Annotated in this window: 103 protein-coding genes and 1 pseudogene (2 of these 104 only partly in view); 58 read left to right on the top strand and 46 right to left on the bottom strand. The window is 64.3% G+C overall.

Translation table 11 applies throughout. From position 1 onward, the window contains the following. The 3 genes from urtC to urtA all read right to left on the bottom strand — a co-directional run. Positions 1-677, bottom strand: partial view of an urea ABC transporter permease subunit UrtC gene (gene urtC / locus EDE08_RS28280; RefSeq protein WP_131871959.1) — the 5' portion only. 493 nt of this gene lie to the left of the window's left edge; 677 of the gene's 1,170 nt are visible here — the first part of the coding sequence; the start codon lies at positions 675-677; the stop codon falls past the left edge of the window. Then, positions 674-2,281 (bottom strand): urea ABC transporter permease subunit UrtB, encoded by a 1,608-nt coding sequence (gene urtB, locus EDE08_RS28275; RefSeq protein ID WP_131871960.1) that lies wholly within the window; start codon positions 2,279-2,281, stop codon positions 674-676. The genes urtC and urtB overlap by 4 nt, the downstream gene beginning before the upstream one ends. A gap of 83 nt (positions 2,282-2,364) precedes the next feature. Beyond that, entirely contained in the window at positions 2,365-3,693 is a 1,329-nt protein-coding gene (urtA, locus tag EDE08_RS28270) for an urea ABC transporter substrate-binding protein (RefSeq protein WP_028177273.1), read from the bottom strand. Positions 3,694-4,173: 480 nt separating this feature from the next. Between urtA and EDE08_RS28265 the strand changes: the two genes are divergently transcribed. The 3 genes from EDE08_RS28265 to EDE08_RS28255 all read left to right on the top strand — a co-directional run bounded on the left by EDE08_RS28265 (position 4,174) and on the right by EDE08_RS28255 (position 6,544). Beyond that, positions 4,174-5,757: a DEAD/DEAH box helicase gene (locus EDE08_RS28265; RefSeq protein ID WP_131871961.1), complete on the top strand. Its 1,584-nt coding sequence runs from the start codon at positions 4,174-4,176 to the stop codon at positions 5,755-5,757. Between the two features lie 23 nt (positions 5,758-5,780). Next, the gene (infA, locus tag EDE08_RS28260; protein ID WP_024340539.1) at positions 5,781-6,068 is read left to right on the top strand and encodes a translation initiation factor IF-1; all 288 of its coding nucleotides are present in this window, start codon (positions 5,781-5,783) and stop codon (positions 6,066-6,068) included. A gap of 263 nt (positions 6,069-6,331) precedes the next feature. Further along, positions 6,332-6,544, top strand: coding sequence for a cold-shock protein (locus EDE08_RS28255; RefSeq protein ID WP_014439634.1), 213 nt, complete (start codon positions 6,332-6,334; stop codon positions 6,542-6,544). Between the two features lie 128 nt (positions 6,545-6,672). On the opposite strand, the gene EDE08_RS28250 is transcribed toward EDE08_RS28255, so the two are convergent. Continuing rightward, a complete protein-coding gene (locus EDE08_RS28250; RefSeq protein WP_131871962.1) occupies positions 6,673-7,155 on the bottom strand; it encodes a pilus assembly protein N-terminal domain-containing protein in 483 nt (160 codons plus the stop codon). 112 nt (positions 7,156-7,267) lie between these two features. Further along, positions 7,268-8,095 (bottom strand): sterol desaturase family protein, encoded by an 828-nt coding sequence (locus tag EDE08_RS28245; protein ID WP_131871963.1) that lies wholly within the window; start codon positions 8,093-8,095, stop codon positions 7,268-7,270. A 266-nt stretch (positions 8,096-8,361) separates the two neighbouring features. Between EDE08_RS28245 and EDE08_RS28240 the strand changes: the two genes are divergently transcribed. The 10 genes from EDE08_RS28240 (at position 8,362) to EDE08_RS28200 (ending at position 17,277) form a co-directional block, all read left to right on the top strand. Beyond that, the gene (locus EDE08_RS28240; RefSeq protein ID WP_028177277.1) at positions 8,362-8,526 is read left to right on the top strand and encodes a Flp family type IVb pilin; all 165 of its coding nucleotides are present in this window, start codon (positions 8,362-8,364) and stop codon (positions 8,524-8,526) included. 76 nt (positions 8,527-8,602) lie between these two features. Next, the gene (locus tag EDE08_RS38635) at positions 8,603-8,743 is read left to right on the top strand and encodes a hypothetical protein (RefSeq protein WP_165936222.1); all 141 of its coding nucleotides are present in this window, start codon (positions 8,603-8,605) and stop codon (positions 8,741-8,743) included. Between the two features lie 120 nt (positions 8,744-8,863). Then, complete coding sequence (locus tag EDE08_RS28235) at positions 8,864-9,388, top strand: A24 family peptidase (RefSeq protein WP_131871964.1); 525 nt, start codon at positions 8,864-8,866, stop codon at positions 9,386-9,388. A gap of 127 nt (positions 9,389-9,515) precedes the next feature. Continuing rightward, positions 9,516-10,313, top strand: a complete 798-nt coding sequence (gene cpaB, locus EDE08_RS28230; RefSeq protein ID WP_165936234.1) for a Flp pilus assembly protein CpaB — start codon at positions 9,516-9,518, stop codon at positions 10,311-10,313. 11 nt (positions 10,314-10,324) lie between these two features. Next, positions 10,325-11,788 carry a type II and III secretion system protein family protein gene (locus tag EDE08_RS28225; RefSeq protein ID WP_165936242.1) on the top strand — a complete coding sequence of 488 codons (1,464 nt, stop codon included), beginning with the start codon at positions 10,325-10,327 and terminating at the stop codon, positions 11,786-11,788. 20 nt (positions 11,789-11,808) lie between these two features. Further along, positions 11,809-12,543 (top strand): CpaD family pilus assembly protein, encoded by a 735-nt coding sequence (locus EDE08_RS28220; protein WP_131871967.1) that lies wholly within the window; start codon positions 11,809-11,811, stop codon positions 12,541-12,543. Further along, a complete protein-coding gene (locus EDE08_RS28215) occupies positions 12,540-13,808 on the top strand; it encodes a CpaE/TadZ family protein (protein WP_131871968.1) in 1,269 nt (422 codons plus the stop codon). Before EDE08_RS28220 ends, EDE08_RS28215 begins: the two co-directional genes overlap by 4 nt. Before the next feature lie 21 nt (positions 13,809-13,829). Next, positions 13,830-15,299 (top strand): TadA family conjugal transfer-associated ATPase, encoded by a 1,470-nt coding sequence (locus EDE08_RS28210; protein WP_131871969.1) that lies wholly within the window; start codon positions 13,830-13,832, stop codon positions 15,297-15,299. A 16-nt stretch (positions 15,300-15,315) separates the two neighbouring features. Continuing rightward, a complete protein-coding gene (locus EDE08_RS28205; protein ID WP_131871970.1) occupies positions 15,316-16,293 on the top strand; it encodes a type II secretion system F family protein in 978 nt (325 codons plus the stop codon). Positions 16,294-16,302: 9 nt separating this feature from the next. Further along, the gene (locus EDE08_RS28200; RefSeq protein ID WP_028177285.1) at positions 16,303-17,277 is read left to right on the top strand and encodes a type II secretion system F family protein; all 975 of its coding nucleotides are present in this window, start codon (positions 16,303-16,305) and stop codon (positions 17,275-17,277) included. A 56-nt stretch (positions 17,278-17,333) separates the two neighbouring features. Here EDE08_RS28200 and EDE08_RS28195 read toward each other — a convergent pair whose 3' ends face one another. Continuing rightward, a complete protein-coding gene (locus EDE08_RS28195) occupies positions 17,334-18,161 on the bottom strand; it encodes a tetratricopeptide repeat protein (RefSeq protein ID WP_131871971.1) in 828 nt (275 codons plus the stop codon). A 199-nt stretch (positions 18,162-18,360) separates the two neighbouring features. Then, positions 18,361-18,564 carry a hypothetical protein gene (locus EDE08_RS39515; RefSeq protein ID WP_131872084.1) on the bottom strand — a complete coding sequence of 68 codons (204 nt, stop codon included), beginning with the start codon at positions 18,562-18,564 and terminating at the stop codon, positions 18,361-18,363. 198 nt (positions 18,565-18,762) lie between these two features. Here EDE08_RS39515 and EDE08_RS28185 point away from each other — a divergent pair, with 198 nt between their 5' ends. The 3 genes from EDE08_RS28185 (at position 18,763) to EDE08_RS28175 (ending at position 21,589) form a co-directional block, all read left to right on the top strand. Then, the gene (locus tag EDE08_RS28185; protein ID WP_131871972.1) at positions 18,763-20,136 is read left to right on the top strand and encodes a leucyl aminopeptidase family protein; all 1,374 of its coding nucleotides are present in this window, start codon (positions 18,763-18,765) and stop codon (positions 20,134-20,136) included. Further along, positions 20,129-20,983 (top strand): C40 family peptidase, encoded by an 855-nt coding sequence (locus tag EDE08_RS28180; protein ID WP_131871973.1) that lies wholly within the window; start codon positions 20,129-20,131, stop codon positions 20,981-20,983. Before EDE08_RS28185 ends, EDE08_RS28180 begins: the two co-directional genes overlap by 8 nt. A gap of 279 nt (positions 20,984-21,262) precedes the next feature. Next, positions 21,263-21,589 carry a BA14K family protein gene (locus EDE08_RS28175; protein WP_131871974.1) on the top strand — a complete coding sequence of 109 codons (327 nt, stop codon included), beginning with the start codon at positions 21,263-21,265 and terminating at the stop codon, positions 21,587-21,589. A gap of 126 nt (positions 21,590-21,715) precedes the next feature. Here the strand turns inward: EDE08_RS28175 and EDE08_RS28170 are convergent, their stop codons facing one another. The 6 genes from EDE08_RS28170 to EDE08_RS28145 form a co-directional block, all read right to left on the bottom strand. Next, positions 21,716-23,353, bottom strand: coding sequence for an ABC transporter ATP-binding protein (locus tag EDE08_RS28170; RefSeq protein WP_131871975.1), 1,638 nt, complete (start codon positions 23,351-23,353; stop codon positions 21,716-21,718). Between the two features lie 4 nt (positions 23,354-23,357). Further along, positions 23,358-24,536, bottom strand: coding sequence for an ABC transporter permease (locus EDE08_RS28165; RefSeq protein WP_131871976.1), 1,179 nt, complete (start codon positions 24,534-24,536; stop codon positions 23,358-23,360). Then, complete coding sequence (locus EDE08_RS28160) at positions 24,536-25,645, bottom strand: microcin C ABC transporter permease YejB (RefSeq protein WP_131871977.1); 1,110 nt, start codon at positions 25,643-25,645, stop codon at positions 24,536-24,538. Before EDE08_RS28160 ends, EDE08_RS28165 begins: the two co-directional genes overlap by 1 nt. Before the next feature lie 2 nt (positions 25,646-25,647). Further along, the gene (locus EDE08_RS28155; RefSeq protein WP_131871978.1) at positions 25,648-27,531 is read right to left on the bottom strand and encodes an extracellular solute-binding protein; all 1,884 of its coding nucleotides are present in this window, start codon (positions 27,529-27,531) and stop codon (positions 25,648-25,650) included. 14 nt (positions 27,532-27,545) lie between these two features. Continuing rightward, complete coding sequence (locus EDE08_RS28150; protein WP_131871979.1) at positions 27,546-29,447, bottom strand: extracellular solute-binding protein; 1,902 nt, start codon at positions 29,445-29,447, stop codon at positions 27,546-27,548. A gap of 212 nt (positions 29,448-29,659) precedes the next feature. Beyond that, the gene (locus tag EDE08_RS28145) at positions 29,660-30,214 is read right to left on the bottom strand and encodes a c-type cytochrome (RefSeq protein WP_061880996.1); all 555 of its coding nucleotides are present in this window, start codon (positions 30,212-30,214) and stop codon (positions 29,660-29,662) included. A 233-nt stretch (positions 30,215-30,447) separates the two neighbouring features. On the opposite strand from EDE08_RS28145, the gene EDE08_RS28140 reads away from it, so the two are divergent. Together EDE08_RS28140 and EDE08_RS28135 are read left to right on the top strand one after the other, a co-directional pair. Beyond that, positions 30,448-31,188 (top strand): 3-deoxy-manno-octulosonate cytidylyltransferase, encoded by a 741-nt coding sequence (locus tag EDE08_RS28140; protein ID WP_131871980.1) that lies wholly within the window; start codon positions 30,448-30,450, stop codon positions 31,186-31,188. Between the two features lie 21 nt (positions 31,189-31,209). Further along, entirely contained in the window at positions 31,210-32,067 is an 858-nt protein-coding gene (locus EDE08_RS28135) for a prephenate dehydratase (protein WP_061880998.1), read from the top strand. Between the two features lie 87 nt (positions 32,068-32,154). On the opposite strand, the gene EDE08_RS28130 is transcribed toward EDE08_RS28135, so the two are convergent. After that, positions 32,155-33,171 (bottom strand): LLM class flavin-dependent oxidoreductase, encoded by a 1,017-nt coding sequence (locus tag EDE08_RS28130; protein ID WP_131871981.1) that lies wholly within the window; start codon positions 33,169-33,171, stop codon positions 32,155-32,157. 375 nt (positions 33,172-33,546) lie between these two features. Between EDE08_RS28130 and metF the strand changes: the two genes are divergently transcribed. Then, a complete protein-coding gene (metF, locus tag EDE08_RS28125; protein WP_131871982.1) occupies positions 33,547-34,458 on the top strand; it encodes a methylenetetrahydrofolate reductase [NAD(P)H] in 912 nt (303 codons plus the stop codon). Between the two features lie 6 nt (positions 34,459-34,464). Then, positions 34,465-38,310 carry a methionine synthase gene (gene metH, locus EDE08_RS28120; protein ID WP_131871983.1) on the top strand — a complete coding sequence of 1,282 codons (3,846 nt, stop codon included), beginning with the start codon at positions 34,465-34,467 and terminating at the stop codon, positions 38,308-38,310. Between the two features lie 389 nt (positions 38,311-38,699). Here the strand turns inward: metH and EDE08_RS28115 are convergent, their stop codons facing one another. Continuing rightward, positions 38,700-39,329 carry a glutathione S-transferase family protein gene (locus EDE08_RS28115; protein WP_131871984.1) on the bottom strand — a complete coding sequence of 210 codons (630 nt, stop codon included), beginning with the start codon at positions 39,327-39,329 and terminating at the stop codon, positions 38,700-38,702. A 423-nt stretch (positions 39,330-39,752) separates the two neighbouring features. Here EDE08_RS28115 and EDE08_RS28110 point away from each other — a divergent pair, with 423 nt between their 5' ends. Next, positions 39,753-40,580, top strand: a complete 828-nt coding sequence (locus tag EDE08_RS28110; RefSeq protein WP_131871985.1) for a DUF4365 domain-containing protein — start codon at positions 39,753-39,755, stop codon at positions 40,578-40,580. A gap of 468 nt (positions 40,581-41,048) precedes the next feature. Here EDE08_RS28110 and EDE08_RS28100 read toward each other — a convergent pair whose 3' ends face one another. The 9 genes from EDE08_RS28100 to EDE08_RS28055 form a co-directional block, all read right to left on the bottom strand. Further along, positions 41,049-41,642 carry a GNAT family N-acetyltransferase gene (locus tag EDE08_RS28100; RefSeq protein ID WP_131871986.1) on the bottom strand — a complete coding sequence of 198 codons (594 nt, stop codon included), beginning with the start codon at positions 41,640-41,642 and terminating at the stop codon, positions 41,049-41,051. 230 nt (positions 41,643-41,872) lie between these two features. After that, positions 41,873-43,378, bottom strand: coding sequence for a glycerol kinase GlpK (gene glpK / locus EDE08_RS28095; RefSeq protein WP_131871987.1), 1,506 nt, complete (start codon positions 43,376-43,378; stop codon positions 41,873-41,875). A gap of 281 nt (positions 43,379-43,659) precedes the next feature. Continuing rightward, complete coding sequence (locus EDE08_RS28085; RefSeq protein WP_131871988.1) at positions 43,660-44,067, bottom strand: endonuclease domain-containing protein; 408 nt, start codon at positions 44,065-44,067, stop codon at positions 43,660-43,662. A gap of 131 nt (positions 44,068-44,198) precedes the next feature. Then, positions 44,199-44,972 carry an SDR family NAD(P)-dependent oxidoreductase gene (locus EDE08_RS28080; RefSeq protein ID WP_131871989.1) on the bottom strand — a complete coding sequence of 258 codons (774 nt, stop codon included), beginning with the start codon at positions 44,970-44,972 and terminating at the stop codon, positions 44,199-44,201. Between the two features lie 139 nt (positions 44,973-45,111). Beyond that, positions 45,112-46,254, bottom strand: a complete 1,143-nt coding sequence (pimD, locus tag EDE08_RS28075) for a pimeloyl-CoA dehydrogenase small subunit (protein ID WP_131871990.1) — start codon at positions 46,252-46,254, stop codon at positions 45,112-45,114. 134 nt (positions 46,255-46,388) lie between these two features. Beyond that, a complete protein-coding gene (gene pimC, locus EDE08_RS28070) occupies positions 46,389-47,579 on the bottom strand; it encodes a pimeloyl-CoA dehydrogenase large subunit (RefSeq protein WP_131871991.1) in 1,191 nt (396 codons plus the stop codon). A 149-nt stretch (positions 47,580-47,728) separates the two neighbouring features. Beyond that, the gene (locus EDE08_RS28065) at positions 47,729-48,916 is read right to left on the bottom strand and encodes an acetyl-CoA C-acyltransferase (protein ID WP_131871992.1); all 1,188 of its coding nucleotides are present in this window, start codon (positions 48,914-48,916) and stop codon (positions 47,729-47,731) included. Then, a complete protein-coding gene (gene pimA / locus EDE08_RS28060; RefSeq protein ID WP_131871993.1) occupies positions 48,913-50,595 on the bottom strand; it encodes a dicarboxylate--CoA ligase PimA in 1,683 nt (560 codons plus the stop codon). The genes EDE08_RS28065 and pimA overlap by 4 nt, the downstream gene beginning before the upstream one ends. 200 nt (positions 50,596-50,795) lie before the next feature. Next, entirely contained in the window at positions 50,796-52,892 is a 2,097-nt protein-coding gene (locus EDE08_RS28055) for a 3-hydroxyacyl-CoA dehydrogenase NAD-binding domain-containing protein (protein WP_028179416.1), read from the bottom strand. A gap of 129 nt (positions 52,893-53,021) precedes the next feature. On the opposite strand from EDE08_RS28055, the gene EDE08_RS28050 reads away from it, so the two are divergent. The 10 genes from EDE08_RS28050 (at position 53,022) to EDE08_RS28005 (ending at position 64,569) form a co-directional block, all read left to right on the top strand. Continuing rightward, the gene (locus EDE08_RS28050; protein ID WP_165936233.1) at positions 53,022-53,888 is read left to right on the top strand and encodes an IclR family transcriptional regulator; all 867 of its coding nucleotides are present in this window, start codon (positions 53,022-53,024) and stop codon (positions 53,886-53,888) included. A 66-nt stretch (positions 53,889-53,954) separates the two neighbouring features. Continuing rightward, the gene (locus EDE08_RS28045; protein ID WP_061881012.1) at positions 53,955-54,752 is read left to right on the top strand and encodes an ABC transporter ATP-binding protein; all 798 of its coding nucleotides are present in this window, start codon (positions 53,955-53,957) and stop codon (positions 54,750-54,752) included. Beyond that, positions 54,749-55,462 (top strand): ABC transporter ATP-binding protein, encoded by a 714-nt coding sequence (locus EDE08_RS28040; RefSeq protein ID WP_025033919.1) that lies wholly within the window; start codon positions 54,749-54,751, stop codon positions 55,460-55,462. Before EDE08_RS28045 ends, EDE08_RS28040 begins: the two co-directional genes overlap by 4 nt. A gap of 221 nt (positions 55,463-55,683) precedes the next feature. Next, positions 55,684-56,562, top strand: a complete 879-nt coding sequence (locus EDE08_RS28035; protein ID WP_131871995.1) for a branched-chain amino acid ABC transporter permease — start codon at positions 55,684-55,686, stop codon at positions 56,560-56,562. A 2-nt stretch (positions 56,563-56,564) separates the two neighbouring features. Further along, a complete protein-coding gene (locus tag EDE08_RS28030) occupies positions 56,565-57,584 on the top strand; it encodes a branched-chain amino acid ABC transporter permease (RefSeq protein WP_131871996.1) in 1,020 nt (339 codons plus the stop codon). Between the two features lie 38 nt (positions 57,585-57,622). Further along, positions 57,623-58,858, top strand: a complete 1,236-nt coding sequence (locus EDE08_RS28025; protein ID WP_131871997.1) for an ABC transporter substrate-binding protein — start codon at positions 57,623-57,625, stop codon at positions 58,856-58,858. 117 nt (positions 58,859-58,975) lie between these two features. Further along, positions 58,976-60,202, top strand: a complete 1,227-nt coding sequence (locus tag EDE08_RS28020) for an ABC transporter substrate-binding protein (protein WP_131871998.1) — start codon at positions 58,976-58,978, stop codon at positions 60,200-60,202. A gap of 256 nt (positions 60,203-60,458) precedes the next feature. Then, the gene (locus EDE08_RS28015; protein ID WP_131871999.1) at positions 60,459-61,688 is read left to right on the top strand and encodes an ABC transporter substrate-binding protein; all 1,230 of its coding nucleotides are present in this window, start codon (positions 60,459-60,461) and stop codon (positions 61,686-61,688) included. Between the two features lie 174 nt (positions 61,689-61,862). Beyond that, positions 61,863-63,092, top strand: coding sequence for an ABC transporter substrate-binding protein (locus tag EDE08_RS28010; protein WP_131872000.1), 1,230 nt, complete (start codon positions 61,863-61,865; stop codon positions 63,090-63,092). A gap of 193 nt (positions 63,093-63,285) precedes the next feature. Further along, positions 63,286-64,569: a glycerate kinase type-2 family protein gene (locus EDE08_RS28005; protein ID WP_131872001.1), complete on the top strand. Its 1,284-nt coding sequence runs from the start codon at positions 63,286-63,288 to the stop codon at positions 64,567-64,569. Positions 64,570-64,633: 64 nt separating this feature from the next. Here EDE08_RS28005 and EDE08_RS28000 read toward each other — a convergent pair whose 3' ends face one another. The 7 genes from EDE08_RS28000 to EDE08_RS27970 are packed head-to-tail and all read right to left on the bottom strand — an operon-like array spanning position 64,634 to position 72,037. Beyond that, complete coding sequence (locus EDE08_RS28000) at positions 64,634-65,158, bottom strand: NADH-quinone oxidoreductase subunit B family protein (protein WP_131872002.1); 525 nt, start codon at positions 65,156-65,158, stop codon at positions 64,634-64,636. A 3-nt stretch (positions 65,159-65,161) separates the two neighbouring features. Beyond that, positions 65,162-66,670 (bottom strand): hydrogenase large subunit, encoded by a 1,509-nt coding sequence (locus EDE08_RS27995; protein ID WP_131872003.1) that lies wholly within the window; start codon positions 66,668-66,670, stop codon positions 65,162-65,164. Between the two features lie 3 nt (positions 66,671-66,673). Further along, positions 66,674-68,113 carry a hydrogenase 4 subunit F gene (locus tag EDE08_RS27990; RefSeq protein ID WP_131872004.1) on the bottom strand — a complete coding sequence of 480 codons (1,440 nt, stop codon included), beginning with the start codon at positions 68,111-68,113 and terminating at the stop codon, positions 66,674-66,676. After that, positions 68,110-68,772, bottom strand: coding sequence for a hydrogenase-4 component E (locus EDE08_RS27985; RefSeq protein WP_028138582.1), 663 nt, complete (start codon positions 68,770-68,772; stop codon positions 68,110-68,112). The genes EDE08_RS27990 and EDE08_RS27985 overlap by 4 nt, the downstream gene beginning before the upstream one ends. A gap of 1 nt (position 68,773) precedes the next feature. Beyond that, positions 68,774-69,730, bottom strand: coding sequence for a respiratory chain complex I subunit 1 family protein (locus tag EDE08_RS27980; RefSeq protein WP_126259683.1), 957 nt, complete (start codon positions 69,728-69,730; stop codon positions 68,774-68,776). Continuing rightward, a complete protein-coding gene (hyfB, locus tag EDE08_RS27975; protein ID WP_131872005.1) occupies positions 69,727-71,727 on the bottom strand; it encodes a hydrogenase 4 subunit B in 2,001 nt (666 codons plus the stop codon). The genes EDE08_RS27980 and hyfB overlap by 4 nt, the downstream gene beginning before the upstream one ends. A gap of 40 nt (positions 71,728-71,767) precedes the next feature. Continuing rightward, the gene (locus EDE08_RS27970) at positions 71,768-72,037 is read right to left on the bottom strand and encodes a helix-turn-helix domain-containing protein (RefSeq protein WP_131872006.1); all 270 of its coding nucleotides are present in this window, start codon (positions 72,035-72,037) and stop codon (positions 71,768-71,770) included. A 134-nt stretch (positions 72,038-72,171) separates the two neighbouring features. Here EDE08_RS27970 and EDE08_RS27965 point away from each other — a divergent pair. Next, a pseudogene (locus EDE08_RS27965) lies at positions 72,172-72,348 on the top strand (MOFRL family protein); the annotation flags it as partial. Positions 72,349-72,563: 215 nt separating this feature from the next. On the opposite strand, the gene EDE08_RS27960 reads toward EDE08_RS27965, so the two are convergent. Next, positions 72,564-73,085, bottom strand: a complete 522-nt coding sequence (locus EDE08_RS27960; RefSeq protein ID WP_131872007.1) for a MarR family winged helix-turn-helix transcriptional regulator — start codon at positions 73,083-73,085, stop codon at positions 72,564-72,566. Between the two features lie 177 nt (positions 73,086-73,262). On the opposite strand from EDE08_RS27960, the gene EDE08_RS27955 reads away from it, so the two are divergent. Genes EDE08_RS27955 through EDE08_RS27945 form a run of 3 tightly spaced genes read left to right on the top strand, consistent with a single transcriptional unit; the run spans position 73,263 to position 76,808 of the window. Continuing rightward, on the top strand, positions 73,263-74,303 hold the full coding sequence (locus EDE08_RS27955; protein WP_165936232.1) for a branched-chain amino acid ABC transporter permease: 1,041 nt from the start codon (positions 73,263-73,265) through the stop codon (positions 74,301-74,303). Positions 74,304-74,310: 7 nt separating this feature from the next. Next, positions 74,311-76,080, top strand: coding sequence for a branched-chain amino acid ABC transporter ATP-binding protein/permease (locus EDE08_RS27950; protein ID WP_131872008.1), 1,770 nt, complete (start codon positions 74,311-74,313; stop codon positions 76,078-76,080). Further along, positions 76,077-76,808 carry an ABC transporter ATP-binding protein gene (locus EDE08_RS27945; RefSeq protein ID WP_131872009.1) on the top strand — a complete coding sequence of 244 codons (732 nt, stop codon included), beginning with the start codon at positions 76,077-76,079 and terminating at the stop codon, positions 76,806-76,808. The genes EDE08_RS27950 and EDE08_RS27945 overlap by 4 nt, the downstream gene beginning before the upstream one ends. A gap of 190 nt (positions 76,809-76,998) precedes the next feature. On the opposite strand, the gene EDE08_RS27940 is transcribed toward EDE08_RS27945, so the two are convergent. Continuing rightward, a complete protein-coding gene (locus EDE08_RS27940; RefSeq protein WP_131872010.1) occupies positions 76,999-77,625 on the bottom strand; it encodes a pyridoxamine 5'-phosphate oxidase family protein in 627 nt (208 codons plus the stop codon). A 124-nt stretch (positions 77,626-77,749) separates the two neighbouring features. Between EDE08_RS27940 and EDE08_RS27935 the strand changes: the two genes are divergently transcribed. Further along, the gene (locus EDE08_RS27935) at positions 77,750-78,634 is read left to right on the top strand and encodes a LysR family transcriptional regulator (RefSeq protein WP_131872086.1); all 885 of its coding nucleotides are present in this window, start codon (positions 77,750-77,752) and stop codon (positions 78,632-78,634) included. 139 nt (positions 78,635-78,773) lie between these two features. Here EDE08_RS27935 and EDE08_RS27930 read toward each other — a convergent pair whose 3' ends face one another. Beyond that, a complete protein-coding gene (locus EDE08_RS27930; RefSeq protein WP_131872011.1) occupies positions 78,774-79,193 on the bottom strand; it encodes a PaaI family thioesterase in 420 nt (139 codons plus the stop codon). A gap of 233 nt (positions 79,194-79,426) precedes the next feature. After that, on the bottom strand, positions 79,427-80,596 hold the full coding sequence (pobA, locus tag EDE08_RS27920; protein ID WP_131872012.1) for a 4-hydroxybenzoate 3-monooxygenase: 1,170 nt from the start codon (positions 80,594-80,596) through the stop codon (positions 79,427-79,429). Between the two features lie 263 nt (positions 80,597-80,859). On the opposite strand from pobA, the gene EDE08_RS27915 reads away from it, so the two are divergent. From EDE08_RS27915 to EDE08_RS27860, 12 genes are all read left to right on the top strand, one after another. Next, the gene (locus tag EDE08_RS27915) at positions 80,860-81,876 is read left to right on the top strand and encodes a TRAP transporter substrate-binding protein (RefSeq protein WP_131872087.1); all 1,017 of its coding nucleotides are present in this window, start codon (positions 80,860-80,862) and stop codon (positions 81,874-81,876) included. A gap of 221 nt (positions 81,877-82,097) precedes the next feature. Beyond that, a complete protein-coding gene (locus EDE08_RS27910) occupies positions 82,098-82,607 on the top strand; it encodes a TRAP transporter small permease (RefSeq protein WP_131872013.1) in 510 nt (169 codons plus the stop codon). A gap of 2 nt (positions 82,608-82,609) precedes the next feature. Then, entirely contained in the window at positions 82,610-83,929 is a 1,320-nt protein-coding gene (locus EDE08_RS27905) for a TRAP transporter large permease (protein ID WP_131872014.1), read from the top strand. A gap of 12 nt (positions 83,930-83,941) precedes the next feature. Beyond that, entirely contained in the window at positions 83,942-84,403 is a 462-nt protein-coding gene (locus EDE08_RS27900) for a DUF3237 domain-containing protein (protein WP_131872015.1), read from the top strand. Between the two features lie 81 nt (positions 84,404-84,484). After that, on the top strand, positions 84,485-85,336 hold the full coding sequence (locus EDE08_RS27895; protein WP_131872016.1) for a three-Cys-motif partner protein TcmP: 852 nt from the start codon (positions 84,485-84,487) through the stop codon (positions 85,334-85,336). Between the two features lie 6 nt (positions 85,337-85,342). Beyond that, a complete protein-coding gene (locus EDE08_RS27890; protein WP_131872017.1) occupies positions 85,343-86,086 on the top strand; it encodes a DUF5131 family protein in 744 nt (247 codons plus the stop codon). Between the two features lie 41 nt (positions 86,087-86,127). Next, a complete protein-coding gene (locus tag EDE08_RS27885; RefSeq protein ID WP_131872018.1) occupies positions 86,128-86,526 on the top strand; it encodes a type II toxin-antitoxin system HicB family antitoxin in 399 nt (132 codons plus the stop codon). A 138-nt stretch (positions 86,527-86,664) separates the two neighbouring features. Then, positions 86,665-87,474, top strand: coding sequence for a crotonase/enoyl-CoA hydratase family protein (locus EDE08_RS27880; protein ID WP_131872019.1), 810 nt, complete (start codon positions 86,665-86,667; stop codon positions 87,472-87,474). 10 nt (positions 87,475-87,484) lie between these two features. After that, complete coding sequence (locus EDE08_RS27875) at positions 87,485-89,368, top strand: feruloyl-CoA synthase (protein ID WP_131872020.1); 1,884 nt, start codon at positions 87,485-87,487, stop codon at positions 89,366-89,368. 230 nt (positions 89,369-89,598) lie between these two features. Continuing rightward, positions 89,599-90,360: an SDR family NAD(P)-dependent oxidoreductase gene (locus EDE08_RS27870; protein WP_028180698.1), complete on the top strand. Its 762-nt coding sequence runs from the start codon at positions 89,599-89,601 to the stop codon at positions 90,358-90,360. A gap of 207 nt (positions 90,361-90,567) precedes the next feature. Then, positions 90,568-90,987, top strand: a complete 420-nt coding sequence (locus EDE08_RS27865; RefSeq protein WP_131872021.1) for an acyl-CoA thioesterase — start codon at positions 90,568-90,570, stop codon at positions 90,985-90,987. A gap of 91 nt (positions 90,988-91,078) precedes the next feature. After that, on the top strand, positions 91,079-92,230 hold the full coding sequence (locus EDE08_RS27860; protein WP_131872022.1) for an ABC transporter substrate-binding protein: 1,152 nt from the start codon (positions 91,079-91,081) through the stop codon (positions 92,228-92,230). A gap of 201 nt (positions 92,231-92,431) precedes the next feature. On the opposite strand, the gene EDE08_RS27855 is transcribed toward EDE08_RS27860, so the two are convergent. Together EDE08_RS27855 and EDE08_RS27850 are read right to left on the bottom strand one after the other, a co-directional pair. Continuing rightward, on the bottom strand, positions 92,432-93,160 hold the full coding sequence (locus tag EDE08_RS27855) for a glutathione S-transferase family protein (protein ID WP_035669661.1): 729 nt from the start codon (positions 93,158-93,160) through the stop codon (positions 92,432-92,434). Positions 93,161-93,198: 38 nt separating this feature from the next. Beyond that, entirely contained in the window at positions 93,199-93,474 is a 276-nt protein-coding gene (locus EDE08_RS27850; protein ID WP_131872023.1) for a hypothetical protein, read from the bottom strand. A gap of 126 nt (positions 93,475-93,600) precedes the next feature. On the opposite strand from EDE08_RS27850, the gene EDE08_RS27845 reads away from it, so the two are divergent. Further along, entirely contained in the window at positions 93,601-94,299 is a 699-nt protein-coding gene (locus tag EDE08_RS27845) for a helix-turn-helix transcriptional regulator (RefSeq protein WP_131872024.1), read from the top strand. 5 nt (positions 94,300-94,304) lie between these two features. Continuing rightward, complete coding sequence (locus EDE08_RS27840) at positions 94,305-94,619, top strand: YkgJ family cysteine cluster protein (protein WP_165936231.1); 315 nt, start codon at positions 94,305-94,307, stop codon at positions 94,617-94,619. On the opposite strand, the gene EDE08_RS38630 is transcribed toward EDE08_RS27840, so the two are convergent. Continuing rightward, the gene (locus tag EDE08_RS38630) at positions 94,616-95,014 is read right to left on the bottom strand and encodes a hypothetical protein (RefSeq protein WP_165936230.1); all 399 of its coding nucleotides are present in this window, start codon (positions 95,012-95,014) and stop codon (positions 94,616-94,618) included. The genes EDE08_RS27840 and EDE08_RS38630 overlap by 4 nt on opposite strands. A gap of 241 nt (positions 95,015-95,255) precedes the next feature. Further along, positions 95,256-95,603 (bottom strand): DUF3307 domain-containing protein, encoded by a 348-nt coding sequence (locus tag EDE08_RS27830; protein ID WP_050995144.1) that lies wholly within the window; start codon positions 95,601-95,603, stop codon positions 95,256-95,258. A 389-nt stretch (positions 95,604-95,992) separates the two neighbouring features. Between EDE08_RS27830 and EDE08_RS27825 the strand changes: the two genes are divergently transcribed. After that, positions 95,993-97,438 carry a TAXI family TRAP transporter solute-binding subunit gene (locus EDE08_RS27825; RefSeq protein ID WP_131872027.1) on the top strand — a complete coding sequence of 482 codons (1,446 nt, stop codon included), beginning with the start codon at positions 95,993-95,995 and terminating at the stop codon, positions 97,436-97,438. An 84-nt stretch (positions 97,439-97,522) separates the two neighbouring features. Further along, positions 97,523-98,308, top strand: a complete 786-nt coding sequence (locus EDE08_RS27820) for an enoyl-CoA hydratase/isomerase family protein (RefSeq protein ID WP_131872028.1) — start codon at positions 97,523-97,525, stop codon at positions 98,306-98,308. A gap of 217 nt (positions 98,309-98,525) precedes the next feature. On the opposite strand, the gene EDE08_RS27815 is transcribed toward EDE08_RS27820, so the two are convergent. Continuing rightward, the gene (locus tag EDE08_RS27815) at positions 98,526-99,170 is read right to left on the bottom strand and encodes a glutathione S-transferase family protein (RefSeq protein ID WP_131872029.1); all 645 of its coding nucleotides are present in this window, start codon (positions 99,168-99,170) and stop codon (positions 98,526-98,528) included. Between the two features lie 85 nt (positions 99,171-99,255). Here EDE08_RS27815 and EDE08_RS27810 point away from each other — a divergent pair, with 85 nt between their 5' ends. Then, positions 99,256-100,236, top strand: coding sequence for a helix-turn-helix transcriptional regulator (locus EDE08_RS27810; protein WP_131872030.1), 981 nt, complete (start codon positions 99,256-99,258; stop codon positions 100,234-100,236). A gap of 137 nt (positions 100,237-100,373) precedes the next feature. Further along, the gene (locus EDE08_RS27805; protein WP_028138614.1) at positions 100,374-100,622 is read left to right on the top strand and encodes a hypothetical protein; all 249 of its coding nucleotides are present in this window, start codon (positions 100,374-100,376) and stop codon (positions 100,620-100,622) included. 54 nt (positions 100,623-100,676) lie between these two features. Here the strand turns inward: EDE08_RS27805 and EDE08_RS27800 are convergent, their stop codons facing one another. The 4 genes from EDE08_RS27800 to EDE08_RS27785 form a co-directional block, all read right to left on the bottom strand. Beyond that, positions 100,677-101,909: an EAL domain-containing response regulator gene (locus tag EDE08_RS27800; RefSeq protein WP_165936229.1), complete on the bottom strand. Its 1,233-nt coding sequence runs from the start codon at positions 101,907-101,909 to the stop codon at positions 100,677-100,679. 271 nt (positions 101,910-102,180) lie between these two features. Beyond that, positions 102,181-103,128: a fatty acid desaturase gene (locus tag EDE08_RS27795; protein ID WP_131872032.1), complete on the bottom strand. Its 948-nt coding sequence runs from the start codon at positions 103,126-103,128 to the stop codon at positions 102,181-102,183. A gap of 14 nt (positions 103,129-103,142) precedes the next feature. Next, positions 103,143-104,159 carry an alpha/beta fold hydrolase gene (locus tag EDE08_RS27790; protein ID WP_131872033.1) on the bottom strand — a complete coding sequence of 339 codons (1,017 nt, stop codon included), beginning with the start codon at positions 104,157-104,159 and terminating at the stop codon, positions 103,143-103,145. 162 nt (positions 104,160-104,321) lie between these two features. Beyond that, complete coding sequence (locus EDE08_RS27785) at positions 104,322-105,125, bottom strand: MBL fold metallo-hydrolase (protein ID WP_131872034.1); 804 nt, start codon at positions 105,123-105,125, stop codon at positions 104,322-104,324. A 172-nt stretch (positions 105,126-105,297) separates the two neighbouring features. Between EDE08_RS27785 and EDE08_RS27780 the strand changes: the two genes are divergently transcribed. Beyond that, the gene (locus EDE08_RS27780; protein ID WP_131872035.1) at positions 105,298-106,500 is read left to right on the top strand and encodes an MFS transporter; all 1,203 of its coding nucleotides are present in this window, start codon (positions 105,298-105,300) and stop codon (positions 106,498-106,500) included. Positions 106,501-106,510: 10 nt separating this feature from the next. Here EDE08_RS27780 and EDE08_RS27775 read toward each other — a convergent pair whose 3' ends face one another. After that, on the bottom strand, positions 106,511-108,124 hold the full coding sequence (locus EDE08_RS27775; protein ID WP_131872036.1) for an acyl-CoA synthetase: 1,614 nt from the start codon (positions 108,122-108,124) through the stop codon (positions 106,511-106,513). 53 nt (positions 108,125-108,177) lie between these two features. Continuing rightward, the gene (locus EDE08_RS27770) at positions 108,178-108,957 is read right to left on the bottom strand and encodes a FadR/GntR family transcriptional regulator (RefSeq protein WP_131872037.1); all 780 of its coding nucleotides are present in this window, start codon (positions 108,955-108,957) and stop codon (positions 108,178-108,180) included. A 154-nt stretch (positions 108,958-109,111) separates the two neighbouring features. On the opposite strand from EDE08_RS27770, the gene EDE08_RS27765 reads away from it, so the two are divergent. The 3 genes from EDE08_RS27765 to rbbA all read left to right on the top strand — a co-directional run. Next, entirely contained in the window at positions 109,112-110,317 is a 1,206-nt protein-coding gene (locus tag EDE08_RS27765; RefSeq protein ID WP_131872038.1) for an ABC transporter substrate-binding protein, read from the top strand. Between the two features lie 251 nt (positions 110,318-110,568). After that, complete coding sequence (locus EDE08_RS27760; protein WP_131872039.1) at positions 110,569-111,636, top strand: HlyD family secretion protein; 1,068 nt, start codon at positions 110,569-110,571, stop codon at positions 111,634-111,636. Next, a protein-coding gene (gene rbbA, locus EDE08_RS27755; protein ID WP_165936228.1) for a ribosome-associated ATPase/putative transporter RbbA crosses the window boundary here: on the top strand, positions 111,633-113,935 show its 5' portion. It continues 472 nt past the right edge of the window; the window shows 2,303 of its 2,775 coding nt (coding positions 1-2,303); it begins with the start codon at positions 111,633-111,635; its stop codon lies off the right edge, out of view. Before EDE08_RS27760 ends, rbbA begins: the two co-directional genes overlap by 4 nt.

The following is a 113,935-nucleotide window of genomic DNA, read 5'->3' as shown; positions in this document are numbered from 1 at the left end:
CGGCAGATCAGGAAACCTACGATCAGCGCCAGGCAGCTCAGCGCGAACAGCGCGGCTCGGGTGCCCTCCGCCTGCACGTTGAAGCCCAGAATGTCCTTGAAATCGGTGAGGCCGTTATTGCCGCCGAAGCCGAAGTCGTTGCGGAAGAAGGCAAGCAGCAGCGCATAGGTCATCGCCTGCGTGATGATCGACAGGTACACGCCGGTGACGCGGGAGCGGAACGCGAGCCAGCCGAAGCAGAAGGCGAGCAGGCCGGGCACGACCAGCACCATCAGCGCGGCGAACCAGAACATGTCGAAGCCGTACCAGTACCACGGCAGCTTCTCCCAGTTCAGGAACACCATGAAATCGGGCAGGACCGGATTGCCGTAGACGCCGCGGGTGCCGATCTGCCGCATCAGGTACATGCCCATGGCGTAGCCACCGAGCGCGAAGAAGGCGCCGTGACCGAGCGAGAGGATGCCGCAATAGCCCCAGATCAGGTCAATCGAAAGCGCCAGAATGGCGTAGCAGACATATTTGCCCCAGAGCGCGACGAGATAGGTTGGCACTTGCAGGAACGAGCCCGCGGGCAGTAGCAGGTTGGAGAGCGGGATGAGGATGCCGCAGGCCGCGACGACGGCGAGGAAGATCGTCGCGCTGCGGTCCAGCGATCGCGTCAGCATGTGAGGGGTCATGCTTCCACCGCGCGGCCCTTGAGCGCGAACAGGCCGCGCGGCCGCTTTTGAATGAACAGGATGATGAGGACCAGGATCGCGATCTTGCCGAGCACGGCGCCGGCGACCGGCTCCAGGAACTTGTTGGCGATGCCGAGCGTGAAGGCGCCGACCAGCGTGCCCCAGAGATTGCCGACGCCGCCGAACACCACGACCATGAAGCTGTCGATGATGTAGCTCTGGCCAAGATTGGGGCTGACATTGTCGATCTGCGACAGCGCCACGCCGGCGATGCCGGCGATGCCCGAACCGAGGCCGAAGGTCAGTGCATCGACGCGCGAGGTGGCAATGCCCATCGAGGCCGCCATGCGGCGGTTCTGCGTCACCGCGCGCATCTCGAGGCCGAGCGCCGTGTAGCGCAGCATCGCGAGCAGGATCATGAACACGGCAAGCGTGAAGACGAGGATCCAGAGCCGGTTATAGGTGATGGTGATCTGGCCGAGCTCGAACGCGCCGCTCATCCAGGAGGGGTTGCCGACCTCGCGGTTGGTCGGACCGAACATGGTTCGCACCGCCTGCTGCAGCACCAGCGACAGGCCCCAGGTGGCAAGCAGCGTCTCCAGCGGCCGGCCGTAGAGGAAGCGGATGATGCTGCGCTCGATCAAGACGCCGATCGCGCCGGCGACGAGGAAGGCGAGCGGCACCGCGATCAGCAGTGAATAGTCGAACAGGCCGGGATAACGGGTGCGGATCACCTCCTGCACCACGAAGGTGGTATAGGCCCCGATCATCACCATCTCGCCATGCGCCATGTTGATGACGCCCATCACGCCGAAGGTGATGGCGAGTCCGATCGCCGCGAGCAGCAGCACAGAGCCGAGCGAGAGGCCGTACCAGGCGTTCTGCACCATGGACCAGACCGCCAGCGAGCTCTGGATCGAGGAGATCGCGCTCGCGGCGGCCTTGGTTACCGACGCCGGCTGGTCGCCCATGCCGGTCAGCAGCGCCAGCGCGTCCTGGTCGCCGCGCGCCTTGAGGGTGGCGACGGCCTCGAGCTTCTCGACCTCGGTGGCGTCGGACTTGAACAGCAGGATCGCGGCGCGGGCCTCGCTGAGCGCGGTCTTGACGGATCTGTCGGTTTCCTTGGCAAGCGCCGCATCGACCGCCTCGAGCGCGGTCTCCTCGTGCGACTTGAAGACGGATTGCGCGGCCTGCAGCCGCGTTCCGACGTCCGGCGACTGAAGCGTCAGGCCGCCGAGCGCGGCATCGACGCTGCGGCGCAGGCGGTTGTTGAGGCGGACCGCGCTCGCACTGTCGGGAACGCTGGCGACGGCCGCGCCCGTCGCGGCGTCGATCGACTTGCCGTCGGCGCCGGTGACGTAAACCTTCTTGCTGTCAGGATCGGCCATGAGGCGGCCGTCCTGGAGCGCGCTGATGATGGGGAAAGCCAACGGGTTGCCGCTGCCCGCGACCACGCCGATCGCCTCCTCCGTGTCGGAAAAATCATCATTCGCGAATTTGGCGACCGCATCCTCGAACGGCCCGGCGAAGGCCGGCAGCGCGAACGCGATCAGAAACAACGAGAGTGCAAGCGAACAGAGACGGGCGGACAAATGGGCTGGCACTGTGAATGACCCCGGCAGAAATGAGTGGAGAAGGCGGCGGGATCGCCGCCCTCTCCGATCTTGCAATGGACGTCAGATCCGGATCAGGAGCCCGAACCGAGACACTTGTTGGTCTTGGTGTTGAAGTTGCCGCACTTCTTGCCGACCCAGTCGCCGATCAGGTCCTTGGAGCCTTCCAGCTCCTTCGACCAGGCATCGCCCGCGACGAGGCCCGGCGTTTTCCAGACTACGTCGAACTGGCCGTTCGCCTTGATCTCGCCGATGAACACCGGCTTGGTGATGTGGTGGTTCGGCAGCATCTTCGACACGCCGCCGGTCAGGTTCGGCGCCTCGATGCCGGGAAGCGCGTCGATCACCTTGTCCGGATCGGTCGACTTGACCTTCTCGACCGCCTTCACCCACATGTTGAAGCCGATCACGTGCGCTTCCATCGGGTCGTTGGTCACGCGCTTGGGGTTCTTGGTGTAGGCTTGCCAGTCCTTGATGAACTTCTCGTTCGACCCGTCCTTGGTCTTGATCGATTCGAAGTAGTTCCAGGCGGCGAGATGACCGACCAGCGGCTTGGTGTCGATGCCGGCGAGCTCTTCCTCACCCACGGAGAACGCAACGACCGGGATGTCCTTTGCCTTGATGCCCTGGTTGCCGAGCTCCTTGTAGAAGGGAACGTTGGCGTCGCCATTGATGGTCGAGACCACCGCAGTTTTCTTTCCGGCCGAGCCGAACTTCTTGATGTCGGCCACGATCGTCTGCCAGTCGGAGTGACCGAACGGCGTGTAGTTGATCATGATGTCTTCCTGGGCGACACCCTTCGACTTCAGATAGGCTTCCAGGATCTTGTTGGTCGTGCGCGGATAGACGTAGTCGGTGCCCGCGAGCACCCAGCGCTTCACCTTCTCTTCCTTCATCAGATAGTCGACGGCCGGGATCGCCTGCTGGTTCGGCGCCGCACCCGTGTAGAACACGTTGCGCTCGCTCTCCTCACCCTCGTACTGCACGGGGTAGAACAGAATGTTGTTCAGCTCCTTGAAGACCGGCAGCACCGACTTGCGCGACACCGAGGTCCAGCAGCCGAACACGACCGAGACCTTGTCCTTGGTGATCAGCTCGCGCGCCTTTTCGGCGAACAGCGGCCAGTTCGAAGCGGGGTCGACGACGACGGCTTCCAGCTTCTTGCCGAGCACGCCGCCCTTCTTGTTCTGCTCATCGATCAGGAAGAGGATGGTATCCTTCAGCGTGGTTTCGCTGATCGCCATGGTGCCGGACAGGGAGTGGAGCACGCCGACCTTGATGGTGTCGTCCGCGGCCTTCGCGCCAGTCAATGAAGCCAGACCGAGCACCAATCCGGCGGTCGCGGCGAGCACGCCGCGGCGGCTAAATGAAGCCGCTATATCGTGAGTGGATTTGCTAAACATGAGTGTCTCATCTCCCTGACGCAGACGTGAAAATGCTGCGAAACGGCCCCACGGCCGCCTGCGATTAACGGAATCGCAAGAACCATGCCATGGGCTGAGCACCCATCAACGCTTTGATGTTGCTTATAGAATCGGCCGAAATCGAAGTTTGGCCATAGTCAGACTGACTAAATTCTAGGCGTCCGAAATGTGTGCGAAAGCGGCATGCAGTTTATTTTATGAGCAAATCGCCAGTTCTGGCTAAATTTCCGGCATCACTATTTTTGCACCGCAATCGCTATTTCAGCCACGCCTGCCTTGAAAGCGCCCCTTCGATGTTCCATATGACCACCCGAGACCTCTTGCGAATCAAGAGGTCATAGCGAGCCGCGTGTTCTTAAGCCCATACGGGCGTCTGGCTTGCCCCACATCTCCCAAGCCCATCCGACACCCCAAACACGCAGGTGTCTTCTCGACACCTTTTTGCGCGCGCCGCGCCGAATGCGCCGGGCGCTCGCTTTTGACATGGAAAGAACCCCTCTTTTGACTTCGTTTCAGGATTTCGGCCTCGCCGAACCCATCGCGCGCGCTCTTCGTGAAGAGAATTACGTCACCCCCACCCCGATCCAGGCCCAGACCATCCCGCTGGCGCTGACCGGCCGCGACGTCGTCGGTATCGCCCAGACCGGAACCGGCAAGACCGCGTCCTTCGCGCTTCCAATCCTCCACCGGTTGCTCGAGAACCGCATCAAGCCGCAGCCCAAGACCTGCCGCGTCCTCGTGCTCTCTCCGACCCGCGAGCTGTCCGGCCAGATCCTGGACAGCTTCAACGCCTATGGCCGTCACCTGCGGCTGGCGTCGACCCTCGCCATCGGCGGCGTGCCGATGGGCCGTCAGGTCCGCGCCCTGATGCAGGGCGTCGACGTTCTGGTTGCCACTCCAGGCCGCCTGCTCGACCTCGTGCAGAGCAACGGGCTGAAGCTTGGAAGCGTCGAGTTCCTCGTGCTCGACGAAGCGGACCGCATGCTCGACATGGGGTTCATCAACGACATCCGCAAAATCGTCGCCAAGCTGCCGATCAAGCGGCAGACGCTGTTCTTCTCGGCCACCATGCCCAAGGACATCGCCGAGCTCGCCGACGCCATGCTGCGCGATCCGGCCCGCGTCGCGGTGACCCCGGTCTCCTCGACCGCCGAGCGGATCAACCAGCGCATCATCCAGCTCGACTTCTCTTCCAAGCCCGCCTTCCTGACCAAGCTCCTGAAGGACGAGCCGATCAACCGCGCACTGGTTTTCACCCGCACCAAGCACGGCGCCGACAAGGTGGTGAAGACCCTTGAAAAGGCCGGCATTACCGCGAGCGCCATCCACGGGAACAAGTCCCAGAACCATCGCGAGCGGACGCTCGCCCAGTTCCGCTCCGGCGAGATCCGCACCTTGGTGGCGACCGACATCGCCGCCCGCGGCATCGACGTCGACGGCATCACCCACGTCATCAATTTCGACCTGCCCAACGTCCCCGAGACCTACGTCCACCGCATCGGCCGCACCGCCCGTGCCGGCGCCGACGGCACCGCGATCTCCCTGGTCGCAGGCGGCGAGGAGCTCGGCTATCTCCGCGACATCGAACGGCTGATCCGCGTCGCGCTGCCGCGCGAGGACCACCGCACCGACGCCGGGCGCCGCGATGCCGGCCCCGCCCCGTCGCAGCAACGGCAGGGCCGGCCGGGCGGCCGCCCGGGCCAACGCCCGCAAGGGACGCGGCACGGTGACGGGCGGCGTGCTGACGAAAGACATGCCGACGGGCGTCACCATGGTGCCGGCAAACCAAGTGACGGAAGGCCCGGTGAAGGACGGCATGCCGAGGCGAGGCATGCTGACGGACGACCCGGCAATGGCCCGAATGCTTCGAAGGGTTCTCGGCGCCGCCGCTCCGGTGGTAAGATGCATTCATCGCCCGTCGACCGTCCGGAACAACGTTCCGCGCATAGCGCCGGGACGCCTGATGGGATACAAGGCGTGGCCTTTTTGCGCCGCGAGAGTCGGCCAAACAGCCAACCGAACCGCAAACCCTATTCGCACTAGCCGTCCACGACCTGGAGAAATTCATGGCTAAGGAAGAGCTGATCCAGTTCGAAGGACTGGTCACCGAAATCCTCCCCGACGCCCGTTACCGCGTGCAACTCGACGCCGGACACGAGATCGTTGCCTATACCGCCGGCAAGATGAAGAAGAACCGCATCAAGACGCTCGCGGGCGACCGCGTGACGGTGGAGATGTCGCCGTACGACCTGGAGAAGGGCCGGCTCATTTTCCGCCACAAGGACGAACGTCCCAGCACGGCTGGCGGACCGCCCCGTCCCGGACAGCGCGGCGGCCAGTTCCGCCGCCGCTGATCGGTTGCGGCGCGCAGGCGCGAGAAACCCCGACCTGGATCTTGATCCGCCGTTGACACCACGGCGGATCAAAAAATCGTGCGCGTCCCGATTGTCTCGAATCCCTGTTTCTGATAAAATGAATTAATCGATTTTCGGCCGGACGACATTGGCATCCACCGGTACAGCCGGTTCAGACACCCTGACGACCCTTCCAGAAATTCGATCTAAACCTGCCCGCGCGAGCGGGCTCCGACATTGTGTATCTGAGAAGGAACTACCCCATGAGCATGGGAACCGTGAAGTGGTTTAACGCGACCAAGGGCTTCGGCTTCATCCAGCCCGACGACGGCGGCCAGGACGTATTCGTTCACATCAGCGCCGTGGAGCGCGCCGGTCTCGGCTCGCTGCGCGAAGGCCAGAAGATCTCCTACGAGATCGTGGCCGACCGCCGCTCCGGCAAGTCGGCGGCGGACAACCTCCGCGCCGCGGGCTGAGCCAACCGGGCTCTTGGCCCGACCGCCTCGAGCGAGGAAACAAGAAGGCCGTGCGTCGCGCACGGCCTTTTTTATTGTACAACATCAACCTGAAGCGCGCAGACCATTCATCCTGATCGCATCGCGCCTTAGTTGGGTTTGGTGCTGCCGCTGGCACTGCTGCTCAGCGAACCAGCCTGGCTCATCGTGTTGTTGAAGTAGGCGTCGCTGTCGCCGAGCGTCACGCGACGCTGGCAAAGCGGTACGCAGCTGTAGGACTCGCGCTCGATCCCGCGATAGACGGTGACGAGCCGGTCGCTCGGACCTTCAACCTGGATCTGGCGGTCGACCAGGATCTCGCCGCCCCGGTCGAGCGCGATGAAGTTGGTGGCACCATAGCCCTTTCCGGTCACGACGATCATCCCGCCCGGCTGGAGCGTGACGTCGGCGATCAGGGGATTGCCCACCACGATGGTCGCCACCTTACCGGGCAGCCGTACCAGCTTGGCCTGATCGACATTGACGGCGATCGTGTCGGCGGTGGACTCGGCAAGGCCGGCGGCCGGCCATGCCACTGCAGCGGCAAACAGAAGACACACGCGCGCATGACGGCGCAGCAATTCCTTACGCATACTCTTACCCCCGGGACGTCACAAACCGGCAGAAGCGGCCAGACAACAGCGGAGCCGGCGCCCGACCCGGCCAACCTGCCTTTAATTCATGAACGTTCCGCAAATTCGCCGGCTATTGTTTGAACGGATAGGAGAGTTGGCCCCAGATCTCCTTCGGCATGGTCGCTTCGTCCTTGCCGTAGTCCTGCGGCAGCTTCCCCTCCGGCATGCGGAAGGTGCCGAACAGCACATCCCAGATTGGAAACGTCCCCGCGAAATTGGTGTGGCCGCCCTCTTCGAGCGAAGTGTGGTGCCAACGGTGGAATACCGGCGTCGCCAGCACGTATTTGAACGGTCCGAACGTCCAGTTCAGGTTGGCGTGCACGAAGGCCGAATGGAAGGTGGTGAACGGACCGACCCAGATCATGACGTTGGGGGAGATACCGGCCATCAGCAGCACGACGTCGACGCTGATCGTCCCGAGCAAGAGATTGACGGGATGGAAGCGGGCCGCGGAGATCCACCCGATTTCCTCCGACGAATGATGGACGGCGTGGTACTTCCAGAAGCCGCCGTCGTGGAAAAGCCGGTGCAGCCAGTACAGCATGAAGTCGGACAGCACCAGGAACAGCAGGGCCTGGAGCCACAGCGGCAACTGCGACAGCGGACCATGGCCATTGTCGTAGAAGGCAATGAGTTCGTCGGCGTCGTGGATGTTGAAGACGACGCTGGCGCCGACGATCAGAAGACCGATCCGCATGGTGCGGGCAAACACCGGGACGAAGAACCAGTAGCAGATGTCGGTGACGATCTCCCGCTTGCGCCACCACGGCGCGCCGGGATTGCAGGCCCAGAAATGCTCCAGCACGGTGAAGACGGCCGCGAGCACGAAGGTGACGGGGATCACCTTGACGATGGTCTCGCCGAGCATCAGGGCGACTTGCATGGGCAGGCTCGACATCGTCGCCTCTCTTGCGAATTCCAGTCCTGCCTAGGCGTACTCCGCGAAATTTAAGGGAGCGTGAAGCAGGCACCGCGCTGCCGATGCACCGGGAACCGGAATGCATCGCAGCTGCCGTTTTAAGGCGAAATTCACTCTGCGCGAAAGCTTCGCGCCGGACCTTGGTTTATCCGATCGATTTAACTTTACCGAAAGAGCTCGGCTCTCATGGTCTTCGCCGCAGACAGCGCCGAACGAGGCGATTTCACCCAGACGGAGTTTTGTTCATGAAGAACTTGATCGCGCGTTTCGCGAAGGATGAATCCGGCGCCACCGCCATCGAATACGGTCTGATCGCCGCCGGCATCGCGTTGGCCATCATCACCGTCGTCAACAATCTCGGCACCGCGCTGAACGGCAAGTTCACCTCGATCAGCACGTCGCTGAAGTAGGTAACCGACGACCGACGACAAACGCCCCGGGCCTCCGGGGCCTTTGCTTTTCTGAAGACGGCAAGTTCCAGTGGCGTTGTACAAGTTCAGAACCGATGCCGCGGTCGCGGCGAAAGAGGCGGGGACGGCTCAAGCCGGCTCGCCGGCCTATTGGATCTGCCTTGCGCTGCTGCTTGCGACGGTCGCGCTCGCCGTACGCATTGCCAGCTTCTGGTGAAAACGCATTCAGCGGCCTTGGCCGCACGTCCCTGTCGCCGTTGTCGGTTTGTTTAGCACTACGCGCTAGCATCCGGCGACGCCAGCTCCCGCGGCCAACCCAGGCCTCAAGACGCAGCCCATGATCCTCGACCTTGCGCGCCTTCTGCTCTTCCCGGCCCTGATGGCATTCGCCGCCGCGAGCGATCTCTTCACGATGACGATCTCGAACCGTGTGTCGCTGGCGCTGGTCGCAGGCTTCTTCGTGCTCGCCCTTGCCGGTGGCATGGCACCTTACGACATCATGAGTCATGTCGGCGCCGGCGCGCTCGTCCTGGTCGTGGCCTTCACCTGCTTCGCGATGGGCTGGGTGGGCGGCGGCGACGCCAAGGTCGCGGCTTCCGTCGCGCTCTGGTTCGGCTTCGCGCAGCTGATGAACTTCCTGCTCTACGCCTCGCTGTTCGGCGGCGCGCTGACGCTGCTGCTGCTCCAGTTCCGGCAATGGCCGCTGCCCTACGGGCTGGCGGGTCAGGCCTGGCTCGCACGGCTGCACGCCAAGGAGAGCGGCATTCCCTACGGCATCGCGCTCGCCCTGAGCGCGTTGATGGTCTACCCGGAGACGGAATGGGTGAAGGCGATCGACCTCACTCACCTCGCACTGCGCTGAACGCACTGGGTAACCCGGCGTTAAGGCGATTTAGATACGCCTCATTAACCATGCTTTGACGAATAGCTGGTCAACTGCCGATCACGGCGGCGGCAGCGTCGCGGCGTATTGTTGGAAAGTGAAGCGTATGAATAGGGCACGCATTGTCGTCCTGGCGGTCGCCATCTGCGCCGGCGGCGTCGCCGCGTACCTGGCGAGCGGCACCGACAATTCTGCGCCGCCTCCGCTTCCGGTCGCGCAACTGCCGACCGTTGACGTCCTCGTCGCCAAGAACGACATCGGCCTCGGCCAGACCGTGAAGCCGGAAGACGTGCAATGGCAGACCTGGCCGGCCGCGACCGCCAGCGCCAGCTTCATCCGACGCAACGAGCGCCCCGACGGCGCGACCCAGGTGGCCGGCTCGATCGCGCGCGCGCCCTTCATTCAGGGTGAGCCGATCCGCGACCAGAAGCTGGTCAAGGCGGAAGGCTCCGGCTTCATGGCGGCGATCCTGCCCACCGGCATGCGGGCGATCTCGACCGAGATCTCGCCGGAGACCGGCGCGGGCGGCTTCATCCTGCCCAACGATCGCGTCGACGTGCTTCTCACGCGCCGGTTGAAGAACCCGGACGAGAGCAGCGGCGCCCCCGACCTCGTCACCTCCGAGATCATCCTGGCCAACATCCGCGTCCTGGCCATCGACCAGGCGCCCAAGGAGAAGGACGGCCAGAACGCGGTGATCGGCAAGACCGTCACCCTCGAGCTCAATCCAGCGCAGACCGCAACGCTCTCCGCGGCACGGCAGAGCGGCACGCTGTCGCTGGCGCTGCGCAGTATCGCCGACGTCAAGCTGAGCGAAATCACGCTCGACGACTCCACACAGAAGCGAGACGGCATTTCGATCATTCGCTACGGCATTCCAAGTCAGACGGCTAAGGCACGATGAAGACAGTCGATATGAAATGCAGGGCAGACTCGGCGACGATACGGACCTCACTGGTCCGCGCCCTGTCGTTTTCGGCCGCCTTCGCGCTGGCGTTCAACCCGGTGATCGCTGCCGACTACCGCCCCGTGGCGCCGGCCGCGGCGGACGGCCAGATCAACGCACGCTTCCTCTCGCTCGGCATCGGCAAGTCCATCGTGATCGACCTGCCGCGCGACATCAAGGACGTGCTCGTCGCCGATCCCAAGATCGCCAATGCGGTGGTCCGCTCGGCGCAGCGCGCCTACATCATCGGCGCGGCGGTCGGCCAGACCAACATCGTGTTCTTCGATTCCGCCGGCCAGCAGATTGCGGCCTATGACATCGCAGTCAAGCGCGACCTCAACGGCGTGCGGGCCGCGCTGAAGCAGATCCTGCCCAATTCAGACATCCAGGTCGATGGTCTCGGCGACGGCATCGTCCTAACCGGAACGGCTGCCAACCCGATGGAAGCGCAACAGGCCAACGAGCTCGCCGCGCGCCTGGCCGGCGGCCCCGACAAGGTGGTGAACTCGATCGTGGTGCGCGGCCGCGACCAGATCATGCTCAAGGTGACGGTGGCCGAGGTCCAGCGCAGCATCGTCAAGCAGCTCGGCATCGACCTCTCCGCCAACCTCAACTACGGCACCTCCGTGGTGAGCTTCACCAATTCGAATCCGTTCACGGCCTATGGCCGCAACCTTGTCGACGGCAACAACCTGACCACGAAGTTCGGCGCGACGCCATCCGTGCAGGCCACCCTGCGTGCGATGGAAACCGCCGGCGTGATCCGCACGCTGGCCGAACCGAACCTGACCGCGATCTCCGGTGAATCGGCGACGTTCATCGCCGGCGGTGAATTCCCTGTGCCGTCAGGCTATGCGTGCGATCCCGTCACTCATGTCTGTACAACCCAGATCAACTTCAAGAAGTTCGGCATCTCGCTGAACTTCACGCCCGTGGTGCTGAGTGAAGGCAAGATCAGCCTGCGGGTGATGACGGAAGTATCGGAGCTGTCGAACGAGAATTCGATCACGCTGTCGCAGGCGGTGACCTCGACCACGGTGAACTCGCTGACGGTGCCTTCGATCAGAACCCGCCGCGCGGAGACCTCGCTGGAAATTCCCTCCGGCGGCGCGATGGCGATGGCCGGCCTGATCCAGCAGCAGACCAAGCAGGCGATCAGCGGATTGCCGGGACTGATGCAACTCCCGATCCTGGGCACGCTGTTCCGCAGCCGCGACTTCGTCAACAACGCGACCGAACTGGTCGTGATCGTGACGCCCTACGTCGTTCGCGCGGTGGCGCCGAAGGACCTGTCGCGGCCGGATGACGGCTTCGCTCCGCCGGCGGATCCGCAGGCCCAGCTGATCGGCAATGTCAACCGGCTCTACGGCGTGCCCGGACGGGCCGAGCCGGCCAAGAGCTACCGCGGCACCTACGGCTTCATCACCGACTGAGGCGGAACGGGGACTTCACGATGATCACGAGACCACCCCAGCTTCGCAAACGCGCCATCCGCCTCGGTGGCGCGCTCGTCGGCATGGCGCTCGCGCTCGGCGGCTGCCAACACGACGAGGTCGCCACGGCCTCCATTCCCGACGATTACAAGCAGCGCCATCCGATCGCGATCGAGGAGCAAAATCGCTCGATCGTCGTCTTCGTCGGCCATGCCCGCGGTGGACTGACCGCCGCCCAACGCGCCGACGTGATGGGGGTCGCATCGGCATGGTTGCACGAAGGCACCGGCGCCATTCGCATCGACGTACCGTCCCAGACGCCCAACGCTCGTCCGATCGCGGATACGATGCGAGAGATCCAGGCGATGCTGGCGGCGGCAGGCGTTCCTCCGCGCGGCGTCAGCGTTCACCCCTACCGGCCGGAGGACAAGCGTTTCCTGCCGCCGATCCGGCTCACCTATTCCAGGATCGCGGCGGTCGCCGGTCCCTGCGGCCTGTGGCCCGAGGACATCGGCCCCTCGATGAAGAACAAGCGCTGGTTCGAGAACAAGGACTACTACAATTACGGCTGCGCCTATCAGCGCAACCTCGCGGCCATGGTCGACAATCCGTCGGATCTTGAGCAGCCGCGGCCCGAAACTCCGTCATACACGCCGCGGCGCATCACCGGTCTCGAGAAATATCGCAAAGGGCTCTCGACGGCGACGACCTATCCCGAGGCCGACAAGGCCAAACTCAGCGAAACCGGCAGATGATCAGCTACGCGCGCCAGACACAAGAAGAGCAGTCGCAAGCCGCTCCTCCGCCGATGGAGGAGCATATTGCGCCTGCGCCGCGCGTCTCGGTCCAGGCCTTCTGCGAAACCGTGGAGACTGCCGCCGCGGTACAGGCCGCCGGCGAAGATCGCCGTCTCGGCAAGGCACACCTGAAGATCCAGATGGGCGGCATGGCGGCCGCGATCGAAGCCTATCGCTCGGCTCCCACGCCGAACGTGATCGTGCTCGAGAGCGACGGCCGCAGCGATCTGTTGAGCGGGCTCGACCAGCTCGCCACGGTCTGCGACGCCGGCACCCGCGTGGTCGTGATCGGCCGCATCAACGACGTCACGCTCTATCGCGAGCTGGTGCGCCGCGGCGTCAGCGACTACGTGCTCGCGCCGGTCGGCGCGATCGACGTCGTGCGCTCGATCTGCAACCTGTTCTCGGCGCCGGAAGCCAAGGCGGTCGGCCGCATCATCGCCGTGGTCGGCGCCAAGGGTGGCGTCGGGGCTTCCACCATCTCCCACAATGTCGCCTGGGCGATCGCGCGCGACCTCGCGATGGACGCCGTCGTCGCCGATCTCGACCTCGCCTTCGGGACCGCCGGGCTCGACTACAACCAGGATCCGCCGCAGGGCATCGCCGACGCCGTGTTCTCGCCCGACCGCGTCGACACCGCCTTCATCGACCGCCTGCTGTCGAAATGCACCGACCATCTCAGCCTGCTGGCGGCGCCTGCGACGCTCGACCGGGTCTATGATTTCGGCACCGACGCTTTCGACGCCGTGTTCGACACGCTGCGCTCCACCATGCCCTGCATCGTGCTCGACGTTCCGCATCAATGGGCGGGCTGGACCAAGCGCGCCTTGATCGGAGCGGACGATATCCTGATCGTGGCCGCGCCCGACCTCGCCAACCTGCGCAATACCAAGAACCTGTTCGATCTGTTGAAGGCCGCGCGGCCCAACGACCGGCCGCCGCTCTACTGCCTCAACCAGGTCGGCGTGCCGAAACGGCCCGAAATCGCCGCCACGGAGTTCGCCAAGGCGATCGAGAGCCAGCCGGTCGTCTCGATCCCGTTCGAGCCGCAGATCTTCGGCTCGGCGGCCAACAACGGCCAGATGATCGCGGAGATCTCCACCAACCACAAGTCGATCGAGATGTTCCTGCAGATCGCCCAACGCCTGACCGGCCGCAGCGAGACCAAGAAACAAAAGTCGTCCCTGTTTTCACCTCTGATTGAGAAGTTGCGGGGAAGATAAGCCGCCGCATGGAGCTGTTAAGTGTTCGGTAAGCGTAGCGGAACAGACACCGACCTTCGGGCGCCCAAGCCCGGCGTCGTATCGCATGAGCCTGCCCCGGCTCCGGCGCCGACGATGTCGCGCGCCCCAACTCCGCCGGCCGTCGCCTCGCCGCCGCTTGCCCCTGCCAAGGTCGCGCCGCCTCCGGCCATGGAGAGCCGGCGTTCGGACAACTACTACGAGGTCAAGGCGACCATCTTCGGCGCTCTGATCGAGGCGATCGACCTCGCCCAGCTCGCCAAGCTCGATTCGGAGTCCGCGCGCGAGGAAATCCGCGATATCGTCAACGAGATCATCGCGATCAAGAACATCGTGATGTCGATCGCCGAGCAGGAAGAGCTGCTCGACGACATCTGCAACGACGTCCTCGGCTACGGCCCGCTCGAACCGCTGTTGTCGCGTGACGACATCGCCGACATCATGGTCAATGGTGCCAATACCGTCTACATCGAGGTCGGCGGCAAGATCCAGCGCACCGGGATCCGCTTTCGCGACAACCAGCAGCTTCTCAACATCTGCCAGCGCATCGTCAGCCAGGTCGGCCGGCGCGTCGACGAATCCTCGCCGATCTGCGACGCGCGCCTCGCCGACGGCTCCCGCGTCAACGCCATCGTGCCGCCGCTGTCCATCGACGGCCCCACGCTCACCATCCGCAAATTCAGGAAGGACAAGCTGACGCTGGATCAGCTCGTCAAGTTCGGCGCGATCACGCCGGAGGGCGCCGAGATCCTCCAGATCATCGGCCGCGTCCGGTGCAACGTGCTGATCTCCGGCGGTACCGGCTCGGGCAAGACCACGCTGCTGAACTGCCTCACCAATTACATCGAGCACGACGAGCGCGTCATCACCTGCGAGGACGCCGCCGAGCTCCAGCTCCAGCAGCCCCACGTGGTGCGGCTGGAAACCCGCCCCCCCAATATCGAGGGCGAGGGCCAGGTCACCATGCGCGAACTGGTGCGCAACTGCCTGCGCATGCGGCCCGAACGCATCATCGTCGGCGAGGTTCGCGGCCCCGAAGCCTTCGACCTGCTCCAGGCCATGAACACCGGCCATGACGGCTCGATGGGCACGCTGCACGCCAACAACCCTCGCGAAGCGCTGTCGCGCTGCGAATCCATGATCACGATGGGCGGCTTCTCCCTGCCCTCGCGAACCATCCGCGAGATGATCTGCGCCTCGATCGACGTCATCATCCAGGCCGCACGCCTGCGCGACGGTTCACGCCGCATCACCCACATTACCGAGGTGATGGGCATGGAAGGTGACACCATCATCACCCAGGACATCTTCCTCTACGACATGGTCGGAGAGGACGCCAACGGCAAGATCATCGGCCGGCACCGCTCGACCGGCATCGGCCGTCCGAAGTTCTGGGAACGCGCCCGCTATTACGGCGAGGAGAAGCGCCTTGCCGCTGCGCTCGACGCAGCGGAAGTCGCCCCGAAGACGTGAGCAGGTCAACGCCGCCATGAACATGCAGGTCCTCGCCCTCGCCTTCCTCGCCACCGCAGCCGTCGGTGGCATCGCCTGGGTCTTCCTCTATCCGTTGCTGTCCGGGGAGCGAAAGGCGGAAAGCCGGCGCGCATCGGTTGCGCGCGCCGAGGCGCCGACGGCCCGCCAGGCCGAGAAGACCCAGCGCTCGCGCCGCGAGCAGGTCGAGACCACGCTCAAGGACCTCGAGGCGCGGCGCGCCCAGGAGAAGAGTGCTCCGCTCAGCGTCCGCCTGTCGCAGGCGGGGCTTGACTGGACGCCGCAAAAATTCTGGATCGCGTCCGCCGTCGTGGCGGGCGTGTTCTTCGCGGTCGCACTGTTCGGCGGCGGCGGCATGATCGGCGCCGCCGGGCTCGCCTTTGCCGGCGGCTTCGGCCTGCCGCGCTGGGCGCTCAGCTTCCTGAAGAAGCGTCGCGAGGCCAAGTTCCTGGCTGCGCTGCCCGACGCGGTCGACGTGATCGTTCGCGGCATCAAGGCGGGCCTGCCGCTGTTCGAATCGATCAAGGTCGTCGCCGCCGATTCTCCCGAACCGCTGCGCAGCGAATTCCTGGCTATCATCGAGACGCAGGCGATCGGCATGCCGCTGGGCGAGGCCTGCGCGCGGCTCTACGAGCGCATGCCGCTGCCGGAGGCCAATTTCTTCGGCATCGTGGTGTCTATCCAACAGAAGTCGGGCGGCAACCTCTCCGAAGCGCTCGGAAACCTCTCCAAGGTGCTGCGCGACCGCAAGAAGATGCGGGAGAAGATCCAGGCGATGTCGATGGAAGCCAAGGCCTCGGCCGGCATCATCGGCTCGCTGCCGCCGATCGTGATGTTCCTCGTCTATCTCACGACGCCGCAATACATCTCGGTGCTTTGGACTCATCCTACCGGGCAGCTGATGCTGGTCGGCTGCGTCGTCTGGATGTCGATCGGCATCATGGTGATGAAGAAGATGATCAACTTCGATTTCTGACGGTGCCGTATGGTCGAATTCCTCGTCTCGAAACTGCACGACGTCCGTTTCATGACCATGCTGCTCGCGGCCGTCGCCGCCAGCGCAACCGTGTATACGCTGGTGATGCCGTTGTTCGCCGGCGAGGGTCTCTCCAAGCGCATGAAGGCGGTGGCGAGCGAGCGCGAGCGCATCCGGCAGCGCGAGCGTGAGCGTCTTCACAAGAGCGAAAAAGTCTCGCTGCGCCAGACCCCGAAGCAGCTCGTTTCCAAGGTGGTCGAGGACTTCAACCTCACCAAATGGCTCGCGCAGGAAGCTGCGCGGGACAAGCTCATCATGGCAGGTTACCGCGGCCAGGCGCCCTACATCACCTTCCTGTTTGCCCGCATGGTCGCCCCGATCGCGCTCTTCATCGGCTCGGCCCTCTACGTCTTCGTGATCGCGCGCATGGAACAGGCGCTGCCGGTCAAGATCGGCATCTGCATCGGCGCTGCCTATCTCGGCCTTCAGGCGCCGATGCTGTTCCTCAGGAATGCGATCGCCAAGCGCCAGCTCTCGATCAAGCGTGCATTTCCCGACGCGCTCGACTTGCTCCTGATCTGCATCGAATCCGGCATGTCGGTCGAGATGGCGTTCCGGAAGGTCGCGACAGAAATCGTGGGCCAGTCGATCGCGCTCTCGGAGGAGTTCACCCTGACCACGGCCGAACTGTCCTATCTGCAGGATCGCAAGGTCGCCTATGAGAACCTCGCACGGCGCACCGGGCTCGAGGGCGTCAAGTCGGTGTGTCTCGCGCTTCAGCAGGCGGAGCGCTACGGCACCCCGCTCGGCCACTCCCTGCGCGTCATGGCGCAGGAGAACCGCGACATGCGCATGAACGAGGCCGAGAAGAAGGCCGCCGCCCTGCCGCCGAAGCTGACGGTGCCGATGATCCTGTTCTTCCTGCCGGTGCTGTTCGTGGTCATTCTCGGGCCGACCGCCATCAAGGTCACGGAGTTGCACTGAGCGAGAGCGGACCGCGCGGTTCGTCGCTCAGGCTGAGATCGGGCGATCGGATCTGATCAGTCGGGCTGGCTGAGCGAAGCAACCGGCGTCCGCTTCGGTGCACCGTGCGGGGCATCGCTGCGGCTGAGCATGTCCTTGAGATAGGCCACATTGGCGGCGGCCTGGTCCGGTGGCAGGTCCGCCTTCACGATGGTCTCCGCTTCCGCGAAGCGGCCCTGGAGACCGACGACCAGGGCGAGGTTCTGCCGCACCCGCGCGCTCGCACGCGGCGAGGCATAGGCCTGCCGCAGCGCCTCTTCGGCTTTCGGCAGCTCTCTCGACAACATGTAGGACAGGCCGAGATTGGAGAGCACGCCGGGATCACCCGGTGCGATCTTGAGCGCGCTCGCGTAGTAGGATCGCGCCTCCTCATGACGGCCCATCTGGTCCAGCGCCGTGCCCTGCACCGAAAGCAGGCGCCAGTCCGGATTGTCGGGCGAGTGCGCCTTCGACAGGACGTCGTAAGCCTGCTGGAAATTGCCGTTGTCGGCGAGTGCGCGGCCGTATTGGGCGAGCAGTGCCTTGTTGCCGGGATTGGCGATGGTCGCCTGCTCGAGCACGGCGGCGGCCTGGGCGCGCTGGCCGTTGGCGCGCAAGGCCTGTCCGTAGGCGAGTGCGGCGTCGGCATCCTTGGGATTGGCGCGGTAGCGCTGGCCATAGGCGTCGACGGCCCGCGCCGGATCGGTGGACGCGCGGTCGGCTGAAGCCGACTCCGCCCGGGGGCCGACCGAGCCCGTCACGTCGGAGAGTTTCGACATGGCCGTGCAGCCGCCGAGGCCCATGGCCACCGCTGCGATCAGCGACGTCGAGGCAAGAAGCCGGGCTGGACTGATCCGTTGACGCATGAGGCCTTGATTCTGGAACCGCTTATCGAGCCGAACGCGCCAGCAATAGAATGTTAACCCTAACGGCCGGTTAACGACGTCCTCTGGCCTCTCGCGGCGGCATCACGATCGCAACGCTCGTAAAGGCGTGAGGCCGTCCCCATCCAAACCGTAGCTCTCGGCGCGAGATACGCCCCGAGGACGGCGTCCTCTCACCCGGTCAATATTCGATGGCGAGCCGCCGGCGGATTTCGTCGATGCGCTTGTCGAGCGCATCGAACCGCGCGTGGACGGAGCGGTCGTGGAGATAGAAGACGCAGCCGCCGGCAAGGAACGCGAAGATCCAATGGTGATGTTCGATATAGCCAAAAATCGCCTCGACGGCCTGGCCGACGAATGTGACCACGCTCCACACAAATTCCATCACATTTCCTCCCCGCGCTTCCTGGTCGGTCGCCTCCGATCTCCACATCCGGCGGCCGCCCCGCGAACTTAGCATGGGCTTGCGGCGCGGCGCAGTTCGCTGACCGGTGGCGGCAATGCCGATTGCAGCGGCGCCGAAACTCTGCGAAGTCTCGTCAGCTCGCATGACCCCGCTTGATCTGACGATCCGGACCCGCCAATGCCCTCTGTCTTCGAGACGTCGCCCACCGCCATCCCGATCACTTTCGTCACCAAGCCGAGCTGGGATCAGATTGCCGAGACGCTGCCCCCGGCGCAGCGCCAGTTCGCCGCCGCGAGCGCCTTTGCCGCAAAGCCGGGCGGCTATCTGGCACTCCCCGCGCCGGACGGAACGATTGCTCAGGTGCTGTTCGGCCTCGAGGATGAGGGTGCAAGATCGCGCGACCTGTTCCGACCCGGGGCCCTGCCCGGCCTGTTGCCGCCGGGAACCTATCGCTTTGCCAACGCGCCGCACGATCCCCGGCTGGCGGCGCTCGCCTTCGCACTGGGGTGTTACCGCTTCGCCCGCTACCGCAAGGCCGATCGCCCGGAGGTCCGGCTGGTGCCGCCTGACGGTGTCGACGCAGCCGAGATCGAGCGGATCGCCGATGCCGCAATGCTGGCGCGCGACCTCATCAACACGCCGTCCAACGACATGGGCCCGGCGGAACTCGCCGCAGCCGCGCAAGCGCTCGCAACCGAGTTCGGCGCGAGCTTCGCCTGCACCGTCGGCGACGATCTGAGGACGAATTTCCCGCTGATCCATGCCGTCGGGATGGCCTCCAGCCGTCCGCCGCAGCTGATCGACATCGGCTGGGGCGATCCTGATCATCCAAAGGTGACGCTGGTCGGCAAGGGCGTGTGTTTCGACACCGGCGGGCTGGACCTGAAGCCGTCGAGCGGCATGCTGATCATGAAGAAGGACATGGGCGGCGCCGCCAACGTGCTGGCGCTCGCGCGCATGGTGATGGACGCGAAGCTGAAGGTGCGGCTGCGCGTGCTGATCCCGGCCGTGGAGAACGCGGTCGCCGGCAATGCCTTCCGCCCGCTCGACATCTTCACCTCGCGCAAGGGCATCACAGTCGAGATCGGCAATACCGACGCGGAAGGCCGGCTCGTCCTCGCCGACGCGCTGGCGCTGGCAGACGAGGAGAAGCCCGATCTGCTGATCGATCTGGGCACGCTGACGGGCGCGGCCCGCGTTGCGCTGGGGCCGGATTTGCCGCCCTTCTACACCAATGATGAGGCGCTGGCCGCCGACGTCGCGCGCTGCGCGGCGAAGGAGAACGATCCGTTGTGGCGCATGCCGCTGTGGCCGCCCTACGACGCCTGGCTGGACTCCAAGACGGCCACCATCACCAATGCGCCGTCCGGCGGCTTCGCCGGCTCGATCACTTGCGCGCTGTTCCTGCAACGCTTCGTCGAGCACGCCGCGAGCTGGCTGCATGTCGACATCTACGGCTGGACGCCGTCGGCGAAGCCGGCGCGGCCCGAAGGCGGCGAGTGCCAGGCCGCTCGCGCCCTCTACACATTGCTGAGCGAGCGCTATGCATGATCCCAAACATGATCCACGGCTGACGCCGGCGCGGGGCGATATCGCCGCGAAATATCTCGAAGGCAAGGTCGAGGCGGATCGCTTCGTCACCGGGGAGGAATTCGAGGTGGTCGAGGCGATCGCACCGGTGCGCGAGCAGCCGTCCTCGGACGCCATGCTGATGACGGAAGCGCTGCGCGGCGAGCACGTCACGGTCTACGACCGCAACGGCGAGGGGTGGGCCTGGGGCCAGCTCAATGGCGACGGCTATGTCGGCTGGCTTCCCGACGCGGCGCTCGTGAAACCGACGGCCGCGCCGACGCACAAGGTGGGCGCGCTGCGAACGTTCGCGTTCCCCGGTCCCTCGATCAAGCTGCCGCCGGCAGAGACGCTCGTGATGGGCTCGAAGATTGCCGTGGCGCGCGAGGACGGCTCTTTCGCCGTGACGCGCGACGGGAGATTTTTGCCGGGGACGCATCTCGTCTCGCTCGATCATCGCGAGGCAGATTTCGTGTCGGTGGCCGAGCGCTTCGTCGGCACGCCCTACCTGTGGGGCGGCAAGAGCAGCCTCGGCATCGACTGCTCGGGCCTCGTGCAGATCTCGCTGACCGCCGCAGGCATCGGCTGCCCGCGCGACAGCGACATGCAGCTGGCCGGACTCGGCCGCACGCTGGAGCCTCATGAGCGAGGCAGCCTGCTACGCGGCGATCTGATCTTCTGGAAGGGCCATGTCGCCATCGTCCGGGATGCCAGTACCATGGTTCACGCCAATGCATATCACATGGCGACCGTGGTCGAGCCGATCGAGCCCGCGATTGCGCGGATCAGGCAGGCCGGCAGCGAGGTCACCGCGATCAAGCGACTCTAAAGCATGATCCGGAAAAGTGCGCAGCGGTTTTCCGAAAGATCATGCTTAAACAACAGGCCTAAAGCGCGATGACGATCCATCCTAGTCGCATCGCGCTTTAGCGGGCCTCCCTCGACTACTGCCTCTCGTTCCACAAGCACACGACGCTTTCCGGGTTTGAACGACGGCATTGGGCCGGGCAGCAAATATGGCTCACAACGAGCTTGTTGACCGCACCATGTCGATCCACATCTCACCGCGCCGGCTGCACGACGCGCCGGCTGGTGATGGAGATCGACTATGACTGGACTGAAGATTCTCGCTGCCGCGGCCTTGCTGTCGAGCCTGACCTTAAGCACCGCCTACGCGCAGTCTGGCTTTGCAAGCAGCCATCCGGATACGTACGAGGCCGAGTACCCCAATCGCAACCTGAATGGCACACTGACGCCGGCAGGTCGGATAGGCCTCGAGTTGCCGGATGGCGCGGCTCCTTCGCGGAGCGTGGACAACGCCCTGGCTCGCATTGACGGCGCCGCCTCACGTGCTTGCGCGGAGCGCTACCGATCCTACGATCCGGCAACGGGCACCTACATCGGTCGAGACCGTCGCCGTCATCTCTGCAGGTAACGCCGCGAATACGGACCTTCATCCGTGGCAGGATTTGAGGCGACGCTGAGGCGGCGTCTCAAATCCTCCCGAGGATTTCGCCTTCGCCCCTCGACGGACAGGTCGCAGTTTCAAGAATGACGAATGCTACGTCGCGACCGAGCCATTCCCGGCCGTCTCCAGCCGGAACGCGGCCGCGAACAGCGCGCGCGTGTAATCCGTCTTCGGATTCTTGAACAGCTCGGCGGCCTGGCCTTCCTCGACCACCTTGCCGCCGCGCATCACGATGAGATGGCTGGCGAGCGAGGCGACGACGCGCAGATCGTGCGAGATGAACATGTAGGTGAGATCGCGCTTGCGCTGGAGCTCGCGCAAGAGGTCGACCATCTGCGCCTGGAACAGCATGTCGAGCGCGCTGGTCGGCTCGTCCAGCACGACGAAATCCGGCTCCAGCACCACCGCGCGCGCGATGCTGATGCGCTGGCGCTGGCCGCCGGAGAATTCATGCGGATAGCGGAAACGCGTCTCCGGATTGAGCCCGACATCCTCCAGCGCCTTGACGACGCGCGCCTCGCGCTCCTCGCGCGACAGCTTCGGCTGATGCACGGAAAGACCTTCGGCGATGATGTCGGCCACCGACATGCGCGGGCTGAGCGAGCCGAATGGATCCTGGAACACGATCTGCATGTCGCGCCGGAAGGGCCGCATCTCCTTGAAGCGCAGGCCCTGGATGTCCTTTCCCAGGAACACGATGCGCCCGTTCGAGGAGATCAGCCGCAGCAGGGCGAGACCCAGCGTGGTCTTGCCCGAGCCTGATTCGCCGACGACCCCGAGCGTCTCGCCCTTGCGCACGGCGACGCTGACGCCATCGACCGCCTTGATGTGGCCGACCGTCTTGCGCATCAGGCCGCGCTTGATTGGAAACCAGACTTTGAGATCATCGGCCGACATCACCACCGGCGCATCCGGCTGCGGCGGCGCCGGATCGGGCTTCGGCTCCGCCGCGAGCAGGTCGCGCGTATAGGGATGTTTCGGGGTTTTGAAGACCTGCTCGACCGGTCCCTGCTCGACGACCACGCCCCCCTTCATGACGCAGACGGTGTCGGCGATGCGGCGGACGATGCCGAGATCGTGGGTAATGAACAGCAGGCTCATGCCGAGCCGCGAACGGATCTCGGCGAGCAGCGCCAGGATCTGCGCCTGCACGGTGACGTCGAGCGCCGTCGTCGGCTCGTCCGCGATCAGAAGGTCCGGCTCGTTGGCAAGCGCCATCGCGATCATCACGCGCTGGCGCTGGCCGCCGGAGAGCTGGTGCGGATAGCTCTTCAGCCGCGTCTCGGGCTCGGGGATGCCGACCTGGGTCAGCAACTCCAGCGTCCGCTTGCGCGCCTGCGCATTGCTGGTCGGATTGTGCAGCTGGATGATCTCGCCGATCTGCGCCTCGATCGTGTGCAGCGGATTGAGCGAGGTCATCGGCTCCTGGAAGATGATGGAGATGTCGCTGCCGCGGATCTCGCGCATCTTCTGCTCGGACCGGTCGATCAGTTCCTGCCCCTTGAAGCGGATGCTGCCCGAGGGGTGCGACGCGTTCGGATAGGGCAACAGCTTCAGGATCGAGAGCGCGCTGACCGACTTGCCGGAGCCGGATTCGCCGACCAGCGCCACGCATTCGCCGCGCTTGATCTGGAACGAGACCTTGTCGACCGCGAGCGTGGTGGCGCCGCCCTGGTGGAAGGCCACCGAAAGGTCACGCACGCTGAGCAGGGGCTGGTTGATTGCGTCCATGGCCTTACCTGAACGTCTTGCGCGGATCGAAGGCGTCGCGCACGGCCTCGCCGATGAAGATCAGGAGCGACAGCATGATCGCAACCGAGAAGAAGCCGGAGAAGCCAAGCCAGGGCGCCTGCACATTGGACTTGGCCTGCGACAGCAATTCGCCGAGCGAAGGCGATCCCGGCGGCAGGCCGAAGCCCAGGAAATCGAGCGCCGTCAACGTCATCACCGAGCTCGACACGATGAAGGGCAGGAACGTCATGGTCGCGACCATCGCGTTCGGCAGCAGGTGGCGGAACATGATGACCGGGTTGGAGACGCCGAGCGCCCGCGCCGCCTGGATATATTCGAAGTTGCGCCCGCGCAGGAACTCGGCCCGCACCAGACCGACCAGCGAGACCCAGGAAAACAGCAGCAGGATGCCGAGCAGCACGAAGAAACCGGGCACGAGGACCGAGGACAGGATCAGGAGAAGATAGAGCGAAGGAATCGCCGTCCAGATCTCGATGAAGCGCTGGAAGATGAGGTCGACCCGCCCGCCGAAATAGCCCTGCACCGCCCCCGCCGCGATGCCGATGACGGACGAGACGATCGTGAGGCAAAGTCCGAACAGCACCGAGATGCGGAAGCCGTAGATCAGCCGCGCCACCACGTCGCGACCCTGATCGTCGGTGCCGAGCCAGTTATATTCGAGGTCGCGGCAGCTCTTCAGTCCCTTCTTCTCCACCACCGGCTGGCACTGCTTCTCCGTCAACATCCAGGTTGGCGGCGACGGCGCCGGCGTCGGCAGGTCGAGATTGTGAGTATCGTAGGAATAGCGGATCAGGGGCCAGATGATTGTGCCGTTCTTGTCCTTGATGAGCTTCTGCAAGTAGGGATCGCGATAGTCGGCCGCCGTCTCGAAATCGCCACCGAAGGTCGTTTCCGAATAGGTCACGAAGGCCGGCCAATAGAGCCGGCCGTCGAACTTGATCAGGAAGGGCCGATCGTTGGCGATCAGCTCGGCGAACAGCGACACCACGAACAGGCCGATGAAGAGCCAGAACGACCAGTAGCCGCGGCGGTTGGCCTTGAAGTTCTGCCAGCGCCGCCTGTTGAGCGGCGAAGGCGCGAACGGCTTACGCGTGATCGGCACGGCATCGCCGAGCGGCGACTTCGCTATGGTCTCGACCGGCATCGGCGCGGTAACCGTCATCAGACCTCCCGCGCCTCGAAATCGATCCGGGGGTCGATCCACATATAGGTCAGGTCGGAGATCAGGTTGATCACGAGACCGACCAGCGAAAAGATGTAGAGCGTGCCGAACACGACGGGATAGTCGCGGTTGAGCACGCTCTCGAAGCTGAGCAGCCCCAGCCCGTCCAGCGAGAAGATGGTCTCGATCAGAAGCGAGCCTGAAAAGAAGGCGTGGATGAAAGTCCCGGGGAAGCCGGCGATCACGATCAACATCGCATTGCGGAAGACATGGCCGTACAGCACCCGGTTCTCGCTGCAGCCCTTGGCGCGCGCCGTCATGACGTATTGCTTGCGGATCTCGTCAAGGAACGAGTTCTTGGTCAGGAACGTCATGGTGGTGAACGCGCCGAGGCCCATGGCGATCAGCGGCAGCGTCAGGTGCCAGAAATAGTCGATGATCTTCCAGTACCAGGGAAACTCCGACCATCCGTCTGACGTCAACCCGCGCAGCGGAAACCAGTTGAAGAAGGAGCCGCCGGCGAACAGGATGATCAGAAGAATGGCGAAGAGGAATCCGGGAATGGCATAGCCGAGCACGAGGACGGTTGATGTCCAGGTGTCGAGGCGCGTACCGTCGTTCATCGCCTTGCGGATGCCGAGGGGGATCGAGATCAGATAGGTGATCAGCGTCAGCCAGATCCCGAGGGAGATCGAGACCGGCAGCTTCTCCTTGATGAGCTGGATCACGCTGACATCGCGAAAGTAACTCTTGCCGAAATCGAAACGGGCGAAATTCCAAACCATCAGCGCGAAGCGTTCCGGTGCCGGCTTGTCGAAGCCGAACTGCACCTCCAGCTTCTTGATGAAATCAGGATCGAGCCCCTGCGCACCGCGATATTTGGAGTTGATGGCGTCGCCCCCGGCACCGACCTGCCCCGGCGCGCGCTGCGCAAAATCGCTGCCACCCGAAATGCGGGAGGTCCCGCCGGTGTCGGCGCCCGAGAGCTGCGCTATCACGCGCTCGACCGGGCCGCCCGGCGCGAACTGCACGACGACGAAGGACACGAAGAGGATTCCCAGCAGCGTCGGGATCATCAGGAGGATCCGGCGGGCGATATAGGCGCTCATGGCTATTTTGCCTGCTCGAGCTTGGCCGCCTTGGCGGGTTCATGCCACCAGATGTCGGGCGCGCCGACGCCGTTGGCATAACGCGGCAGCTTCTGCGGATGGCCGAACTGGTCCCAATAGGCCAGCCGGTGCGTCTTGTTGTACCATTGCGGCACCCAATAGCGGCCGGCGCGGAACAGCCGATCGAAAGCGCGGCAAGCGACGGTTAGCTCTTCGCGGGTGTCAGCCGACATGATCTTCTCGATCATGGCGTCGATGGCCGGGTTGGCGATGCCCGCGAGATTGTACGAGCCCTTGGTGTTCGCGACCTGCGAGGAGAAGAACGAGCGCATGGCGTCGCCCGGCGTCGCGGACATGCTGAAGCGCTGGATCGTCATGTCGAAATCGAAGTCGTCCTGACGCGCCCTGTATTGAACCGCATCGACGAGGCGCACGTTCGCTTCGATACCGAGCGTCCCGAGGTTCTTGATGTAGGGCGCATGATGCGGCTGGAAGGAGGGTTCGTCCAACAGGAACTCGATCTTGAACACCTCGCCATTTGGCAGCATCCGCTTGCCGTCCTTGATCGGCACGCCGGCCTCGTTCAACAGTTGCTGTGCCTTGCGCAACAGGGTGCGGTCTTGTCCGGAGCCGTCCGTGACCGGCGGCGTGAATGGTGCCGTGAAAACGTCTTCCGGAACCTGGCCACGAAACGGCTCCAGCAATTTCAGCTCTTCCGGCGAAGGCGGCGCATTGCCTGCCATGAGGTCCGAGTTCTGGAATGGCGAGACCGTACGGGCATAGGCGCCGTACATGATGGTCTTGTTGGTCCATTCGAAATCGAAAGCGTTGATCAGGGCCTCGCGCACGCGAGGATCCCTGAATTTCTCGCGTCGCGTGTTGATGAACCAGCCTTGCGCTCCGGACGGAGTGTCATCGGGCACGACCTCCATCTTGACCCGGCCATCCTTCGCGGCCGGAAAGTCGTAGCGCGTTGCCCATATGCGCGAGGTGAATTCTTCCCGATAGAGATAGCTCTTGCCGGTGAAACCTTCGAAGGCGACGTCGCGGTCGCGATAGAACTCGTAGCGCACGACGTCGAAATTGTAGCTGCCGCGGCAAACCGGCAGATCGGCGGCCCACCAATCCTTGACCCGCTCGAATTCGATGTAGCGATTGACCTCGAACCTGCCGACCTTGTACGGACCCGAGCCGAGCGGAATATCCAGCGTCGATTCATCGAACGGCCGGGACGCATAATAGGCCTTCGAGAAGATCGGCAGTCCGGCGACATAGAGCGGCACGTCGCGGGCGCGTCCCTTGGCGAAGGTGACGACGAGCGTCGCGTCGTCGATCACTTCCGCGTTCACGAAATCACGCATCTGCACGATGATCAGCGGGTGGCCCTTGGCCTTCAACGTCGTCAGCGAGAACGCCGCGTCGTGGGCGGTGAGCTTGGTGCCGTCGTGGAATCTCGCCTCCGGCCGCATCGTGAAGCGATAGACCAGCCTGTCCGGCGATATCTGCACGGATTTTGCGGCAAGTCCGTACATCGCGTCCGGCTCGTCGCTGCCGCGCACCATCAGCGGCGAAAACGTCATGTCCATGCCTTGCGCGCCGTCGCCCTTCAGGATGTAGGCGTTGAGCGAGTTGAAGGTCTGGTAGGACTGGTTATACGACCTCGTCGATGGGATGAGCGAGAACGTGCCGCCCTTCGGCGCAGACGGATTGACGTAGTCGAAATGGTGGAAATCGGCGGGATATTTGAGATCGCCGAACGCAGAGATGCCGTGCGCGTCGGTCCCCGCTTCCGATGCACACCCACTGCGCAACGGCGCACCAATGGACGCCCCGAGGGCGCCGCCAACACCCAAGGCAAGCACATGGCGGCGTGACATCTGCGTCATGCGGGGAATGTCCTTCACGACTTCTTTGCGATCCGCGCCGCCTTGTCTGCGTCGTACCACCAGATGAACGGGAAGCCGGATTGACCGTATCTGGGCAATTCCGCCGGCCGGCCGAAGCGATCCCAGCGCGCCGTGCGCACCTTGTTGTAGGTCCACTGCGGCACGACGTAGTGATTCCACAGCAGCACGCGGTCGAGCGCCTTGGTTGCGGCCACCAGATCGTCGCGATCGGTGGCGTAGATCACCCGTTCGATCAACTTGTCGATCGCGGGATTCTTGATGCCGCCGATGTTGCGCGACCCGGCGATGTCGGCCGTCTTGGACGACCAGAACTCGCGCTGCTCGTTCCCCGGCGACTGCGACTCGCCCCATGAGTTGGTGACGATATCGAAGTCCCACTCGCGGGTCCTGTTCTCGTACTGGGTTGGATCGACCGTCCGCACGCTGACGGCAATGCCGAGCCGCTCCAGCGACGGCTTGTAGAACAGCGTGATCCGCTCGAAGCTCGGATCCTGGTTCAGCAACTCCAGTGAGAACTGGGTGCCGGTCTTGACGTCGATCAGCTTGCGGTCGCGCACCTCATAACCGGCGTCCTTGAACAGACGCAGCGCCTCGCGAAGATTCTCCCGGACGGCCTCCGGGCTGCCGCCAACCGGATTGCTGTAGGGCGTCGTGAAGACCTCGGGCGGGACCTGGGCGCGGACGGTTTCGAGGATCTCGAGCTCCTTGCCCTGCGGCAAGCCAGTCGCCATGAGCTCCTCGATGCCGTCGAAATAGCTACTGATACGCTTGTACTGACCAAAGAAGATCTGCTTGTTCATCTCCTCGAAGTCGAAGGCGTAGTTGAGCGCACGACGCACGCGGGGGTCGCTGAATTTGGCGCGTCGCAGGTTCGGCACGAAGGCCTGCATCACGCCCGAGCTGCGATTGACGAATTCCTCTAGGATCACGCGCTTTTCGCTCACGGCCGGGAAGTCGTAGGCCGTCGCCCAGCTCTTGGCGCTGTTCTCGGTGCGCCAATCGACCTGATCGGCCTTGAAGGCCTCGATCGCGACCGTGGCGTCTCGGAAATATTCGTAGCGCAGCTCGTCGAAATTGCTGCGGCCAACATTGGCGGGGAGGTCGCGGCCCCAATAATCCTTGACGCGCTCCAGCGCGATCGACCGTCCTGCTACGAACTCCTTGACCTTGTAGGGCCCCGAACCGAGCGGCACTTCGAGCGTGGTGGCGGAGACATCGCGCTTGCGGCCTTGCGCGTCCGTCCCCTCCCACCAATGCTTCGGCAAGACCGTAAGTTGTCCTACGATCTGCGGCAATTCGCGATTGCCCGGCGCGTCGAATACGAACTTCACCTCGCGCTCGCCGACCTTCTCGGCCTTCACGACATGGCTGTAGTACGCCGAATACATCGGATGGTGCTTCTTGAAGGAATCGAGCGAGAAGATCACGTCCTCCGGCGTGACGGACTTGCCGTCATGCCATTTCGCCTGCGGCCGCAAACGATAAATGACGAAGGAGAAATCGTCCGGGTGGCTGACTGCTTCGGCCAGCGCGCCGTATTCGGTCGAGACCTCGTCAAGCGAGGGCGTGGTGAGGGATTCGTAGATGAAGGCGACGGCACCGGCGACCTGCCCCTTCACACCTGATACGACGATGTTGAAATTGTCGAATGTGCCGACAGCGATCTGGCGCGCGACGCCGCCTTTGGGCGCGTCCGGATTGACGTAGTCGAAGCGCTTGAAGTCGGCGGGGTACTTGACCTTTCCGAACAGGGACAGCGCATGGCGCCAAGGCAATTCATTGGAAGACTGCGCCTCGGCCGCGCCGACGACGGGAACGCCCGCCACGGAACCGAAAACGGGAAGCGCTGCGGCCGCAGTGCCGGTGAGCAGAAGATCGCGTCGGGTGATGGCCAAATCAACATCCCTGTCTTGAAGGAGGCTACTCCTTTAAGTTCCTAATATAGACGAGGTTTCGACCGAATATGTGTTGCTTTTTCCTCATCTTGGAGGCCGGGCGGCCGATCGGATGCGGCCAAACGCCCCGATAAACTGGCCGCGAGGCCTGGATAAGCAAACGGCCAGGCATTTCAGCCTGGCCGCTCATTCCAAGATGCGTTCCGGCGGCCTTATTTGGAGGCCGTTGGCAACGGCTGCGGATGTTCCGACAGCGAATTCAGATAGGCAATGACGTCGGCGCGCTCGGAATCCTTCTGGATGCCGGCGAAGCCCATCGCGGTGCCGGGAATGAAGCCCTTAGGATTGGCGATGAATTTGTTGAGATCGTCGAACGTCCAGTCGCCACCCTTGGCCTTCATGGCGGCCGAGAAGTTGAAACCACCACGGCCCTGGCCCTTTGGCTCGCCGACGACGCCATAGAGGTTCGGACCGACCCGATTCGGGCCGCCTTTCTCGAACGTATGGCAGGCGCCGCACTTCTTGGCGGCCGCCGCGCCCTTCTCGACGGAGGCGGTCTGGAGCAGCTTCTCGATCGGCTCGGACGGTGCGGCAGCAGCGGCGCCTTCCTTGCCGTGGCCGGCATCTTCCTTCACGGCGATCTCGAAGCCGGGCTTTTCCGGCATCTTGGGGGAGAACAGCGCACTCGCGGTGAAGCTCGTCACCAGCAGAAAGAGACAGGTGCCGAGCACGGCACCGAGAATCTTGTTGAGTTCGAAAGAGTCCATTTCCGGCCAGGCCCCACCGCAAGAAGGAAACAGCGGCCCAAGCGGCCGCCAGGACGAGCCTCGGGAGAATCAAAACATTCCTTATTGTTTCCCCGAGTTTTGCCATTGAGATATCGGTTTGCCCGGGGTCTGGCAACCCGTATAAGCGAGCCGGCTTTCAGCCCGTCCCACTCCATTTCTCGGCGCGGAAAACGCCCCGTTCCCAAGCTCTTGCCCCCAGACCTTTGAACCCAATGATCGATCCCCGCATCCTGGTGCTGATCCCGGCCCGCATGGCCGCCACCCGCCTGCCCGGCAAGCCGCTCGCCGACATCGCGGGATTGCCGATGATCGTGCATGTGCTGCGCCGGGCCGAAGCCGCCGCCATCGGCCGGGTCGCGGTGGCCACCGACACGCCCGAGATCGCCTCGGTCGTCACCGCCCATGGCGGCGAGGCCGTGATGACCCGCTCCGACCACCCGTCGGGCTCCGACCGCATCCACGAGGCCATGCAGAAGCTCGATACCGAGGGCAAGGCCGAGATCGTGGTCAATGTCCAGGGGGATTTTCCGACCATTACGATCGACAACATCCGCGAGGTGCTGCCGCCGCTGCAAGACCCGGCCGTGGACATCGCGACGCTGGCCTCGCAGATCCACACCGAGGAAGAGGATCTCGCCCCAAGCGTGGTGAAGGCGATCGGAACCTCGGTTGGCGGCAGGCGGATGCGCGCACTTTATTTCACCCGCGCGACCGCCCCGACCGGCGACGGACCACGTTACCACCATATCGGCCTCTATGCCTTTCGCCGCGCCGCGCTGGAGCGCTACGTTTCGCTTCCGCCGTCTCCGCTGGAATTGCAGGAGAAGCTCGAGCAGCTCCGGGCGCTCGAGGCCGGAATGCGCATCGATTTCACCATCGTCGATACCGTGCCCCGCGGTGTCGATACGCCGGCGGACCTCGAAACTGCGCGCAGCATCCTTTCCAAATCCTGAGCCGCTGTTACAAGGCCGATCATGAGCAAGATGAAGATCGCATTCCAGGGCGAACCCGGAGCAAATTCCCACATCGCCATCGTCGAGGCCTATCCCGAGGCCGAACCGATGCCCTGCGCCACCTTCGAGGATGCGCTGTCGGCGATCTCGTCGGGCGAAGCCGAGCTCGGCATGATCCCGATCGAGAACTCGGTCGCCGGCCGCGTCGCCGACATCCATCATTTGCTGCCGGCGTCGGGCCTCTTCATCATCGGCGAATGGTTCTTGCCGGTCCGGCACCAGCTGATGGCGGTGAAGGGGACCAGGCTCGAAGACATCAAGAGCGTCGAGAGCCATGTGCACGCGCTCGGCCAGTGCCGGCGCATCATCCGCAAGCTGGGCATCAAGCCGATCGTTCACGCCGATACCGCCGGCAGCGCCCGCGACATCTCCGAGCGCAAGGACAAGACCGTGGCCGCGATCGCATCGCGCCTCGCCGCAAAGATCTACGGCCTCGACATTCTCGCCGAGGACATCGAGGACGAGGCGCACAACACCACCCGCTTCGTGGTGCTGGCACGCGAGCCGAAATGGGCGCCCCAAGGCGCGGGCCCGCTGGTCACCACTTTTGTGTTCCGGGTGCGCAATTTGCCGGCCGCACTCTACAAGGCGCTCGGTGGCTTTGCGACCAACGGCGTCAACATGACCAAGCTCGAGAGCTACATGGTCGACGGCAACTTCTTCGCCACGCAGTTCTATGCCGACGTCGACGGCCACCCCGACGACAAGGGTCTCGCCTTCGCGATCGAGGAGCTTAAATTCTTCTCGCGCGAATTCCGCATCGTCGGCGTGTATCCGGGACATCCGTTCCGCGCGACGTTCAGCGAGACGCAGGACTGATAGCGTCGTTCCGGGGCGCACGTAGCGCGAACCCGGAACCTCGAGATTCCGGGTTCGATGCGATGCATCGCCCCGGAATAACGGTAACTATTCCGCCTGCTTCACCAATCCGAACGCCTCCGCCAGCAGCGAATACGATTTCTTGCGCGCCTCGTGGTCGTACACAGCGGTGATCACCATCAGCTCGTCCGGCTTGCTGGTGTAGATCAGCGGCTGAAGCTTCTTCTGCACCGTCGCGGGGCTGCCGACGAACAGGCGCGAGCGGTTGCGCAGGATCGAGGTGCGCTCGGCGTCCGTATACGGATAGGCGATCGCCTCCTCGACGCTCGGCAGCGGCAGATATTGACCGCGGTCACGGCGCAACCGGTTGAGGTCGAAGGACGAGGCGAGCCTCTCCGCCTCCTCGTCGGTATCAGCCGCAATGACGGCAACCGCGAGAATGGCATGCGGACTCGCACGCCAGGCCGAGGGCTGAAAACGATTGCGGTAATGGACCATCGCATCGATCGCGTCGTGGGTGGCGAAATGATGGGCGAAGGCGAAGCCCATGCCGACTTGAGCGGCCAGTTCCGAGGAATAATCGCTGGAGCCGAGCAACCAGATCGGCGGCAACCTGGTGTCGTCGGGCATCACGACGACGTTGTTGTAGGGGTGTCCTGCAGGGAATTCGCGGGTCTCCCACAGAATCAGCTCGTGCAGGCGCTCCAGGAAATCGTCGCCCTCGCGCCGATCGAGCCGGCTGCGCAACGCGTAGGCCGTCGCACCATCGGTGCCCGGCGCGCGGCCGAGGCCGAGATCGATCCGGCCGGGAAACAGCGCCTCCAGCATCTTGAAGCGCTCGGCCACCACCAGCGGCGCGTGGTTGGGCAGCATCACGCCGCCGGACCCGACGCGGATGTGCTTCGTCACCGCTGCGATCTGCCCGATCATGACGTCGGGCGCGGGACTCGCGACGGAAGCGAGGTTGTGATGCTCGGCGAGCCAGTAGCGGAGATAGCCGAGTCCGTCGACATGGCGCGCCAGGTCGATGCTGTTGCGCAGCGCCGCGGCGGGCTTGGTGCCTGTCGTAACTACGGAGAGGTCGAGGACTGAGAGCGGGATCATGGCGCATTACCCTAACGAAGGGCCGTGCGGCGGCAATGGCAGGCTGCGCAGGTCAGAGGGTACGGACGGGCGGGTCGTCGCGGAAGATGCCTGTTGGGACAGATTACCTACGTAACGCGGTAACTTCATCGTGCCCACCGGCCAGATTGAGATTTTGAAGGCATTTAAATCTAATAAATTTCTTATAATACAGTGTGTTATGCGAATCGATCGCCCTCCCACAACAAAGGCGGACTGGTATCGAATTTCACATTTTACAGGCTCCAGTGGGCCATTTCCCATCATCGATGGGCTGTCGGCCAAACTGCCTTTGCCCTATCTTAGGCCCTCCCAAGCTAGACCCCGCGGCCGGCGGAAATTGGAGCGAGTGGTGCCATGACTGACGTGACGACGCCTGCGACCGCCGACGGGCACCTGAAGCGGCCTGCGATCTCGTTCGAGTTCTTTCCGCCCAAGACCGAGGAGATGGAGCGTAATCTCTGGGACACCATCAAGCGGCTCGCCCCGCTCGAGCCGAAATTCGTCTCGGTGACCTATGGCGCCGGCGGCTCGACCCGAGAGCGCACCCATTCGACCATCGCGCGCATCCTGAAGGAGACCGCGCTGCTGCCCGCCGCGCATCTGACCTGCGTCGGCGCCTCGCGCGGCGAGATCGACGAGATCGTCGACCGCTATCACGAGGTCGGCGTCCGCCACATCGTGGCCTTGCGCGGTGATCCCGTCGGCGGCATCGGCACGCCCTATGCGAGCCATCCCGACGGCTACCAGAGCTCGGCCGACCTCGTCGCCGGAATCAAGAAGCGGCACGGCGACATCGAAGTCAGCGTGTCGGCCTATCCCGAGAAGCACCCCGAGGCGCGCGACTTCGACGCCGACATCGACACGCTCAAGGCCAAGGTCGATGCGGGTGCGGCGCGCGCGATCACCCAGGTGTTCTTCGACAACGACCTCTACTTCCGCTACCGCGACCGCGTCCGCGCCCGCGGCATCGACATCCCGATCGTGCCGGGCATCATGCCCATGCACAATTTCAAGCAGGCGCGCAATTTCGTCACCCGCGCCGGCACCACCGTGCCGGACTGGTTCGCCGCGAAATTCGACGGCCTCGACGACGATGCCGAGACGCGCAAGCTGGTGGCCGCGACCGTCGCGGCCGGCCAGGTGCAGAAGCTCGCCAAGCACGGCGTCGACACCTTCCACTTCTACACCATGAACCGCGCCGACCTCGTATTCGCGATCAGCCATTTGCTCGGCATTCGCGCCAGGACCGCCCAGAAGGCTGCGTGAGATCAGATGACCGTACCCGTATCCTCCAAGCGAACCGCCCTCCTCGACGCCGCGCGCGAACGCATTCTCGTGCTCGACGGCGCCATGGGCACGATGATCCAGAATCTCCAGCTCGACGAGGCCGCCTTCCGCGGCGAGCGCTTCAGGAATTTCCATCGCGACCTGCGCGGCAACAACGACCTCTTGATCCTGACCCAGCCGCAGGCGATCGAGGACATCCACGCCGCCTATTTGCGCGCCGGCGCCGACATCGTCGCGACCAACACCTTCTCCACGACCTCGATCGCGCAGGCCGATTACGACCTCACCGACATCGTCCACGAGATGGCGCGCGAAGGCGCCCGCCTCGCCGGCAATGCCGCACGGCGCGTCGAAGCCGAAGACGGCAAGCCGCGCTTCGTCGCCGGCGCCATCGGCCCCACCAACCGCACCGCCTCGATCTCGCCGGACGTCTCCAATCCCGGCTACCGCGCCGTCACCTTCGACGATCTGCGCAAGTCCTATGGCGAGCAGATCCGCGGGCTGATCGACGGCGGCGTCGACCTCTTGCTGGTCGAGACCATCTTCGACACGCTCAACGCCAAGGCGGCGCTCTATGCGATCGCCGAGATCACCGAAGAACTCGGCATCGACGTGCCCGTGATGGTGTCGGGCACCATCACCGACAAGTCCGGCCGCCTGCTGTCGGGGCAGATGCCGGAAGCGTTCTGGAACTCGGTGCGGCACGCAAAACCCATCACCATCGGCTTCAACTGCGCGCTCGGCGCCGAGGACCTGCGCGCGCATATCGCCGATATCGGCCGCGTCGCCGACACGCTGGTCTGCGCTTATCCCAATGCCGGCCTGCCCAACGAGTTCGGCCAGTATGACGAGACGCCGGAATACATGGCGCGCCTGATCGGCGAGTTTGCCCGCGACGGCCTCGTCAACATCGTCGGCGGCTGCTGCGGCACCACGCCGGACCATATCGCGGCGATCGCAGCCAGCGTCGCCCCGCACAAGCCGCGCACCGTGCCGGCGATCGAACCTCGCTTAAGGCTCTCCGGCCTCGAGCCGTTCATGCTGACCGACGCAATCCCGTTCGTGAACGTCGGCGAGCGCACCAACGTCACGGGCTCGGCCCGCTTCCGCAAGCTGATCACCGCCGGCGACTACACCGCCGCGCTGCAGGTCGCGCGCGACCAGGTCGAGAACGGCGCGCAGATCATCGACGTCAACATGGACGAGGGCCTGCTCGACTCCGAAGCCGCGATGGTGACCTTCCTCAACCTCGTCGCCGCCGAGCCCGACATCGCCCGCGTCCCCGTCATGGTCGACTCCTCGAAATTCTCGGTGATCGAGGCCGGCCTGAAATGCGTTCAGGGCAAGCCGGTCGTCAACTCGATCTCGATGAAGGAAGGCGAGGAGAAGTTCATCCACGAGGCGCGGATCGCGCGCCGCCACGGCGCGGCCGTGGTGGTGATGGCGTTCGACGAGGCCGGCCAGGCTGACACGTTCGCGCGCAAGACCGAGATCTGCAAGCGCGCCTACGACATCCTGGTGGGCCGCGTCGGCTTACCGCCCGAGGACATCATCTTCGATCCGAACATCTTCGCGATCGCGACCGGCATCGAGGAGCACAACAATTACGGCGTCGACTTCATCGAGGCGACGCGCTGGATCCGGCAGAACCTGCCCGGCGCGCATGTCTCCGGCGGCGTCTCGAATCTCTCGTTCTCGTTCCGCGGCAACGAGCCGGTGCGCGAGGCCATGCACTCGGTGTTCCTGTATCACGCCATCAAGGCCGGCATGGACATGGGCATCGTCAATGCCGGGCAGATGATCGTCTACGACGACATCGATCCGGAGCTGCGCCAGACCTGCGAGGACGTCGTCCTCAATCGCGACCCCGGCGCGTCCGAACGCCTCCTGGCGCTCGCCGAAAAATTCCGCGGCAAGAAGACCGAAAGCAGGGAAGCCGATCTCGCCTGGCGCGAATGGCCGGTGGCGAAGCGGCTGTCGCATTCGCTGGTGCACGGCATCACCGAATTCATCGAGCAGGACACCGAGGAAGCCCGCAAGAACTCCTCGCGTCCGCTGGACGTGATCGAGGGGCCGCTGATGGCCGGCATGAACGTGGTCGGCGACCTCTTCGGCGACGGCAAGATGTTCCTGCCGCAGGTGGTGAAGTCCGCGCGCGTCATGAAGCAGGCGGTTGCCTACCTCATGCCCTTCATGGAGGAGGAGAAGGCGCGCAACCTCGCGAACGGCATCGGCACGGAGGGCTCCTCGTCCGCCGGCAAGATCGTGCTTGCGACGGTGAAGGGCGACGTCCACGACATCGGCAAGAACATCGTCGGCATCGTGCTTCAGTGCAACAATTTCGAGGTCATCGATCTCGGCGTGATGGTGCCGGCCGCCAAGATCGTCGAGACCGTGAAGGCGGAGAAGGCCGACATCGTCGGGCTATCAGGCCTGATCACGCCCTCGCTCGACGAGATGGCGTTCTTCGCCGGCGAACTGCAGCGCGAAGGCCTCAAGCTGCCGCTGCTGATCGGCGGCGCCACCACTAGCCGCGTGCATACCGCCGTGAAGATCGATCCGAGCTATCGCGCCGGTCCCGTCGTGCACGTCAACGACGCCAGCCGCGCGGTCGGCGTCGCGTCCTCGCTGCTCTCGCCCGAGAAGCGCGAGGCCTACGCCGCCGAGGTGCGGGCCGAATACGCCAGGATCTCGGAGGCGCATCTGCGCGCGCAGGCGGACAAGAAGCGCCTGAAGCTGACTGACGCCCGCGCCAACCGCGTGCCGGTCGACTTCTCCAAGAGCAAGCCGGTGAAGCCGACCTTCCTCGGCATCAAGAGTTTTGACGAATACGATCTCGCCGAGCTCGTGCCCTACATCGACTGGACGCCGTTCTTCCAGACCTGGGAGCTCGCGGGCCGCTTCCCCGCCATCCTCGACGATTCCAAGGTCGGCGAGGTCGCGCGCTCGCTCTATGACGATGCGCGCAAGATGCTCGACACCATCGTGAAGGAGAAATGGTTCCGGGCCCGCGCGACGATCGGCTTCTGGCCGGCGAATGCGCAAGGCGACGACATCGTGCTCTATGCCGACGAGAGCCGGACCAAGCCAATTGCGACGCTGCACACGCTGCGCCAGCAGCTCGAGAAGCGCGAGGGCCGCTTCAACGCCGCGCTCGCCGACTTCATCGCGCCCGCGGGCGTGCCCGACTATATCGGCGGCTTCGTCGTCACCGCCGGGATCGGCGAGGATGCCGTTGCCGACCGCTTCAAGATGGCGAACGACGACTACTCCTCGATCCTGTGCAAGGCGCTGGCCGACCGCCTCGCCGAAGCCTTCGCCGAACGCATGCATGCCCGTGTGCGCCGCGAGTTCTGGGCCTATGCGCCGGACGAGGCGCTCTCCAGCGAGGAGCTGATCCTGGAGAAATATCAGGGCATCCGCCCCGCGCCCGGCTATCCCGCCCAACCCGATCACACCGAGAAGGCGACGCTGTTCGAATTGCTCGATGCCGAGGCCACGGCCGGCGTGAAGCTGACCGAGAGCTTTGCGATGTGGCCGGGCTCCTCCGTATCAGGGCTCTATTTCGCGAACCCCGAGAGCTATTATTTCGGCGTCGGCAAGATCGAGCGCGACCAGGTCGAGGACTACGCGGCGCGCAAGGGCATGACGGTGGCGGAGACCGAGCGCTGGCTCGCGCCGGTGCTGAACTACATCCCGTCCCAGCAGGACAAGTCCTTCGCGGCAAAGCCGGCGAACGACGAGATGCCGAAAGACCTCGCCTCGCATCCTCCGGGCTGCACCTGCGCGGTGCACCTCGTCTGGCAGAAGAAGCGCGCGGGGGTGGGTTAGCCGCGTCTCCAAACAAGAACTGCGAAAACAACCCCATGCACAGTAGCGATGGGGTTGAAAAGGCTTGACCTTTTCGGTCTTACCGAAAGCGCGGTTGCGGCGTCGGGCAAAACAGGGGTATTATGGGATCATGGGGTTGTCACGCGCGGTGACGCAAAGGCGGCGGATGTATCCTGTAACCCTCCCACATGCACGGTGCCCATCCTCCCCTGGAGGGTCCGGGACAAGCATAGCTCGCCCGTGGATCGGTTCGCATGCAGCGAAGCGGAATGCGGACCGAGGTGGGGTGACGGTCTGTCCGCGCAGGCACTGCCCGTGCGGAGAGATCACCCCACCCCGCTCGCGCTGCGCGCGATCGACCCTCCCCCTCCAGGGGAGGGTAAGAGGCCTCACCCCTTCGGCGGGGCCAGCGGCTGCACGATCTCCTTGAACGGAGCCAGTGCCTCACAGCGCTCGGCATGCGCCGCCAGCGCCGGATAGCGTGACGCATCGAACAGCTGCGGATGCGCCTCGCGGGTGAAGCGGACGACGCAGGCGACGGCGACGTCGGCATGGCCGATGCGGCCGCCCAGCCAATACGGCGTCGTCACCTTGGCGCGCTCGGCCTCAAGCACCTTCAGAACGTCGCCGATCTGCGCCTGGCAGCGTTCGACCCACAGCGCGAGCTGCTCCTTCCGCAGCACGCGCTCGTAGAGCAGGCTCACCGCCTTGTCGCCGAGGCCGGAGGCGAGCGCGCAGATGCGCAAATGCCTGCGCCGCTCGGCGCCGCCGCGCGGTAGCATCGCCTTTGCCTCGCCGACGAGGTCGTCGAGATAGTCGAGGATGATCATGCTCTCGATCAGCGCCTCGCCGTCGTCGAGCACCAGCGTCGGCACCCGGCGCAGCGGATTGTACGGCGCGATCTTGTCGGCATCGCCGAAGGTCGACCACGGCCTGTGCTCGAAAGCGAGCCCGTAGAACTGCAGCGCAATCGCGACGCGGCGGACGAAGGGGGAATCATATTGGCCGATCAGGAACATGGTTCTCGCTCTTCTAGCGGATCAATCACAGATTGCAGCGCTTCACGGAACGCGCTCAACTCTCGCAGGCAGTTCGACGGTTTGGCCACGCGGAAGAGGCGTTTGATGATCTCTGTTTTGACCAAAGAACAATCGAACAACTTCCCAGGCGCCTTGCATTGACAAGTCACGATTGTATCGTGACTTTTCTCTACTCCGACAGTACTGCAAGGAAGGCGATATGCCAACTCCATTCGATTTTGAGTATGATGTGTTCTTAAGCCACAGCTCAAAAGATAAGCCAATCGTACGCTTGATTGCTGAACGCCTATTTACGCTACTCTCGTTGTTCGGCTGCATCACACAAAGGCATTTTCTCAGGATCGTCTTTGGCGCAACGCTGCCGACTTCAAGACGCTCACCGACAAACAACTTGGATTGAAAATGATGCGGCGCTCAGAAGGGGTTGGCGAGATAGAAGTATATTTTGATCCAACCATCTCATTAGAAGAGAAGATCATCTTCAGCAAATACGTACACGAGCACCTCTCACAGACGGCAACGGAAGTTGCGCGATTTCGGTACTATGTGTGCCCCCATTGCGGAACCTCCGTAGAGAACCGCGATGTGGCAATGCGACGACTGGATCAGTGGGTGAACGGCCAAACGGGAGAAGCAGGAAAAAGGAAGGCTGGCTCTCCAACCATTGTGTGTGCCGAATGCGAAGATCGTGTGCCGCTGTGGGACGAACTAGAGCAGTGCTTTGCAAGTCCGAAGATTCAAAAGGCCGTTCAAGACCTGCAACAAGAGGCGACAATTGTATTGGATAGCGAAAGCAAAGAGCGCGCTCTTGTTGGCGACGTTATTTCGACTGTTGCTTTAGCTGGTCAAATCTGCAGAGAAAAGAATGTTAGTGATCACGGAATTGATATGGAAGTCGAATTCAAGTCGGATGAAGGGGAGGCTACCGGTAAGATAGTTTACCTGCAATTGAAGTCTGGGAACTCTTTTCTCAAGATTCGCAAGAAGGACGGCGCCGAAATATTCAAGATCGAAAAACCGCGCCATGCCGACTATTGGCGAAGCCAACCTTTTCCTGTGTTACTGGTAATTCGTAGTGCGGAGGGTGAAAGTCGCTGGATGGACATTCGGGAGTACTTGCGGCGAGAAAGCGACGGAGGAAGGAAAGTGGTCCGGCAGATCGTTTTCAAAGGCGAACGATTTGACGTTATGAGCGTTCGACGGTGGCGTGACATGGCTTCGATGAATTGAACTATTGTGCGGAGCGTACGTGGTCTTTCGATTTTTCGACCAGCTGGATACGCGGATTGGACACTGGCCTTTGCAGGCCTGGCTATTATCCCTCGTCACTCGCCAGCTCGGCACCACGCAACAAGAATCTCGGAAAGGGAGCATTGCGCAGGCTGCAACGACCCGCGACCGCCTCGCGCTCAAAGACCATACCGGATCGAGCGCTTGATCGCGGCGATCGCGGTCTCGTTGCGCCTGTACATCGTCCATGCTTGATCCGCTTGGCGCGCACCAGCTTGGCTGCCGTCAGCGCCCGCATGTGCTCGCTCAAGGGGGGGGGGGGCGCTGACGCCGAGCTTTTCGGCAATCCGCAGACGCCGTCCTCGACCAGGTCGCCATCCTCAGCAATCCAGCATCTTTTCGCGGAGACAGTCTGGGTTGCTTCGTCGCAAGGGCTGCTCGCAATGACGACGCTGAGGCAGGCGTGTTCTATTCGATGATCGGCACGTGCTTCGCCGCCGTCCGCTGTGCCGTTCCGTCGAGCCGCGGATCATCCGCCACCTCGATCTGGCGGCGGAAGGGGCGGAAGCCGGAGCGCTGGTAGAAGGCAACGGCGGAGGGGTGGTCGAACGTGCAGGTGTGGACCCAGACGCGGCGGATATCGCGCGACCAGGCGCGCTCCAGCGCGCGATTCATCAGGAAGCGGGCGGCGCCTGTGCCGATCAAGCGCGCGGTAACGCCGAAATAGACCAGCTCGCACTGGCCGGGCTCGCGGAAGTCGAGCTCGAGCAAGCCTTCGTCGCAGCCGTCGGCGACCAGGGCATAGACCTCGATGCCGGGCGCGTGGATGGTTGCGGCGAGTTCGGCGTCGCTCATGCGTGGTCGCGAGAACCACAGCCACTCCTCGCCGACGCGGCGGAAGAGATCGCGGTACCAAGGAAGCGCGGGGGCATCGACCTTGCGCAGGGTCCAGGTGCCGGGGGGATCGGCGCGGCGCGCGGGAGGTGCAGTCATCTCCAGATGGGTGACGACCGCGGCGATCTTGCCGGCGGGGACGTCGGAGTAGCCGTCGGGAAGGATCATGGGGCTTGCTCGTTCAGCTCAGGCCCAAGCGGCGGCCATACAATCGGTGTCGTCCCGGCGAACGCCGGGACCCATAACCACGAGTGTAGATTGGTTTGCGCGTTGGAACGACGTGTCCCGTTGACAAAATCTGCTGCGGAGTATGGGTCCCGGCGTTCGCCGGGACGACAGCTTGCTTGCGGATGCGCCTCGTCACGTCGGTCTGAGCGGGAGGGTCTTGGCGGTCGCGCCTACCCCTCCCCCTCGTCGCTCGCGAGCACGCCTTTCACCGCGCGCGCCCAGCCGGCGAGCTTCCGCTCGCGTGTCGCCTGGCTCATGTTCGGCTTGAAGCGGTGCTCGAGACGCCAATTGTCGGCGAATTTGGTCGGCTCGGGATAGACGCCGGCGTTGAGGCCGGCGAGATAGGCGGCCCCTAAGGCCGTGGTCTCCTGGATCACGGGGCGGTCGACCGGGGCGTCGAGCAGATCGGCGAGGCGCTGCATGGTCCAGTCGGAGGCGGTCATGCCGCCGTCGACGCGGAGCACGACGCTGGCGGTTTCCGAGCTCGGCCAGTCCGCGCGCATCGCGGCCCAGAGGTCGTAGGTCTGGTAGCAGACGCTCTCCAGCGCGGCGTGCGCCAGCTCGGCGGGGCCGGTGTTGCGGGTGAGGCCGAACAGCGCGCCGCGCACGCGCGGATTCCAGTAGGGCGCGCCCATGCCGACGAAGGCGGGGACGAGATAGACGCTCTGCATGGAGTCGGATTGATCGGCAAGCGGCCCTGTCTCGGCGGCGTGCTTGATGATGCCGAGGCCGTCACGCAGCCATTGCACCGCCGAGCCCGCGACGAAGATCGAGCCTTCGAGCGCATAGGTGCGTTTTCCGTCGAGCTGGTAGGCCACAGTGGTGAGCAGCTTGTTCTTGGAGACGACAGGCGTGGTGCCGGTGTTGAGCAAGGCAAAGCAGCCGGTGCCGTAGGTGGACTTCATCATGCCCGGGCGGAAGCAGGCCTGGCCGATGGTGGCGGCCTGCTGGTCGCCGGCAATTCCCGAGATCGCGATCGCGCCGCCGAACAAATCGGGCGTGCTCTCGCCGAACCGGGCGGAGGAATCCTTCACCTCGGGCAGCATCGAGCGCGGCACGCCGATGATCTCCAGCAGCTCGTCGTCCCACTGGCCGGTGTGGATGTTGAACAGCAGCGTGCGCGAGGCGTTGGTGGCGTCGGTGGCGTGCACCTTGCCGCCGGTGAGGCGCCAGAGCAGGTAGCAATCGACGGTGCCGAACATGAGTTCGCCGCGCGCGGCGCGGGCGCGCGCACCGGGGACGTGATCGAGGATCCAGGCGACCTTGGTGCCGGAGAAATAGGGATCGATGATCAGGCCGGTCTTCTCAGAGATCACCGGCTCGCGGCCGTCGGCTTTCAGTTTCGCGCAGATGTCGGCGGTGCGGCGGTCCTGCCAGACGATGGCGCGGTGCACGGCCTGGCCGGTGGCACGGTCCCACACCACGGTGGTCTCGCGCTGGTTGGTGATGCCGATCGCAGCGATGTCCTTTGCGCTGATGCCGGCGTGCTCGATCGCCTCGCGGCAGACCATCACGGTCGAGGTCCAGATGTCCTCCGGCTCGTGCTCGACCCAGCCCGAGGCTGGAAAGTGCTGCGGAAATTCCTGCTGCGCTTTGGCAGCAATGGAAATATCGCCGCGAAACACGATCGCGCGCGAGGAGGTGGTGCCCTGGTCGATGGCGAGGACGAAAGACATGTCGGCGTATCCTGGCGTTGTTCCCCGGCGGGGCACGTTGATTGAGCTAGAGAAAACGGGATTGCCGGCAAGAGGTCAAGGCGTACGCGGCAGGCGCTTTCTTACCTCCCCTGGAGGGGGAGGGTCGGATCACATGCAGCGAAGCGGAATGTGATCCGGGGTGGGGTGACGGTCTCGCCACATCCAACACTGCCCGAGTAGAGAGATCACCCCACCCCGCTCGCGCTGCGCGCGATCGACCCTCCCCCTCCAGGGGAGGGTAAGAAAGCGTGCTCCTGAGTTCAGGTTGGCGTTTTCCGGTTGCGGCGGTGCTGGAGGCGCATGGTTTCCGCTTCGCGCGATCCGTAGAGCTCGACATAGATGCGTTCGAGGACCGCGGTGAGGTCGGCGTTGATCTCCGAATTCCAGAAGCGGATGACGCGATAGCCTTCGTTCTCGAGCCAGCGTTGGCGTTCGAGATCGCGTGCGGCCGTGGCGTCTTCGTTGTGGTGGCCGCCATCGAGCTCGATGATGAGGCGCTTCGCCGGGCAGAAGAAGTCGACAACGTAAGGACCAATTGGTGCTTGGCGACGGAAGTGCGAGCCGTCCATGGGAAGGTCTTTGAGAGCACGCCACAACATCCGCTCGTGCGGTGTGGTGTTCTCTCTCAGCTTCTTCGCGGCAGCGCGTCGGATTGATGTCGAGACCATTTGCGTGGCTTCACCCCACCCCGCTCGCGCTTCGCGCGAGCGACCCACGGGCGAGCTACGCTCGTCCCGGACCCCTCCAGGGGAGGGTGAAGTGAAGCGTGCGCGCGGCACAATTGCAAGTGGTGCAGCGCCTACACCGCGGCCGTCGTCACGCCGCCGTCGATGACGATGGTCTGGCCGGTCATGAAGCTCGAGGCGTCGGAGGCGAGGTAGGCGACGGCGCCGGCGATTTCGTCGGGCTCGCCGATGCGGCGCAGCGGGGTGGTGGCGGTGCGGCGCTTGAGGTTGGCTTCGTCTTCCCACAGCGCGCGGGCGAAATCGGTCTTGACGAGGCCGGGCGCGATGCAGTTGACCCGGACGCCCTTCGGGCCCCATTCGCCCGCGAGCGAACGGCACAGCGCGAAATCGGCGGCTTTCGAGATGCCGTAGGCGCCGATCACGGTGGAGCCGCGTAGGCCCCCGATCGAGGAGATGATGATCACGGAGCCGTTGCCGCGCTCGGCCATTTGCGGGATCGCCAGCGCGGAGAGCCAGATGTTGCTCTTGACGTTCGAGCCCATGATCTTGTCGAAGGCTTCATCGGTAATATCGAGGAGCGGGCCGTAATAGGGATTCACCGCGGCGTTGCAGACGAGGATGTCGACCTTACCGTAGTGCTTCGTGGCACCCGCGATCAGCGCCTCGACCTCGTTCTTGCGCGCGATGTTGCAGGGAATGACGGTTGCCTCGCCGCCCGACGCGTTGATGCCATCGGCGACCTCCTTGCAGGCCTCGGCCTTGCGAGAGGAGACCACGACCTTGGCGCCGAGCTTCGCCAGGAGCTCGGCGGAGGAGCGGCCGATGCCGCGGCTGGAGCCTGTGACCACGGCGACCTTGCCGGTGAGATCGAACGGGGTGTTTTTCATTTTTGTTTGAGCTCCCTGTTTCCGTCATGGCCGGGCCCGTCCCGGCCATCCATGTTCTTACCTGCCGGCAAGACGTGGATGCCCGGGACAAGCCCGGGCATGACGATCTTTGTGCGGATGCCGCCTCGCAATGCGACGGCTAGATCAACCCGCCCGCATCGGCGACGCGGCGCTGGTGGTAGTCGGTGTCGCCGAACGTGTTCTCGATCATGGTGAGGCGCTTGAAGTAGTGGCCGATCCTGGCCTCCATGGTCATGCCGATGCCACCGTGGAGCTGGATCGACTGTTGCCCGACGAATTTCAGCGACTTGCCGATCTGCACCTTGGCCGCGGCGATCGCATTCGTGCGCTCCCTGGCGTCCTCGAAATCACCGGCCATGGTCGCGAACATCGACATCGAGCGCGCCTGCTCGGCGGCGACGAACATGTCGGAGGCGCGGTGCTGGAGCGACTGGAACGAGCCGATCGCGACGCCGAACTGCTTGCGCGTCTTGATGTACTCGACCGTGGTCTTGAGCGATTCGTCCATCAGGCCGACCGCCTCGGCGCAGAGCGCGACGCGGGCTTCGTCCACCACGCGCTCGATCAGCGCGAGGGAATCCTCGGGATTGCCGATCACGGCGTCCGGACCGACCTCGACGCCGGTGAAGGTGATGTCGGCGGCGTGCAGGCCGTCCTGGGTCGGATAGCCCTTCCTGCCGACGCCCTTGGCATTCGCGGGCACCAGGAACACGCCGATGCCGCTTTTGTCACGGCGATCGCCCTTGGTGCGCGCGGTGACGATCAACGTGTCGGCGCTCTCGCCGTTGAGCACGACGAACTTCTCGCCGTCGATGACGTAAGCATCGCCCTTCTTCTTCGCGGTCGTCGAGACGTCGAACAGATCGTAGCGCGAGTTCTTCTCGAGCTGGGCGAAGGCGAGCGTCTTGCTGCCGTCGATGATCGAAGGCACGTGCGCCGCCTTCTGCGCATCGGTGCCGGCATGGCGCAGGAAGCCGCCGCCGATCACGACCGTGGCGAGATAAGGCTCCAGCACCAGAGCCTTGCCGAGCGCCTCCATCACGATCATGGTCTCGACGCCGCCGCCGCCGAAGCCGCCATCGGCCTCAGCGAAGGGCAGGCCGAGCAGGCCCTGCTCGGCGAGCTTGAGCCAGACCGCTTTGCTCCAGCCGCCCTTCTCCGCCATGTACTTCTTGCGCTGCTCGAAATCGTAGGAATCGGTCAGCAGGCCGTCGATGCTTTCCTTGAGAAGCCGTTGCTCCTCGGACAGATCAAAATCCATTTTATTCGTTCCTCGTACCCGAAATTATCTGGCTTCGTCATCCCGGGGCGCGCGCAGCGCGAGCCCGGGATCCATACTCCCGATCGTGGTTATGGATTCCGGGCTCGCGACTACGTCGCGCCCCGGAATGACGCCTAGAGCCCCAGCACCGCCTTGGCGATGATGTTGCGCTGGATCTCGTTGGAGCCGCCGTAGATCGAGACCTTGCGGTTGTTGAAGTAGCTCGGCGCGATCTGGGCGGTCCAGTCCATGGCTTCGTTGGAGCCGTCGTCGCCGTGCTCGTCGTAGGGCGCAGCGAACGGGCCGATCACTTCCATCAGCAGCTCGGTGGTGGTCTGCTGGATCTCGGAGCCCTTGATCTTCAGCACCGAGGACGCCGGATTGGGCTTGCCCTTGCCGTGCTTGCCTTCGTCGGCGACGACGCGGAGCTGCGTGAGCTCGAGCGCTTTCAGCTCGATCTCGCAAGCAGTGAGCTTCTCGCGGAACGCCGCGTCCTGGATGATCGGCTTGCCGCCGGATTCGACCTTGGAGGCGAGATCCTTGATGCGGCGGATGCGCTCCTTGGAGACGCCGACGCGGGCGATACCGGTGCGCTCGTTGCCGAGCAGGAATTTGGCGTAGTCCCAGCCCTTGTTCTCCTCGCCGATCAGGTTCTCGATGGGCACCTCGACGTCGTCGAAAAACACTTCGTTGACCTCATGGCCGCCGTCGATGGTCTGGATCGGGCGCACGGTGACGCCCTTCGACTTCATCGAGAACACGATGAAGGAGATGCCCATCTGCTTCTTGGCGTTATTGTCGGTGCGGCAGAGGCAGAAGATCATGTCGGCGTGCTGGGCGAGCGTGGTCCAGGTCTTCTGGCCGTTGATGATCCACTTGTCGCCGCGGCGCTCGGCTTTCGTCTTGAGCGAGGCGAGGTCGGAGCCGGAGCCGGGCTCGGAGAAGCCCTGGCACCACCAATCGTCGACATTGGCGATGCGCGGCAGGTATTTCTTCTTCTGCTCCTCGTTGCCGAAGGTGTAGATGACCGGGCCGACCATGCTGACGCCGAAGGCGAGCGGCTGCGGCGCCGGATGGGCCTGGAGCTCCTCGTTGAAGATGTAATGCTGCACGGCGGTCCAGCCGGTGCCGCCATATTCCTTCGGCCAGTGGCTGACGCCCCAGCCCTTCTTGTTGAGGATGCGCCACCAGGTCACCATCTCGTCCTTGGAGAGATGACGGCCCTCGACCATCTTGCGCCGCGTCTCCGGCGGCACGTTATCGCGGAAGAACTGCCGCACTTCCTCGCGAAACGCCTGCTCTTCCTTCGTGAATGCGAGATCCATCGGATCCTCCTGTGAGCGATTTGTTCTTAACCAGTTCCGCCGTCATTCCGGGATGCGCCGCTTGGCGCAGGCCCGGAATCCATATCTCCGACTGGTGGTTATGGATTCCGGGCTCGCCGCTTCGCGGCGCCCCGGAATGACAGAAACTCCTACTGCAGCACCTCGAACAATCCCGCCGCGCCCATGCCGCCGCCGACGCACATGGTGACGACCGCGTATTTGGCCTTGCGGCGGCGGCCCTCGATCAGGGCGTGGCCGGTGAGCCGCGCGCCCGACATGCCATAGGGATGGCCGACCGCGATCGCGCCGCCATCGACGTTGATCTTCTCGGGGTCGATGCCGAGCTTGTCGCGGCAATACAGCACCTGCACCGCGAAGGCTTCGTTGAGCTCCCACAGGCCGATGTCGTCGACGGTGAGGCCGTGGCGCTTCAGGAGGCGCGGCACGGCGAAGACCGGGCCGATGCCCATCTCGTCCGGCTCGCAGCCGGCGGAGACGAAGCCGCGGAAGATGCCGAGCGGCTTGAGGCCGCGCTTTGCGGCTTCCTTGTCGGTCATGATCACGCAGGCGCTGGCGCCGTCGGAGAGCTGGCTGGCGTTGCCGGCGGTGATGCTGAAGCCGTCGCCGCGCACGGGCTTGAGGCCGGCGAGGCCTTCAGCGGTGGTCTCGGGGCGCGGACCTTCGTCCTGCGACAGCGTGATCTCCTTCATCGAGACCGCGCCGGTGGCCTTGTCGGTGACCGCCATCTGCGTCGCGATCGGCGCGATCTCCTCCTTGAACCTGCCGCCCTGCTGCGCGGCAGCGGTGCGGCGCTGGCTCTCCAGCGAATATTCGTCCTGGCGTTCGCGCGAGATGCCGTAGCGCTTGGCGACGACTTCCGCGGTGTCGATCATGGGCATGTAGACCTCGCCCTTGATCTTGAGCAGCGCCGGGTCCTGGGCGTGGAAGCCGTTCATCTTGTCGTTCTGCACCAGCGAGATCGACTCGCCGCCGCCACCAACCGCGATCTCGACGCCGTCGAACAGCACGGAACGCGCGGCCAGCGCAATCGCCTGAAGACCGGAGGCGCATTGCCGGTCGATCGTGGTGCCGGCGACGGTGACGGGAAGGCCGGCGCGGAGCAGCGCCTTGCGCGCGATGTTGCCGCCGGTCGCGCCCTGCTGGAGGGCGGCGCCCATCACGACATCCTCGATCTCCTTCGGATCGACCTTGGCACGCGCCACGGCCTCGCCAATGGCGTGGCCGAGCAGGGTTGCGCCCTCGGTGGCGTTGAGCGCGCCGCGATAGGCCTTGCCGATCGGGGTGCGGGCGGTGGAAACGATGACGGCGTCGGTCAAGAACGGACTCCTGATACGGTTTGGGTGGATTGTGACGGTTTCTGCTGCTGGCGCAATTCGTGGCGCGACAATTTTCCGACCGGCGTGCGCGGCAGATCGTCGACGAATTCGACCGCGGCCGGCAGCTCGTGCTTGCCGAGCTTGCCGTTGAGCTGCGCGCGCAGCTCGTCGAGCGAGAACGGCTTTGCGCCGGGCTTCAGCTTGATGAAGGCCTTTGCGGCCTCGCCGCGGTACTGGTCGGGGATGCCGAGCACGATCACTTCGTGCACGCCCGATATGGTGTAGATCGCCTGCTCGATCATCTGCGGATAGACGTTGAAGCCGCCGGAGATGATCATGTCCTTCTTGCGGTCAACCAGGAAGAAATAGCCGTCGGTGTCGACATAGCCGATGTCGCCGGTGAGGAAACGGCCGTCGACGAAGGCATCCGTGGATCCTTCCGGCCTGTTCCAATAGCCTTTGGTGACGTTCGGGCCCTTGATGCGGATCTCGCCGACTTCGCCCGGCGGCAGCACGCGCCGGGGATCGTCGAGCGCGACGACGTCGAGCTCGATGCCGGGCAGCGTCAGGCCGATCGAGCCCGGCTTCTCGGGACCGTCGGGCGGATGGCCGGTGCCGGGCGAGCAGGTCTCGGTCATGCCCCAGCCGCTGCGCAGCTTCTTGCCGACCTTGCGCTCGAAGAAATTCGCGATCTCGACCGGCAGCGGCGCGCCGCCGGAACCGATGGTCGCGAGCGAGGAAAAGTCGCGCTTGTCGAGGTCTGGGAGCGCGGCGATCGCGATCCACATCGTCGGCACGCCCGGAAAGTAGGTCGCGCGCTTGACCTCGATGTCGCGCATGACAGCTTCGACGTCGAAGCGCTGATGCAGCGAGATCAGATTGCCGCGGCTGAGCGAGGACAACAGCACGACGGTGAGCGCGTAGATGTGGAACAGCGGCAACACGCAGATCACGCGCTCGATCACATCGCCGCGCGCCGCGCGCGACGGCTTGCCCCAGACGTCGTAGATCGACACCGCCGCGGTGAGATTGCCGTGCGTGAGCATCGCGCCCTTGGGCAGGCCGGTGGTGCCGCCGGTATATTGCAGCAGCGCGACGTCGGCGGCGGTCACTGACGGCCATTGCACCGGCGCGACCGCGCCCTCGACGAAGGTCTTGAAGGTCACGACGCGGGGATCGTCGGGAATTGCCGCCTGCGGCGTGCCGACCTTGCCCCAATGATCGTCCTCGCAGACGACCAGGCGATCGATCAGCCCCTTCTCCAGGAATTTCAGCGCGGTCGGTAGCAAGGCCTGGAGGTTCGAGGTGACGAGCAGGCGCGAGCCGGAATCGGAGACCTTGTGCGTCAGGGCGATCTCGCCGTCGAGCGGCGACAGATGAGCTACGCGGGCGCCCGCCTTCAGCGCGCCGAAGAAATTGACGGGATGGTCCGGCGTGTTGCCGAGGAACAGCGCGACGGAAGAGCTCCTGCCGCAGCCCGCGCGCAGGAACGCGGCCGCCGCGCGCTCGGCCTGAGCTGCGAGATCGGTGTACGTGATCGGGCGGTCGCGGAACTCCAGCGCGGTGCGCGGACCGTAATCCGCGGCGGCTTTCGACAGGAGGTCCGGGAGCGTGCCCTGGACGATGGTGTCGTCCCAACGCACGCCCTCGGGGTAAAACTGTTCGCCGGGATGGGTCATGGAAGCTCGTTACTTTGCACGTAAGGCAGGCACCGGCGGATGGGCTCCCTCCCCCCTTGTGGGGGAGGGCTGGGGAGAGGGGTAGCCACAAACTCGAACCTCGCCCGGAGCCACCCCCCTCCCTGACCCTCCCCCGCAAGGGGGGAGGGAACGGAGAGAGTGTTGCCCGGAGCGCGACATCGCGGCAGCTGCCAATCCAATCACGCCGCCTTCGACGCCGCAGCAAGCGACGCGAACGTCTTGCCTTCGGCGGCGAGCTTCTTCAGCAGCGGTGCGGGCTCGAGGCTGGGGTCGTTGGTCTCCTTGGCGTAGAACGACAGGCGATCGGCGATGTGCTTGAGGCCGACGCTGTCGGCCCAGTACATCGGGCCGCCGCGGTAGATCGGCCAGCCATAGCCGTAGAGCCAGACCACGTCGATGTCGCTAGGACGTGCCGCGATGCCCTCTTCCAGGATCTTCGCGCCCTCGTTGATCATCGGATACATCATGCGCTCGAGGATCTCCTCGTCGCTGACGACGCGCTTCTTACGGCCGAGGCGCAGCAGCGTCTCGTCGATCAGCTTCTCGACCTCGGGGTCGGGCAGCGGCGCGCGGCTGCCTGCTTCGTACTTGTAGTAGCCCTTGCCGGTCTTCTGGCCGAAGCGGCCGGCCTCGCACAGCGCGTCCGCGATCTCCGACTTGATGCCGCGGTCCTTGCGCGAGCGCCAGCCGATGTCGAGGCCGGCGAGATCGCCCATCGCGAACGGGCCCATCGGCATGCCGAACTTGGTGACGACGGCATCGACCTGCTGCGGCAGCGCGCCTTCGAACAGCAGCTTCTCGGACTGCTTGCCGCGCTGGGCCAGCATGCGGTTGCCGACGAAGCCGTCGCAGACGCCGACCACGGCCGGCACCTTGGCGATCTTGCGAGCGATCGTCACGGCGGTGACCAGCGCATCAGGCGCGGTCTTGTCGGCGCGCACGATCTCGCACAGCTTCATGACGTTGGCCGGCGAGAAGAAGTGCATGCCGAGCACGTCCTGCGGACGCTTGGTCGACTTCGCGATCTCGTCGATGTTCAGGTACGAGGTGTTGGAGGCGAGCACGGCGCCCGGCTTGGCGTACTGGTCGAGCTTGCCGAACACCTCCTTCTTCACCGCCATGGTCTCGAACACGGCCTCGATGACGAGGTCGGCATCGCCGACATTCTCGATGCCGACCTTGCCGTCGATCAGCGCCATGCGCTTGGCGGGCGCGTCCGCCGGGATGCCGCCGCGCGCCGCGGTGGCCTCCCAGTTCTTCTGCATGACGCCCATGCCGCGCTTGAGCTGCTCCTCGGCGGTCTCGATCAGGGTGACGGGAATGCCGGCATTGGCGAACGACATCGCGATGCCGCCGCCCATAGTGCCGGCGCCGAGAATGGCGACACGGTTCACGGGGCGCGACTTGGTGCCTTCGGGGACACCCGCGATCTTGGCGGCTTCGCGCTCGGCGAAGAACGCATAGCGCTGCGCCTTGGACTGGTCGCTGGCGACGAGCTTCAGGAAGCCCTCGCGCTCCTTCTTCAACCCTTCGTCGAACGGAAGGTCGATGGCGTAGCCGACGGCATCGGCCGCCGCGAACGGCGCTTCCAGGCCGCGCGACTTCTTGGTCATGGCGGCGACGGCATTGGTGAAGATCGAGCGGTCGGCCTTGGCGGCCGCGATCTTGGAATCGTCGTCGCGCAGGCGGCGCAGCGGGCGCTTCTCGGCCAGCAGCTTGCGAACGAAGGCTTCGCCGCCCGAAGCCGGCCCTTCGACGATCTCCTCGATCAGGCCGTTCTTCAGCGCTTCCGCGGCACCGATCGGATCGCCGCCCACGATCATCTTGACTGCGAGCTCAGGCCCGACCGCGCGCGGCAGGCGCTGGGTTCCGCCGGCGCCCGGCAACAAGCCCAGCTTCACCTCGGGCAGGCCGAGCTTGGCCTCCTTCACCGCGACGCGGAAATGACAGGCGAGTGCGACCTCGAGGCCGCCGCCGAGGGCGGTGCCGTGGATCGCGGCGACGACGGGCTTGGGCGAATTCTCGATCTCGGACAGCACGTCGTTGAGGGCCGGCGGCTTCGGCGGCTTGCCGAATTCGGTGATGTCGGCGCCCGCGATGAAGGTGCGGCCGGCGCAGGTCAGCACGATGCCCTTGATGGCGGGATCGGCGATTGCGGCCTTGATGCATTCCAGAATGCCGCCGCGGACCGCGGCACTCAGCGCATTGACCGGCGGGCTGTTGACCGTGACGATGCCGACCTCGTCATGACGCTCAAGCTTGACCACTTCGCTCACGGTGTCCCTCCTTGGTGGGGATTGCTTTTGTTCGATTTCGCAGTGCGGAATTTAATTCCGCATCTTGACGGCAGGGTTATTTTGAAGCACGGACGTTGTCAACGACTCCGCGCAAGAAGCAGATCAGGGATGAAGCGTACAGGAAAGAAGACTGCGACCGATCGGAATTTCGTCGTCGCGCTTTCCCGCGGACTGGATGTATTGCGCGCGTTCCAACCCAATGACGGCCTGCTCGGCAATCAGGAGATTGCGGCCCGCACCAACCTGCCCAAGCCGACGGTGTCGCGGCTGACCTACACGTTGACCAAGCTCGGCTATCTGACGCCGGTTCCCCGCTTCGAGAAGTACCAGCTCGCACCCGCAGCGATGTCGCTCGGTTATGCGGCGCTGGCCAATCTGGGCGTTCGGCATCTGTCGGAGCCGTTCCGCGAGGAAGTGATGCGCGCGACCGGGGGCGCCGTCGCCGTCGGCGGCCGCGACCGTCACAGCATGATCTATTTCGGGCAGAGCCGCGGCAGCGAGACGGTCGGCGTTCAACTTGACGTCGGCTCGCGCGTGCCGATTGCAACCAGCGCGATGGGCCGCGCCTATTTCTGGGCGCTCGACGACGAGAGCCGCGCTGAAGTGTCGCGCATTCTGCGCGAACATTACGGCAGCCGCTGGCCGAAGATGCGCGAAGGACTGGAGCGTTCCGGCGAAACGGTCGCGAAATACGGCTTTGCGATCTCGGTCGGCGACTGGCACGACGACATCGGCGCGGCCGGCGTCGCGCTCAAGCTCAACGACGGAACCGGACCTTACGCATTCAATTGCGGCGCGCCGGCATTCCGCTTCACGGAAGAGCGTTTGATCAACGACATTGGACCGCGTCTGCTGACGATGGTAAGGAACATCGAAGCGGCGCTCGGGGGTCTGATGCCGCAATCCAAAAAAGACAACAGCAAAAAGCTGAAATCAGGAGGAAAAGTTGCGCGTGTGGCCGAGGGGTTCAGATAGCCTTTGTCATCATAGGGAGCGGTTCGCATCGCCCCATCGCTCACCGAACGACGTGAGCGAGACGACATGACGCAGGCACAGCTCGCGCGGGGGACATCGCCCCTGCTCGCGGTTCGCGACGTCAGCGTCGTGTTCGGCGGCATCATCGCGCTCAACGGCGTGTCCTTCGACATGCACAAGGGCCAGATCCTTGGGCTCATCGGCCCCAACGGCGCCGGCAAGACCACGCTCTTCAATTGCCTTTCGCGGCTGTATCAGCCGTCGTCCGGCGACATCCTGCTGGACGGCGTCAGCATCCTGTCGCGGCCGCCGCACCGGATCGCCGAGATCGGCATCGGCCGCACCTTCCAGAACGTGGCGCTGTTCCCGAATTTGTCGGTGATGGACAACGTCCGCGTCGGCGCGCATTCGAAGACCTCGAGCGACATCATCAGCGACTCCCTGAGGCTTGCCTGGGTCCGGCGCAGCGAAACCAGCGTCAACAAGAAGGTGCACGAGATCCTCGCCTATCTCGACCTCGAGGACGTCGCCCACACCATCGTCTCCGGCCTGCCCTTCGGTACGCAGAAGCGGGTCGAGCTGGCGCGCGCGCTCGCGGCCGATCCGAAGATCCTGCTGCTCGACGAGCCTGCCGGCGGCCTCAACCACGAGGAAGTCTACGTGCTCGGAGCTCTCATCCGCCGCATTCGCGACGAGCGCCACATGACCGTGCTCCTGGTCGAGCACCACATGGGCCTCGTGATGTCGATCGCCGACCACGTCGTCGCGCTGAATTTCGGCAAGAAGCTCGCGGAGGGGACGCCCGCCCAGGTGCAGGCCGACCCCGACGTCATCAAGGCGTATCTCGGGAGCAAGGACCAATGACGACACTGCTCAACGTCAAGGACCTGCGCGCCTATTACGGTCAGGTCCAGGCACTCCATGGCCTGTCCTTCTCGCTCAACGAGGGCTCGCTCGTGACGCTGCTCGGTGCCAACGGCGCCGGCAAGACCACGACGCTGCGCGCGATCTGCAACATGGTGCGCTCGACCGGAGCGATCGAGTTCGAGGGCAAGCCTCTGAACAACCGCTCGACCGAAAGCATCGTGCGGTTCGGCATCGCCCACGTGCCGCAGGGCCGCGGCACCTTCACCACCATGACGGTGGAGGAGAACCTGCAGTTAGGGGCCATCACCCGCAAGGACAGCGCCGGCATTGTCTCCGACATCGAGCGCATGTACGCCCACTTCCCGGTGCTGAAGCAGCGGCACACCCAGGTGGCCGGCACGCTGTCCGGCGGCGAGCAGCAGATGCTCGCGGTTGCCCGCGCCCTGATGCTGCGGCCCCGGCTGATGCTGCTCGACGAGCCGTCCTTCGGCCTCGCGCCGCTGGTGGTGCGCGATCTGTTCGGCATCCTCGGCAAGATCAACCGCGAGGACAAGGTGTCGATCCTGGTGGTCGAACAGAACGCCCAGCTGGCGCTCGAACTCGCCGACCAGGCCTATGTGATCGAGACCGGCCGCATCGTGATGTCGGGTAAGGCCAAGGACATCGCGAACAACGAAGAAATCCGCAAATCCTATCTGGGCTACTGAGGGAGCGGATGATGGCAATGAATTATACGCGCATTCGCTTCACCTCTCCCCGGAGGGGAGAGGTCGACTTGCGCAGCAAATCGGGTGAGGGGCCGCAGCTTCACCGTGAGACCGTAACCCCTCACCCGCGCCTTCGGCGCGACCTCTCACTTAGGGAGAGGTGGACCTCCAACGCCGTTGCAGTTCAAACCCAATCGGGCAAGTTTTAGGGAGCCGGGACAATGGAACTGTTCACCAACCAGGTCCTGGCCGGCATCGCCACGGGCGCGATCTACGCCTGCATGGCGCTCGCCGTGGTCATGATCTACCAGGCCATCGACCATCTCAATTTCGCGCAAGGCGAGATGGCGATGTTCTCGACCTTCATCTCCTGGCAGCTGATGCAGTGGGGCGTGTCCTATTGGGCGGCCTTCCTGATGACGCTGGCATTCTCCTTCGTCGCCGGCATCGCGATCGAGCGCATCCTGTTCAAGCCGCTCGCGAAGGCGCCGGTGCTGACCAACGTCGCCGGCTTCATCGCGCTGTTTGCGATCATCAATTCCTCGGCGGGCCTGATCTGGGACTTCACGATCAAGCAGTATCCGACCCCGTTCGGCTCCGCACCGTTCCTGGGCAGCCAGCTGATCTCGACGCACCAGGCCGGCATGATCGGCGTCACCGTGGCGCTGCTGCTCGCGCTCTACTTCTTCTTCCAATACACGCGGATCGGACTTGCGATGCGTGCCGCAGCGTCGGTACCTGAATCGGCCCGCCTCGTCGGCATCAACACGAGCTGGATGATTGCCCTCGGCTGGGGCATGGCGACCGCGATCGGCGCCATCGCCGGCATGCTGATCGCCCCTGTCGTGTTCCTCGAGCCCAACATGATGGGCGGCGTGCTGATCTACGGCTTCGCCGCGGCAGTGCTCGGCGGATTGAGCAGCCCGTTCGGCGCCGTGGTCGGCGGCTTCCTGGTCGGCGTGTTCGAGAACCTCGCCGGCACCTACATCCCCGGCGTCGGCAACGAGCTGAAACTCCCGATCGCGCTCGCGCTGATCATTTCCGTCCTGGTCGTCAAACCCGCCGGCCTGTTCGGCCGGCAAATCGTCAAGCGAGTTTGATCATGAGCGCAGCAGAAGAAGTCGTTGCCGAGGGCCACGAGGCGGTCGAGGCGGTTCCGAAGCGGGCCATGACGCTGGGCACCGGCACCTCGCTGGTGGTGCTGTTGGCGCTGTTGATCGTGCCGATGTTCGTCAAGAACTTCATCATCTTCCAGATGACGATGCTCCTGATCTACGGGCTCGCGGTGCTGGCGCTGAACATCCTGACCGGCGGCTCCGGCCAGTTCTCGCTCGGCCAGAGCGCGTTCTACGCCGTCGGCGCCTATACCTCGGCGGTCCTGATGGAGCATGCCAACGTCAACTATGCGCTGACCATTCCGATTTCCGCCGCGATCTGCTTCGGATTCGGCTACCTGTTCGGCAAGCCAGCGCTGCGGCTGTCGGGCATCTATCTCGCGCTCGCGACATTCGCGCTCGCGACCGCGATGCCGCAGCTGCTCAAGCTGAACTTCCTCGAGCACTGGACCGGCGGCGTGCAGGGCCTCGTCGTCACCAAGCCGGACGCACCGTTCGGCCTGCCGATGTCGCAGGACATGTGGCTGTACTATTTCACGCTCGCGGTGACGGTCGCGATCTACATCTTCTCGGTGAACCTGCTGCGCTCCCGCTCGGGCCGCGCCTTCATGGCGATCCGCGACAACGAGATTGCGGCCTCCTCCATGGGCGTCAACGTCGCGCTCTACAAGACGCTGGCTTTCGGGGTGTCCGCCGGCATCACCGGCGTCGCCGGCTCGCTTGGCGCCATCGCCGTGCAATTCGTCGCGCCCGACAGCTACACCATCACGCTCGCGATCTCGCTGTTCCTCGGCATGGTGGTCGGCGGCGTCGGCTGGCTGCCCGGCTCGTTCGTCGGTGCGGCCTTCATCATCTTCGTGCCGAACATGGCGGAAAGCATCTCCAAGGGCCTCTCCGGCGCGGTGTTCGGCGTGCTGTTGTTCCTCGTCATCTACCTCGTGCCGCATGGCGCAAGGCAGGTCGCGGTCCTGGGCCAGCAACTCGTCGGCAAGCTCAGGAAGAACTGAAAACTCTCAAGGACTGTTGTTTAACCAAGGAGACTCAATTGCTTTTCGGAAGAACACTGCGAGCCGCCGCGCTGGTCACGGCAACGGCGGCCGTCACCCTTACCTCCGGCGCTGCACTCGCCCAAAAGAAATACGACACCGGCGCGTCCGATACCGAGATCAAGATCGGCAACATCATGCCGTACAGCGGTCCGGCCTCGGCCTATGGCATCATCGGCAAGACCGAAGAGGCCTATTTCAGGATGGTCAACGACAAGGGCGGCATCAACGGTCGCAAGATCAACTTCGTAACCTATGACGACGGCTATTCGCCGCCGAAGGCCGTCGAGCAGGTCCGCAAGCTGGTCGAGAGCGACGAGGTGCTGGCCGTCTTCAACCCGCTCGGCACGCCCTCGAACACGGCGATCCAGAAATACCTCAACGCCAAGAAGATCCCGCAGCTGTTCGTCGCCACCGGCGCGACCAAGTGGAACGATCCGAAGAATTTCCCCTGGACCATGGGCTGGCAGCCCTCCTACCAGAGCGAAGCGCACATCTACGCCAAGTGGCTGATGAAGGAGAAGCCGGACGCCAAGATCGCGATCCTCTATCAGAACGACGATTTCGGCAAAGACTACCTCAAGGGCACCAAGGACGGTCTCGGCGCGAAGGCCTCGTCCATGATCATCATGGAAGAGAGCTACGAGGTCTCCGAGCCGTCGATCGACGGTCACATCGTCAAGATCAAGGCGGCCAATCCCGACGTGCTCCTGATCTACACCACGCCGAAGTTCGCGGCCCAGACCATCAAGAAGACCGCCGAGCTCAGCTGGAAGCCGCTCCAGATCCTCACCAACGTGTCGATCTCGGTTGGCAGCGTGATGAAGCCGGCCGGCTTCGAAAACGCGCAGGGCGTGTTGTCGGCAGCCTATGCCAAGGACTCCACCGACCCGCAATGGGCCAACGATCCCGGCATGAAGAGGTGGAACGAGTTCGTCGACAAGTACATGCCGGGTGCCGACAAGTCCGACACCAGCATGGTCTATGGCTACGGCGCCGCGTCGACCCTGGCCAAGGTGCTGGAAATGTGCGGTGACGATCTCACCCGCGCCAACCTCATGAAGCAGGCCGCGAGCCTGAAGGACTTCACGCCGGATACCATGCTGCCCGGCGTCAAGATCAACACCAGCGCCACCGACTTCGCCCCGATTGCGCAGCTTCAGATGATGCGCTTCAAGGGCGAGAAGTGGGAACTGTTCGGCGAGATCATCAGCGGCGATATCGCCTCCGAGTGACACGCTGACGCGATCATCCAACGTAAACAGCCCCCGCGGGCGACCGCGGGGGCTTCTTGTTGACGGCCGGCGCCAATCTTGTTCAATGCGACCGATCCGCCCCGAGGAAGGAGAACAATGGTCGCCGTTCGTTTCCAGGTTGCGTCCCTCTGGGTCGCGCTCGCCTTGTGCACTGCAACGAGCAGCGAGGTGCTGGCGCAGAAGAAATACGACAACGGCGCTTCCGATACCGAGATCAAGATCGGTAACATCATGCCCTATAGCGGGCCGGCCTCCGCCTATGCCGCGATTGGCAAGACCGAGGAAGCTTATTTCAACAAGATCAACGCCGAGGGCGGCATCAATGGCCGCAAGATCAAGTTCATCTCCTATGACGACGCCTATTCGCCGCCGAAGACGGTCGAGCAGGCGCGCAAGCTGGTCGAGAGCGACGGGGTGCTGCTGATTTTCGGCTCGCTCGGCACCTCCACCAATAGCGCCATCCGCAAATACATGAACGAGAAGAAGGTGCCGCAATTGTTCGTGGCGAGCGGCGCGTCGAAATGGAACGATCCCAGGCAATATCCCTGGACCATGGGCTGGCAGCCGAACTACGCGAGCGAGGCGCGCATCTATGCCAAATACCTCATGAAGGAGAAGCCGAACGGAAAGATCGGTGTGCTCTACCAGAACGACGATTTCGGCAAGGACTATCTGAACGGGCTGAAAGAGGGCCTCGGCGCCAAGGCCTCGATGATCGTGCTGGAAGAGCCCTACAGCACCTCGGAGCCGGCGATCGACGAGCACGTGGTCAAACTAAAAGCCTCCGGCGCTGACGTCTTCATCAGCATCACCACACCGAAATTCACGGCGCAGGGCATCAAAAAGGCGGCGGAGATCAACTGGCATCCGGTCCACATCATCTCGAACGTCTCGGCTTCGGTCGGCGGCGTGCTCGAACCGGCCGGGCTCGAGATCTCGCAAGGCATCCTGTCGGCGAGCTACACCAAGGACGGCTCCGATCCGCAGTGGAATGCCGATGACGGCATGAAGAAATTCTACAACTTCCTCGCCCAGTATGACCCCAAGGCCAACAAGCTCGATGCCGGCGTCGTGTTCGGCTATGCCGCCGCGCAGACCATGGTGAAGGTGCTGCAGATGTGCGGCGACGATCTCACCCGCGAGAACGTCATAAAGCAGGCCGCCAGCCTGAAGGACTTCGAACCCGATACGCTCTTGCCCGGCATCAAGATCAATACCGCGCCGGACGATTTCGCTCCGATCGAACAGCTCCAGATGATGCGGTTCAAGGGTCGGAAATGGGAGCTGTTCGGCGACGTCATCTCGAGCCACGTCGGCCACTGATCGCCGCGACGGTTCAATTCAGGATAGCCGCTTCTTCTGAAAGCAACTCCAGCGGCGGATTGGCGGCACGAAATCTCACGCGCCGGAATATTCCAGGATCGTCTTCGACGAGAATCGTCCGCCCCGCGACGCTTATGCGGGGGCGTTCTTCTTGCTGACGGCCGTGGATAGGTATTGAATGTGCGGTGGAGCGAGGAGCAACCATCGCCCCCAACAAGAACAATCGACACATTCAAACCTTCCTAGGGAGATCAAGATGCCTGCAATGCATGTGCGATTGGGGGCCTTTTCGGCTGCCCTCGTGCTGGCTGCCGCCCTTTCCACGACGGCGTCCGCGCAGAAGAAATACGATACCGGCGCATCCGACACCGAAATCAAGATCGGCAACATCATGCCCTACAGCGGACCCGCCTCCGCCTACGGCGTGATCGGCAAGACCGAGGAGGCCTATTTCCGCAAGATCAACGCAGAAGGCGGCATCAACGGCCGCAAGATCAATTTCATCACCTATGACGACACCTACTCGCCGCCCAAAACGGTGGAACAGGCGCGCAAGCTCGTCGAAAGCGACGAGGTGCTGTTGATCTTCAACTCGCTGGGCACGCCGCCGAACTCGGCGATCCAGAAATACATGAACTCGAAGAAGGTGCCGCAGCTCTTCGTCGCCACCGGCGCCACCAAGTGGAACGATCCGCAGAACTTCCCGTGGACGATGGGCTGGCAGCCCAACTACCAGATCGAGTCGATCATCTATGCCAAATACATCCTGAAGAACCATCCGAACGCCAAGATCGCCGTGCTCTACCAGAACGACGACTACGGCAAGGACTATCTGAAAGGATTCAAGGACGGGCTCGGCGCCAAGGCCGCCTCGATGATCGTCATTGAGGACAGCTACGAAGTCTCCGAGCCAACCATTGATTCCCACATCGTGAAGATGAAGGCGACGGGCGCGGATATCTTCTTCAACGTCACCACGCCGAAATTCGCGGCGCAGGCCATCAAGAAGAACGCCGAGATCGGCTGGAAGCCGCTGCATTTCCTCAACAACGTCTCGGGCTCGATCGGCAGCGTGATCAAGCCGGCCGGCTTCGAGAACGCCCAGGACATCATCTCGTCGCAATATTTCAAGGATCCGACCGACGCGCAGTGGAAGAACGACAAGGCGATGATTGGCTGGAACGAATTCCTGGATAAGTACTATCCGGAAGCGAACCGCGCCGACGCCTCGGTGATGTACGGCTACATCGTGGCCCAGGGTCTCGTTCACGTGCTCAAGGCCTGCGGTGACAATCTGACCCGCGAGAACGTCATGAAGCAGGCCGCCAGCATCAAGGAGTTCGAGCCGGCCGGCCTGCTGCCGGGCATCAAGGTCAACACGTCGGCCTCCGATTTCGCGCCGCTCTCGCAGCTGCAATTGATCCGCTTCAAGGGCGAGCATTGGGAGCGATTTGGCGAGATCTTGAGCGGCGACGTCGGCGGCTAACCTTAACCAGATGCTCAAGATGTAGCCAAATCGACTAAAGACGCAGCCCCTGCGGTCTTGCCGCAGGGGCTTTTCCTTGAAGCATTCGCGCAAATCGTATTGAATTGCGGTCGCGTCGCCAAAAAACGAGACAAGAAAAGGGACGCACACACCAAGAAGAATAGGGAGATTGGAATGCCTGCTGTCACCGGCAAACTTGCGGCCGCGTCATTGGCTCTCGCGCTCATTGCGGCTTCGACCTCAACTGCATCGGCCCAGAAGAAATACGATACCGGCGCGACCGACACCGAGATCAAGATCGGCAACATCATGCCCTACAGCGGACCGGCGTCCGCCTACGGCATCATCGGGCGCACCGAAGCCGCCTATTTCAAGAAAATCAACGACGAAGGCGGCATCAACGGCCGCAAGATCAATTTCATCTCCTACGACGACGCGTACTCACCGCCGAAGACGGTGGAGCAGGCCCGCAAGCTGGTCGAGAGCGACGAGGTGCTGTTCATCTTCAACTCGCTCGGCACGCCGCCGAACTCGGCGATCCAGAAATACATGAACTCGAAGAAGGTGCCGCAGCTGTTCGTCGCCACCGGCGCCACCAAGTGGAACGATCCGCAGAACTTCCCCTGGACCATGGGCTGGCAGCCCAACTACCAGAGCGAGACGCAGATCTACGCCAAATACATCCTGAAGGAGCTGCCCAACGCCAAGATCGGCGTGCTCTATCAGAACGACGATTACGGCAAGGACTACCTGAAGGGCCTGAAGGACGGCCTCGGCGCCAAGGCCGCGAGCATGATCGTGCTGGAGGAAAGCTACGAGACGTCGGAGCCGACCATCGACAATCACATCGTCAAGCTGAAGGCGACCGGCGCCGACGTCTTCATCAACATCACCACGCCGAAATTCGCGGCGCAGGCGATCAAGAAGAATGCCGAGATCGGCTGGAAACCGATCCACTTCCTCAACAACGTCTCGGCCTCGGTCGGGAGCGTGATCAAGCCGGCCGGCTTCGAGAACGCGCAAGGCATCATTTCGGCGGCCTATCTGAAGGACACCACCGACGCGCAATGGGCCAACGACCCCGGCATGAAGGCGTTCCTCGACTTCATGACGAAGTACTTTCCCGAAGGCGACAAGACCGACGGCGGCACGATCGTCGGCTACGGCGTCGCGCAGACGCTGGTCCAGGTGCTGAAGAACTGCGGCGACGACCTCACGCGCGCGAACGTCATGAAGCAGGCCGCGAGCCTGAAGGACTTCCGCACCGAAGCGCTGCTGCCCGGCATCAAGATCAACACGTCGGCGACCGATTTCGCCCCGATCAGCTCGCTGCAGCTGCAACGCTTCAAGGGCGAGCGATGGGAGCTGTTCGGCGACGTGATCAATGCGGAAGCCGGCGGCTAACTGACGCCTGAAAGGCACGACGGAAAATCCCCTGCGCCGGTCGCGCAGGGGGTTTCTGCTTGCGCGGCGGTCCTGATCACGCGATTGCACAATCGAATGATGGCGGAGGCCGCTTACGCTTTGGCGCACGATGCGGTAGGCAGTTGACCGGCGACCTCATCGCCGCCACTTCAGTCTGCCGAAGGCCATCGTCATGACCGACCGACGTCCCCTGCTCCGCGCGCTCTACGACGCCGCCGTTGCCGCCGCCCATCCGAATACGATTCTGGCGCCGCATCTGCGCCCCGCGCCGAGGGGACGCGTGATCTGCCTTGCCGCGGGCAAGGGCGCAGGCGCGATGGCCGCGGCGGCCGAGCGGCATTATCTCGACGCGCTCGGACTCCCGCCGGAACGGCTGGTCGGCATCGCCACCACGCGCCACGGCTACGGCGTGCCGACCCGCCGCATCCGCATGGTCGAGGCCGGGCATCCCGTGCCTGACGAAGCCGGCTTGAAGGGCGCCGCCGACACGCTCGCGCTGGCGGGCGAGGCCGGGCCTGACGATCTGCTCCTGGTGCTGCTCACCGGCGGCGGCTCGGCCAACTGGATCGCGCCGGCGAATGGCGTCAGCTTCGCGCAGAAGCAGGCGGTCAACAAGGCGCTGCTGCGCTCGGGCGCGCCGATCGGCGAGATGAATGTCGTGCGCAAGCACCTCTCGCGCATCAAGGGAGGGCGGCTGGCGCGCGCCGGCAGGAACGCCGCCGAGATCGTCACGCTCGCGATCTCAGACGTGCCGCATGACGACCCCTCCGCAATCGCGTCCGGCCCCACCGTGCCGGACCCGACGACGCTTAAGGATGCGCGCGCGATCGTGGCCAAGTACAAGCTCGACGTCGACGATGCGGTGCGCCGCGCGCTCGACGATCCCGCCAACGAGAGCTGCAAACCGGGTGACGCTGCCTTCGGGCGCGCGACTTTCGAGCTGATCGCGCGGCCCAAGCAGTCGCTCGACGCCGCGGTGACGATGGCGCGCGCCGCCGGTTACGAGACCATCGATCTCGGCGCCGATCTCGAAGGCGAGGCGCGCGAGGTCGCCGCCGATCACGCCAGGCTGGCGCTCGAGGCACGCGCGCAAGGCAAGCGCATCGCCATCCTCTCCGGCGGCGAGCTCACGGTCACCGTGCGTGGCCAGGGACGCGGCGGACCGAACCAGGAATACGCGCTGGCGCTCGCCGCCCTGTTGCAGGACACCGCCGGCATCTCGGCGCTCGCCGGCGACACCGACGGCGCCGACGGCGGCGCCGGCAATCCCACCGACCCCGCCGGCGCGCTGATCGACGCGGCAACGTTCGCAAGGATGAAGGCGCAGGGACTGCAACCGCAGGCCTATCTCGACAACAACGACGCGACCTCGTTCTTCGAGGCCACGGGGGATCTGCTCCAGCCGGGGCCGACGCTGACCAACGTGAACGACATCAGGGTGATCCTGGTGGATTGAGGCACGCCCCGCTCGATGCCATCGAATCCACGGCTCTCGCAGTGACGGAGTGTGTAGGTGCGGCCTACCGCTTGACGCTGACGTGCTCCAGCAGCGCCAGCAGGCCCTTCAACAAGTCCGTCGGCGACGGCGGGCAGCCCTTGATGTGCAAATCCACCGGAACGATCTCGGACACGCCGCCGACGCAGGCGTAGCTGCCTCTGAAAATGCCGCCATCGATCGCACAGCCGCCGACCGCGACGACCCATTTCGGATCGGGCGTCGCGTTGTAGGTCCGCTCCAGCGCCTGTCGCATGTTCTTCGTCACCGGGCCCGTGACCAGCAGCACGTCGGCATGGCGCGGCGAAGCGACGAAGCGCAGGCCGAAACGTTCGATGTCGTAGAAGGCGTTGGACAGCGCATGGATCTCAAGCTCGCAGCCGTTGCAGGACCCGGCATCGACCTCGCGAATGGCAAGAGAACGCCCGAGCCGGGCCTGGGCAGCACGGTCGACCTTCGCTGCAAGCTCGGCCAGCGCCGAACCGTCCGGCGCCGGCGCCGGCTCCGTCAGCGAGCCATGGGTGAGGCTTTCGAGCAGGGTCTTGCGCATGGCTCAGAGGTCCACGCCAGAATAGGAACAGTTGAACGATTTATTGCAGAGCGGAAAGTCGGCAATGATGTTGCCCTCGATTGCGGTTTCCAGCAGCGGCCACTGGAACCACGACGCGTCGCGCAGGTGGCAGCGTTCGACGCGCAGCTCACCATCGAGCCGCAGCCAGACCAGAACGTCGCCGCGGAAGGCTTCCGTCAGCGCCAGGCCTTCGCATGCGCCGCGCCCCGCCGGCGGCGCGCTGCTGATCTCGCCCGGCTCCATCAGGTCGAGGATCTGCGCAATCAGCTCGACGCTCTGCTCGACCTCGCGGATGCGGATCCAGACCCGTGCGTTGACATCGCCGGCTTCCAGCACCGGCACCTCGAACGACAATTGATCGTAGGGCGCGTAGGCAAGCGTGCGTCGTGCATCGAAATTGCGGCCCGAGGCGCGGCCGACATAGCCGCCGGCGCCGAACTGCCGCGCATAGCCCGCCTTCACGATGCCCGTGGTGACGGTGCGGTCCTGCAAGGATGCGGTGTTGTCGTAGAGCTCGATCAGGCGCGGGAATACCTTCTTGATTTCAGCAAGCAGCGTTCGTAGCGCCGGGATACCGTCCGGCGCGATGTCGCGCGCCAAGCCACCGGGCACGACGACGTCCATCATCAGGCGATGGCCGAACGCAGCATCCGCAGCGCGCAGGGTCCGCTCGCGCAAAATGCCGGTCTGGGCGTGCATCAGCGCGAACGACGCATCGTTGCAGATCGCCCCGATGTCACCGAAATGATTGGCGAGCCGCTCCAGTTCCGCCATCAGCGCCCGCAAGTACGTCGCGCGCCGCGGCACCTCGATGTCGAGCGCGGCTTCCGCCGCGCGGGCAAAGGCGAAAGCGTAGGCCACCGCGCTGTCGCCGGAGGTGCGGTTGGCGAGCTTTGCCGCGGCCTCGAGGCTCGCGCCCTGCATCAGCGACTCGATGCCCTTGTGGGTGTAGCCGAGCCGCTGCTCCAGCCGCACCACATGTTCGCCATTGGCGGTGAAGCGGAAATGGCCGGGCTCGATGATCCCGGCATGGACCGGGCCGACCGCCACCTGGTGCAACGCCTCGCCCTCGGCCGGCAGGAACTGGTATGGCCGCACGTCGCGCGATGCGTTGCGGCCCGAGAGCGGATAGGATTGGCCCCAGGCATCGTGATCGAGCCACGGCCGCAGATCGTGCGCAACGGTCGGAACAAGCCCGAACAGATCATGGATAATCCGCTCCAGCCGAAGCGCCGGCGGATGACGGTTGGCGATGCTTGGAAATGTGCCGGCCGTACACGCGTAGGTCACGACCGCGATCTCGGCCGAGCCTCCATCGAGCATCGCCATATGCACCGCGGTCGGCTCGCCCCATAAGCCGAGCAGTGTGAGGCCCCCCTCGACCAGCCGATCGATCGCCGCCTGCCAGCCCGCCTCCGTCACGACCGCGCGCGGCCAGGGCCGGTGCGACGGCACCGCATTGACATGGGGGATGCTGTCGAGGATGCCCATCGCTTATCCCAGGAGCTTCGCGACGTTCTGGAAGCCGGTGACCAGCACCGGCGGCAGATAGATGCCGGCCATCAGCACCAATCCGAGGTGTGTGAACATCGGCACGTAGGAGGCTTCGGCGGGTGCGGTCTTGCCCTTGGGCTCGCCGAACATCACCACGCCGACCCGCAGGAAAAGCCCGCCGAGCGCGACGATGATACCGAGCACCAGGATCACCGTCAGCCAGGGTGCGCGGGCGAACGTCGAGCTCACCACCAGAAACTCGCTCATGAAGATGCCGAATGGCGGCAGCCCGACGATGGCGATGACGCCGAGCATCAGGCCCCAGCCGAGCACGGGGTTGGTCGTCGTGAGGCCGCCGATCTCGGCGATCTTCTGTGTGCCCTTGACCTGCGCGATATGACCGACGGCGAAGAAGATTGCCGACTTGGTCAGCGAATGCATGGCCATGTGCAACAGAGCTGCGAAATTGGCGAGCGGGCCGCCCATGCCGAAGGCGAAGACGATGATGCCCATATGCTCGATCGAGGAATAGGCGAACATCCGCTTGATGTCGCGGCGCCGGTACAGCATCAGCGCGGCGAAGACCACCGAGATCAGGCCCATGGTCACCATCAGCGGACCCGGCGCGATCGCCTCGGAGTTGACCGCAAGCATCATCTTGAAGCGCAGCAGCGCATAGAGCGCGACATTGAGCAGCAGGCCGGACAGCACCGCCGAAATCGGCGTCGGGCCCTCGGCATGCGCATCCGGCAGCCAGGCGTGCAGCGGTGCGAGGCCGACCTTGGTGCCGTAGCCCAGCAGCAGGAAGACAAAGGCGACGTTGAGCAACGCCGGATCGAACTGTGCGGCGTGCTTCACCAGCACCGTCCACACCATGCCGTCCAGCCCCTCGCCCACCGCGGGGCGCGCCGCCATATAGACCAGGATGGTGCCGAACAGCGCGAGCGCGATGCCGACGCTACCGAGGATGAAATATTTCCATGCGGCTTCCAGCGCCTCATGGGTGCGGTAGATGCCGACCATCAGCACGGTCGTCAGCGTCGCCACCTCGACCGCAACCCACATCAGGCCGATATTGTTGGCGACGAGCGCGAGGTTCATCGCGAACATCAGCATCTGGTACATCGCGTGATAGAAACGCAGGAAGGCCGGCGTCAGCCGCCCGATCTCGATCTCGTGGTGGATGTAGCTCGCGCTGAAGACCGAGGTCGTGAAGCCGATGAAGGTCGTCAGGACTATGAAGACCTTGTTGAGGTCGTCGAGCAGCAGATATTGCCCCGACGTCGGCTCGATCACGAACAGGGACAGCGAAGTGAGGAAGGTCGCGAGCGCCGCGACGATGTTGAGCTTCGCCGCCAGCATGTAGCCAGGCAGGATCGCGAGCAGAGCGGCCGAGATGGACGGGATCAGCAGGATCGCACCGAGCGCATCGATCGTCATCGCCGCTCTCCCCGGAAGCGATCGAGCGCCTGTACGTCCACGCTGTCAAAACGCTCGCGGATGCGGAACAGGAATATCCCGATCACGATGAAAGCGATCAGCACCGAGAAGGCGACGCTGATCTCCACCACCAGCGGCATGCCCTTGGCGCCGGTTGCCGCCAGCACCAGCCCGTTCTCCAGCGACATGAAGCCGACGACCTGGCTCACGGCGTTGCGTCGCGTAACCATGATCAGGAGACCCAGCAGCACCACCGACAGCGCGAAGGCGAGGTCCTCGCGCGCGAGTGCATCGGCGCCCGGCGTCACCCGCAACATCACCACCATCGACAGCGCGACGAGGCCTATCCCGGCCATCATGGTCAACCCGATGCCGATCACGTTCTCGATCTCGCGGTGGATACCGAGCCGCTTGATGATCCGGTGCAGCGCCACGGGGATGATGATGGCCTTGAAGACCAGCGCGATCAGCGCCGTGATATAGAGATGCGGCGCTTGCTGCACATAGGCCTGCCAGCCCACCGACAGCGCCAGCACGCCGGCATGCAGCGCATAGACGTTGAGCAGCGCATAGAGCCGATCCTGGTAGAGCATCATGAAGCTCGCCAGCACGAGGGAGCCGGCGAGCAGATGGGCGATGTCGAATTGCAGGCTGCTCATCTCAGAGGCTCCCCGACACGAAGCGCAACAGCGTGGCAAGCAATGCCAGCATCAGCGCTGCGCCCAAGAACTCCGGAATCCGGAACACGCGCATCTTGGCGATCGCGGTCTCGAACACGGCAAGCAGAAAGCCGAGGACCGTCAGCTTGCCGAGATAGACCAGCGCGCCAAGAGCGAGCCTTGCAACGCTCGCATCCGCGGTCGCCGTGCCCCATGGCAGGAACACGCAGGCGATCAGCGAGACATAGAGCAGAAGCTTGAGCTGCGACGACAAATCGATCAGCGCGAGATGCCGCCCTGAATATTCCAGCACCATGGCCTCATGCACCATGGTGAGCTCGAGATGGGTGGCGGGGTTATCGATGGGGATACGGGCATTCTCCGCCAGCGCAACGATGGTCAGCGCCACGAACGCCATCCCCAGCGACACGCGCAGGCCGACCGCGTCCGAGCCCATGAACTCGGCCACCGTGGGGAGCTGCGTCGAGCCGGCGATCATGGCAACCGAGAACGCGGTGATCAGCATCGCGGGCTCGGCGAGGGAGGCGATCATCACCTCACGGCTGGAGCCGATGCCGCCGAAGGCGGTTCCAACGTCCATGCCGGCGAGCGCCTGGAAGAAACGGGCGCTGCCGAGCAGCGCAGTGATGGCGATGAGATCGGCGGTCCAGGAGAACAACAGTCCATTGCCGAAGGTCGGCACCAGCGACGCGGCGACCCAGGTGCCCGCGAAGATCAGATACGGAATGACGCGAAACAGCCAGGATGCGTTGTCCGCGAGCACCACATCCTTGCGCATCAGGCGAATGAGGTCGCGATAAGGTTGGAGCAGCGGCGGTCCGCGCCGGCGTAGCAGCCGAGCCTTCACCTTTCGCACGAAACCCGTCAGCAGCGGCGCGAGTCCCAGCACCAGCGACATCTGCGCGCCCTGGGAGAGGATGTCGCGCAGCTCGTTCATAGGGCCACCACCAGCAGCAGCACGACCAGGGCCACGAACACCAGCGTCAGGTAGCGGCGGATGCTGAGGAACTGCAGGATATTGATGCGGTCGGTCGCAAAGCCGATGGCCTTCGCGATCGGCGCGTACAGCCCATCCCAGATCAGATCGTGCAGTTCGACCTGGAGCCGCGCAGGAAGCGGCGAGGACGGCGGCGGCATCTCGCCGATCTCGCGTGCGCCAAAGATGACGCTGCCGAACACGCGGCGGATCGGCTGCGAGAAGCTGGAGGCCGAGTACTGGATCGCGGGGTCCGCGTCGGGATAGCCGCAATCCCAGGCCGGCGCGCGGCGTAAACGGTCGGAGGCGAGACGGTGAATGGCTGTCGCCGCCGCCGTGCCGCAGAGTGCCGCGAACAGGAACACCAGAAGGCCGTTATAGGAGCTGCGGCTTTCCGCAATCGGCACGATGGTGAGCCATTGCAATCCGACCTGATGCGGCATGATGTTGCCGACCATATCCTTGCTCACCGGCGCCAGTGCGTCGATGAACAGCCCGGGCAGGATACCGGCAATGAGACAGAAGGCGGCAAGCGCGAACATTGCGGTCAGCGAGAAGCGGTCAGTCTCATGCGCTGACGCCGCGACATCCGAACGCGGCCGGCCGAGGAAGCTGATGCCATAGAGCTTGACGAAGCAGGCCGCGGCAAAGGCGGCCGCGAGCGCCAGCAAACCGCCGACCGCCGGGATGACCAGCTTGAGGCCCCAGGAGGGCAGTTGCGGTGAAAGCAGGATCGCCTGGAAGGTCAGCCATTCCGAGACGAAGCCGTTGAACGGAGGCAACGCCGAGATCGCGACGCAGCCGACCAGCATCGCGAACGCCGTCTTCGGCATGCGATGGATCAGGCCGCCGAGCTTCTCCATGTCGCGCTCGCCGGTGGCTCCCAGCACCGCGCCGGCGCCGAAGAACAACAGGCTCTTGAACAGCGCATGATTGAAGACGTGCAGCATCGCCGCGGTGAAGGCGAGCGCCGCCACCCAGTCGAGCCCTTCCGCCTTGAAAGCCAGCGCCAGCCCGAGGCCGGTGAAGATGATGCCGATGTTCTCAATCGTTGAATAGGCGAGCACGCGCTTGATATCGCGCTGCATCAGCGCATAGAGCACGCCCAGCGTCGCCGTCGGACCGCCGACCAGCAGCACCACCATGCTCCACCACCACACCGGTTCGGGCACGAGATCAAAGACGATGCGCACGAAGCCGTAGACGGCAACCTTGGTCATGACGCCGCTCATGAGGGCGGAGACGTGGCTCGGCGCGGCGGGATGGGCGAGCGGCAGCCAGGCGTGCAGCGGCACAAGGCCGGCCTTGGAGCCGGCCCCCAGCAGCACGAGGATGACCACCGTGCCGGTCAGCGCAGCGGAAGGATGCGAGGCTCGGATCGCATCGAAATCGTAACCGGCGCCGCTCGCGAGCAGGCCGAAGGCGAGCAGCAGCGCCAACGTGCCGAAACTGGCCATCAGAATATAGACATAGCCGGCGCGGACATTCTCCGGGTCCCGGTGATGCGACACGGCCATCGCCCAGGAGGTCAGCGACATGAATTCCCAGGCGACCAGGAAGCTGAAGGCGTCGTTTGCCAGCACGACGACGTTCATTGCTGCGAGGTAGGCGGGATAGAATGGCAGCACGCGGCCGGGGGAGTCCTCGTGCCTGGAGTAGCCGAGCGCGAACAGGCTCGCAGCGGCGCCGCCGAGATTGACGACGACGAGGAAGAAGGCGGACAGCGCATCGAGCCGGAAATGCGCACCGAGCCAGGGCAGACCGATCGGCAGTGTCGCACTCGGCGCCAGATGAGGGAAAAAGAGCAGATCTGACAGCGCCGTGACACATAGCGTCGATGTGGCGACCAGGCATCCGCCGTAGAGGATGATCGAGCCGCGCGGGCGCGTCGACAGCACGACTCCCGCAGGCGCCAGGGCCAGCAGAGCCGCCACTGACCATAGCGCCACGGCGATCATGGCCGCTCCTCGATCATGATCTGTGCACGGGTTGTCATCGCTATTGGTCGCCCGTGCTCGGAGGTGGAGACTTCAGCCGCACCCCGCGGCCCCCGGCGCTCGACACCGCCCCCTCGGCGATCAACTCGATGCCGGCAACCGACAGCGCGTCAACCAGCTTCACCAGAGAATCGACATTGCCGCGGATCACCCCTTCGGAGGCTTCCATGCGCTGGATAGTGGGCAGCGACAGTGAACAGCGCTGCGCGAGCTCGCGCTGGTCAATCCTGAGTAAGGCACGGGCGGCTCGAAGCTGCGCGGCGGTGATCACGGGCAATGTCCGTGGCAGGTACAGTGATTGATCGACCAAGCCTAAGGCATGCAAAATGATGTTTCAAGCATCATCTTCTAGATGCAACGCATCATTCCGTTTGATGTCCTCGGAGCTTACACCTTCCGGGTGCGTGTGGCGCGCTGATCGATGCTGCGACCTTCGCGAAGATGAAGGCGCAAGGGCTGCAGCCGCAGGCCTATCTCGACAACAACGACGCGACGACGTTCTTCGAGGCCACGCGCGATCTGCTGCAACTCGGCCCGAAGCTGACGAACGTGAATGATATCAGGGTGATTTTGGTGGATTGAGGCGCGCTTACCCTCCCCTGGAGGGGCAGGGGAATCGCGTATGAGATGTGGGCTATGGGCACCGAGCCTCTCCACGTCGTCATGGCCGGGCTTGTCCCGGCCATCCACGTCTTTCTACGCAGCACGAAGAACGTGGATGCCCGGGACAAGCCCGGGCATGACGGCCTCTCGAAAATTCATATGCGATGGCCCTGCCGTCCAGAGGAGGGTAAGAGTCAGAACTCGTTGGCGATCTTCGAGAGCATCCCGATCAGGGCCTCGCGATTGGCCTGGCCGAGCAGATCGTTCAGCCGGGCCTCGTGCTTGGTCGCGACGAGCTTTTTCGCCCGCGCCAGCACGGCCTTGCCCTTGTCGGTCAGTACCAGGATGTGCGAGCGGCGGTCGTTGGTGGAGCGGATCCGCGCGCACAGGTCGCGGCTTTCGAGATTGTCGAGCATGGCCACGAAGTTCGGCCTGAGGATGCCGAGCGTGGAGGCGATCTCGGTCTGGTTGCGGCCGGGGTTCTTCTCGACCAGGAGCAGGACCGAGAACTGCGCCGGCGTCAGTTGGAGCGAGGCCATGCAGCGCAGAAAGTTCTCGAACACCTTGAGCTGGGCCCGCTTCAGGACATAGCCGAGCTGTTCGGACAGCTCGCCCAGCTGGAGCGCTTCGGTTTGGACCTCGCCCGCGTCCTTGCGGCCCTTGCCCGTGTCGGCCGGTTTTTCGGAGGACTTTTCAGCGGTTCTGGAAACGGTCATCGCCTCGTGCTCGTAATCCCGCTAAATTCGGGATGGGTCGTTCCCCACCCTTGATGTTATATTTGATAATTGTTATGGACCATATCAAATATCGTCAGCGTATTTCAATGGCTGTGAGGGGACCATCCACCGCAATTGCGGAGACTGGTCCTCAATCTTGAGGGGGAGCGTCCGGTCTTGAATACCACCATCATGCTGTTCCTGGTACAGGACGGCATCACCAATGGCGCGATCTACGCGCTGCTCGGCCTGGCGCTGGTGCTGGTGTTCGCCGTCACCCGCGTCATCCTCATTCCCCAGGGCGAATTCGTCACCTACGGCGCGCTGACCTATGCCTCGCTGGCCGCGGGCCAGATGCCGGGCACGGCAAAGCTCGCGCTCGCGCTCGGCATCGGCGCCTTCGGCTTCGACCTGTTCGTGGCGCGCAAGGCGTTGCACGGCCGCCTAGTCCTGCGCAGCCTCGTCACCAACATCGTGCTGCCGGCGATCGTGCTGGCGCTGACCCTGTACTTCGCCGCCCAGAAGCCGCCGGTCGCGGTCTGCATCGCCTTGTCGCTGGTGATCGTCGCGATGATCGGCCTCTACCTCTACCGCATCGCGTTCCAGCCGCTGGCGCACACCTCGGTGCTGGTGCTGCTGATCGCGTCGGTCGGCGTCCACCTCGCGCTGCAGGGGCTGGGCCTGCTGTTCTTCGGCGCCGAGGGCCAGCGCGGACCTGCCGTGCTGTCCGGCGCCTTCACCGCCGGCGCGCTGCGCTTCACCGGCCAGAGCATCACCGTCTACGCCATCACCATCGCCTTCATCGTCGGGCTCTGGCTGTTCTTCGGCCTGACGCTCTACGGCAAGGCGCTGCGCGCGACCGCCGTGAACCGGCTGGGCGCGCGGCTTGCCGGCATCCGCACCACGCTGTCCGGGCAGATCGCCTTCCTGCTGGCGTCCGTGATCGGCGCGCTGTCGGGCATCCTGATCGTGCCGATCACGACGCTCTACTATGACAGCGGCTTCCTGATCGGGCTGAAGGGTTTCGTCGCCGCGATCATCGGCGGGCTCGTCAGCTATCCCCTCACCGCCGTCGCGGCGCTGGTCGTCGGCATCGTCGAGGCGTTCTCGTCCTTCTATGCCTCCAACTACAAGGAGGTCATCGTCTTCATGCTGCTGATCCCCGTGCTGCTGCTGCGCTCGCTCGCCGCGCCCGCGGTCGAGGAAGAGAAGGACTGACGCCAAGATGCAGAGCCGGCTTCCCATCATCGTCTTTGCAACCGTCATGGCGGCGATCCCGTTCGTCCCGGGCATGCCGCCGTTCTGGATCGTCCTGCTCGATAATATCGGCCTCGCCGCGCTGGTCGCGATGGGCCTCGTGCTGCTCACCGGCGTCGGCGGCCTGACCTCGTTCGGGCAGGCGGCCTTCGTCGGCTTCGGCGCCTACACCACCGCGGTGCTGTCGACGGCCTACGGCCTGTCGCCCTGGCTGACGCTGCCGCTGTCGCTCGTGGTCAGCGGATCGCTCGCGGTGTTGCTCGGGCTGATCACCGTCCGCCTCTCGGGCCATTATCTGCCGCTCGGCACGCTCGCCTGGGGGCTGGGGCTGTTCTATCTGTTCAGCAAGCTGGAATTCCTCGGGAGAAACGACGGCATCTCGGCGATCCCGCCGCTGTCGATCGGCTCGTACAAGATGCTCTCGCCGGGCTCGATCTATTACGCGATCTGGATCGCCGTGATCGTTTCGGCCCTGTTGACGATGAACCTGCTGGACTCCCGCACCGGCCGCGCCATCCGCGCGCTCAGGCGCGGCCATATCGCGGCGGAAGCGTTCGGCGTGCACACGCCGCGCGCCAAGCTGCTGGTGTTCATCCATGCCGCCGTGCTCGCCGGCCTTTCGGGCTGGCTCTACGCGCATCTCCAGCGCGCGGTGAACCCGACCCCGTTCGGCGCGCATATGGGCATCGAGTACCTCTTCATCGCCGTGGTCGGCGGCGCCGGCTATGTCTGGGGCGGCGTCCTGGGCGCGGCGATCGTCGTCGTGCTGAAAGAGGTGCTGCAAAGCTATCTGCCGCTGATCCTGCCGGGCTCCGGCCAGGTCGAGACCATCGTGTTCGGCATCATGCTGGTGGCGCTGCTGCAGCTCGCGCCCGGCGGCCTCTGGCCCTGGCTGATGTCGTTCCTGCCCGAGCGCAACAGTGGCAGGAAGCCGGACACCTCGCTGAAGCTGGAGCATCGCGCCCGCGTCCCCGCCGAGGCCGGCGTGCTGCTCCAGGTCGAGAAGGCGCGGAAGCAGTTCGGCGGCGTGGTCGCGGTCAACAACGTCTCCTTCGACGTCCGGGCCCGCGAGATCGTCGCCCTGATTGGCCCGAACGGCGCCGGCAAGAGCACGACGTTCAACCTGATCACGGGCGTGCTGTCGGCGACCTCGGGCTCGATCTCGGTGCTCGGCAAGAAGGTCGACAACGCGCCGCCGCAGGAGATCGTCAAGCTCGGCATCAGCAGGACCTTCCAGCACGTCAAGCTCGTCCCCGACATGACCGTGCTGGAGAACGTCGCGATCGGCGCGCATCTGCGCGGCCATTCCGGACCGATCTCCTCGATGCTGCGCCTCGACCGCACTGATGAGGCCAAGCTGCTCGCCGAGGCCGCCCGCCAGATCGAGCGCGTCGGCCTCACCGAGCAGATGCACCAGCTCGCAGGCAGCCTCTCGCTCGGCCAGCAGCGCATCGTCGAGATCGCCCGCGCGCTCTGCGTCGACCCGATGCTGCTGCTGCTCGACGAGCCGGCCGCGGGCCTGCGCCACATGGAGAAGCAGCGCCTCGCGACGCTGCTGCGCGAGCTGCGCGACGGCGGCATGAGCGTGCTGCTGGTCGAGCACGACATGGGCTTCGTGATGAACCTCGCCGACCGCATCGTGGTGCTCGATTTCGGCACCAAGATCGCGGAAGGCACCCCCGCCACGATCAAGACCAATCCCGAAGTGATCAAGGCCTATCTCGGAGTGGCGGCATGAGCGCGCTGTTGTCCGTCACCGACGCACATGTCGCCTATGGCAAGGTCGAGGCGGTGCGTTCGGTTTCGCTCGAGGTCGGGGCCAACGAGATCGTCACCATCGTCGGCGCCAACGGCGCCGGCAAGACCACGCTGCTTTCGGCCATCATGGGCATTCTGCCGCTGAAAGGCCGCGTCGCCTTCGCCGGGCAGGATCTCGCCCGGCTCGACATCGAGGACCGCGTCGCGATGGGCCTCGGCCTCGTCCCCGAGCACCGCGAATTGTTCGTGACCATGAATGTCGAGGACAATCTCGAGCTGGGTGCCTTCCGCATCGAGCGGAGTCGGGCGAGAGCCTCGATGGAGCGGGTCTACACGCTGTTCCCGCGGCTGAAGGAGCGGCGCAAGCAGCTTGCCGGCACGCTCTCCGGCGGCGAGCAGCAGATGCTCGCGATGGGCCGCGCGCTGATGGGCGAGCCAAAGCTCCTGATGCTGGACGAGCCGAGCCTCGGCCTCGCTCCCATCATCGTCGCCGACATTTTCCGCATCGTCACCGAGCTGCGTGCCGCCGGCGTCTCCGTGCTGCTGGTCGAGCAGAACGCGCAGGCCGCGCTGAAGATCGCAGACCAGGCCTATGTGATGGAGCTCGGCGAATTCGTTCTCAGCGGCAAGGCCAGCGACGTCGCGGCCAACGAGCGGGTGGCGGCCAGCTATCTCGGCTTCCAGCACGAAGGCGAGAGCGTGGTGTGACTCTTACCCTCCCCTGGAGGGGCAGGGTCGCTACGCATGCAGCGAAGCGAAATGCGTCGCGGGGTGGGGTGACGGTCTCTCCGCGTCGGAAACTGCCCGTGTTGAGAGATCACACCACCCCGCTCGCGCGTTCGCGCGATCGACCCTCCCCCTCCAGGGGAGGGTAAAAGAAGCAGCGGCTTTACGGAGCTCAATCTGCCGCCTTCTCCCCCTTCAGCGCCGCGACCTCCGCTTCCAGCTCCGCGATCCTCGCATCCCGCGCCGCCAGCGCCGCGGCGACATCGCCTGCATCGAATTTCTGCGGAATGTGCTGCGGGCAGTTTGTGTCCCAGGCCGCGATCTTGAACAGGATCACCTGCTCCGGCCGCGCACGATAGCCTTTCGGCATCAGCGACGCGGTTAGCGCTTCGTCGTCCTCGACCACCCGCGCCTCGCCCCAGATCTTCACACGGCGGCGGTGGGCGTAGTCCATCACGAAGATGTAGGCCTTGGCATTCTCCGTCAAATTGCCTTGCGTGATGAACTGCTGGTTGCCGGCATAGTCGGCGAAGGCCAGCGTCTGCTTGTCGAGCACCTTGAGAAACCCCTTCGGTCCGCCGCGGTGCTGGATGTAGGGCTGGCCGTCGGCTGAAGCGGTGGCGAAATAGAAGCTGTTGGCGTCGGCCAGGAAGGCCGCGAGGTTGTCGTCGACCTCCGTGCGCCATCCGCGCTGCTCGCTACGCGCATAGGCCTCGCGCGAGCCCTTGCGCGCCTGGATCGCCTTCACCGCCGGCGAGAAGGCGACGTCGCTGGCATAGGCATCAGCTGCTGTCGTCATCGGAACGTCTCCTTGAAAATTCCGGCGCATTCCCGCGTCTTTCCAGGCATAAGATAGACTTGCAAGCCGCCAGAACAATCTGGCCACTTGACACTTCATCATTGCAGCATATGCAATAATGTCCATGGACCGGCTCGAAGCCATGCACGTGTTCGTCACCGTCGCCGATCTGCGCGGCTTCGCGCCGGCGGCGCGCAAGCTGCGCCTGTCGCCCTCCGCGGTGACCCGGATGATCGCTGCGCTGGAGGAGCACCTCGGCGCGCGGCTGCTGCAGCGAACCACGCGGCAGGTGACACTGACCGATGTGGGCACGCGCTATCTCGAGCGCGCGCGGCGCATCCTCGCCGATGTCGAGGAGGCCGACGGCTCGGCGCGGCAGGAGCGCAACCGGCCGAGCGGGCGGCTGGTGGTGTCGGCGCCGGTCGGCTTCGGCCGGCTGCATGTCGGGCCGGTCATGACCGCTTATCTCAAGCGCTATCCCGAGGTCGCCTGCGAGCTCAGACTGTCGGATCATCTGGTCAATCTCGTCGAGGACGCCGTCGATGCGGCGGTGCGGATCGGTCATCTCGCCGATTCCTCGCTGGTTGCGCGCCAGGTCGGCGTGATGCGGCGGATCGTGGTGGCCGCGCCCGGCTATCTCAAACGACATGGCGAGCCGAAGACGCCGGAGGCGCTTCGCGAGCACCAGACCATCCAGTTCGGCCCCTGGTCCGAATGGCGCTTCCAGCACGACGGCCGCGACATCGAGGTCATGCCGACCCCACGCTTCACCAGCAACAGCGCCGACGCGGCGCTGCAATATGCCGAGGCCGGCGGCGGCGTGACGCGCGTGCTGGCCTATCAGGCCGCCGAGGGCTTGAAGCGCGGACGGCTGAAGATCGTGCTGGCGAAATATGAGCAGCCGGCACTGCCGATCCACATCGTCTATCCGACCTCGCGCCTGCTCTCGGCCAAGGTGCGGGCGTTCGTCGATCTCGTGGTGGAGACGGCGGAGTGGCGGTTCGGATAGGCCTCGTGTCCCGGACGCGGTGCGAAGCGGCGCAGAGCCGGGATCCAGAAAGCGAAGAGTGAGCTGCGGATGGATGGCCCCGGCTCAGCAGCGCACCGCCGAAGAGGGCGCTGCGCTGCGTCCGGGGCACGAGAGAGCTTCACCCCTTCTTCGGCACCACGCGGAACGTCCCGCTCGCCCGCGCGATCACGGCATCGTCGGCCCTGACCAGGCATTGCGCGAAGCAGATCGTGGAGCCGGTCTTGATGGCCTCGCCCTCGACCGCGAGCCATTGGCCGATCCCGGCGGCGCCGACGTAATCGACCGACAGCGAAATCGTGACGAAGGACGTCGCCCATGCCGTCGCTTGCGCGCAGCTGTAGCCCATGGCGGCATCGGCCAGCGCCGCGATCAGCCCGCCATGGATCAGCCCGCGCGCATTGGTGTGTGGCGTCGCCAGCCGCAATCCCACGGTGACGCTCTTGTCGGCCTTCTTCGAATAGAGCGGCTCCCAGGGATCGGTGAGCGGGGATTTGCGGAAATGCGGCTCGAAGCCGGCGGGGATGTCAGTGGAGGTCATGGCAGTCTCGCGTTGCTGGTTGCCGGCATTGAACGCGATGTGGATGACGGTTGCATCAATTACAAAGTTTCAAACGGAATTTGCGCAGGCGTTTGAAACGGACGCGCCGTCGCACCCAACGACACTGTCATCACCCGCGAAGGCGGGTGATCCAGTATTCCAGAGGCGGTTTTGACTAAACCGAGGGGCCGCGGCGTACTGGATGCCCGCCTGCGCGGGCATGACATCTGTGGTCAAAACGGCAGCCCCACGTAATTCTCCGACAGCGAGGTCATCGCAGCTTCCGACTGCGTGACGTAGTCGAGCTCGGCGAGCTGAATGCGGGCGCCGATCGTGCCGGTGTCGGGGAATTTGTGGAGCATCGAGGTCATCCACCAGGAGAAGCGCACGGCTTTCCAGACCCGTGCCAGCGCCTTGGTGGAATAAGCATCGAGGCCGGCGCTGGATTTCTCGTCGTAGAACTCGCGCAGCGCGCTCGCCAGATAGTGCGCGTCGCTGGCAGCGAGGTTCAATCCCTTGGCGCCGGTCGGCGGCACGATGTGGGCGGCGTCGCCGCACAGGAACATCTTGCCGAAGCGCATCGGCTCGGCGACGAAGCTGCGCAGCGGCGCGATGCTCTTCTCGATCGACGGGCCCGTGACGAGGCTGTCGGCCGCCTCCTGGTCGAGCCGGCGCTTCAACTCATCCCAGAAGCGGTCGTCCGGCCATTGGTCGACATGATCGTCGAGCGAACATTGCACATAGTAGCGGCTGCGCCTGGTCGAGCGCATGGTGCACAGCGCAAAGCCGCGGGCATGGTTGGAATAGATCAGCTCGTGGCTGACCGGCGGGGTGTCGGACAGGATGCCGAGCCAGCCGAACGGATAGACCCGCTCGAACTCCTCGATCGCCGAAGACGGGACGCTGGCGCGGCTGACGCCATGGAAACCGTCGCAGCCGGCGATGAAATCGCAATCGATGGTGTGGGTAACGCCGTCCTTGACATAGGTCACGCGCGGGTGACTGCCGTCGAAATCATGCGGTTGCACGTCCCTGGCCTCGTAGACGGAGATGAGACCGGCGGCCTTCCTCGCATTCATCAGGTCGAGCGTGACCTCGGTCTGGCCGTAGATCATCACCGTCTTGCCGGTCGCGCCCTTCATGTCGATACGGTGACGGCGGCCGGAGAAGGCGAGCTCGATGCCTTCGTGCACCAGGCCTTCGGCATGGGCCCGCGCGCCGGCGCCGACCTGGTCGAGCAGCGCGACGGTTCCTTCCTCCAGGAGACCGGCGCGGATGCGGCCGAGCACGTAATCCGGGCTCTGCCGCTCCAGGATGACGTTGTCGATGCCGTATGTGTGCAGCAGTTGCCCGAGCAACAACCCGGCCGGCCCGGCTCCGATGATTGCGACTTTTGTCCGCAATACTTGCTCCTTCCGATCCTGTAGGCTTTCGTCGCGGGTCGCTTGTCGCCACGCTCCGTGCAGGATAATTATATCATATAACGGTTGGGAAGAAGGGAGGGCGTTCGCCGCAGCGCGACAAATCCATGCAACATGGATGATGTAGACGGCGCGGCGAGGTGCGCGCCAGTTTCCGGCTTGAACGCGCCGGCCAATTAGATAACATGTTAATTAACGAGACCGGGCCATCGAAGCCCGCCGTCAAAAACAGGGAGAGACGCGTGATGAGGAAAGCCTGTCTGGCGTTGCTGCTGGCAGCAAGCGTGAGCCCAGCGTTCGCGCAGGAGAAGACCTTCGACCTGAAGGTCTCGCACTGGGTGCCGGCCTCGCATCCGCTGCAGAAATCGCTGGAAGACTGGGTCGCCGCGGTGAACAAGGATTCCGGCGGGACCATCACCGGCAAGGTGTTTCCGGCCCAGCAGCTCGGCAAGGCGTTCGACCATTACGACATGGCGCGCGACGGCATCGCCGACGTCACCTATGTCAATCCCGGCTATCAGCCCGGCCGCTTCCCCATCATCGGCGCAGGCGAACTGCCCTTCCTGATCTCGGACGCCAAGGGCGGCTCGATGGGGCTCGACGCCTGGTATCGCAAATATGCAGAGAAGGAGATGAAGGACGTCAAATACTGTCTCGCCTTCGTCCACTCGCCCTCCTCGTTCCACTCCCGCACCAAGAAGATCGTCAACCCCGAGGACGTGAAGGGCCTGAAGATCCGCCCGGCACACGCCACCATGGCGAATTTCGTCACCTCGCTCGGCGGCACCAACGTGCAATCCTCCGCACCCGAAGTGCGCGACATCATCGAGCGCGGCGTCGCCGACGGCGTCACCTTCCCGTGGGGCTCCCTGGTGCTGTTCGGCATCGACAAGGTGACCAAATACGACATGGAGGCGCCGCTCTACACCACGACCTTCGTGTTCGTGATCAACAAGGACAAGTACAATGCCATGTCCGACAAGCAGAAGGCCGCGATCGACAAGAATTGCACGGTCGAGATGGCGGGAGCGGTCGGCGAGCACTGGGGCAAGTTCGAGGATGCCGGCATCGACAAAGTGAAGGCGGAGTCCAATCACGAGGTCTACAAGCTCACGGCCGAGCAGACCGCCGCCTGGAAGAAGGCCGCCGAACCGCTGGTCAAAACCTGGAGCGATAATGCCAAGAAGGCCGGCGCCGATCCCGATGCGGCGCTCGCGGACCTGAAGGCATCGCTGAAGAAGTACAACGCGCTGGCGGAGTAACGCGGTGGCGAGCTCGCCTCCCCCTCTCCCCGTTCTTACGGGGAGAGGGTCGGGGTGAGGGGCTGCTTCCGCAAAAAGCGGTGAAAGAAGGACTCGCGGAGAGTCCCCCTCACCCGGATTGCATCTCCGATGCAATCCGGCCTCTCCCCGCACGCGGGGAGAGGCGAGGCGCGCGGCGACACCTGGATCGAACGAATGACCTCACGCGATAGGACCACCCCATGAAGCGCTCCTGGATGGATCGCGTGATCGACTCGATCGAATGGATCGCGGCCGGCTTCGTCGGCATCGTCGCGCTCGACATCTTCCTCTCGGTGCTGCTGCGCAACACGCTGAACTATTCGATTCCCGACAGTTTCGACATCGGCCGCATGCTGCTCGGCATCCTCATTTTCTGGGGCATCGCGGCCACCTCCTATCGCGGCACCCACATCACGGTGGATCTGGTCTGGGGCAATGTCGGCCCGCGCCACCAGCGCTGGATCGACGTGTTCGCGACGCTGGTGCTTCTGTTCGTCGTGACCGTGCAGACCTGGACGCTGTTCGACAAGGTGCGCGGCACCTACAACGACAACGTCCAGACTTTCGACCTGCACATGCCGGTATGGCCGTTCTTCCTCGTCGCATGGATTGGCGACGTCTGTGCCGTGCTGCTGATCGCGATCCGCACGTACCGGCTGATCTTCCACCCCGAAGACATGCACGAACCCAAGATCAAGGTGACGGAGTGACCATGAGTACCGACGCCGTCGCCGTCATCGGCTTCGTCTCGCTGTTCGCCCTGATGCTGCTGCGCGTGCCGGTCGGCATGGCCATGGGTCTCGTCGGCGTGTGCGGCTTCAGCTATCTCGTCGGCTCGACCCCGGCCCTGAAGATGGTCGGGCAAGTCACCATGCGGACGGTGACGGACTACACTTTCGGCGTGATTCCGATGTTCCTGCTGATGGGATCCTTCGTCAGCAACTCCGGCATGAGCCGCGAGCTGTTCCGCGCCGCCAACGGCTTCGTCGGCCATTTGCGGGGCGGCCTCGGCATCGCCACCGTCGGTGCCTGCGGCGGTTTCGCCGCGATCTGCGGTTCGTCGGTTGCGACCGCCGCGACCTTCTCTGCCGTCGCCTACCCGGAAATGCGCCGCTTCGGCTACCCGCAGTCCTTTGCCACGGGGGTCATCGCGGCCGGCGGCACGCTGGGCGCGATCCTGCCGCCCTCCACGGTGCTTGCGGTCTACGGCATCATCACCGAGCAGGACATCGGCAAGCTCTTCATCGCGGGCATCATTCCCGGCCTGCTCGCGATGGCCATGTACATGATCACGATCTTCCTGATCGGCTATTTCCGCCCCGATTTTCTAGCCAAGGGCAAGGTGATTCCGTGGCGCGAGCGTTTCGCCGGATTGAAGGACATCTGGGCTCCGGTGCTGCTGTTCATCTTCGTGATCGGCGGCCTCTATGGCCTGCCCTTCCTGCCGCGCTTCACGCCGACGGAGGCAGGCGGCGTCGGCGCGACCGGGGCCTTCATCATCGGCGTGCTGACCGGCCGACTCGACCGCGAGAAGGTGCTGGCCTCGCTGCTCCAGGCCACGCGCACCGCGGCCGCGGTGTTCACCGTGCTGATCGGCGCGCTGATCTTCGGCTATTTCCTCACGGTGACGCAGACGCCGCAGAAGGTCACGGAGCTCCTCACCGGCCTCGGCCTCGGACCCTACGGCGTGCTGGCGCTGATCATGGTGATGTATCTCGTGCTCGGCTGCCTGATGGACGCGATGGCGATGATCATCTTGACCGTGCCGATCATCTTCCCGGTCATCATCCATCTCGGCTTCGATCCGATCTGGTTCGGCGTCATTGTCGTCATGACCGTCGAGCTCGGGCTGATAACTCCGCCGGTGGGCATGAACGTGTTCGTCATCAAGAGCGTGGTGAAGGACGTGTCGTTCTCCACCATCTTCAGGGGCGTGAGTCCGTTCGTGGTCACCGACCTAATCCGCCTGGTGATTCTGATCGCCTTCCCGCTGCTGGCGATCTGGCTGCCGACACGGATGATGGCGCAATGACGAGGTGAAGCGATGACCACGCCGACGTTAGAAACGAAGTACGTCTTCACCCTTACCGTCCGCATCGGCGACGTCGTCACCGCCGGCGAGACCGGGATCGGCGTTCGCCGCATCATCCCGATCATCGGCGGCGAGGTGAAAGGCGCGATCACAGGGAAGGTGCTGCCGTTCGGCGCCGATTTCCAGACCATCCGCCCCAACGAGCTGATCGATCTCGAAGCCAAATACGCCTTAGAGACCGACGACGGCGCCGTGGTCTATGTCGAGAACAAGGGCATGCGCTTCGGGCCGGTCGAGCTCTTGCAGAAGCTCAAGCGCGGCGAGCCGGTCGATCCCAAGCTGATCTATTTCCGCACCGTGCCGAGGTTCGAGACCGGGCACGAGAAGTATCGCTGGCTGATGGAGCACATTTTCGTCGGTTCGGCTGCGAGGCATGCCGACCGGGTGGTGATCGACGTGCATCAGGTGATGTAAGGCCGCCTGCAACCCGTCGAAATTAACCAACTCAAGCCAAGCTATTACAACCAGTGGTAGGCTTTCCCCAACTAGACTAAGATGACATTTTTTGGGGACATTGCCGTGGCGAGAAGAGCGATTGATCCAGGTGACGGATTAGCAACTGACATCGTCGGTCCTTGGGCGATCGATAAGCATGAACGGTTACGAAAATACATAGACGCGTATCGAGGCGCCCGAGCCAAATTTCTTCCCCCGAAAGGCACCGGCGGGGCTGCCTATATCGATCTCTTTTCTGGTCCGGGTCGCTCACAGCGAGACGACACGAGCGAGTTTATCGATGGAAGCCCACTGGTCGCTTACAAAGCGGCCCGTGGGAGCAAGACGCGCTTCTCCGAAATGTATTTTAACGACGCTGATGGAGAGAACGTCGAGGCGCTCCGTCAACGAATGGCTCGGCTCGGAGGTGCAGCGAACTACTATAACCAGGCGGCAGAGGTTGCCGTCAACCACGTGGTCAGAGCGCTTAACCCCACGGGACTCCATTTCGCCTTTCTTGATCCCTATAACCTCGAAAATCTACCTTTCTCAATTATCGAGAAGCTGGCGAAGCTACCGAGAATGGATATGCTCATTCACGTTAGCATCTTCGACCTCCAGCGCAACTTGCGCCGTTATCTAGAAGATGGTCGAGTGCTCGACGTGTTTATGCCGGGGTGGCGTAGCGCGATTGATATGAATCGAACTGACCAATCAGTCAGGACTGATCTTCTGCACTACTGGCTCAGTCTGATTCAGGGACTTGGCACATCCCCCGCGGAGGGCATCGAGCTAGTCTCAGCGACCAAAGGCCAGCGGCTCTATTGGCTGGTATTTGTCAGTTCGCATGAGCTAGGACGAAGGCTTTGGGACGACATCAGAAACGTGCACGTTCAAGGACGATTGTTGTGAGGGAAAATGGCTGAAACGTCGATCGAGTGGACAGACGCCACATGGAATCCAGTGGCTGGGTGTACCGTCCTCTCACCCGGCTGCACCAATTGTTATGCGATGCGGATGGCCGCACGCCTCGATGCGATGGGGTTGACGAAGTACCGTGGACTGACCCGAAAAAGTGGCCGGCGAGCGGTGTGGACTGGCAAAGTACGACTGGATGAGAATGCACTCGGCGTTCCGGCCAAGTGGAGGAAGCCGAAGCGCATCTTTGTGAACTCGATGTCAGACTTGTTCCACGAAAAGGTACCTGCGACCTTTGTTGCGAAGGTATGGTCGGTTATGGGGCAGACTCCCTGGCATACGTTTCAGATCCTGACGAAACGTCCCGATCGAATGGCCGCGCATACATCGGGGTTGCCTGTGCTCAGGAACGTTTGGCTTGGTACCAGCATCGAAAATGCAAGCTATCTTCACCGCATCGAAGAGCTACGAAGAGTAACCGCGGCCGTCAGGTTCATTTCATTCGAGCCTTTGCTGGGCTCTGTGGCTACTGCTGACCTAAGCGGTATTGATTGGGCAATTGTTGGCGGCGAGAGCGGCCCCCACGCTCGCCCTATGCTAAGGGAGTGGGTTGATGAGATCGAGGCCGCCTGCAGGGAGTCCGATACGGCCTTCTTCTTTAAACAGTGGGGGGGCGTCCGGAAGAAAGCCAGCGGTCGGACATACCGTGATCAGACCTTTGACGAAATGCCCACTGTCACTTAATCCGAAGACGGCAGGTCCGGCCTGAAGCTGAGGTGAGCGCCATGCGTCATTACATCGGCTTGATCCATGAGGATGCCGATAGCGATTTCGGCGTGTCGTTTTCCGATCTGCCGGGCGTCGTGACCGCGGGGACCACGCTCGGCGAAGCGCGCGACATGGCCGAAGAATCGCTGGCGCTTCATCTCCGAGGCATGGCTGAAGACGGAGACGCCACCCCCGAGCCGTCGTCGCTTGAGGAAATCATGTCGGATCCGCAGAACCGCTCGGGCGTCGCGATTCTGATATCGGTGAAGGACGAGCAGCCGAAGGCCGTCCGCGTCAATGTCACCCTGCCCGGCGACGTGCTGGAGCAGATCGACAAGTACGCCGAGGCCCACGGCTACACGCGATCGGGCCTGCTCGCGCAAGCCGCCAAGAAGCTGAGCACCGACGCCGCGTGAGTCAACCTCGCCGTTGCGCAGTTCGGCGCCGGATGCGTCGGCTTTCCAAGGCGCCTTTTCCATCCGACCCGCGACGACGCCCCTCCTTGACTCCCCCAGAATTCGTTATACAACATAACTATTCTGACAAGGACGCAAATGACACAGGGAAACGCCGAGACCGCGGACGCGGGCACCGCCGGGCTGTTGAAGATCGAGCGGGCGGACCGGGTTCTGACCGTGGGTCTGAACCGGCCGGCCAAGCGCAATGCGCTCAATGACGGCATCATCCTGGAAATCGGCGAGTGTTTTGCGTCCCTGCCCGAGGACATCGGCGCGGTCGTGATCCACGGCATCGGCGACCATTTCTCCTCAGGCCTCGACCTCTCCGAATTGACCGAGCATGACGCGACCGGCGGCCTGCTCCATTCCCAGATGTGGCACCGGGTGTTCGACCGCATCCAGTACAGCCGCGTGCCCGTGATCGCGGCGCTCCGGGGCGCCGTGATCGGCGGCGGGCTCGAGCTTGCCTGCGCCGCGCATATCCGCGTCGCCGAGCCCTCGACCTATTTCGCGCTGCCGGAGGGACAGCGCGGCATCTTCGTCGGCGGCGGCGGCTCGGTGCGGCTGCCGCGCCTGATCGGCGTCGCCAGGATGATGGACATGATGCTGACCGGGCGCGTCTATAGCGCGACCGAGGGCGCATCCTACGGCTTCGCGCAATATCTGACGGAAGCCGGCAACGGGCTCGGCAAGGCGCTGGAGCTTGCGACCAAGATCGCCTCCAACGCGCCGCTGACCAATTTCGCCGTGCTCCAAGCGCTGCCGATGATCGCGGAGGCCAATCCGCAGACGGGTTTGTTGATGGAATCGCTGATGGCCACCGTCGCGCAGAGCGACAAGGAGGCCAAGCGCCGGATCCGCGAGTTCCTCGAACACAAGACCGCGAAGGTAAAGCCCAAATCATGAGCGCAAAGTCATGAGCGCACAGCCGTCCTCTTCCAGCACGGAGCGCGGCGCGAGCACTTTCCCGCTGCGGCCGATCTCGTTCGGCGATCCCGCCGTCAACGTCGAGCGCCGCGACGACGGCACGATCTACCTCAGGCCGAAGCAGCCGCTCGGCGACTATCCCGTCCGCATCACCGATCGCCTGCATCACTGGGCGACGACGACGCCGGACCGCGTCTTCATGGCCGAGCGCGAAGGCGGCCGCTCCTGGCGCAAGATCACCTATGCCGAGCTGCTCACCGCGAGCCGGCACATCGCCTCGAGCCTGATTGCGCGCGGATTGTCCGCAGAGCGCCCGGTCGTCATCCTCTCCGGCAATTCGATCGACCATGCCCTGCTCGCCTTCGGCGCGTTCTATGCGGGCGTTCCGTTCTGTCCGGTGTCGCCGGCCTATTCGCTGGTGTCGAAGGATTACGGCAAGCTGTCTTACCTGATGAAGCTGCTGACGCCCGGCCTCGTCTTCGCCGAGGATGCCGACAAGTTCGCCGACGCACTCACCGCCAATGTCTCACTCGGCACCGAGATCGCCGCGTCCTATGGCCACGTGCCGGGCCGCGACGTCACCCTGCTCGCCGACCTCATGGCAACGCCGCTCCGCGGCGATCTCGACGACGTCCACGGCCGGATCGGCCCCGACACGATCGCAAAATTCCTGCTGACCTCGGGCTCGACCGGCAACCCCAAGGCCGTCATCAACACCCAGCGCATGATCTGCGCCAACCAGGTGATGCTGCGCGAGACGCTCGCCTTCCTCAAGGACGAGCCGCCGGTCATCATCGACTGGCTGCCCTGGAACCACACCTTCGGCGGCAACCACAATATCGGACTGACGCTCTACAATGGCGGCTCGATGTATCTGGACGCCGGCAAGCCGATGCCCGGCGGCATCGAGGAGACCGTGCGCAATCTCCAGGAGATTTCGCCCACGGTCTATTTCAACGTGCCGAAAGGCTATGAATCGCTGCTGCCGTATCTGCGCGACGACCAGGGCCTGCGCGCCAAGTTCTTCGACCGGCTGCACGCGATGTTCTTCTCGGGCGCGGCGCTGTCGCCCTTCGTCTGGGACAGCCTCGACGAGCTCGCGGTGAAGGAAAAGGGCTACCGCGTGCCGATGCTGACGGGTCTCGGCGCGACCGAGACTGCGCCGTTCTTCATGTCGGTCAATCCGCGCACCAGCCGATCCGGCCATGTCGGCCTGCCGGTCTCGGGCAACGACGCCAAGCTGGTGCCGAACAACGGCAAGCTGGAGGTCCGCTGCAAGGGGCCGAACGTGATGCCCGGCTACTGGCGCCAGCCCGACATCACCGCGAAATCCTTCGACGAGGAAGGCTTCTACAAACTCGGCGATGCGCTCAAGCCGGCCGATCCTGATGATCTCAACGCCGGCTTCGATTTCGACGGCCGCATCGGCGAAGACTTCAAGCTCGCCAGCGGCACCTGGGTCAGCGTCGGCCCGCTGCGGGCGCGCTTCGTTGCGGCCTGCGCGCCGCTGGTGCGCGACGTCGTCATCGCCGGCATCAACCGTGACGAGATTTCCGCGCTCGTGGTGCTCGATCTCGACGGCTGCCGGCTGATCAACCCGACGCTGCCGACCGACGATCTCGTCGTCGCCACGCGCGACCGGCTGGTGCGCGAGGCGTTTCGCGAGCGCCTGACCCGTTTCCTCAGCCAGGCCACCGGCTCCTCGACGCGGATCACGCGCGCGATCCTGATGGACACGCCGCTGTCGATCGACAAGGGCGAGGTCACCGACAAGGGCTCGATCAATCAGCGCGCGGTGCTGGAGCATCGCGGCGAGCTGATCGAGGAGCTCTACGCTGCCAATCCATCGAACCGTGTGATGTCGGTCGGGTAACATGACAATTAGAATGAACCAGTCGGCTCTTTCTTCACCTCGTCCCGCTTGCGGGGAGAGGTCGAATTTGCGCAGCGCGCAAATTCGGGTGAGGGGGAGCCGCCGCGAGTCCCACTGCCACCGCATTCGCGGAAGCAAGCCCCTCACCCCAACCCTCTCCCCGTAAGAACGGGGAGAGGGAGCAGACCGGCCGATCCGGTCGCACCTAAGAACGCTCAAAGGAGAACGCCATGTTGTTGAAGGATCAGGCAGCCATCGTGACCGGCGGCGCATCGGGGCTTGGCGCTGCCACTGCGCGAAAACTCGCGGCGCAGGGCGCCAAGGTCGCGGTGTTCGATCTCAATGCCAAGCTCGCGGAAACCGTCGCCGCCGAGATCAAGGGCGTCGCCGTGACCTGCGACGTCTCCGATGCCGCCTCCGCTGAAGCCGCGATCGCGCAGGCGACGAAGGCCCACGGCCCGGCCCGCGTGCTGGTCAATTGCGCCGGCATCGGCGTTGCCAAGCGCGTGGTCGGCCGCGACGGCCCGATGGCGCTCGCCGATTTCGACAAGGTGATCAAGGTCAACCTGATCGGCACCTTCAACATGCTGCGCCTTGCTGCGACCGAGATGTCCAAGCTCGAGCCGCAGGCGACCGGCGAACGCGGCGTCATCATCAACACCGCCTCCGTCGCCGCCTATGACGGCCAGATCGGCCAGTCGGCCTATTCGGCGTCCAAGGGCGGCATCGTCGGCATGACGCTGCCGATCGCTCGCGAGCTCGCGCAGTTCGGCGTCCGCGTGCTGACGATCGCGCCCGGCCTGTTCCTCACGCCGCTGCTGGCCAACCTTCCGCAGGAAGCCCAGGACTCGCTCGCCGCGGCGATCCCGTTCCCGCGCCGGCTCGGCAATGCCGACGAGTTCGCCGCGCTCGCGCTGCACATGGTCGAGAACGCCTACCTGAACGGCGAAGTGGTGCGCCTCGACGGCTCGCTGCGCATGGCGCCGAAGTAAATCGATGATCGGGATTACAACAGCGACCTCGACCTTACCTCTCCCATTGGGAGAGGTCGGCGCGCAGCGCCGGGTGAGGGGCCCTGCCCTATCGAGAGGCCGTACTCCCTCACCCGAATTGCTCTTGACGATGCTGCGCATCGCAAGGCGCAATTCGACCTCTCCCTCCGGGAGAGGTGTGTCACAGCGCTAGTGGATGCATAACTTATGTTCGTGAACCGGCGCAAGGTCCAGATCCAGTGGGGCGATTGCGACCCCGCCAACATCGTCTATTACCCGCGCTATTTCGCGATGTTCGACGATTCGACCTCGACCCTGTTCGAGGTCGCCGGCTTCTCCAAGCAGGACCTGGTCCGCAAATATGGCCTGGTGGGTATTCCCATGGTCGACACGCGAGCCAAGTTCTACATCCCCTCGACCTATGGCGACTGGATCATCATCGAAACCAAAATCGAGAGCATCAAGCGCTCGAGCTTCGAGGTGAAGCACAACGTCTACAAGGGCGAGGCGCTGGCGATCGAGGGGTTCGAGACCCGCGTCCTTGTCGGCCGCGACCCCGTTAACCCCGACAAGCTGAAATCGGCACCGTTTCCGGCGGAAATGGTAGCCAAATTCACGGAGAGCTAGAGCCCGGAGCTAAATCGCCGCATCACCAAAAGAGGGGGCTGAATTACCCCCCGATTTCTGCTTTCAAAGAAACACGTCAAGGGAGGAATAGATGAAACGTTTTTATTTGACCGCTGCCATCACCGCGGCCGCGCTGGCGCTGCCGGCATTGCCTGCGCTGGCCCAGACCAGCGAAATCACCATCGGCATCACCACCACCACGACCGGCCCGGGCGCAGCCCTCGGCATTCCCGAGCGCAATGCGCTGGAATTCGTGCCGAAGGAGATCGGCGGCGTGCCGCTGAAGGTGATCGTGCTCGACGACGGCGGCGATCCCACCACCGCGACCACCAACGCCCGCCGCTTCGTGACCGAGTCCAAGGCCGACATCATCATGGGCTCGGCCCTGACGCCGCCGACCATCGCGGTCTCCAACGTCGCCAACGAGGCCGGTATCCCGCATTTCGGCCTCGCGCCGTTCCCGATCACGCCCGAGCGCATGAAGTGGTCGGTCGCGATGCCGCAGCCGATTCCGATCGTGGGCAAGGTGCTGTACGATCACATGAAGTCCAAGGGCGTGAAGACGCTCGGCTATATCGGCTATTCCGATTCCTACGGCGACCTCTGGTTCAACGACCTCAAGGCCCAGGCCGTGCCGATGGGCATGACCATCGTCGACGAGGAGCGCTTTGCCCGTCCGGACACTTCGGTGACCGGACAGGTGCTGAAGCTCGTCGCCGCCAATCCGGACGCGATCCTGGTCGGGGCGTCCGGCACCGCGGCCGCGCTGCCGCAGACCGAACTGCGCGAACGCGGCTACAAGGGCCTGATCTACCAGACCCACGGTGCTGCCAGCATGGACTTCATCCGCATCGCCGGCAAAGCGGCGGAGGGCGTGCTGATGGCCTCCGGGCCCGTCATGGACCCCGAGGACCAGCCGGACACCGCGCTGACCAAGAAGCCGGGCCTCGCATTGAACTCGGCCTATGAAGCCAAATATGGCGCGAACAGCCGCAGCCAGTTCGCCGGCCATTCCTACGACGCGTTCGAAATCCTCAAGCGCGTGATCCCGACGGCGCTGAAAACCGCAAAACCCGGCACGCCGGAATTCCGCGAAGCCATTCGTCAGGCGCTGCTGACGGAGAAGGAGCTGGCGGCGAGCCAGGGCGTCTACAACTTCACCGAAAAGGACCGCTACGGCCTCGACGAGCGCTCGCGCATCCTGCTCACGGTGAAGGACGGCAAGTACATGCTGGTGAAGTAGGCGCGGCGAGGATTTGAGACGACGAGAGCCGGCCCGGTGGGCCGGCTTTTTTTGTTTTGCTCCGGACTCTCAGCTCGTCATGGCCGGGCTTGTCCCGGCCATCCACGCCTTTCCGCCCGATCCAAAGAACGTGGATGCCCGGGACAAGCCCGGGCATGACGATGTGGAAGGTTCAGCGCCCGTCGCTGCAACAGCCGAACGCTACGCCGCCTGCCGCAGCGGGGTCCAGGCGAACTCCGGATAGTAATTGTCCATCATGCGGTCGACATAGGCGGTGAGGTTTGGAAATCCCTCGGCGCGCTCGCGCAAAGCCGATTCGAAGAACGGCGAGAGAACGCCGGCGAGCATGCCGAAAGCGGTGGCATCGACGCCGCAGGGCTTGCTGCCCATCAAGTACGCCTTGTCGCCGAGCTGCACCGAGAGCGCGAACAGCGAGCGCACCGCGAGATCGACGTCGTCGTCCGGCGCATGGCGGCCGAGGCCGGAGAGCAGATAGTTCTCGGCGACCCGGAATTGCGCATCCTCGCGCAGCTTCTCGCGGTTGTGCTCCGGCGCGCCGTCGAAGAAATGCGCGGGCCCCTTGGCGAAATTGACCGGATCGACCCAGCGCGCGCCGACCAGCGCCCAATAGACGTGATGCTCGATCATGCGCTCGAACGCCCAGGCCTGCGCGCGTTCCTGCAACGAAAGTCCTGCGTCGAAATCGAAGCCGTAGCGGCGCTCGATATGGGCGCGGATGAAGGTGGAATCGGCCACCGCCTCGCCGCCGTCGTCGATGAAGGGCAGCTGACCCTTGGGGGACGCGGGCGGCATCGCCCGCTCCTTCCGGTAAGGCAGCCCCGCCATCTTGAGCTGCACCTCCGTCTTGGTGACGAAGGGGCTGATTTCCGGCAGGCCGAAGCCGGCGCCAAAGCCGTAAAGCGTGATCATGCGGGCTCTCCTGAACCTGTCGAACGAGTGGAAGGAACCTAGCGGCCGGCTGCTGCCACCATGGTGGCAGCAGCCGTGATATCTTCTGCGAAGCGGGCCCCTCGCCAGGCGCGGCCCATCACGTAGCGGACCAGCGCATCCGCGGCATGGACCAGCGAACGCGTCACGGCGGTCGCGAGCGCAAGGCGGAGGTCGACGACCATGACATCAAGCGAAACGAGGCGGCGGAATGCCCAAGCCTGCCACGCCCGAACCTGGAAAGGCTGGCTCCGCCACAACGGGCCGGCCGGGCCGAAATGGGTTGGAATGATCATGGACAAATCCTCTTCAGTCGATGTGTTGTCCCGGTATAGAACTCCCCTGCTGCCAACATCCTGTCAGCAGCCGCGCGCCGCCTTCTGAAGAGACCACCGGAAAAAAACAGCGACAAGGGACCTGTCATGAGACGCGCAGACCGGCTGTTTCAAATCATCCAGGTGCTGAGGCGCACGCGGAAGCCGCTGACGGCGGACGCGATCGCGGCCGAGCTCGAGACCTCGAAGCGTACGATCTATCGCGACATCGCGACGCTGATCGGCCAGCGCGTGCCGATCCGCGGCGAAGCCGGCATGGGTTACATCCTGGAGAAGGGCTTTGACCTCCCGCCGCTCATGCTGACACCCGACGAGATCGAGGCGGCGGTGCTGGGCGCGCAATGGGTCGCCGGACACGCCGATTCCACGCTGGCGCGCGCGGCCGAAGACTTGATGGCCAAGATCGCCGACACCGTGCCTGAGCGCCTGCGGCCTTTCGTGCTGGAGCCGGCGAGCCGGGCGCGGCCGAGCTGGAACAGGGAGCCGGACCGCCTGGACATGGCGCGCACCCGCACCCAGATCCACGAAGGCAGGAAGATCATGCTACGCTATCGCGACGAGCAGGGTCGTCCCAGCGAGCGCATGATCTGGCCGATCTCGGTCGGCTATCTCGAAGCCGTGCGGCTGCTGGCGGCCTGGTGCGAGCTGCGCGGCGACTTCCGCAGCTTCCGCACCGACCGCGTGGTCGAGGCGACCTATCTCGACGAGAAATATCCGGAACGGCGCGACGTGCTGCGCGCCAGATGGCGGCAGAGCCTGGTCTGGGGTCCGCCAAAGGACACGTGAGGACGATGGAAGAGATCGACCTGTCGAGTTGTTGCCAGGGTTGCGGCGCCTGCTGCGGCTATTCGCAAAACTGGCCGCGCTTCTCGATCGAGAGCGACGAGGAACTCGCCGCGATTCCCGAAGGGCTGGTCAATGCGCGCCAGTCCGGCATGCGCTGCGAGGGTGATCGCTGCTCGGCGTTGCAGGGAGAGATCGGAAAGATGACGGCCTGCGCCATCTATGACGTACGGCCGGAGGTGTGCCGCACCTGCATTCCGGGCGACGCCGAATGCGCGATGGCACGCCGGAAGTTCGGCTTGCCGATGATAGAGGCCGCTTAGGCGGGCACCGCTTCGCTGATCTCGTCGTCGAGCTCGTCATCGAGCGGTGCGAGCACCGAGAGCGGCTTGGTCGACAGCGTGATCGGCTTGCGGCCGCCCGACAGCGACGGCGAGGATTTCGTCGCGCGTTCCCGCGACAGCGCATAGAGCGTCGAGCCGACGCGGCCGCCGTTCTCGACCAGGTCGCGCTCGCTGCAGCTTGCCGCAATCGCGACCGCCAGCGAATGCAAATGGCTGCGGCGATAGCAGAACAGCGCCAGCCTGGCGCGCACGTCAGGGGAAACACTCTCAACCAGCCTCGGCAGCCCACTCTCGCTGGCGCGATACATTTCGCCAAGGAGCTCGTCGCGGACCGGGCAGAAATCGCTTTCAAAGGTGTCGCGGCTTGAAAACATTGCAGTTCTCCCTCGTGTCAGGAAGATGCAGCGTAATTCTCTAACGAAAGGTTAACCACACCGGCCGGTAGTCACCCGGGATGATTGCGCCCCGGCCGCGAATCAGAGGCGGGAGGCATTGCAGATTGCCGTCATTCCGGGGTCGCGAAGCGAGAACTACGGTGCGCAGTTGCGCACCTGAGAATCTCGAGATTCCGGGTTCGGTCCTGCGGACCGCCCCGGAATGACAGATGCGCAGCAGTCAGTTCGCCGCCATGAAGATGGAGAGGCCGAAGCCGGTCAGGTGATGCAGCGCCTGGTCGACGCCTATCAGGGTCCAGAACCAGGGATGCGCGAGGTCGACGCCGAAATTGGCGGAGACGAACCCCTTGGCGCGGTCGATCGTGATGTGGATCGCGAAGTCGATCAGCGCCACGAACCAGAATCTCGGCGCCACGATCAGGATCAGCGGCAGCGCAACGGCAAGGTGGATCAGGCAGTGCACCAGAAGCGGCAGGGCCCAGCCATGCTTCTGGTCCTTGCCGTGCGCCATCCAAGCGGTCTGGAGAACGAAATCGGCGATGATGTGCTTGAAGGTGAGCAGCAACATCCAGCCAATGAGCGCTTCAACCGGAATCGCCGATGACATGGGTGGAAACGACAAGCTGACGCCCTCATTGACGTGACGAGAAGAATTGGAGCGTTCAGCGCAACTTCTTCTTGGACCGGTCAAATCGCCGGGACGCGCGATTTATGACATTTCCAGCGGCGGAATGCAGCCGGGGGAACCGGAAAATCGCCAAGTGTGGCTAACTGGTGATAGGATGACCGATCGCCGCGGACGTGTCGCGTCCGGTTACCTCCGGCTCGAAATTTGCGTTCTGTTACCGTCGCGCTATCATCGGCGACAGAGAATATCTTTCTTTTTTCAGACATTTACGAACTGCAGGGCGCCCGCCGCGAGCCGACCGCCATCCGAGATTAAGGCCAGGTGCTGCCATGAGTACTGAAGGCCCCACCTCATCGCCGACCGAACCGCCGCCCCGGCGCCCCAAAGTGATCAAGACAAACCAGCAGCAGGTTTTCCTGTACGTCGTGCTGACCCTGCTGTTGTCGCTCGCCACCGTCTGGGGCGGTCGCGCCTTGCTGCACAATTCGGAGACGCTGACCTTCGCCGTCGGTGCTCCCAACAGTGACGAAGCGCTATTCGCGGCCAAGCTCGCCACTGTGGTGAAGGACAACGGCTCCCGCGTCCGGATCGAGATCGTCAACAACGCGGATAACGCCAAGGCGCTCGCCCAATTCGACCGCAAGCAGGCTGACCTCGCCGTCCTGCGCAGCGACTCCAAGGTGCCGCTGCGCGCGCGCACGCTCGCGATCCTCGAGCATGATCTCGTGCTGCTGCTCGGACCCGGCAACAAGAAGATCAAGTCCCTCTCCGAGCTCAGGAAGAAGAAAGTCGCGGTCGTCGCCGAGAACGAAGCCTCGCTCGCCTTCGTCCGCAGCATCCTCGAGGTCCCGGACGGCCCCGAGGCTGCGAGGGTCCAGATGGCGCCGCGGGGCGCAACGCTCGACAGGCTGTTTGCCCCGCCGAACGGCTTTGGCGCGGTGGTCGCCGTCGTCCACGCCTCCAGGGCCGTCAGGGACAAATCCTATGAGCAAGTCGCCAGACGCGGCGGCTTCACGCTGAACGCGATCGACGAAGCGAAGATGCTGGCCCGCAAATTCCCGGGCATCTCCGGCGAGACACTGACGGCAGGCACGTTGTCGACATCGCCGCAAATTCCCGACGACGATCTCGACACGATCGGGCTCGAATGGCTCCTGGTCGCACAATCGAGAATGTCCCCGACGACGGCAGGCGAGCTCGCGCGTATCATCTACGAGAACAAGTCCGCGCTCGGCCTCGACAACGGCTTCGCCACCAGGATAGAACCCGCGTCCGTCGAGAAGGATGCGTTCGTGATCGCGCACCGGGGCGCCGCCGATTACATCAACGACGACACCAAGTCGTTCATCGACAAGTACAGCGATCTGATGTATGTGGGCGTTGCCGCGCTCAGCATCATCGGTTCGATCTTCGCGGCGATCTACGCCAAGATCACGAGGATCGCGCCGGAGAAGGCCAGCGAGCTCTCCACCGCCATCCTCGACATCGGCGAGCGGATCGAGCATGCCCACTCGCTGGACCAGCTCGAATGTCTCCAGGACGAGCTGGAGGCCATCTTGCGCGGCGCCGTTATCGGCCTCAGAGACGGCACGATCAGTACCGACGGGCTCGACACCTTCAAGCTCGGCTACGAATTCGTCCGCGACGAGATCGGCATGCGCCGCGACTATCTGAAACGTCATGCCGGCGAAGCCGACAAGACGGTGCGCGACGTTGGCCCGGCCCAGCCGGATGACAGCAATGTCGTGGTGGTGAAGACCGCCCAGAGCGCCTGATCCACCGTCCGGATGAAACAGCCCGCACCGTCGTTGACGGTCTCCGCCCGGGCGGGCACTTTGGCGCCGACAATGGAGACGAGAATGTCGGACACCGCCGAGGCAGCCACCGGCCCCCTGATCGAGATCACCGGCGCACGCGCCACCATCCGCCTCAATCGACCGAAACATCTCAACCGGCTCCAGGCGGAGGATCTCGGCGAGCTGACGAGACTGTTCGACCGGGTCGAGGCCGATCCCGATATTCGCGTGCTGGTGCTGACCGGCACCGGACGCGCCTTCTCCGCGGGCTACGATCTCAATTCGGTGGCGGAGCGCGCGGTCAGCGCGAGCGAGCAGCAGAGCGCGGGCTCGGCTTTCGAGGTGGTCGTCAACCGGCTGGAGGATTTGGGCGTACCGACCATCTGCCGGCTCAACGGCGGCGTCTATGGCGGCGCGACCGACCTCGCCCTCGCCTGCGATTTCCGGATCGGCGTCGATACCGCCGAAATGTTCATGCCGGCGGCGCGGCTTGGGCTGCATTATTACCCGAGCGGTATCAAACGCTACGTGACGCGTCTCGGCGTAGACAATGCGAAGAAACTGTTCCTGACCGCACAGAAGATCGGCGCGCCGGAGATGCTGCGCATCGGCTATCTCACCGCGATGGTGCCGGTGGAATGCCTGGACGAGGAAGTCGACAAGCTCGCTGGCGTCCTCGCCGGCAACGCCCCGCAGGCGATGCGCGGCATGAAGCGCGCCATCAACGAGTTCGCCCACGGCGAGTTCGATGAAGCCGCCGCCGACCAGCGCCACCGCGACAGCATGCGGGGCGACGAGATCAAGGAAGGCATCAAGGCGTTTGCGGAGAAGCGGGCACCACGGTTTTGAGTGGCCGGTCAGGGAGTACGAGGAGGCGCCTCACACTCCATTGTCGTCCCGGACAAGCGAAGCGAAGCGGAGCGCCGATCCGGGATCCATAGCCACAGGGGGTGGTTGTGGAGAGAAACTGGTCACTCCGAGTCTTCGCAAAACATCTTCCTGTGGTTATGGATCCCGGGTCTGCGCTGCCGCTTGCCCGGGACGACACCGAATATGGAGCTCTCGCTCAGCCCCCAACCGCCTTGGCATGCTGCGCCGCCATCTCCGCATCCGCCGCATTGATCCGCTGGAACGCCGGCCGCGCCGTCATGCGTTCGGCATAACGAACGAACACGTCCTTCTTCGGCACGATGCCGAACATCATCGTCCAGCTGAAGGCGACGCCCCAGAGCACGTCGGCGGCCGTCATGCGCTCGCCGAGCAGATATGGGCCCTTCGACAGCTGTGCCTCGAGCGCGCCCAGCATGGTGTCATAATCGGCATAGGGCGATTGCGTGATCGGCGCCGGCTCGCGCTGCATGAACTTGTCGATCAGGGCCGGCTCGAACGACGATCCGTAATATGCGATCCAGCGCAGATAGGGGCCACGCAGCGGATCGTTCAGGGCGGGCGTGAGGCCGGCCTGCGGAAACAGGTCGGCGAGATAGATGGTGATGGCGACCTGCTCCGTCACCAGCGCCTCGCCGTGGCGGATCGCCGGCACCTTGCCAAGCGGGTTGATGGCGAGATAGGCGGGCTTACGCTGCTCGCCGGCCTTCATGTTGAGAACGTGGAGATCGTAAGGAGCGCCCAGCTCCTCCAGCAGCACCCGCGTGCCGGTGGCGCGCGTCTGCGGCGAATAATACAGCGTGATGTGGCTCGGATCGGTCATGGCAGTCTCCCTCTCGCCGGCTGGCGCTGGGCTGCTTGTAGCGGACCATACCTGACATCTTCTGTCAGGTATGGTTTAAGGGATCATGCGCGCGAGCCGGATGCTGTCGATCCTCACCACCCTCCAGGCCAGGGGACGGGTCACCGCGCCCGCGCTCGCGGAGGCCTGCGAAGTTTCGGTGCGCACGATCTACCGCGACATCGATGCGCTCGCGGCGTCCGGCGTTCCCGTTTACGCCGACCGCGGCGCCGAAGGCGGCTATCGCCTGCTCGACGGCTATCGCGTGCGGCTGAACGGCCTGTCGCAGAGCGAGGCGGGCGCGCTGTTCCTGGCGGGATTGCCCGGCCCTGCGGCGGCGCTCGGGCTCGACGCCGCGATGATCGCCGCGCAGAACAAGCTGATGGCTGCCCTGCCCGAGACTCTGCGCGAAGACGCCGGCCGGATGCAGGAGCGTTTTCATCTGGACGCACCGGGCTGGTTCGGCGAGGCGGAAGACCCAAAGCACCTGCGCGCCATCGCCGGCGCCGTGCTGCGCGGGACGCTGATCAGGATCCGCTACCAGAGCTGGCGCGCGGAGAAGCAACGCCGCGTCGCTCCGCTCGGCCTCGTGCTGAAGGGCGGCAGCTGGTATCTCGCCGGCCAGGTCGACGGCAGCGTGCGTACCTATCGCGTCGCGCGCGTGCTCGACTGCACGGCGCTCGGCGACCGCTTCGACAGGCCCGCCGGCTTCGATCTCGGCGCCTATTGGCAGGCCGCGACGCTGCGCCTGGAAGCCGAGATGCATCCCAATGTCGCGATCGTGCGGCTGTCGCCGTTCGGCGTCAAACTGCTCGACGCGCTGAGCCAGCCCTATGTCAAGGCGCGCACGCAGCTTGACGAGACCATAGATGCCGATGGCTGGCGCATTGCGCGAATCCCGGTCGGCAAGACGTCGTGGCACGCCGCGGCGGAATTGCTGCGGCTCGGACCCGAGGCCGAAGTGCTGGAGCCCGCCGATCTCCGCGACAAGATGGCGGAGCTGACGCAAGCGATGGCTGCGCGCTATCGCACGGTGCGAAAGGCCTGACGGCAGCACACTTTGTCGCAGCCCACGAAACAATCCTGAAACACGATTCTCCGCATCCCGTGTGAACGCGATCGCATCTCATCCCGACCGAGATGCAGGGACACAACAATGGCCCCTGCGCCAAATGGAGAATGAAGATGTTTCGTAAGCTTGCTCTCGGTCTGATCGCTGCCGGCTCGCTCGGTGTTGCCGCCCTCGCGCCCACCGCGGCCTCGGCGGGCGGCTTCCATCACCATCACGGTCATCACCACTGGGGTCCCGGCTGGGGCTTTGGCGGTATCTACCTCAACACGGGCGTCAGCAACTGCTACCAGGAGCGCCTCGTCCGCACCCGTCATGGCCTGCGCGTGCGCGTCGTGAATGTCTGCGCCTACGGGATCTACTGAGCACATCTAGCGGCTGGCGCAACCCCGATCGCTCCGCGACCGGGGTTCGTCGTCTCAACTCGCAAGAGCCGCCGGCGTTGCCGACGCGGCTTGCTCGTCGGCAAGAGAATTGCGTTCGGATATCCATCGTTCGGCGCGCGAACGCCGCAGCGAAGGTGCAAAATAAAACCCCTGCGCAACGTCACAGCCGACCCGGCGGATGATGTCGAGCGCTTCCGAGTTCTCGACACCCTCGGCCACGACCTTCATGTTGAACGCCTTGGCAAGCGCAACGGACGCATCGACGATCTTCATCATGTCGTCGTCGGATTCGCAGCCCTTGATGAAGGACTGGTCGATCTTCAGCTCGCTGAACGGAAGCCGCGCCAGGACTGCGAGCGATGAATAACCGGTGCCAAAGTCGTCGATTGCCGTGCCGATGTTCTTGAGCCGCAGACGCACCAGAATGTCGTTGGCGCGGTCGACGTCGGCCATTGCCGTGGTTTCGGTGATTTCCACCGTCAGCGACGATGGGGGCACGTTCTCGCGGCGCAGGATCTCCTCGATCCGGTCGGGCAGGGTCAAGTCCGACATCAGCGAGCCCGAGATGTTGACGGCGATCGTGAAGCCGGGATTGCGCTCGATCATCTTTCGGCCCTGCGACAGCGCCGATGAAAGGATGCAATCGGTCACCTCGCGCATGAGGCCGGCCTGTTCGGCGATCGGAATGAAGACCATGGGCGAGACCATGCCGAACTCGGCGGTGCGCCAGCGTGCGAGGGCTTCGGCGCCGACAACCCTGCCGGTCCGCAGCGCGACCTTCGGCTGAAACTCGACGAAGAACTCGCGATTGGCGAGACCGCGCGCAATTCTGTCCGGCGTAATCCGGGGCGGCGGCGAGGCAGTCTTCGCGACCAGTGGCGAGCGCTGCGGCAGTTCGAGCGCGCAGCGCAGGCGGTTGAGATCGAGCGGCTTGGTCAGGCATCCGGCGAGCGGCAGCTTCAATCCGACGGCAACCCGGCGCGTCGCCTTCATGATGCGATCATCGCAGCCGCTGATGATCACGATCGACATCGCGCGGAGGTCTCGTTCTGCGACGAAACGCAACAGCTCCACCCCATCCCGCTCGCCAAGCGACAGGTCCAGCGCCATGATATCGAAGGTTTCGCGTGCCAGAAGCTCGGTTGCAGCCTCGTACGATGGAACAACGACGGAATCGTATCCGAGCTTCGAGCCGATCTTGCTGATCAAAACCCGCTGCACCAGATCGTCGTCGACCACAAGAAGACGGCCTCTCGTCGCGCTCATCATCAATCTCCCTTGACTGCTTGCACGCTAGAGCGGCGGGCCTCGCTTGGTCGTGAATACAACACGGCTAGAACTTTCCCTATCGGGAAGCACCTGTTAGCCATGTTTTGCGGCTCGTCCAAACCATTGATTTCAATGTAAATTTTCGAACCACTCGCGGCCACTCGGCGAGACAGTATCGCAATGACCCGCAAGACGAGCGCGTGTGATGAACGTGCAATGAAGCTTTCTATCGGGAGCTGGCAAACGCGCGCGGGAGAGGGGCGCGCGACTAGCCGGCCGGCCGCTGTCGGCGAAACCAGGCCCAGGTCTCCCGCGTCGTCCTGATGTAGCCGCGGCCGCGATGCACGATCTCGCCGTCGACGATCTCGTTCAGCTTCGGCAACGCGTGAAAGGGGATCGAGGGATAGGCGTGGTGCTCGACATGGTAGGGCATGTTCCACGCGAACCATTTGACGACCGCGCCGGTGTAGGTGGTACGGGTGTTGTGGAAGGCGCTGCGGGTGTGGTCACACCCGGTATGCTCGGCGTAAAGGTAGGGCCGCAGGAAGAACTGCCCGATGATGAGCGGCACGATCCAGACCCAGAGCAGCAGCGCCGAGGAAAACCAGAGTGAGAGCGCGAGCAGCAGCGCATAGAGGGCCACATGGATCCGCGCCTCCGTCACGATGACGGCGCGCTTGTTCTCGGGAATCCAGGGCACGGTAACCGTGCCGGTGAACGCATGGCCGAGCATCAGCCACAGCCGGCCGGCGACCTGGAGCAGGCCGCTATAGGCCAGCGCAAGCTGCGTGTCGGATGCCGGCTTTACCCCGACGATCAGCTCGGGATCCCTTTCTGGATCCTGCGTGTAACGGTGATGGTCCCAGTGAAACAGGCAGTAATATTCGTAAGGCAGTCCGATGATGAAGGCCGAGAGATGGCCCACCGTGAGATTGAGGCCGCGGCTCCTGAACGCCGTCTTGTGCGCGGTCTCGTGCACCGCCATGAACAGGAAGGCAACGACATAGCCCTGCACCACCATCAGCGGCAGCGCCCAGAGCACGCCCCATGTCGACGATACCTTCCAGATCAACGCGCCCACCAGCAGGATCACGCCGTAATGGCCAAGGCTCTGCGCCGCACCCCTGATATTGGAACGAACCGACAATTCGCGCAGCATGGCCGGTGTCAGCGGCTTCAGGCGATGACCGGGTTCTGAAACGGTTGCGTCGCTCATGATCGGTGCCTGCCTTACTTGCTGAGAAGCGCGGCGATCTCGGCCTTGATGAAGGCCTGGTCGCGCGGATTGTTGACGGGGTTGCCGGCGCGATGGCCATGCAGCGATGGGATCGGATGCAGCACGGCCGATGTCGCGCTGACGAGCCGGCCGAGTTCGTCCTCATTGTCGCGGACGTCGAAATAGCGATCTGTCGCGCCCGGCATCAGCAGCATGTGAGCCTTGATCGCCGCCAGCGCCCGGTCGAAATCACCCGCGAATGTCGGGCAGCGGCTGACGTCGCCATTCTGCCAGATCCCGATCTGCGCCAGGAGGTCGTTGGCGTCGCGCCGCGCAAACGTCGCGTCCCAGGCACGGACGAGATAATCTTCCAGCGAATTGAAGCCGGCCTCGCGCCACAGTTCGTCGCGATAGAAGCCGTGCGACATCGCCCAACCGGCATAGACGCGCCCCATGGCGCGGTAGCCGGCAAGGGGCTTTTCGGCGAAACGGCCATCGCGAAAGGCGGGATCGGCAGTGAGCGCAGCCTTCACGCTTTCCAGGAAGACGTGATTGTAGGGCGCGCAGCGGGCGCTGCCGCAGACGACCGCGGCACGCTCGACCATGTCAGGATGCAGCGCCGCCCAGTGATACGCCTGCATACCGCCCATCGACCAGCCATAGACCAGCGCGAGCCTCGAGATGCCGAAGCGTTCGGTGAGCAGCCGGTGCTGGACCGCGATGGCATCGTGATAGGTCACCGCGGGGAAGGGCGCGGGCGTATTCGACGGCGAGGACGACAGGCCGTTGCCGAACAGGTTCGGGATGATGATGAAATAACGCGTAGGATCGAGCACGCCGTCGGGCCCGATCAGCCATTCCGTGTCGGTGTGCTGCGCACTGAACGAGGTCGGATAGAGGATGACGTTGTCCCGGGCCGGGCTCAGCGTGCCGTAGGTCTTGTAGGCGAGCTTCATGGCGGGAAGGACGGTCCCCGATCGGAGCAGGACGTCGCCGGCCTCGAAGATCTCGTAGTCGCGCTGCGCCGTCATGCATTCAGCTCCCGCTCACGGAGGCCGCAAAACCCCACGGCTTCCGCGATGCATCGATCATGCCGAACCCCGCAGAGACGTCGTTTTGCGGCAGGACCATAATAATGTACTTTTAGTACAGTTATTGCGGGCCGGCAAGATAAATCCGAACGCAGGTCCGGCTCAGGCGATGGCCGACAGATAGCGCGCGACCGACGCGGCGAACGCAGCCTTGGCGCCGCTGGCGATGTTGCGGCCCCACCAGGCTCCGTAGATCCGGTCGAAGGCGAGCGGCTCGACGGCTGCCGCGATCCGCCGCACCGCGGCGGCACCCAGCGGCATGTAATTCGGATAGGAATACATGAAGCTGACGAAGCGGCGGTCCATCGTCACCTGCGCGATGTCCCCGGTGAGCAACGCGCCCTTGCCGTCCGCACCACGCCCATAATGCAGCATGGTGGCGCCGGCGAAGTGGCCGCCGGTGCGCAGCAGCAGCACGTCGTCGGTAATGCGATGGCGGTCGCCGGTCCAGTGCACGATCGCCGGATGAGGCCGTGTGACGAAGGCGCGGTCATCGGCGTGCAGGTACACCGGCACGCCGCCAAACGTGTCGCTCCAGTCGGCGACCGCGCCGTAGTAGTGCGGATGCGAGATCGCGATGGCCTTCAGCCCGCCGAGTGCTGCGACATGCTGGATGGCCTCGTCGGTCGCAAGCGGAATGCAATCCCACATCACGCAGCCATCGTCTTGAGGCACCAGCAGTGCGCGCTGCCCGATGGCAAAGCTCGGCTCCATCCCGATCCCGGTGAGGCCAAGATCGTCGCGGCCCACCAGTCGATGCCTCCGCGCGAGCTCCTCGCGCGCGAGAAAGGTCTGCCCTTTCCAGTTCACGAACTGTCGCTCGTCCTCGCAAATCGGGCAGGAGTCGGGCGGCGCTGCGCGTGAGGGAAATTGAGCACCGCAGGTTTCGCAGGTCCAGAGAGGCATGACTCGGGCTCCGTGGAAAGATCCAGGATGACATCGGGGACAAGCTCCCGGCAAGATCGATAGCCGGCGGCAGTGACTGGAACCAACGCTCTGAGCGCCCGTTACGTTCAGGTCCACGCCAGAACGATCGGCCAAGGGAATCACGACGCACGAAGAGCATGTTCGAGTTTCGATGGCATCGCGGTCTCCCACCTCGCCCCGTATCTGGCCTTTGTTCGCGCTCAACTTCTTCATGGCCGACATGCAGTCGGGCATCGGGCCGTTCGTGGGTGTCTTCCTTCAGGAGCGCGGCTGGGCCAGCGGGCTGATCGGCACTGCGATGACGATCGGCAACGTCGCGGGCATGCTGATCACGACGCCGATCGGAGGATTCATCGACGCCAGCCGCAACAAGCGGCTCTGGGTCGTCATTCCCGGCATCTGCGTCGTTCTCGCGTCCGGGATCATCCTGATCTCGCAGAACTTCTGGGCGGTGACTTTCTCGCAAGTCGCGCAATCGCTGGCGAGCGCCGCGATCGTGCCGGCGGTAACGGGCATCACGCTCGGCATCGCCAAGCAGAAGGGCTTCAATGCGCTCAATGGCCGCAACCAGGCCTACAACCATGCGGGCAACATGGTCGGCGCCGGCTTGTCGGGCTATCTCGGCTACAAGTTCGGCTATGTCGCCGTGTTCGCGCTGGCGGCCGTGTTCGGTGCCATCGCCATCGCCTGCGTCCTGATCATCCCCGCAAAGGCAATCGACGACCGCGCCGCGCGCGGCAGCAAGGAGGACGACTCCAAGGCTCCGCCGGATGCGATGACGATGCTGCTCAAGCACCGGGCGCTGCTCGTGCTGGCTCTCGCCCTCGCGCTCTTCCATCTCGGCAACGCCGCCATCGTCCCGCTCTACGGACTAGCCGCGGTGGCCGAAGGACAGGCCAACGGCCCGAGCTTCGTCGCGACCACCGTCGTGATCGCGCAAGGCGTGATGATCGTGACGTCGCTGATCGCGATGAAGGCCGCGAGCAAGCGCAACTACTGGCCGGTGATCCTGGTGTCTTTCATGTTCTTGCCCGTCCGCGGCGTGCTCGCCTTCTTCGTCACGGGGTGGTGGGGCGTCGTGCCGATGCAGGTGCTCGACGGCATCGGCACCGGGCTGCAGACTGTCGCCGTCCCGGGCATGGTCGCGCGCTCGCTCAATGGCACCGGCCGCATCAATCTCGGCCAGGGCGCCGTGATCACGGTGCAGGGCATCGGCGCGAGCCTCAGTCCCGCACTTGGCGGCTGGATCGCGCAATGGATCGGCTACGGACCGACCTTCCTGCTGCTCGGCGGCTTTGGGCTCGCGTCGATCGTGCTGTGGCTGGCCTTCGCGGCGGCGGTGAAGAAGTATTGAGGCGAGATCATCACGTCCCAAAATTCTTCTGGATCGCCTTGTCAAGCGTCTCGCCGCCGACGAAGCGCTGGCGCAGCTCGCGCTTGAGCAGCTTGCCGCTCGGATTCTTAGGCAGACTGTCGACGAAGATGACGCGCTTCGGCACCTTGAAATGCGCCATCTGGCCGGCGCAGTGCTTGATGACGGCGTCCTCGTCCAGCGTCTCCCCGCTCTTGACCACGACGATTGCGGTCACCGCCTCGATCCAGCGCGGATCGGGCAGGCCGACCACGGCGACCTCGGAGACGGCGGGGATGCGATAGACCATCTCCTCGACCTCGCGGCTCGCGACGTTCTCGCCACCGGTCTTGATCATGTCCTTGACGCGATCGACTACGGTGATGTGGCCCTCGTCGTCGACCGTGGCGAGATCGCCCGAGTGAAACCAGCCGCCGGAGAACGCGGCCGCGGTCTTGACGGGATCGTTGTAGTAGCCGGACAGCAGATGCGGCGAGCGGTGCACGATCTCGCCGACTTCGCCCACCTTGACATCCTCCATCGCCGTGTTGACCACGCGCGTTTCGACATTGAGCACGGGCTTGCCGGCCGAGCCGGCCTTGCGCAGCTGGTCCTCGGGTCGCAGCACGGTTGCGAGCGGTGCGATCTCGGTCTGGCCGTAGAAATTCCAGAACTTGACGTTGGGCAGGCGACGCTGAAGCTCGAGCAGGACTTCCACCGGCATGATCGAGGCGCCGTAATAACCCTTCTGCAATGTCGACAGATCGGTCGTGTCGAAGTTCGGCGAGCGCAGCATCGCGATCCAGATCGTCGGCGGCGCGAAGAAGGACGTGATCTTGTGTGCCTCGATCAGCGCCAGGATATTGTCGGCAGTCGGCTTGCCGGTGATCACGCCGGAGGCGCCGAGATAGATCTGTGGCCCCAGGAAGACATCGAGCTGGGCGCAATGATAGAGCGGCAGCGCGTGCATGAACTTGTCGTCCGCGCTCATGCCGCCGTCGATGATGCAGCTGACATACTGCCACATCACGGCTTCATGGGTCAGCATTGCGCCCTTGGGCAGGGATTCCGTGCCGCTGGTGTAGACGATCTGCGCAAGATCGCGGCTGTCGACCGATGCATCCAGGAACGAGCCGTCGGCGTCGAGGAGATCGTCGAAGGTGGTGAGGCCCGCGGGGGCCATGGCCGCATCCTCGCCCGGTAGCCAGATCATCTTCTCGACCGCGCAACCCCTGGCGCTCGCCGCGCGTGCCTGCTCGAGGAAGTCCGGTCCGGTCGCGAGCAGTTTCGCGCCGGAGCTCTTCAAAATGAAATTGATCTCGTCCGGATTGAGCATGAAGTTGATCGGCACCAGCACGGCGCCGATCCGCGCCGCCGCGAAGCGCAGCGCGGCGAAGGCGTGCGAATTGCGCGACAGCACCGCGACTCGGTCGCCCTTCCTGACGCCAAGCCCGAGCAGGCCGCGGCCGAGCCGGTTGCAGATCGCGTCCATTTCGACAAAGGTCCAGCTCACACCGCCGCAGCTTACCGCGAGCTTGTTCGGCTCGCGGCCCGCCGAGCGGCGCAAGAGATCGCCGATCGAATGCTCGCGCGCTTTCGAGATGGTGGCTGCGGTGTCGCCGGTCATGTGTTCCTCCGTGTGATGTCTTTGTTTGTTGTGCTGCACGAATTCCAGGGGCGCTATCTGCGGCGGGTCGCCTGCGCGTGCTCCATGTACATGTGCTCGACCGAGCGATCGAGCGACGCGATTTTCTCGAAGCCGCGCCGCCAGTCCTGCAGGTGCCGGCGCGTCCACAGCACGCCGGCTTCGCGGTCGCGGCGGCGGATCGCATCGATGAGATGGCGGTGCGCCGCGACGAGACGCGGGCCGCCTTCGGCGACACCTGTCACGATCATCTCAGTGGTCGGATAGAACAATTGCGCTGCCGGCTCCCGCGCGAGTTGGAGCACGCGGTTCTGCGAGGCCTTGGCGACCAGAACATGGAATTCGGCATCGCATTCGGCAAGCATCGCAGCGTCGCCGACCACGGCCTCGCTGCGCGCGAGATTGCCGGCGAGCTCGGCGATGTTCTCCTCCGTCGCCCGTTCCACCGCGCCCTCGATGCTGGCGACTTCCAGCGTCATGGAAGCCTCGTAGAGTTCACGGAAGGTGACCTCGTGCAGGACCAGCGCGCGGCTGAGACGGCTCGCGAGCTTGCTGTAGCGCGGCAGGCAGGCGTGCAGGCGGCGCGAGGAATCGCGCCTGATCAGCCCGCCTTCCTCCAGGACGCGGATGCCCTCGCGAATGGTCGAGCGATTGACGCCGAATTGGCGGACCAGATCGTGCTCGGTGCCGATGGGATCGCCTGGCTTGATGCGGCCATTGACGATCTCGCGCTCGATGGCGTCAGCAACCTTCTGATAGGCGGGCGCGACATCGATCGGACGAAATAGCGGAGCGACAGGCAAATCAAACTCCATTGGCGATTGTCCGACAAACCTTATGCCTGACCGGAGAATGCGTCAAACTCCCGCATTTAGGCCTCTGGTGCAAGAAATTGACTCTGCCGGAAGCTGGCTCTAGCTTTGTCGGACAAAGGGACAGAATAGCCCCTTATAAGAGGAAACGTATCCAATGAGACCTATCGCGGCACTCGTGTCTGCGGCCGGATTGCTGTCGGCTGCCTTGATCGCCCCCACCTCGGCCCAGCAGGCGCCGCTCAAGATCGGCGTGCTCTCCGACTTCTCGTCCGTCTATTCAGACATCGGCGGCATGGGGAATGTCGAGGCCACCAAAATGGCGATCGAGGACTTCGGCGGCAAGATGTTCGGCAAACCCATCGACATGGTCAGTGCCGACGTGCTCAACAAGCCCGACGTCGCCTCCACCATCGCCCGCAAATGGTGGGAGACCGAAGGCGTCGACATGATCATCGATCTGCCGACATCGGCGACGGCGCTCGCGGTGATGGAGCTGTCGAAGCAGTACGAGAAGATCATGATCGTGACGGATGCGGCGAGCTCCGACATCACCGGAAAGTCCTGCTCGCCCTACACCGCGCACTGGACCTACGACACCTATGCCAACGCGCACACCGTGGGCAGCGCCATCGTCAAGAACGGCGGCGATACCTGGTTCTTCCTGACCGCGGACTACGTGTTCGGCCATTCGGTCGAGCGCGACACCGGTGACGTCGTGAAGGCCTCCGGCGGCAAGGTGCTGGGCAGCGTCAAGCATCCCCTCAACACGGCGGACTTCTCCTCGTTCCTGCTTCAGGCCCAGGCTTCCAAGGCCAAGATCATCGGCCTCGCGAACGGCGGCGGCGACACCATCAACGCGATCAAGCAGGCCGGCGAGTTCGGGATCGTCGCCGGGGGCCAGAACCTGGCTGCGATCGTGATGTTCATCTCCGACGTGCACAGCCTCGGGCTCAAGCTGGCGCAAGGCCTGATCGTCACCGAGGCCTATTATTGGGACCTGAACGACAAGACCCGCGCCTTCGGCAAGCGCTTCCTGGAGCGGGTCAAGCGCATGCCGACCATGAACCAGGCCGCGACCTACAGCGCGACGCTGCATTATCTCAAGGCCGTGCAGGCTGCCGGCACCAGGGACACCAAGACCGTGATGGCCAAGATGCGCGAGCTGCCAGTGCGCGACGCCTTCACCGACAACGGCACCTTGCGCGAGGACGGCCGCATGGTGCACAGCATGTACCTGTTCCAGGTGAAGAAGCCCGAGGAATCGAAGGGGTCCTGGGATTACTACAAGCTGCTCGCCGAAGTTCCCGCGGACCAGGCCTTCCGGCCGCTGAAGGACGGCGGCTGCCCGCTGGTGAAGTGAGGCGGCCCGGGTCGAGCCGATGCGCAATTCCTCCACCAGCTCTCGCGCGTCCACTCGGCCGATCAGGGCGGACGCGCGGCGGATGACGACGTGCGGCCCAAAATAGAGGCAGCACGCCGCGCGCCGCCGTCTGATCTGCATCAAGCTGCGGTGCAAAATTAGCTGCAATGTTGAGTTCGTCCTTGCCGCGCGATCAGCGGCCGGGCGTTCGTATCTCAACAGTGGGCGCCACCGCACGGCGTTGTGCACAGATGAACTTTACACCGGGTCGCGTCGTCGCCGCGCTCGCCATCCTGCTCGCGGGCGGCGGTTATTACTATTGGCAGCACCGTGATGCCGACGCGCTGCCACCAGGTTTCGCCCGCGGCAATGGCCGCATCGAAGCGGTCGAGATCGACATCGCCACCAAGACGCCGGGACGAATCCGCGAGATCCTAGTCAACGAAGGCGATTTCGTCAGCGCGGGCGAGGTTCTGGCACGCATGGACACCGAGCAGCTGCAGGCCCAGCGCCGCCAGGCCGAAGCGCAGCTCCAGCGCGCAATGATCAATGTCGAGACCGCGAAGAGCCTGGTGAACCAGCGCGAGGCCGAACGCAGGGCTGCGGAGGCCGTGGTCGACCAGCGCATCGCCCAGCTCGACACCACGAGCCGCAAGCTGGACCGGTCCGAACAATTAATCAAGACGAGTGCGGTGTCCCAGCAGGTCCTGGACGACGACCGCGCCGCCAACGCCACGGCGAAAGCGGCGCTGGCCGCGTCCCATGCCCAGGTCGCGGCATCGGAAGCCGCAATCAGCTCCTCCCGCGCCATGGTGATCGACGCCGGCGCCGCCGTCGACGCGGCAAAGGCCGCGATCGAAAGCATCAATGCCGACCTCAACGACAGCGTGCTGAAGGCGCCGCGCGACGGCCGCGTGCAGTATCGCGTGTCACAGCCCGGCGAGGTGCTCGCTGCCGGGGGCCGCGTCCTCAACATGGTCGATCTCGGCGACGTCTACATGACGTTCTTCCTGCCGACGGCCGAGGCCGGCCGCGTCGCGATCGGCGCCGAGGTCCGCCTCGTGCTTGACGCCATCCCACAATATGTGATCCCCGCCAAGGCCACCTTCGTCGCCGACGTCGCACAATTCACGCCCAAGACCGTCGAGACCGAGGAGGAGCGCCAAAAGCTGATGTTCCGCATCAAGGCGCATATCGCGCCCGACCTGCTGCGTCAGCACATCGAGCATGTGAAGACGGGCCTTCCCGGCATGGCCTATGTGCAGCTCGATCCGGCGGCGCAATGGCCCGACAACCTCAAGATCAAGTTGACGAGATGAGCACGACTGCCGCAGCCGAAGCACCGGCTGCCGTCGGCAGCGTGGTGCATCTGGAAGGCGTGGGCCTGAGCTACGGCAAGACCCGGGCGCTCGAGTCCATCACGCTCGACCTGCCGTCCGGCTGCATGGTCGGGATGATCGGCCCCGACGGCGTCGGCAAATCGAGCCTGCTCGCCCTGATCGCGGGCGCGCGCGCGATCCAGCAGGGGCGTATCGACGTGCTCGGCGGCGATATGGCGAGCGCGCGCCACCGCCGCAACGTGTGCCCCGACATCGCCTACATGCCGCAGGGCCTCGGCAAGAATCTGTACCCGACACTGTCGGTGTTCGAGAACATCGACTTCTTCGGTCGCCTGTTCGGACACGACAAGGCGGAGCGGAACAGGCGGATCGCGGGCCTGCTGCGCGACACCGGGCTCACGCCCTTTGCCGACCGGCCGGCGGCAAAACTCTCCGGCGGCATGAAGCAGAAGGTCGGCCTGTGCTGCGCGCTGATCCACGATCCCGAGCTCCTGATCCTGGACGAGCCGACCACCGGCGTCGATCCGCTGTCGCGCCGCCAGTTCTGGGAATTGATCGACTCGATCCGCGATAGCCGGCCCGGCATGAGCGTGATCGTCTCGACCGCCTACATGGAGGAGGCCGCGCAGTTCGATTTCCTGATCGCGATGAACGCCGGCCGCGTGCTGGCGACCGGAACGCCCGCCGAACTCAAGCGGCAGACCGGCGCCGATACGCTGGATGACGCCTTCATCCGTCTTCTGCCCGAGGCCGAGCGCGGCAACCATACCAATGTCGTCATCCCGCCGCGCGACGAGGACCACGAGGAGATCGCGATCGAAGCCGACCACCTGACCCGGCGGTTCGATGGTTTCGTTGCCGTCGACGACGTCAGCTTCCGCATCAGGAAGGGCGAGATCTTCGGCTTTCTCGGCTCGAACGGCTGCGGCAAGACCACCACCATGAAGATGCTCACCGGCCTCCTGCCCGTGAGCGAAGGAACCGCGCGGCTGTTCGGCAACACCATCGATGCCGGCGACATGTCGGTGCGGCGGCGCATCGGCTACATGTCGCAGGGCTTCTCACTCTATTCCGAGCTCACGGTCACGCAGAATCTCGATCTGCATGCGCGCCTGTTCGAGCTGCCGGCGGACACCATCGCTGCGCGCATCGACGAGATGATCGCCCGGTTCGATCTTGCCGACGTCGTCGACGCCCTGCCCGATGCCCTGCCGCTCGGGCTGCGGCAGCGGCTGTCGCTGGCGGTCGCCATGATCCATGCGCCCGACATCCTCATCCTCGACGAGCCGACCTCCGGCGTGGATCCGGTCGCCCGCGACCGATTCTGGCAGATCCTCGCCGAGCTCTCCCGCAAGGACAACGTCACCATCTTCGTCTCCACCCATTTCATGAACGAGGCCGAGCGCTGCGATCGGATCTCGCTGATGCACGCCGGCAAGGTGCTGACGTCGGACACGCCGGCCGCCATCGTGGCCGCGCGCGGCACCGCCACGCTGGAGCAGGCCTTCATCGCCTGGCTGGAAGAGGCGATCGCGGACACGACGGAGCCGGCCCGCCAGCCGGCGGTCGCCTCGCCGCCGCCCGCACCTGCGGCCCCCCCAGCGGTCCGTCGGCACAGCGCCGCGTTCAATCCGACGCGCATGCTGGCCTATTCCCGGCGCGAGACGCTCGAGCTGCGGCGCGATCCGATCCGCGCCACTCTCGCGATCCTCGGCAGCGTGCTGCTGCTGTTCGTGCTCGGCTACGGCATCAGCATGGACGTCGAGAACCTGACCTTCGCCGTGCTCGACCGCGATGACACCGCGATCAGCCGCGACTACAGCCTTCAGATCGCGGGCTCGCGCTATTTCACCGAGAAGCCACCGATCACCGATTACGCCGATCTCGACCGCCGCATGCGCGCCGGCGAGATCGGCCTCGCCATCGAGCTGCCGCCGGGTTTCGGCCGCGACGTCAGCCGCGGCCGCCATGTCGAGATCGGCGCCTGGGTCGACGGCGCCAATCCGACACGGGCCGAGACGCTGCGCTCCTACGCCCAGGCGATCCACGCGACCTGGCTCGCGCAGAAGGGCCGCGAGCTCTATGGCGATGCGGCGATCGCCGGCACCTACCAGCTCCAGGTGCGCTACCGCTACAATCCGGACGTCATCAGCGTCGTCGCCATGGCGCCGGGCATCATCCCGTTGCTGCTGATCATGATTCCGGCGGTGCTCGCGGCGCTGGCGGTGGTGCGCGAGAAGGAGCTCGGATCGATCGTCAATTTCTACGTCACGCCGGT

Origin of the sequence: Bradyrhizobium sp. R2.2-H (assembly GCF_004346455.1) — a bacterium.
Lineage (GTDB): Bacteria > Pseudomonadota > Alphaproteobacteria > Rhizobiales > Xanthobacteraceae > Bradyrhizobium > Bradyrhizobium diversitatis.
This window is presented reverse-complemented; position numbering and strand designations above follow the sequence as displayed.

Bases quoted from the DNA above. Each gene is read 5' to 3' on its own strand.
- EDE08_RS28135 (WP_061880998.1), top strand. From the start codon at position 31,210: ATGAGCAAGATGAAGATCGCATTCCAGGGCGAACCCGGAGCAAATTCC.
- EDE08_RS27865 (WP_131872021.1), top strand. From the start codon at position 90,568: ATGTTCGTGAACCGGCGCAAGGTCCAGATCCAGTGGGGCGATTGCGAC.
- EDE08_RS27820 (WP_131872028.1), top strand. From the start codon at position 97,523: ATGTCGGACACCGCCGAGGCAGCCACCGGCCCCCTGATCGAGATCACC.
- EDE08_RS27800 (WP_165936229.1), bottom strand. From the start codon at position 101,909: ATGAGCGCGACGAGAGGCCGTCTTCTTGTGGTCGACGACGATCTGGTG.
- EDE08_RS28200 (WP_028177285.1), top strand. From the start codon at position 16,303: ATGGTCGAATTCCTCGTCTCGAAACTGCACGACGTCCGTTTCATGACC.
- EDE08_RS27895 (WP_131872016.1), top strand. From the start codon at position 84,485: ATGACATTTTTTGGGGACATTGCCGTGGCGAGAAGAGCGATTGATCCA.
- EDE08_RS28245 (WP_131871963.1), bottom strand. From the start codon at position 8,095: ATGTCGAGCCTGCCCATGCAAGTCGCCCTGATGCTCGGCGAGACCATC.
- EDE08_RS38630 (WP_165936230.1), bottom strand. From the start codon at position 95,014: ATGTTTTCAAGCCGCGACACCTTTGAAAGCGATTTCTGCCCGGTCCGC.
- EDE08_RS27775 (WP_131872036.1), bottom strand. From the start codon at position 108,124: ATGACCGGCGACACCGCAGCCACCATCTCGAAAGCGCGCGAGCATTCG.
- EDE08_RS28145 (WP_061880996.1), bottom strand. From the start codon at position 30,214: ATGGACTCTTTCGAACTCAACAAGATTCTCGGTGCCGTGCTCGGCACC.
- EDE08_RS28085 (WP_131871988.1), bottom strand. From the start codon at position 44,067: ATGGTCTCGACATCAATCCGACGCGCTGCCGCGAAGAAGCTGAGAGAG.
- EDE08_RS27980 (WP_126259683.1), bottom strand. From the start codon at position 69,730: ATGAACGAGCTGCGCGACATCCTCTCCCAGGGCGCGCAGATGTCGCTG.
- EDE08_RS27780 (WP_131872035.1), top strand. From the start codon at position 105,298: ATGGCATCGCGGTCTCCCACCTCGCCCCGTATCTGGCCTTTGTTCGCG.
- cpaB (WP_165936234.1), top strand. From the start codon at position 9,516: ATGAATAGGGCACGCATTGTCGTCCTGGCGGTCGCCATCTGCGCCGGC.
- EDE08_RS27855 (WP_035669661.1), bottom strand. From the start codon at position 93,160: ATGATCACGCTTTACGGCTTTGGCGCCGGCTTCGGCCTGCCGGAAATC.
- EDE08_RS28265 (WP_131871961.1), top strand. From the start codon at position 4,174: ATGCGCCGGGCGCTCGCTTTTGACATGGAAAGAACCCCTCTTTTGACT.
- EDE08_RS28215 (WP_131871968.1), top strand. From the start codon at position 12,540: ATGATCAGCTACGCGCGCCAGACACAAGAAGAGCAGTCGCAAGCCGCT.
- EDE08_RS27805 (WP_028138614.1), top strand. From the start codon at position 100,374: ATGTTTCGTAAGCTTGCTCTCGGTCTGATCGCTGCCGGCTCGCTCGGT.
- infA (WP_024340539.1), top strand. From the start codon at position 5,781: ATGGCTAAGGAAGAGCTGATCCAGTTCGAAGGACTGGTCACCGAAATC.
- EDE08_RS28140 (WP_131871980.1), top strand. From the start codon at position 30,448: ATGATCGATCCCCGCATCCTGGTGCTGATCCCGGCCCGCATGGCCGCC.
- EDE08_RS28035 (WP_131871995.1), top strand. From the start codon at position 55,684: ATGGAACTGTTCACCAACCAGGTCCTGGCCGGCATCGCCACGGGCGCG.
- EDE08_RS27825 (WP_131872027.1), top strand. From the start codon at position 95,993: ATGAGTACTGAAGGCCCCACCTCATCGCCGACCGAACCGCCGCCCCGG.
- EDE08_RS27840 (WP_165936231.1), top strand. From the start codon at position 94,305: ATGGAAGAGATCGACCTGTCGAGTTGTTGCCAGGGTTGCGGCGCCTGC.
- pimC (WP_131871991.1), bottom strand. From the start codon at position 47,579: ATGGATCTCGCATTCACGAAGGAAGAGCAGGCGTTTCGCGAGGAAGTG.
- hyfB (WP_131872005.1), bottom strand. From the start codon at position 71,727: ATGATCGCCGTGGCGCTATGGTCAGTGGCGGCTCTGCTGGCCCTGGCG.
- metH (WP_131871983.1), top strand. From the start codon at position 34,465: ATGACCGTACCCGTATCCTCCAAGCGAACCGCCCTCCTCGACGCCGCG.
- EDE08_RS27905 (WP_131872014.1), top strand. From the start codon at position 82,610: ATGAGTACCGACGCCGTCGCCGTCATCGGCTTCGTCTCGCTGTTCGCC.
- EDE08_RS28250 (WP_131871962.1), bottom strand. From the start codon at position 7,155: ATGCGTAAGGAATTGCTGCGCCGTCATGCGCGCGTGTGTCTTCTGTTT.
- EDE08_RS28005 (WP_131872001.1), top strand. From the start codon at position 63,286: ATGACCGACCGACGTCCCCTGCTCCGCGCGCTCTACGACGCCGCCGTT.
- EDE08_RS28225 (WP_165936242.1), top strand. From the start codon at position 10,325: ATGAAATGCAGGGCAGACTCGGCGACGATACGGACCTCACTGGTCCGC.
- EDE08_RS28050 (WP_165936233.1), top strand. From the start codon at position 53,022: ATGAAGCGTACAGGAAAGAAGACTGCGACCGATCGGAATTTCGTCGTC.
- EDE08_RS28020 (WP_131871998.1), top strand. From the start codon at position 58,976: ATGGTCGCCGTTCGTTTCCAGGTTGCGTCCCTCTGGGTCGCGCTCGCC.
- EDE08_RS28185 (WP_131871972.1), top strand. From the start codon at position 18,763: ATGCCCTCTGTCTTCGAGACGTCGCCCACCGCCATCCCGATCACTTTC.
- EDE08_RS27770 (WP_131872037.1), bottom strand. From the start codon at position 108,957: ATGGAGTTTGATTTGCCTGTCGCTCCGCTATTTCGTCCGATCGATGTC.
- EDE08_RS28220 (WP_131871967.1), top strand. From the start codon at position 11,809: ATGATCACGAGACCACCCCAGCTTCGCAAACGCGCCATCCGCCTCGGT.
- EDE08_RS28040 (WP_025033919.1), top strand. From the start codon at position 54,749: ATGACGACACTGCTCAACGTCAAGGACCTGCGCGCCTATTACGGTCAG.
- pimD (WP_131871990.1), bottom strand. From the start codon at position 46,254: ATGGATTTTGATCTGTCCGAGGAGCAACGGCTTCTCAAGGAAAGCATC.
- EDE08_RS27790 (WP_131872033.1), bottom strand. From the start codon at position 104,159: ATGACGGCGCAGCGCGACTACGAGATCTTCGAGGCCGGCGACGTCCTG.
- EDE08_RS27950 (WP_131872008.1), top strand. From the start codon at position 74,311: ATGCAGAGCCGGCTTCCCATCATCGTCTTTGCAACCGTCATGGCGGCG.
- glpK (WP_131871987.1), bottom strand. From the start codon at position 43,378: ATGTCTTTCGTCCTCGCCATCGACCAGGGCACCACCTCCTCGCGCGCG.
- EDE08_RS27785 (WP_131872034.1), bottom strand. From the start codon at position 105,125: ATGCCTCTCTGGACCTGCGAAACCTGCGGTGCTCAATTTCCCTCACGC.
- EDE08_RS28180 (WP_131871973.1), top strand. From the start codon at position 20,129: ATGCATGATCCCAAACATGATCCACGGCTGACGCCGGCGCGGGGCGAT.
- EDE08_RS27860 (WP_131872022.1), top strand. From the start codon at position 91,079: ATGAAACGTTTTTATTTGACCGCTGCCATCACCGCGGCCGCGCTGGCG.
- EDE08_RS28000 (WP_131872002.1), bottom strand. From the start codon at position 65,158: ATGCGCAAGACCCTGCTCGAAAGCCTCACCCATGGCTCGCTGACGGAG.
- EDE08_RS28235 (WP_131871964.1), top strand. From the start codon at position 8,864: ATGATCCTCGACCTTGCGCGCCTTCTGCTCTTCCCGGCCCTGATGGCA.
- EDE08_RS27810 (WP_131872030.1), top strand. From the start codon at position 99,256: ATGCGCGCGAGCCGGATGCTGTCGATCCTCACCACCCTCCAGGCCAGG.
- EDE08_RS27880 (WP_131872019.1), top strand. From the start codon at position 86,665: ATGACACAGGGAAACGCCGAGACCGCGGACGCGGGCACCGCCGGGCTG.
- EDE08_RS28015 (WP_131871999.1), top strand. From the start codon at position 60,459: ATGCCTGCAATGCATGTGCGATTGGGGGCCTTTTCGGCTGCCCTCGTG.
- EDE08_RS27830 (WP_050995144.1), bottom strand. From the start codon at position 95,603: ATGTTGCTGCTCACCTTCAAGCACATCATCGCCGATTTCGTTCTCCAG.
- EDE08_RS27900 (WP_131872015.1), top strand. From the start codon at position 83,942: ATGACCACGCCGACGTTAGAAACGAAGTACGTCTTCACCCTTACCGTC.
- EDE08_RS27875 (WP_131872020.1), top strand. From the start codon at position 87,485: ATGAGCGCACAGCCGTCCTCTTCCAGCACGGAGCGCGGCGCGAGCACT.
- EDE08_RS27995 (WP_131872003.1), bottom strand. From the start codon at position 66,670: ATGGGCATCCTCGACAGCATCCCCCATGTCAATGCGGTGCCGTCGCAC.
- EDE08_RS27985 (WP_028138582.1), bottom strand. From the start codon at position 68,772: ATGAGCAGCCTGCAATTCGACATCGCCCATCTGCTCGCCGGCTCCCTC.
- EDE08_RS27845 (WP_131872024.1), top strand. From the start codon at position 93,601: ATGAGACGCGCAGACCGGCTGTTTCAAATCATCCAGGTGCTGAGGCGC.
- EDE08_RS28170 (WP_131871975.1), bottom strand. From the start codon at position 23,353: ATGGACGCAATCAACCAGCCCCTGCTCAGCGTGCGTGACCTTTCGGTG.
- EDE08_RS28080 (WP_131871989.1), bottom strand. From the start codon at position 44,972: ATGAAAAACACCCCGTTCGATCTCACCGGCAAGGTCGCCGTGGTCACA.
- EDE08_RS28110 (WP_131871985.1), top strand. From the start codon at position 39,753: ATGATGCGGCGCTCAGAAGGGGTTGGCGAGATAGAAGTATATTTTGAT.
- EDE08_RS28130 (WP_131871981.1), bottom strand. From the start codon at position 33,171: ATGATCCCGCTCTCAGTCCTCGACCTCTCCGTAGTTACGACAGGCACC.
- EDE08_RS28205 (WP_131871970.1), top strand. From the start codon at position 15,316: ATGAACATGCAGGTCCTCGCCCTCGCCTTCCTCGCCACCGCAGCCGTC.
- EDE08_RS27990 (WP_131872004.1), bottom strand. From the start codon at position 68,113: ATGACGATCGATGCGCTCGGTGCGATCCTGCTGATCCCGTCCATCTCG.
- EDE08_RS28160 (WP_131871977.1), bottom strand. From the start codon at position 25,645: ATGAGCGCCTATATCGCCCGCCGGATCCTCCTGATGATCCCGACGCTG.
- EDE08_RS27885 (WP_131872018.1), top strand. From the start codon at position 86,128: ATGCGTCATTACATCGGCTTGATCCATGAGGATGCCGATAGCGATTTC.
- EDE08_RS39515 (WP_131872084.1), bottom strand. From the start codon at position 18,564: ATGGAATTTGTGTGGAGCGTGGTCACATTCGTCGGCCAGGCCGTCGAG.
- EDE08_RS27765 (WP_131872038.1), top strand. From the start codon at position 109,112: ATGAGACCTATCGCGGCACTCGTGTCTGCGGCCGGATTGCTGTCGGCT.
- EDE08_RS27870 (WP_028180698.1), top strand. From the start codon at position 89,599: ATGTTGTTGAAGGATCAGGCAGCCATCGTGACCGGCGGCGCATCGGGG.
- EDE08_RS28240 (WP_028177277.1), top strand. From the start codon at position 8,362: ATGAAGAACTTGATCGCGCGTTTCGCGAAGGATGAATCCGGCGCCACC.
- EDE08_RS28115 (WP_131871984.1), bottom strand. From the start codon at position 39,329: ATGTTCCTGATCGGCCAATATGATTCCCCCTTCGTCCGCCGCGTCGCG.
- EDE08_RS27930 (WP_131872011.1), bottom strand. From the start codon at position 79,193: ATGACCTCCACTGACATCCCCGCCGGCTTCGAGCCGCATTTCCGCAAA.
- EDE08_RS27910 (WP_131872013.1), top strand. From the start codon at position 82,098: ATGAAGCGCTCCTGGATGGATCGCGTGATCGACTCGATCGAATGGATC.
- EDE08_RS27890 (WP_131872017.1), top strand. From the start codon at position 85,343: ATGGCTGAAACGTCGATCGAGTGGACAGACGCCACATGGAATCCAGTG.
- EDE08_RS27915 (WP_131872087.1), top strand. From the start codon at position 80,860: ATGAGGAAAGCCTGTCTGGCGTTGCTGCTGGCAGCAAGCGTGAGCCCA.
- EDE08_RS28030 (WP_131871996.1), top strand. From the start codon at position 56,565: ATGAGCGCAGCAGAAGAAGTCGTTGCCGAGGGCCACGAGGCGGTCGAG.
- urtA (WP_028177273.1), bottom strand. From the start codon at position 3,693: ATGTTTAGCAAATCCACTCACGATATAGCGGCTTCATTTAGCCGCCGC.
- metF (WP_131871982.1), top strand. From the start codon at position 33,547: ATGACTGACGTGACGACGCCTGCGACCGCCGACGGGCACCTGAAGCGG.
- EDE08_RS27795 (WP_131872032.1), bottom strand. From the start codon at position 103,128: ATGAGCGACGCAACCGTTTCAGAACCCGGTCATCGCCTGAAGCCGCTG.
- EDE08_RS27850 (WP_131872023.1), bottom strand. From the start codon at position 93,474: ATGATCATTCCAACCCATTTCGGCCCGGCCGGCCCGTTGTGGCGGAGC.
- EDE08_RS28175 (WP_131871974.1), top strand. From the start codon at position 21,263: ATGACTGGACTGAAGATTCTCGCTGCCGCGGCCTTGCTGTCGAGCCTG.
- EDE08_RS28255 (WP_014439634.1), top strand. From the start codon at position 6,332: ATGAGCATGGGAACCGTGAAGTGGTTTAACGCGACCAAGGGCTTCGGC.
- EDE08_RS28045 (WP_061881012.1), top strand. From the start codon at position 53,955: ATGACGCAGGCACAGCTCGCGCGGGGGACATCGCCCCTGCTCGCGGTT.
- EDE08_RS27940 (WP_131872010.1), bottom strand. From the start codon at position 77,625: ATGACGACAGCAGCTGATGCCTATGCCAGCGACGTCGCCTTCTCGCCG.
- EDE08_RS27945 (WP_131872009.1), top strand. From the start codon at position 76,077: ATGAGCGCGCTGTTGTCCGTCACCGACGCACATGTCGCCTATGGCAAG.
- EDE08_RS27960 (WP_131872007.1), bottom strand. From the start codon at position 73,085: ATGACCGTTTCCAGAACCGCTGAAAAGTCCTCCGAAAAACCGGCCGAC.
- EDE08_RS28155 (WP_131871978.1), bottom strand. From the start codon at position 27,531: ATGACGCAGATGTCACGCCGCCATGTGCTTGCCTTGGGTGTTGGCGGC.
- EDE08_RS27935 (WP_131872086.1), top strand. From the start codon at position 77,750: ATGGACCGGCTCGAAGCCATGCACGTGTTCGTCACCGTCGCCGATCTG.
- EDE08_RS28195 (WP_131871971.1), bottom strand. From the start codon at position 18,161: ATGCGTCAACGGATCAGTCCAGCCCGGCTTCTTGCCTCGACGTCGCTG.
- EDE08_RS28100 (WP_131871986.1), bottom strand. From the start codon at position 41,642: ATGATCCTTCCCGACGGCTACTCCGACGTCCCCGCCGGCAAGATCGCC.
- EDE08_RS28010 (WP_131872000.1), top strand. From the start codon at position 61,863: ATGCCTGCTGTCACCGGCAAACTTGCGGCCGCGTCATTGGCTCTCGCG.
- EDE08_RS27760 (WP_131872039.1), top strand. From the start codon at position 110,569: ATGAACTTTACACCGGGTCGCGTCGTCGCCGCGCTCGCCATCCTGCTC.
- EDE08_RS27815 (WP_131872029.1), bottom strand. From the start codon at position 99,170: ATGACCGATCCGAGCCACATCACGCTGTATTATTCGCCGCAGACGCGC.
- EDE08_RS28165 (WP_131871976.1), bottom strand. From the start codon at position 24,536: ATGACGGTTACCGCGCCGATGCCGGTCGAGACCATAGCGAAGTCGCCG.
- pimA (WP_131871993.1), bottom strand. From the start codon at position 50,595: ATGACCCATCCCGGCGAACAGTTTTACCCCGAGGGCGTGCGTTGGGAC.